Source organism: Parageobacillus caldoxylosilyticus NBRC 107762 (genome assembly GCF_000632715.1).
GTDB lineage: Bacteria > Bacillota > Bacilli > Bacillales > Anoxybacillaceae > Saccharococcus > Saccharococcus caldoxylosilyticus.
Genome location: NZ_BAWO01000022.1, coordinates 1 through 111,437 on the forward strand (window position 1 = coordinate 1; position 111,437 = coordinate 111,437).

The 111,437-nt window shown below is 45.0% G+C and carries 101 protein-coding genes, 2 pseudogenes and 1 riboswitch; of the genes and pseudogenes, 63 read left to right on the forward strand and 40 right to left on the reverse strand.

Translation table 11 applies throughout. From position 1 onward, the window contains the following. Nucleotides 1-325 precede the first annotated feature (325 nt). Nucleotides 326-511, reverse strand: coding sequence for a YhzD family protein (locus GCA01S_RS07255; protein WP_042408584.1), 186 nt, complete (start codon nucleotides 509-511; stop codon nucleotides 326-328). A gap of 142 nt (nucleotides 512-653) precedes the next feature. Between GCA01S_RS07255 and GCA01S_RS07260 the strand changes: the two genes are divergently transcribed. The 7 genes from GCA01S_RS07260 to GCA01S_RS07295 all read left to right on the forward strand — a co-directional run bounded on the left by GCA01S_RS07260 (nucleotide 654) and on the right by GCA01S_RS07295 (nucleotide 7,173). Beyond that, the gene (locus GCA01S_RS07260; RefSeq protein WP_042408587.1) at nucleotides 654-1,553 is read left to right on the forward strand and encodes an ABC transporter ATP-binding protein; all 900 of its coding nucleotides are present in this window, start codon (nucleotides 654-656) and stop codon (nucleotides 1,551-1,553) included. Next, nucleotides 1,546-2,784: an ABC transporter permease gene (locus tag GCA01S_RS07265; protein ID WP_017436759.1), complete on the forward strand. Its 1,239-nt coding sequence runs from the start codon at nucleotides 1,546-1,548 to the stop codon at nucleotides 2,782-2,784. Before GCA01S_RS07260 ends, GCA01S_RS07265 begins: the two co-directional genes overlap by 8 nt. Nucleotides 2,785-2,873: 89 nt before the next feature. After that, nucleotides 2,874-3,851 carry a 3'-5' exoribonuclease YhaM gene (yhaM, locus tag GCA01S_RS07270; protein ID WP_042408590.1) on the forward strand — a complete coding sequence of 326 codons (978 nt, stop codon included), beginning with the start codon at nucleotides 2,874-2,876 and terminating at the stop codon, nucleotides 3,849-3,851. Between the two features lie 289 nt (nucleotides 3,852-4,140). Next, nucleotides 4,141-4,329, forward strand: a complete 189-nt coding sequence (locus GCA01S_RS07275) for a sporulation YhaL family protein (RefSeq protein ID WP_017436757.1) — start codon at nucleotides 4,141-4,143, stop codon at nucleotides 4,327-4,329. Nucleotides 4,330-4,441: 112 nt separating this feature from the next. Then, the gene (serC, locus tag GCA01S_RS07280; RefSeq protein WP_042408592.1) at nucleotides 4,442-5,524 is read left to right on the forward strand and encodes a 3-phosphoserine/phosphohydroxythreonine transaminase; all 1,083 of its coding nucleotides are present in this window, start codon (nucleotides 4,442-4,444) and stop codon (nucleotides 5,522-5,524) included. 116 nt (nucleotides 5,525-5,640) lie between these two features. Further along, nucleotides 5,641-6,165 (forward strand): tryptophan transporter, encoded by a 525-nt coding sequence (locus GCA01S_RS07285; protein WP_042408595.1) that lies wholly within the window; start codon nucleotides 5,641-5,643, stop codon nucleotides 6,163-6,165. Between the two features lie 402 nt (nucleotides 6,166-6,567). Then, on the forward strand, nucleotides 6,568-7,173 hold the full coding sequence (locus GCA01S_RS07295; RefSeq protein WP_017436753.1) for an HTH-type transcriptional regulator Hpr: 606 nt from the start codon (nucleotides 6,568-6,570) through the stop codon (nucleotides 7,171-7,173). On the opposite strand, the gene GCA01S_RS07300 is transcribed toward GCA01S_RS07295, so the two are convergent. Continuing rightward, nucleotides 7,166-7,507, reverse strand: a complete 342-nt coding sequence (locus tag GCA01S_RS07300) for a YhaI family protein (protein ID WP_017436752.1) — start codon at nucleotides 7,505-7,507, stop codon at nucleotides 7,166-7,168. The two genes, GCA01S_RS07295 and GCA01S_RS07300, sit on opposite strands and share 8 nt — an antisense overlap. 193 nt (nucleotides 7,508-7,700) lie before the next feature. Between GCA01S_RS07300 and GCA01S_RS20880 the strand changes: the two genes are divergently transcribed. Beyond that, complete coding sequence (locus GCA01S_RS20880; protein WP_042408598.1) at nucleotides 7,701-7,880, forward strand: hypothetical protein; 180 nt, start codon at nucleotides 7,701-7,703, stop codon at nucleotides 7,878-7,880. A gap of 53 nt (nucleotides 7,881-7,933) precedes the next feature. On the opposite strand, the gene GCA01S_RS20065 is transcribed toward GCA01S_RS20880, so the two are convergent. Beyond that, nucleotides 7,934-8,020, reverse strand: a complete 87-nt coding sequence (locus GCA01S_RS20065; RefSeq protein WP_099458908.1) for a YjcZ family sporulation protein — start codon at nucleotides 8,018-8,020, stop codon at nucleotides 7,934-7,936. A 185-nt stretch (nucleotides 8,021-8,205) separates the two neighbouring features. Here GCA01S_RS20065 and GCA01S_RS07310 point away from each other — a divergent pair, with 185 nt between their 5' ends. Beyond that, nucleotides 8,206-9,036: a peptidylprolyl isomerase gene (locus tag GCA01S_RS07310; RefSeq protein ID WP_042408599.1), complete on the forward strand. Its 831-nt coding sequence runs from the start codon at nucleotides 8,206-8,208 to the stop codon at nucleotides 9,034-9,036. A 47-nt stretch (nucleotides 9,037-9,083) separates the two neighbouring features. Here the strand turns inward: GCA01S_RS07310 and GCA01S_RS07315 are convergent, their stop codons facing one another. After that, on the reverse strand, nucleotides 9,084-9,506 hold the full coding sequence (locus tag GCA01S_RS07315; protein WP_042408600.1) for an HIT family protein: 423 nt from the start codon (nucleotides 9,504-9,506) through the stop codon (nucleotides 9,084-9,086). Nucleotides 9,507-10,028: 522 nt separating this feature from the next. Here GCA01S_RS07315 and GCA01S_RS07320 point away from each other — a divergent pair. The 9 genes from GCA01S_RS07320 to GCA01S_RS07360 all read left to right on the forward strand — a co-directional run bounded on the left by GCA01S_RS07320 (nucleotide 10,029) and on the right by GCA01S_RS07360 (nucleotide 20,981). After that, nucleotides 10,029-10,766, forward strand: a complete 738-nt coding sequence (locus tag GCA01S_RS07320; protein WP_042408603.1) for an ABC transporter ATP-binding protein — start codon at nucleotides 10,029-10,031, stop codon at nucleotides 10,764-10,766. Further along, a complete protein-coding gene (locus GCA01S_RS07325; RefSeq protein WP_042408605.1) occupies nucleotides 10,763-11,977 on the forward strand; it encodes an ABC transporter permease in 1,215 nt (404 codons plus the stop codon). Before GCA01S_RS07320 ends, GCA01S_RS07325 begins: the two co-directional genes overlap by 4 nt. Beyond that, complete coding sequence (locus tag GCA01S_RS07330) at nucleotides 11,974-12,477, forward strand: antibiotic biosynthesis monooxygenase family protein (protein WP_042408609.1); 504 nt, start codon at nucleotides 11,974-11,976, stop codon at nucleotides 12,475-12,477. Before GCA01S_RS07325 ends, GCA01S_RS07330 begins: the two co-directional genes overlap by 4 nt. 231 nt (nucleotides 12,478-12,708) lie before the next feature. Beyond that, the gene (locus GCA01S_RS07335; protein ID WP_042408612.1) at nucleotides 12,709-14,109 is read left to right on the forward strand and encodes a hypothetical protein; all 1,401 of its coding nucleotides are present in this window, start codon (nucleotides 12,709-12,711) and stop codon (nucleotides 14,107-14,109) included. A gap of 300 nt (nucleotides 14,110-14,409) precedes the next feature. After that, on the forward strand, nucleotides 14,410-15,447 hold the full coding sequence (hemE, locus tag GCA01S_RS07340; protein ID WP_026078598.1) for a uroporphyrinogen decarboxylase: 1,038 nt from the start codon (nucleotides 14,410-14,412) through the stop codon (nucleotides 15,445-15,447). 14 nt (nucleotides 15,448-15,461) lie between these two features. Further along, entirely contained in the window at nucleotides 15,462-16,394 is a 933-nt protein-coding gene (gene hemH, locus GCA01S_RS07345; protein WP_042408614.1) for a ferrochelatase, read from the forward strand. Nucleotides 16,395-16,412: 18 nt separating this feature from the next. After that, nucleotides 16,413-17,837, forward strand: a complete 1,425-nt coding sequence (hemY, locus tag GCA01S_RS07350; RefSeq protein ID WP_042408616.1) for a protoporphyrinogen oxidase — start codon at nucleotides 16,413-16,415, stop codon at nucleotides 17,835-17,837. A 98-nt stretch (nucleotides 17,838-17,935) separates the two neighbouring features. Further along, a complete protein-coding gene (locus tag GCA01S_RS07355) occupies nucleotides 17,936-18,508 on the forward strand; it encodes a TetR/AcrR family transcriptional regulator (protein WP_042408619.1) in 573 nt (190 codons plus the stop codon). Nucleotides 18,509-18,578: 70 nt separating this feature from the next. Continuing rightward, nucleotides 18,579-20,981: a YhgE/Pip domain-containing protein gene (locus tag GCA01S_RS07360; RefSeq protein ID WP_042408621.1), complete on the forward strand. Its 2,403-nt coding sequence runs from the start codon at nucleotides 18,579-18,581 to the stop codon at nucleotides 20,979-20,981. 168 nt (nucleotides 20,982-21,149) lie between these two features. Here GCA01S_RS07360 and yhfH read toward each other — a convergent pair whose 3' ends face one another. After that, nucleotides 21,150-21,287 carry a protein YhfH gene (gene yhfH / locus GCA01S_RS19260; protein ID WP_017436738.1) on the reverse strand — a complete coding sequence of 46 codons (138 nt, stop codon included), beginning with the start codon at nucleotides 21,285-21,287 and terminating at the stop codon, nucleotides 21,150-21,152. 150 nt (nucleotides 21,288-21,437) lie between these two features. Between yhfH and GCA01S_RS07370 the strand changes: the two genes are divergently transcribed. The 5 genes from GCA01S_RS07370 to GCA01S_RS07390 all read left to right on the forward strand — a co-directional run bounded on the left by GCA01S_RS07370 (nucleotide 21,438) and on the right by GCA01S_RS07390 (nucleotide 26,838). Next, the gene (locus tag GCA01S_RS07370) at nucleotides 21,438-22,181 is read left to right on the forward strand and encodes an MBL fold metallo-hydrolase (protein WP_042408626.1); all 744 of its coding nucleotides are present in this window, start codon (nucleotides 21,438-21,440) and stop codon (nucleotides 22,179-22,181) included. A gap of 160 nt (nucleotides 22,182-22,341) precedes the next feature. Next, nucleotides 22,342-23,886, forward strand: a complete 1,545-nt coding sequence (locus tag GCA01S_RS07375; protein ID WP_042408627.1) for a fatty acid--CoA ligase family protein — start codon at nucleotides 22,342-22,344, stop codon at nucleotides 23,884-23,886. Nucleotides 23,887-24,020: 134 nt separating this feature from the next. After that, the gene (locus GCA01S_RS07380) at nucleotides 24,021-25,016 is read left to right on the forward strand and encodes an ABC transporter substrate-binding protein (RefSeq protein WP_042408629.1); all 996 of its coding nucleotides are present in this window, start codon (nucleotides 24,021-24,023) and stop codon (nucleotides 25,014-25,016) included. 57 nt (nucleotides 25,017-25,073) lie between these two features. Beyond that, a complete protein-coding gene (locus tag GCA01S_RS07385; RefSeq protein WP_017436481.1) occupies nucleotides 25,074-26,078 on the forward strand; it encodes an ABC transporter permease in 1,005 nt (334 codons plus the stop codon). Continuing rightward, nucleotides 26,044-26,838, forward strand: a complete 795-nt coding sequence (locus GCA01S_RS07390) for an ABC transporter ATP-binding protein (protein WP_017436482.1) — start codon at nucleotides 26,044-26,046, stop codon at nucleotides 26,836-26,838. The genes GCA01S_RS07385 and GCA01S_RS07390 overlap by 35 nt, the downstream gene beginning before the upstream one ends. 30 nt (nucleotides 26,839-26,868) lie before the next feature. Here the strand turns inward: GCA01S_RS07390 and dat are convergent, their stop codons facing one another. Beyond that, nucleotides 26,869-27,735 (reverse strand): D-amino-acid transaminase, encoded by an 867-nt coding sequence (gene dat / locus GCA01S_RS07395; protein WP_042408634.1) that lies wholly within the window; start codon nucleotides 27,733-27,735, stop codon nucleotides 26,869-26,871. A gap of 160 nt (nucleotides 27,736-27,895) precedes the next feature. Here dat and GCA01S_RS07400 point away from each other — a divergent pair, with 160 nt between their 5' ends. Beyond that, the gene (locus tag GCA01S_RS07400) at nucleotides 27,896-28,615 is read left to right on the forward strand and encodes an AzlC family ABC transporter permease (RefSeq protein WP_017436484.1); all 720 of its coding nucleotides are present in this window, start codon (nucleotides 27,896-27,898) and stop codon (nucleotides 28,613-28,615) included. Continuing rightward, nucleotides 28,608-28,913, forward strand: a complete 306-nt coding sequence (locus GCA01S_RS07405; RefSeq protein ID WP_017436485.1) for an AzlD domain-containing protein — start codon at nucleotides 28,608-28,610, stop codon at nucleotides 28,911-28,913. Before GCA01S_RS07400 ends, GCA01S_RS07405 begins: the two co-directional genes overlap by 8 nt. Before the next feature lie 149 nt (nucleotides 28,914-29,062). Here GCA01S_RS07405 and GCA01S_RS07410 read toward each other — a convergent pair whose 3' ends face one another. Further along, nucleotides 29,063-29,653: an SCO family protein gene (locus tag GCA01S_RS07410; RefSeq protein ID WP_017436486.1), complete on the reverse strand. Its 591-nt coding sequence runs from the start codon at nucleotides 29,651-29,653 to the stop codon at nucleotides 29,063-29,065. Nucleotides 29,654-29,791: 138 nt separating this feature from the next. Here GCA01S_RS07410 and GCA01S_RS07415 point away from each other — a divergent pair, with 138 nt between their 5' ends. From GCA01S_RS07415 to GCA01S_RS07460, 10 genes are all read left to right on the forward strand, one after another. Further along, nucleotides 29,792-31,060, forward strand: a complete 1,269-nt coding sequence (locus GCA01S_RS07415) for a M48 family metallopeptidase (protein ID WP_042408638.1) — start codon at nucleotides 29,792-29,794, stop codon at nucleotides 31,058-31,060. Between the two features lie 142 nt (nucleotides 31,061-31,202). Next, a complete protein-coding gene (gene aceA, locus GCA01S_RS07420) occupies nucleotides 31,203-32,489 on the forward strand; it encodes an isocitrate lyase (protein ID WP_042408640.1) in 1,287 nt (428 codons plus the stop codon). Between the two features lie 118 nt (nucleotides 32,490-32,607). Then, entirely contained in the window at nucleotides 32,608-32,814 is a 207-nt protein-coding gene (locus tag GCA01S_RS07425) for a hypothetical protein (RefSeq protein ID WP_042408642.1), read from the forward strand. A gap of 147 nt (nucleotides 32,815-32,961) precedes the next feature. Continuing rightward, nucleotides 32,962-33,504: a competence protein ComK gene (locus tag GCA01S_RS07430; RefSeq protein ID WP_017436490.1), complete on the forward strand. Its 543-nt coding sequence runs from the start codon at nucleotides 32,962-32,964 to the stop codon at nucleotides 33,502-33,504. Nucleotides 33,505-33,689: 185 nt separating this feature from the next. After that, nucleotides 33,690-34,313 (forward strand): TVP38/TMEM64 family protein, encoded by a 624-nt coding sequence (locus GCA01S_RS07435; protein WP_042408644.1) that lies wholly within the window; start codon nucleotides 33,690-33,692, stop codon nucleotides 34,311-34,313. Next, complete coding sequence (gene lepB, locus GCA01S_RS07440) at nucleotides 34,310-34,873, forward strand: signal peptidase I (protein WP_375781803.1); 564 nt, start codon at nucleotides 34,310-34,312, stop codon at nucleotides 34,871-34,873. Before GCA01S_RS07435 ends, lepB begins: the two co-directional genes overlap by 4 nt. A gap of 296 nt (nucleotides 34,874-35,169) precedes the next feature. Next, complete coding sequence (gene addB, locus GCA01S_RS07445) at nucleotides 35,170-38,670, forward strand: helicase-exonuclease AddAB subunit AddB (protein WP_303620917.1); 3,501 nt, start codon at nucleotides 35,170-35,172, stop codon at nucleotides 38,668-38,670. A gap of 1 nt (nucleotide 38,671) precedes the next feature. Further along, nucleotides 38,672-42,406: a helicase-exonuclease AddAB subunit AddA gene (addA, locus tag GCA01S_RS07450; protein ID WP_042408648.1), complete on the forward strand. Its 3,735-nt coding sequence runs from the start codon at nucleotides 38,672-38,674 to the stop codon at nucleotides 42,404-42,406. Between the two features lie 26 nt (nucleotides 42,407-42,432). Beyond that, complete coding sequence (locus tag GCA01S_RS07455) at nucleotides 42,433-43,614, forward strand: exonuclease SbcCD subunit D (RefSeq protein WP_042408651.1); 1,182 nt, start codon at nucleotides 42,433-42,435, stop codon at nucleotides 43,612-43,614. Then, the gene (locus tag GCA01S_RS07460) at nucleotides 43,611-46,958 is read left to right on the forward strand and encodes an AAA family ATPase (RefSeq protein ID WP_042408653.1); all 3,348 of its coding nucleotides are present in this window, start codon (nucleotides 43,611-43,613) and stop codon (nucleotides 46,956-46,958) included. The genes GCA01S_RS07455 and GCA01S_RS07460 overlap by 4 nt, the downstream gene beginning before the upstream one ends. A gap of 50 nt (nucleotides 46,959-47,008) precedes the next feature. Here the strand turns inward: GCA01S_RS07460 and GCA01S_RS07465 are convergent, their stop codons facing one another. The 7 genes from GCA01S_RS07465 to GCA01S_RS07495 form a co-directional block, all read right to left on the reverse strand. Further along, nucleotides 47,009-47,230, reverse strand: a complete 222-nt coding sequence (locus GCA01S_RS07465; RefSeq protein WP_017436497.1) for a spore germination protein — start codon at nucleotides 47,228-47,230, stop codon at nucleotides 47,009-47,011. Beyond that, on the reverse strand, nucleotides 47,230-47,655 hold the full coding sequence (locus GCA01S_RS07470) for a spore germination protein GerPE (RefSeq protein WP_042408762.1): 426 nt from the start codon (nucleotides 47,653-47,655) through the stop codon (nucleotides 47,230-47,232). The genes GCA01S_RS07465 and GCA01S_RS07470 overlap by 1 nt, the downstream gene beginning before the upstream one ends. Further along, entirely contained in the window at nucleotides 47,655-47,840 is a 186-nt protein-coding gene (locus tag GCA01S_RS07475; RefSeq protein ID WP_042408655.1) for a hypothetical protein, read from the reverse strand. Before GCA01S_RS07475 ends, GCA01S_RS07470 begins: the two co-directional genes overlap by 1 nt. Further along, entirely contained in the window at nucleotides 47,840-48,439 is a 600-nt protein-coding gene (gerPC, locus tag GCA01S_RS07480; protein WP_026078583.1) for a spore germination protein GerPC, read from the reverse strand. Before gerPC ends, GCA01S_RS07475 begins: the two co-directional genes overlap by 1 nt. An 84-nt stretch (nucleotides 48,440-48,523) precedes the next feature. Further along, nucleotides 48,524-48,748, reverse strand: a complete 225-nt coding sequence (locus tag GCA01S_RS07485; protein WP_042408658.1) for a spore germination protein GerPB — start codon at nucleotides 48,746-48,748, stop codon at nucleotides 48,524-48,526. Between the two features lie 14 nt (nucleotides 48,749-48,762). After that, nucleotides 48,763-48,984 carry a spore germination protein gene (locus tag GCA01S_RS07490; protein ID WP_017436502.1) on the reverse strand — a complete coding sequence of 74 codons (222 nt, stop codon included), beginning with the start codon at nucleotides 48,982-48,984 and terminating at the stop codon, nucleotides 48,763-48,765. Nucleotides 48,985-49,050: 66 nt separating this feature from the next. After that, entirely contained in the window at nucleotides 49,051-49,275 is a 225-nt protein-coding gene (locus GCA01S_RS07495; protein ID WP_042408659.1) for a spore germination protein, read from the reverse strand. Nucleotides 49,276-49,448: 173 nt separating this feature from the next. Here GCA01S_RS07495 and GCA01S_RS07500 point away from each other — a divergent pair, with 173 nt between their 5' ends. The 3 genes and pseudogenes from GCA01S_RS07500 to GCA01S_RS07510 all read left to right on the forward strand — a co-directional run bounded on the left by GCA01S_RS07500 (nucleotide 49,449) and on the right by GCA01S_RS07510 (nucleotide 52,591). After that, nucleotides 49,449-49,673 (forward strand): spore germination protein, encoded by a 225-nt coding sequence (locus tag GCA01S_RS07500; RefSeq protein WP_017436504.1) that lies wholly within the window; start codon nucleotides 49,449-49,451, stop codon nucleotides 49,671-49,673. 95 nt (nucleotides 49,674-49,768) lie between these two features. Continuing rightward, a pseudogene (locus tag GCA01S_RS07505) lies at nucleotides 49,769-51,360 on the forward strand (long-chain-fatty-acid--CoA ligase). A 64-nt stretch (nucleotides 51,361-51,424) separates the two neighbouring features. Beyond that, nucleotides 51,425-52,591, forward strand: coding sequence for a DUF418 domain-containing protein (locus GCA01S_RS07510; RefSeq protein WP_042408663.1), 1,167 nt, complete (start codon nucleotides 51,425-51,427; stop codon nucleotides 52,589-52,591). Between the two features lie 25 nt (nucleotides 52,592-52,616). On the opposite strand, the gene GCA01S_RS07515 is transcribed toward GCA01S_RS07510, so the two are convergent. Continuing rightward, on the reverse strand, nucleotides 52,617-52,790 hold the full coding sequence (locus GCA01S_RS07515) for an aspartyl-phosphate phosphatase Spo0E family protein (protein ID WP_042408765.1): 174 nt from the start codon (nucleotides 52,788-52,790) through the stop codon (nucleotides 52,617-52,619). Between the two features lie 308 nt (nucleotides 52,791-53,098). On the opposite strand from GCA01S_RS07515, the gene GCA01S_RS07520 reads away from it, so the two are divergent. Next, nucleotides 53,099-54,004: a fumarylacetoacetate hydrolase family protein gene (locus GCA01S_RS07520; protein WP_042408666.1), complete on the forward strand. Its 906-nt coding sequence runs from the start codon at nucleotides 53,099-53,101 to the stop codon at nucleotides 54,002-54,004. Between the two features lie 40 nt (nucleotides 54,005-54,044). Here the strand turns inward: GCA01S_RS07520 and GCA01S_RS07525 are convergent, their stop codons facing one another. Continuing rightward, complete coding sequence (locus GCA01S_RS07525) at nucleotides 54,045-55,241, reverse strand: ornithine--oxo-acid transaminase (RefSeq protein WP_042408669.1); 1,197 nt, start codon at nucleotides 55,239-55,241, stop codon at nucleotides 54,045-54,047. A 246-nt stretch (nucleotides 55,242-55,487) separates the two neighbouring features. Between GCA01S_RS07525 and GCA01S_RS07530 the strand changes: the two genes are divergently transcribed. Continuing rightward, nucleotides 55,488-55,841 carry a YisL family protein gene (locus GCA01S_RS07530; RefSeq protein WP_042408672.1) on the forward strand — a complete coding sequence of 118 codons (354 nt, stop codon included), beginning with the start codon at nucleotides 55,488-55,490 and terminating at the stop codon, nucleotides 55,839-55,841. Nucleotides 55,842-56,029: 188 nt separating this feature from the next. On the opposite strand, the gene GCA01S_RS07535 is transcribed toward GCA01S_RS07530, so the two are convergent. Next, a complete protein-coding gene (locus GCA01S_RS07535) occupies nucleotides 56,030-56,578 on the reverse strand; it encodes a DUF2777 domain-containing protein (RefSeq protein WP_042408675.1) in 549 nt (182 codons plus the stop codon). A 297-nt stretch (nucleotides 56,579-56,875) separates the two neighbouring features. Between GCA01S_RS07535 and asnB the strand changes: the two genes are divergently transcribed. Further along, the gene (asnB, locus tag GCA01S_RS07540) at nucleotides 56,876-58,723 is read left to right on the forward strand and encodes an asparagine synthase (glutamine-hydrolyzing) (protein WP_042408679.1); all 1,848 of its coding nucleotides are present in this window, start codon (nucleotides 56,876-56,878) and stop codon (nucleotides 58,721-58,723) included. A gap of 28 nt (nucleotides 58,724-58,751) precedes the next feature. On the opposite strand, the gene GCA01S_RS07545 is transcribed toward asnB, so the two are convergent. Further along, entirely contained in the window at nucleotides 58,752-60,518 is a 1,767-nt protein-coding gene (locus tag GCA01S_RS07545; RefSeq protein WP_042408683.1) for an alpha-glycosidase, read from the reverse strand. 266 nt (nucleotides 60,519-60,784) lie between these two features. Here GCA01S_RS07545 and GCA01S_RS07550 point away from each other — a divergent pair, with 266 nt between their 5' ends. From GCA01S_RS07550 to GCA01S_RS20070, 11 genes and pseudogenes are all read left to right on the forward strand, one after another. Then, nucleotides 60,785-62,062 (forward strand): sugar ABC transporter substrate-binding protein, encoded by a 1,278-nt coding sequence (locus GCA01S_RS07550; protein ID WP_042408686.1) that lies wholly within the window; start codon nucleotides 60,785-60,787, stop codon nucleotides 62,060-62,062. Nucleotides 62,063-62,135: 73 nt separating this feature from the next. Continuing rightward, nucleotides 62,136-63,416, forward strand: a complete 1,281-nt coding sequence (locus GCA01S_RS07555) for a carbohydrate ABC transporter permease (RefSeq protein ID WP_042408688.1) — start codon at nucleotides 62,136-62,138, stop codon at nucleotides 63,414-63,416. Then, nucleotides 63,416-64,258, forward strand: a complete 843-nt coding sequence (locus GCA01S_RS07560) for a sugar ABC transporter permease (RefSeq protein WP_017436517.1) — start codon at nucleotides 63,416-63,418, stop codon at nucleotides 64,256-64,258. Before GCA01S_RS07555 ends, GCA01S_RS07560 begins: the two co-directional genes overlap by 1 nt. Nucleotides 64,259-64,333: 75 nt before the next feature. Further along, nucleotides 64,334-65,866 (forward strand): alpha-amylase family glycosyl hydrolase, encoded by a 1,533-nt coding sequence (locus GCA01S_RS07565; protein WP_017436518.1) that lies wholly within the window; start codon nucleotides 64,334-64,336, stop codon nucleotides 65,864-65,866. Nucleotides 65,867-65,959: 93 nt separating this feature from the next. Beyond that, nucleotides 65,960-66,985: a LacI family DNA-binding transcriptional regulator gene (locus GCA01S_RS07570; RefSeq protein WP_042408690.1), complete on the forward strand. Its 1,026-nt coding sequence runs from the start codon at nucleotides 65,960-65,962 to the stop codon at nucleotides 66,983-66,985. A 936-nt stretch (nucleotides 66,986-67,921) separates the two neighbouring features. Then, nucleotides 67,922-70,225: an alpha-amylase family glycosyl hydrolase gene (locus tag GCA01S_RS07575; RefSeq protein ID WP_042408692.1), complete on the forward strand. Its 2,304-nt coding sequence runs from the start codon at nucleotides 67,922-67,924 to the stop codon at nucleotides 70,223-70,225. Nucleotides 70,226-70,571: 346 nt separating this feature from the next. Beyond that, nucleotides 70,572-71,870, forward strand: coding sequence for a sugar ABC transporter substrate-binding protein (locus GCA01S_RS07580; protein ID WP_042408694.1), 1,299 nt, complete (start codon nucleotides 70,572-70,574; stop codon nucleotides 71,868-71,870). Nucleotides 71,871-71,957: 87 nt separating this feature from the next. Beyond that, a complete protein-coding gene (locus GCA01S_RS07585) occupies nucleotides 71,958-73,301 on the forward strand; it encodes a sugar ABC transporter permease (RefSeq protein ID WP_012749395.1) in 1,344 nt (447 codons plus the stop codon). Between the two features lie 2 nt (nucleotides 73,302-73,303). Beyond that, nucleotides 73,304-74,173, forward strand: a complete 870-nt coding sequence (locus GCA01S_RS07590) for a sugar ABC transporter permease (protein ID WP_012749396.1) — start codon at nucleotides 73,304-73,306, stop codon at nucleotides 74,171-74,173. A 106-nt stretch (nucleotides 74,174-74,279) separates the two neighbouring features. Further along, nucleotides 74,280-76,589: a glycoside hydrolase family 31 protein gene (locus GCA01S_RS07595; protein ID WP_042408697.1), complete on the forward strand. Its 2,310-nt coding sequence runs from the start codon at nucleotides 74,280-74,282 to the stop codon at nucleotides 76,587-76,589. A gap of 70 nt (nucleotides 76,590-76,659) precedes the next feature. Then, nucleotides 76,660-76,797, forward strand: a pseudogene (locus GCA01S_RS20070) (LacI family transcriptional regulator); the annotation flags it as partial. A gap of 513 nt (nucleotides 76,798-77,310) precedes the next feature. Here the strand turns inward: GCA01S_RS20070 and GCA01S_RS07600 are convergent. The 4 genes from GCA01S_RS07600 to GCA01S_RS07615 all read right to left on the reverse strand — a co-directional run bounded on the left by GCA01S_RS07600 (nucleotide 77,311) and on the right by GCA01S_RS07615 (nucleotide 82,699). Beyond that, nucleotides 77,311-78,648, reverse strand: coding sequence for a glucose-6-phosphate isomerase (locus tag GCA01S_RS07600; RefSeq protein WP_042408700.1), 1,338 nt, complete (start codon nucleotides 78,646-78,648; stop codon nucleotides 77,311-77,313). A 79-nt stretch (nucleotides 78,649-78,727) separates the two neighbouring features. After that, the gene (gnd, locus tag GCA01S_RS07605) at nucleotides 78,728-79,630 is read right to left on the reverse strand and encodes a phosphogluconate dehydrogenase (NAD(+)-dependent, decarboxylating) (protein WP_042408701.1); all 903 of its coding nucleotides are present in this window, start codon (nucleotides 79,628-79,630) and stop codon (nucleotides 78,728-78,730) included. 107 nt (nucleotides 79,631-79,737) lie between these two features. Beyond that, complete coding sequence (zwf, locus tag GCA01S_RS07610; RefSeq protein WP_042408705.1) at nucleotides 79,738-81,195, reverse strand: glucose-6-phosphate dehydrogenase; 1,458 nt, start codon at nucleotides 81,193-81,195, stop codon at nucleotides 79,738-79,740. Between the two features lie 337 nt (nucleotides 81,196-81,532). After that, nucleotides 81,533-82,699 carry an iron-containing alcohol dehydrogenase gene (locus GCA01S_RS07615; RefSeq protein WP_042408708.1) on the reverse strand — a complete coding sequence of 389 codons (1,167 nt, stop codon included), beginning with the start codon at nucleotides 82,697-82,699 and terminating at the stop codon, nucleotides 81,533-81,535. Nucleotides 82,700-83,029: 330 nt separating this feature from the next. Between GCA01S_RS07615 and GCA01S_RS07620 the strand changes: the two genes are divergently transcribed. From GCA01S_RS07620 to GCA01S_RS07630, 3 genes are all read left to right on the forward strand, one after another. After that, the gene (locus tag GCA01S_RS07620; RefSeq protein ID WP_003252445.1) at nucleotides 83,030-83,395 is read left to right on the forward strand and encodes a winged helix-turn-helix transcriptional regulator; all 366 of its coding nucleotides are present in this window, start codon (nucleotides 83,030-83,032) and stop codon (nucleotides 83,393-83,395) included. A gap of 535 nt (nucleotides 83,396-83,930) precedes the next feature. Then, nucleotides 83,931-84,605 (forward strand): GNAT family N-acetyltransferase, encoded by a 675-nt coding sequence (locus GCA01S_RS07625; protein WP_042408711.1) that lies wholly within the window; start codon nucleotides 83,931-83,933, stop codon nucleotides 84,603-84,605. A 16-nt stretch (nucleotides 84,606-84,621) separates the two neighbouring features. Next, nucleotides 84,622-85,293 carry a GNAT family N-acetyltransferase gene (locus tag GCA01S_RS07630; protein ID WP_042408714.1) on the forward strand — a complete coding sequence of 224 codons (672 nt, stop codon included), beginning with the start codon at nucleotides 84,622-84,624 and terminating at the stop codon, nucleotides 85,291-85,293. A gap of 232 nt (nucleotides 85,294-85,525) precedes the next feature. Here the strand turns inward: GCA01S_RS07630 and hxlB are convergent, their stop codons facing one another. The 7 genes from hxlB to GCA01S_RS07665 form a co-directional block, all read right to left on the reverse strand. After that, nucleotides 85,526-86,083, reverse strand: a complete 558-nt coding sequence (gene hxlB / locus GCA01S_RS07635) for a 6-phospho-3-hexuloisomerase (RefSeq protein WP_042408717.1) — start codon at nucleotides 86,081-86,083, stop codon at nucleotides 85,526-85,528. Between the two features lie 4 nt (nucleotides 86,084-86,087). Continuing rightward, nucleotides 86,088-86,723: a 3-hexulose-6-phosphate synthase gene (gene hxlA / locus GCA01S_RS07640; protein WP_042408721.1), complete on the reverse strand. Its 636-nt coding sequence runs from the start codon at nucleotides 86,721-86,723 to the stop codon at nucleotides 86,088-86,090. A 390-nt stretch (nucleotides 86,724-87,113) separates the two neighbouring features. Continuing rightward, complete coding sequence (gene adhP, locus GCA01S_RS07645) at nucleotides 87,114-88,133, reverse strand: alcohol dehydrogenase AdhP (RefSeq protein ID WP_042408723.1); 1,020 nt, start codon at nucleotides 88,131-88,133, stop codon at nucleotides 87,114-87,116. Between the two features lie 451 nt (nucleotides 88,134-88,584). Then, nucleotides 88,585-89,448 carry an SDR family oxidoreductase gene (locus GCA01S_RS07650; protein WP_042408727.1) on the reverse strand — a complete coding sequence of 288 codons (864 nt, stop codon included), beginning with the start codon at nucleotides 89,446-89,448 and terminating at the stop codon, nucleotides 88,585-88,587. Between the two features lie 131 nt (nucleotides 89,449-89,579). Beyond that, nucleotides 89,580-92,990: a methionine synthase gene (gene metH / locus GCA01S_RS07655; protein WP_042408730.1), complete on the reverse strand. Its 3,411-nt coding sequence runs from the start codon at nucleotides 92,988-92,990 to the stop codon at nucleotides 89,580-89,582. Next, entirely contained in the window at nucleotides 92,983-94,833 is a 1,851-nt protein-coding gene (locus GCA01S_RS07660) for a bifunctional homocysteine S-methyltransferase/methylenetetrahydrofolate reductase (RefSeq protein ID WP_042408733.1), read from the reverse strand. The genes metH and GCA01S_RS07660 overlap by 8 nt, the downstream gene beginning before the upstream one ends. A 76-nt stretch (nucleotides 94,834-94,909) precedes the next feature. Continuing rightward, nucleotides 94,910-95,013, reverse strand: a riboswitch (SAM riboswitch). Between the two features lie 269 nt (nucleotides 95,014-95,282). After that, nucleotides 95,283-95,774, reverse strand: coding sequence for a YajQ family cyclic di-GMP-binding protein (locus GCA01S_RS07665; RefSeq protein ID WP_042408734.1), 492 nt, complete (start codon nucleotides 95,772-95,774; stop codon nucleotides 95,283-95,285). A gap of 197 nt (nucleotides 95,775-95,971) precedes the next feature. Between GCA01S_RS07665 and GCA01S_RS07670 the strand changes: the two genes are divergently transcribed. The 3 genes from GCA01S_RS07670 to GCA01S_RS07680 all read left to right on the forward strand — a co-directional run bounded on the left by GCA01S_RS07670 (nucleotide 95,972) and on the right by GCA01S_RS07680 (nucleotide 99,597). Beyond that, a complete protein-coding gene (locus GCA01S_RS07670; protein ID WP_174407482.1) occupies nucleotides 95,972-96,829 on the forward strand; it encodes a CvfB family protein in 858 nt (285 codons plus the stop codon). A gap of 109 nt (nucleotides 96,830-96,938) precedes the next feature. Next, nucleotides 96,939-97,925: a BMP family lipoprotein gene (locus tag GCA01S_RS07675; RefSeq protein ID WP_042408736.1), complete on the forward strand. Its 987-nt coding sequence runs from the start codon at nucleotides 96,939-96,941 to the stop codon at nucleotides 97,923-97,925. 19 nt (nucleotides 97,926-97,944) lie between these two features. Beyond that, nucleotides 97,945-99,597, forward strand: a complete 1,653-nt coding sequence (locus GCA01S_RS07680; protein ID WP_042408738.1) for a methyl-accepting chemotaxis protein — start codon at nucleotides 97,945-97,947, stop codon at nucleotides 99,595-99,597. A gap of 38 nt (nucleotides 99,598-99,635) precedes the next feature. Here the strand turns inward: GCA01S_RS07680 and GCA01S_RS19265 are convergent, their stop codons facing one another. The 5 genes from GCA01S_RS19265 to GCA01S_RS07695 all read right to left on the reverse strand — a co-directional run bounded on the left by GCA01S_RS19265 (nucleotide 99,636) and on the right by GCA01S_RS07695 (nucleotide 102,323). Beyond that, nucleotides 99,636-99,767 (reverse strand): DUF3941 domain-containing protein, encoded by a 132-nt coding sequence (locus GCA01S_RS19265; protein WP_017436369.1) that lies wholly within the window; start codon nucleotides 99,765-99,767, stop codon nucleotides 99,636-99,638. 329 nt (nucleotides 99,768-100,096) lie between these two features. Then, on the reverse strand, nucleotides 100,097-100,960 hold the full coding sequence (locus tag GCA01S_RS07685) for a DegV family protein (protein ID WP_042408739.1): 864 nt from the start codon (nucleotides 100,958-100,960) through the stop codon (nucleotides 100,097-100,099). 112 nt (nucleotides 100,961-101,072) lie between these two features. Further along, nucleotides 101,073-101,273 carry a DUF3813 domain-containing protein gene (locus GCA01S_RS07690; RefSeq protein ID WP_017436367.1) on the reverse strand — a complete coding sequence of 67 codons (201 nt, stop codon included), beginning with the start codon at nucleotides 101,271-101,273 and terminating at the stop codon, nucleotides 101,073-101,075. Nucleotides 101,274-101,275: 2 nt separating this feature from the next. Further along, nucleotides 101,276-101,428, reverse strand: coding sequence for a hypothetical protein (locus tag GCA01S_RS20500; RefSeq protein WP_017436366.1), 153 nt, complete (start codon nucleotides 101,426-101,428; stop codon nucleotides 101,276-101,278). Between the two features lie 88 nt (nucleotides 101,429-101,516). Beyond that, entirely contained in the window at nucleotides 101,517-102,323 is an 807-nt protein-coding gene (locus GCA01S_RS07695; RefSeq protein ID WP_042408742.1) for a Cof-type HAD-IIB family hydrolase, read from the reverse strand. Nucleotides 102,324-102,485: 162 nt separating this feature from the next. Here GCA01S_RS07695 and yjfP point away from each other — a divergent pair, with 162 nt between their 5' ends. Next, complete coding sequence (yjfP, locus tag GCA01S_RS07700; protein WP_042408746.1) at nucleotides 102,486-103,253, forward strand: esterase; 768 nt, start codon at nucleotides 102,486-102,488, stop codon at nucleotides 103,251-103,253. Between the two features lie 106 nt (nucleotides 103,254-103,359). Here the strand turns inward: yjfP and GCA01S_RS07705 are convergent, their stop codons facing one another. The 5 genes from GCA01S_RS07705 to GCA01S_RS07725 form a co-directional block, all read right to left on the reverse strand. Continuing rightward, nucleotides 103,360-103,659, reverse strand: a complete 300-nt coding sequence (locus GCA01S_RS07705; RefSeq protein WP_017436363.1) for a metal-sulfur cluster assembly factor — start codon at nucleotides 103,657-103,659, stop codon at nucleotides 103,360-103,362. A gap of 16 nt (nucleotides 103,660-103,675) precedes the next feature. After that, nucleotides 103,676-104,917, reverse strand: coding sequence for a hypothetical protein (locus tag GCA01S_RS07710; protein WP_042408750.1), 1,242 nt, complete (start codon nucleotides 104,915-104,917; stop codon nucleotides 103,676-103,678). Nucleotides 104,918-104,922: 5 nt separating this feature from the next. After that, entirely contained in the window at nucleotides 104,923-105,132 is a 210-nt protein-coding gene (locus tag GCA01S_RS07715; RefSeq protein WP_017436361.1) for a DUF2249 domain-containing protein, read from the reverse strand. Nucleotides 105,133-105,137: 5 nt separating this feature from the next. Continuing rightward, on the reverse strand, nucleotides 105,138-105,371 hold the full coding sequence (locus tag GCA01S_RS07720; protein WP_042408753.1) for a DUF2249 domain-containing protein: 234 nt from the start codon (nucleotides 105,369-105,371) through the stop codon (nucleotides 105,138-105,140). Nucleotides 105,372-105,436: 65 nt separating this feature from the next. Beyond that, nucleotides 105,437-106,129 (reverse strand): Crp/Fnr family transcriptional regulator, encoded by a 693-nt coding sequence (locus GCA01S_RS07725; RefSeq protein WP_017436359.1) that lies wholly within the window; start codon nucleotides 106,127-106,129, stop codon nucleotides 105,437-105,439. Between the two features lie 234 nt (nucleotides 106,130-106,363). On the opposite strand from GCA01S_RS07725, the gene GCA01S_RS07730 reads away from it, so the two are divergent. Continuing rightward, entirely contained in the window at nucleotides 106,364-108,727 is a 2,364-nt protein-coding gene (locus GCA01S_RS07730; RefSeq protein ID WP_042408756.1) for a nitric-oxide reductase large subunit, read from the forward strand. A 76-nt stretch (nucleotides 108,728-108,803) separates the two neighbouring features. On the opposite strand, the gene GCA01S_RS20075 is transcribed toward GCA01S_RS07730, so the two are convergent. Next, on the reverse strand, nucleotides 108,804-108,950 hold the full coding sequence (locus GCA01S_RS20075) for a hypothetical protein (RefSeq protein WP_183363823.1): 147 nt from the start codon (nucleotides 108,948-108,950) through the stop codon (nucleotides 108,804-108,806). Nucleotides 108,951-109,078: 128 nt separating this feature from the next. Between GCA01S_RS20075 and GCA01S_RS07735 the strand changes: the two genes are divergently transcribed. The 3 genes from GCA01S_RS07735 (at nucleotide 109,079) to GCA01S_RS07745 (ending at nucleotide 111,191) form a co-directional block, all read left to right on the forward strand. After that, nucleotides 109,079-109,312: a DUF2249 domain-containing protein gene (locus GCA01S_RS07735; protein ID WP_013401470.1), complete on the forward strand. Its 234-nt coding sequence runs from the start codon at nucleotides 109,079-109,081 to the stop codon at nucleotides 109,310-109,312. 101 nt (nucleotides 109,313-109,413) lie between these two features. Further along, the gene (locus tag GCA01S_RS07740; RefSeq protein ID WP_017436356.1) at nucleotides 109,414-110,001 is read left to right on the forward strand and encodes a molybdenum cofactor guanylyltransferase; all 588 of its coding nucleotides are present in this window, start codon (nucleotides 109,414-109,416) and stop codon (nucleotides 109,999-110,001) included. A 71-nt stretch (nucleotides 110,002-110,072) separates the two neighbouring features. Continuing rightward, nucleotides 110,073-111,191, forward strand: coding sequence for a TIGR04053 family radical SAM/SPASM domain-containing protein (locus GCA01S_RS07745; protein WP_017436355.1), 1,119 nt, complete (start codon nucleotides 110,073-110,075; stop codon nucleotides 111,189-111,191). The last annotated feature ends 246 nt before the right edge of the window (nucleotides 111,192-111,437 follow it).

Here is a 111,437-nt window from a genome sequence, read left to right on the forward strand (position 1 = left end):
ACAACTCTTCTTCTTTTTCCTTTTTATATGAGGAAGGGAAAGATGATTTTTTATCCTAAGCCAGGAGACGATGGAAAAGATGGAGAACATTCACCTCTTTACGTCCAATAACAGAAGATATTTACATGATTTTATACATTTTTATAGATGTTTAACAAGCTGCTTATAATTCAATACTTTGCAAGTCTTCGGTAGGTGCAAAGACTTTCCCACTCATCATGGTGAAGCTGTTCCGCCCGTTGCGTTTCATGCATATCTTTCACTGTTTTCCCCGCCCTTTTCTGTTCAAAACCCGATTGCCTTGGGCAACCGGGCTTTATTCATGTTAGCGGTGGAACAAAATCAGCTTTCCGCTTGATGTTACGCAACGGTGCGTTTTATCGTGGCAGTGATGTTCGCGCAATTTTTGTTCGCCGATTTTTTTCGCTTCTTCATCGTTCGCCGCTTCGAACGTTTCGTCCAACAGTTTTTCTCCGCTTTTGTCGAAAGCTGTCAACGTATATGTTGGCATGACAGTTCCCCCTCTGCTGAATGATGATTCATATTATTATTTTGTTATTTTTTGAAAAATTCCTTCTACATAGCGAAACTTTTCGCTATGATAAACGTGTAATAGAATGATGGAATTTTTATCTAAAACTGGGGGAGTGCGAATGGCATTGCAGTTAGAGCATGTGACAAAGCGATTTGGCGCGGTAACCGCGGTTAATGATGTCACATTAACGATTCCAGAAGGAAACTTATTTGGATTTCTTGGTGCGAACGGGGCGGGGAAGACGACAACGTTTCGCATGATTTTAGGCTTGTTGGAACCGACAGAAGGAACAATTACGTGGAATGGAGAAAAAATCGGCTACTCGAAAAGCCATCTCATCGGCTATTTGCCGGAAGAACGAGGGTTGTATCCGAAGCTGAAAGTAAAGGAGCAGCTTATTTACTTGGGCAGGCTGCGCGGCTTGGATAAGGCGGCGATTGTGAAAGAAATGGAGGCGTGGCTCGAGCGGTTTAACGTGCCGGAGTACGCGGAAAAGCGGGTTGAGGAGCTGTCGAAGGGCAATCAGCAAAAAATTCAATTTATCGCTGCCGTGTTGCATAAGCCGAAGCTATTAATCTTGGATGAGCCGTTCAGCGGACTTGATCCCGTTAATGTCGAGCTGTTAAAGGAAGCGGTCATCGATTTAAAAAACAATGGAACGACGATTGTCTTTTCGAGCCATCGCATGGAGCATGTCGAAGAATTGTGCGAACATCTTTGCATTATGCATCGCGGGCGGCCGGTCGTATACGGGCCGCTGAAAGAAGTAAAACGGTCCTTTGGCAAAAAGAACATTATTATTCATGCCGATATGCCGCTTGATGAGCTGGCGGAGTTTCCGGGAGTCGTCAAAATGAAGCGGACAGCGGAAGGCGTGCATTTACAAATCGAAAACGAAGACGTGTCGCAAAAAATTCTTTCCCATATTGCCAACAAAGGATTTATCCGCAAGTTTGCGCTGGAAGAGCCTTCGTTAAACGATATTTTCATTGAAAAAGTAGGTGCGGCGTATGAATAAGTTTTGGATTGTGCTTTGGCATACGTATACGACAAAGCTGAAAGCGAAATCGTTTATCATCACAACGATTATTACGAGTCTCTTTGTCTTCGCGATCGCGAATATCCAGCATATTATTGAATTTTTTACGAAGGATGAAAAAACAACGGTGGCGGTCATCGATACCACGGGAGCGTTTTACGAACCGCTTGCAGCACAGCTGAAACAAGGAAAACACGATGATCTCCAGTTAAAGAAGGTGACCGGTCCGGAAGAAAAGGCAAAGGCGGCCGTCCGCAACGGCAAGTGGGATGCGCTCCTTATTCTTTCGGCTGACGATAAACAGCTGCCGAAAGCGGCGTATTATGCAAACACGATTGCCGACAGCGATACGCCAAGCGAGCTTGAACAAGCGCTCCAGCAGCTGAAAACAGCGATTGCGACCAAAAAAATCGGTCTGAAGCAAGAGCAAATCGCGCAATTGTATGAGCCGGTGCCGTTTGAAAAAGTGGCATTGGAAAAAAACGCGAAAACGGAAGAAGAGCTGAATCAGGCGCGCGTTCTCGTTTACGTGCTGCTGTTTGCGATGTACATGTTTGTTCTTATGTACGGCGGCATGATTTCCACAGAGGTGGCGACGGAAAAATCGTCGCGCGTCATGGAAATTTTGGTGTCAAGCGTTCCTCCGCTCCAGCAGCTGTTCGGAAAAATCCTGGGGGTTGCGCTTCTTAGTTTAACACAGTTTGCGATTTTATTTGCAATTGGCTTCACAGCGCTGAAAAGCAGCGGGCAAGAATTGTGGAATTTCCTCGGCTTTGACCATCTTTCTGTCTCGACATTTGTGTATGCGATTATTTTCTTCCTTTTAGGCTATTTCTTATATGCGACATTATTTGCCGTGCTCGGTTCGCTCGTCAGCCGCGTCGAGGACGTCCAGCCAATGATTACTCCGGTCATGATTATTGTCGTTGCTGCGTTTATGATCGCGATGTTTGGCTTAAACGCGCCAGAGTCGTCCTTTATTACGGGGGCATCATTTATTCCGTTTTTCACGCCGATGATTATGTTTTTGCGGGTCGGGCTGCTTCCTGTTCCGTTTTGGGAAGTGGCGCTCAGCCTCGTTCTGCTCGTTGCGACGATCGGGCTGCTTGCCTTTTTCGGATCGAAAGTGTACCGCGGCGGGGTGCTCATGTACGGAAAAGCTGGTTCGCTGAAAGATGTGAAAAAAGCGGTGCAATTGACGAAAAAGTAAGGCCTTGCGGGAAGCAAGGTCTTCTTTCAGGCGTTTGCGCAATTGTGGTATACTAACTATACACGAACATGGAAACGGAGGAGGAAAGGTTGGCGAAAGGAATCGTTCATTATGAAGTCGGCGAGCAAGTCGATGTGTATTTGCTCATTAAATCGGTGACAAAAGGAATCGCCAGTAACGGGAAACCGTTTTTAACGCTGATTTTGCAAGACAAAACAGGAGATATTGAAGCAAAACTATGGGATGTATCGCCGGAAGCGGAAAGCGTCTACGTGCCGGAAAGCATTGTCAAAGTATTTGGCGACATTCATAATTACCGCGGCAAAATGCAGCTAAGAATTCGCTCAATTCGTCCTGCCCATGAAGGAGATGCCGTCCGCGTTTCCGATTTTCTCGAAACGGCACCAATGAAACGGGAAGACATGATGGAAAAAATTACAGAATACATATTTGCGATGCAAAATCCAAATATCCAGCGGATTACGCGCTATTTATTAAAAAAATATGAACAGAAATTTTTTGACTATCCCGCGGCGACGAAAAACCATCATGAATTTATTTCCGGCTTGGCATACCACGTTGTTTCGATGCTCGAATTGGCCAAAGCGCTTGCGAATTTATATCCGTCGCTGAATAAAGATTTGTTGTATGCCGGCGTGATTTTGCACGATCTCGGCAAAGTGATCGAGCTGTCCGGGCCGGTGTCGGCGTCGTATACACTGGAAGGCAATTTGCTTGGCCATATTTCGATTATGGTAAGCGAAATTAGCAAAGCGGCCGAGCATCTTGACATTCGCGGCGAAGAAGTTGTCGTGCTGCAGCATATGGTGCTTTCCCATCACGGAAAAGCGGAATGGGGCAGCCCGAAGCCGCCGATGGTAAAGGAAGCGGAAATTTTGCATTACATCGACAATTTGGATGCGAAAATGAACATGATTGACCGCGCTCTGGAAAAAGTGAAGCCTGGCGAGTTTACGGAACGCATTTTTGCACTTGATAACCGTTCGTTTTATAAACCGGTCTTTTCTTCTGTTTCAAACGAGGAAAAAAAGGGTAATCATAAGTAGTCCCGAACAAAGAAGGATTGCTTATGATGGAGCCGATTATCGCATTGGTGAAAGAGGCAGAATATGAAGGTAAAAAGAGGAATTGAAGCAGTTGCAGAAAGAACCGCAGGCAAAGAAAAATAGAGAAAAGCAAAAAGATAAATAGCCACTGCGTTGTCCCAAAGGGAAAGAGGCGGAAAACTCCGTCTCTTTCTTTATGCATATCCCGCCTTTTCCTTGCGTATAGTTTAGTAAGACAAGCAAAACACGGAACGATGGAACGCTTTAAAGCAGGCAAGGAGGGAGATATATGCTTAGCAGCTTGCCATGGTGGATTTATTTAGTTGTGGCCGGCATCATTTTTAGCGGCTATATGACGGTAAGAACGGCAGCGCAAGAGCGCGAAATCGATCAAGCGTTTATCGAAAAAGAAGGAGAAATTTATATGGAGCGCATCCGCAAGGAGCGGGAGCGGCGCCAGCAGGCGAAGTCCTTGTAATAATCAAGGACTTTTATTTTTTTTCAAAATTCCCTTTATTTTTTTCAATTTCGTGCTAGGATAATATAATAATAACTATTACACACTAAAGAGATAAAGCGGGGGATAAGACATGAAGCGAGCCTATAATTTCAACGCCGGACCTTCCGCACTGCCGCTTCCGGTGTTAGAGCGGGCGCAGTCCGAGCTTCTTAACTTCCAAAACACGGGAATGTCGGTGATGGAGCTGAGCCACCGCAGCAAAGAATATGATGCGGTGCACAATAGCGCGAAAGAGCGGCTGAAACGGCTGATGAACATTCCGGATACCCATGACGTCTTGTTTTTGCAAGGTGGAGCGAGCCTGCAGTTTTCGATGGTGCCGATGAATTTCCTGTCCAAAGGGAAAATCGGCAATTACGTATTGACCGGATCATGGTCGGAAAAGGCGCTCAAAGAAGCGAAAAAAGTCGGATCAACGCATATCGCCGCCTCGAGCAAAGAAGCGAATTACACGTATATTCCGAAGTTTGAAGACATTCAGCTTTCCGAAGATGCGGCGTATTTACATATTACCTCGAACAATACGATTTTCGGCACGCAGTGGCGTGAATTTCCAAATGTGCCGGTCGACCTTGTCGCCGATATGTCGAGTGATATTTTAAGCCGCGAGATCAACGTCGGACAGTTTGCTTTAATTTATGCCGGAGCGCAAAAAAATCTTGGTCCGTCCGGCGTAACGGTCGTCATTATCCGCAATGACTTATTAGAGCGCATTCCAGACAACTTGCCGACGATGCTTGATTACCGCACTTACAGCCAAAGCAATTCATTGTACAATACACCGCCGACGTTTGCGATTTACATGCTTTCGCTCGTGCTCGAATGGGTCGAAGCAGAGGGAGGCGTGAAAGCGATTGAAGCGCGCAATCAAGAAAAAGCGGCCATTGTATATGCGGCGATAGATGCCAGCAATGGCTTTTACGCGCCGCATGCCGAGAAGGAAAGCCGCTCGCTCATGAATGTGACGTTTACATTGCCGAATGAAGAATTGACGAAGAAGTTTTTGGAGGAAGCGAAAGAAAAAGGGTTTGTTGGACTGGCGGGACACCGCTCGGTCGGCGGCTGCCGCGCTTCGATTTACAACGCCGTTCCGTTGGAAGCGTGCGAGGCATTGGCAGCATTTATGGATGATTTCCGCCGCCGTTTTGCCTGAAAAATTCCACTTAACTTTTACACTGCAAAGTGATATAATAATAGAAAATTATCGCCATATGTGCAAAAGGCACGAGAAAGAGGAGCCTAGAAAAGAAGAGATGAGGAGAGATGAGCATGAATACAAGAATATTAGTTTCTTTGGCGCTGTTAGTGGGAATCGGGGCAGTATTGCATGCCGTCATTCCGGGAATTTTCTTTGGAATGAAGCCGGATATGATGTTAACGATGATGTTTTTGGCGATTTTATTGTTCCCGGATGTGAAAGCGGTGGGGCTTGTCGGAATCGTGACTGGAATTATTTCTGCGTTGACCACCAATTTTCCAGGGGGACAAATTCCAAATATCGTCGATAAGATTATTACCGCCTTTGTCGTGTTCGTCATTGCCTTAGCGGTGAAAAAATATAGTCAAACCGTTGTTTCCGCGGCGGTGCTGACGGCGATTGGAACGGTGGTTTCCGGCACTGTTTTTCTGACGGCCGCGCTGCTATTGGTCGGGTTGCCGGGTGGTGCCACGTTTTCCGCTTTATTCCTCGCCGTTGTTCTGCCGGCGGCCGTGATTAATACGATTGTGATGGTGATTATCTACCCAATTGCGTCGTCGATTCTCAAACGGATGAACATAACAGCGCACGTGTAAATGGTAAAAAACCCGATCATCATCTTGGTCGGGTTTTTTGCTATCACACCTTATACGTATCGGAGAAGCCAAGCGGTGATAAAGAAAAAAAACGCTATTCCAATATAAATGAAGGCGCGCTGTTTTAGGAGATTTTTCGGCGGGTACATTTTTGTTTTTGCTAATGAAAGAAGAGTATTTATGAAAAGGCAGAAAAATAGGAAGCTCATGATAAAAAAAAATGACTGCACATATATCATTGCATTCTCCTCCTATATTCACTATATGCTCACGCTTTTGTGATTATGAACATGCATAAATTATCATAAAAGTAAAAAAATAAACATTTTTATCTTTATTACTTTTTATTTTACTGATATAATAGAAAGTAAAAAATACGGTGAGGGAAGAGTGGGTGGAACGATGAAAGCGACAGAGCAACATTATTCCATAAAAGAGGCGATGCTATTTAGCCAACGGATTGCACAGTTAAGCAAGGCGCTTTGGAAATCGATCGAAAAGGACTGGCAGCAATGGATTAAACCGTTTGATTTAAACATTAATGAGCATCATATTTTATGGATCGCCTATCATTTTAAAGGGGCATCGATTTCAGAAATCGCTAAATTTGGCGTCATGCATGTTTCCACAGCGTTTAATTTTTCGAAAAAGTTAGAAGAGAGAGGCTTGCTTTCCTTTTCAAAAAAGCAGGACGACAAGCGCAATACGTATATTGAGCTGACGAAAAAAGGGGAAGAAGTGTTGCTAAAGTTAATGGAAACGTATGACCCGACGAAAAATGCCGTGTTTAATGGAGCCTTGCCGCTGCGCGAACTGTATGGAAAGTTTCCAGAAATTTTAGAAATGATGTGTATTATTCGCAACATTTACGGCGATGATTTTATGGAAATTTTTGAAAGAGCATTTGAAAATATTAAAAAAGACTTTATTGAGCAGGACGGAAAGCTGGTAAAACGAAATGCAAAAGCGGAAGAGAAAGAAAAAGAGCTGACAGGCCAATCTAACTAATTGTTTTCATTAATTTTTTAAATTCGGTCATTAGCGGAACGAACATTTGCTGCTCAAGAAGAGCGTCCACAGTCTGTTCAAGCGGAAGGCTTGGGTGGAGCATCCCTGCAAATTGAACAAGAAGCGGGGTGAACACCATCAGCCCTTCCGCTTTTTGTTTCTCATATTCCTTGCTTAACTGTTCGCAAAGAGCAAGCACCTCATCTACTTCTTCTTTTGTTAAATTGGCTTTAATAACAAGATAATAAAACGGTTTTTTTGTTTCATCGACCATTTCCATTAACAATGAGCGATGAAATTCCAGTTTGGCGATCCGTTCCTCCAGCGTTCCCATATATGTACCCCTTTTGTTTCACATAATGACAAGTTGTTACGTATATTTTACCGAATTTACGAAAATCAACCAATCAAAAAGTTTTTTTATGTCGGAAGGATTTTACCGTAAAAAAGCATATTGATTTATAGTATGAAACATTGTAAAGTAAAAGTCATGAATATGTTTGCTATGAATAAGGAGGGGAACTGGTTTGGCGCTTTACTTTATACCCCTTGCCGTGATTATTTTGTTTCTTATTAACCAACTAACATCCAGTCTTTGTACGCAAAGGCAGATCCCGGAGGAAAAACAGCCGAGTATCTTTCGAACGATTAATGTCCTTATTACTATTTTATTAATTTCTTCTTATTTTGAGGTGCTATTTACATAAAAAAAGCTGACAGCTTGCGCCGCTGCCAGCTTTTTTGTAGATGTTGCCCGGCATTAGAATAAACATGCGCATCCAACGATAATCAATAAAATAAACAATACAACAATTAACGCAAAGCCTCCTGCATAAGGTGCGCTCATAATAACACCTCCTTTCAAAAAGGAGCGGTTCCGCCTGGATGCTTCACCATCATCATATGACAGACAAACACACATGTATGGGCGGATGACTAAAAGGAAAAAGGTTTTTTTCTTTCCTGAAAATATGTTATAGTTATTGTTGTAATTTTTTTTGTAAAAAAAATGGTGTAGGGGTTGTGAAACAAATGAGAAAATGGATGGTTGCGGCAGCTGCCGCCTCCGTTTTTGCCCTATCGGCGTGCAATAACGGTGGCTCGGAAGTGATTGTAAAAACGAAGGATGGCAATATTACGAAAGAAGAATTTTACAATGAGATGAAGGCTCGCGTTGGCAAAGAAGTGATTCGCGATCTTATCGATGAAAAAGTGTTAAGCAAAAAATACAAAGTCACGGACAAAGAAATCGACAAACAAATCGAAAACTTAAAAGAAGCATACGGAACGCAATACGATTTAGCCGTCCAGCAAAATGGTGAAAAAGCGATTCGAGAGATGGTAAAACTGGATTTGCTGCGGCAAAAAGCGGCAATGGAAGATATTAAAGTGACGGAGAAAGAATTAAAGGAATATTATAATAGCTATAAACCGAAAATTCGCGCCAGCCATATTTTAGTGAAAGACGAAAAAACGGCAAAAGAAATTAAAGCAAAGCTCGATAAAGGGGAGGACTTTGCGAAGCTGGCGAAACAATATTCGCAAGATCCTGGTTCGGCCGCAAATGGCGGCGATTTAGGATGGTTTGGGCCAGGGAAAATGGTGAAAGAATTTGAAGATGCGGCTTATAAGCTAAAAGTAGGGCAAGTGAGCGATCCGGTGAAAACAGACTACGGCTATCACATTATTAAAGTAACCGCCAAAGAGAAGAAAAAGCCGTTTAACGAAATGAAAGATGACATTGAATTTGAAGTAAAGCAAAGAAAATTGGATCCGACGAAAGTACAATCAAAAGTAGAAAAGCTGGTAAAAGATGCAAAAGTGGAGATTGAAGATAAAGATTTGCAAGATGTGTTAAAATAACGGCCAAAAACAACGAAGGAAGCGGGAGGTAGACCGCTTCCTTTTGTTTAGGACAATCCTTTTTGAATGGTTGACGCAATCATTTGCAAATCGTCAAACGTATAGTCGCTGGCATGGGATTTCCATACAGCGCCAAAACCGTCGCCTTTGCCGTAGCGCGGGATGAGATGGACATGGTAGTGAAAGACTGTCTGCCCTGCTTGTTCCCCATTGTTGTTCAGCAAATTGAGGCCAATCGGGGCGAATTGTTTCTTAATCGCATTGGCGATTTTCGGAACGACGGTAAAAACGTGGCTTGCTACGTCTGGAGTGAGTTCAAAAATATTTTCTTTATGTACTTTTGGAATAACAAGCGTATGACCTTTTGTTACTTGGCTGATATCGAGAAACGCCAGCACATGTTCATCTTCATATACTTTTGCCGCAGGGATGTCACCGTTTACAATTTTGCAGAAAATGCAATCGCTCACTGGAAAAGCCACCTTTCCTGTTTTTTCTTCCATTTTACCATAAAAAAAGCGGGATGTAATCGCAAGATTACATCCCGACTGTGAAAAGGGGCGAGGATTTGCATTAATCAAAATGGCGTTTGATGAACACCCCATTTGCAAGAAATTGGTTAAAGGGTGAGCTTTCCTTTGTTCAAGATGACCATCCCCTTGTTGGTTGCATAGAGGTTCGTTGCTTCACAGCAATGGCAAGATGGTCCTGTCTTTCGCAAACACCCCATTTATTATTAAAGGAGTTTTGCGCAGCTTCACTTTTTACAACGGTGTTACTTGGACAAATGTGTCTTTCGCGAACACCTCATTTCAAAGTGGATGATTCACCAAATCCTTTTTGGTTTTTTCCTCATCCCCTCTTCGCTATCTATCGTGCCCAGGGCGGGACAATATATGCGAAAGAGAGGATAGATAATTTTTGGAAAAACACGAACCGCTTTGGTACAATGAAAGCGGAACGGACAATTCAGGATGGAAAGGAAGCGGACGATGGCGCTTTTAGAAGTGCAGCATTTATATGGAGGATATACAAAGCAAAACGTGCTCGAAGACGTGTCGTTTACCGTCGACCGCGGTGAGATCGTCGGCTTAATCGGCTTAAACGGCGCGGGGAAAAGCACGACGATTAAGCACATTATCGGACTGATGGAACCGCGAAAAGGGATGATTACGATTAACGGCCAAACGTTTTCCGAACATCCGGAAACATACCGCTCTCAATTTACCTATATTCCGGAAACACCGGTTTTATATGAGGAATTGACGCTTGAAGAACATTTGCGCCTGACCGCCATGGCTTACGGGCTCGACAAGGCGGAATATGAACGGCGTCTGCCTGCGCTGTTGAAAGAGTTTCGTATGGAAAAAAAGCTGAAATGGTTTCCCGCCCATTTTTCCAAAGGGATGAAACAAAAAGTGATGATCATGTGCGCGTTTTTGGTGGAGCCGCCCCTTTACATTATTGATGAGCCGTTTCTTGGCCTAGATCCGCTCGCCATTCATGCATTGCTCGAGCAAATGCAGCGAATGAAGGAGAAAGGAGCAGGCATTTTGATGTCAACACACATTTTAGCAACGGCGGAAAGATATTGCGACTCATTTGTCATTTTGCATAATGGAAAAATCAAAGCAAAAGGGACGCTCGAGGAAATGCGTGATCAATTTGGTTCGAAAGCGGGAACGTTGGATGAGTTATATATTGAATTAACAAAGGAAGAAAGCGTATGATGGACGGAAAGCAGTTGTGGAGAGACCGGCTTGGACAGGAAATGCGAAACATGCGGCGGTATTTGCGCTATATGCTGAATGACCATTTATTGTTCGTATTGTTGATCGCTCTAGGCGGAGGAGCGCTTGCCTACCATCGTTGGGTGCAAACACTGCCGCCGACATTTCCTTACGCCATGGTGGCGGCAGTCGTCTTTTCCTTTGCCTTGACTTTTGGTTCGATACGTACGTTATTTCGGGAAGCGGATATCGTGTTTTTGCTGCCGGCGGAAATAAAGCTTCGTCCCTATATACAGCGGGCTTTTGTCATGAATTTTGTTTTGCAGGGATATGGCCTGCTTTTGCTTTTATTGGTGGCAGCGCCGCTCCATCTTCGCTTTTCCCCCGTTTCTTTATGGCTGTTTTTTCTCGTATTGCTTATTTTAAAAGGATGGAATTTATGGATCAGCTGGAAAGGAAATTATTTTATTGAACCGTCCTTTCATTACCTCAGCATGACAGTCCGTTTTGGCATAAATGTCCTTTTTCTTTACTTTTTGCTTGTCAGCTCTCCTGTTTTGTTTTTGATCGCTCTAACGGTGCTCGCCATTAGCGTTACCGTTTATTTGCAACAGGCAACAAAGCGAAGAGGCTGGAAATGGGAGCGAATTATCGCGCAGGAAGCAAAAGCGGTGCGCACATTTTACCGTATCGCCAATTGGTTTACCGATGTTCCGCAATGGAAAGAAGAAGCGAAACGGCGGCGCTGGCTGGATTTTATCGTCAAGATGATTCCATATGGGCAACAAAATACGTTTCTTTATTTGTATGTGAGAACATGGATCCGTACCGGTGGATATTTGGGTCTGTATATCCGCTTAACCATCATTGGCTGCCTATTGCTTTACATTATTCCAAACGAATACGGAAAAATGGCGGCGGCGTTCTTTTTCCTTTACATAACTGGCTTTCAATTATTCGCCTTGCTTGATCATCATCGGGCCATCTTATGGATGCGGCTGTACCCGCTTGCGAAGTCGCTGCGAGTTCAAGCGGTGTGCCGACTTCTCTTTTTGCTATTGATGGTGCAAAACGGCGCATTCCATTTGTTTTTAACTTGGATGGCCATCCGCCCGCTTTGGATTGCATCATGGATAGCGGGAAATATGTTCAGTTATTGGCTCATATTTCATTATTTTGCGAAACGCCATCATCGGGAGGGAAAACGATGAACAAAATGTATATCACGACGGGAACGAAAGGCTATTTGCAACAGCTGAAAAATAGCCATCCAGGTGAAACGATGCTGCTGCTTGAGGGAGAAGAGGATGCGATGTTGCTTCATGAAACGGCGGGGGAAACCGTGTTTCAGGAACCGCGCGCGTATGAAGTGATCGATGCCGTGGGTCCGTTGGTTGGTGCGTTTGTTGTATGCAATAACATTCCGGTGACCGATGAAGGCCGCCCGCTTTTTGAGTACCGTTTTCAACAGCGGGCAAGGCTGATTGAACAAGAACCGGGCTTTGCCGCCATACGCGTGCTTCGACCGCTCTCCAATGATACGTATATTATCATGACGCTGTGGGATGGAAAAGAACATTTTGAACGTTGGCAGCACTCGCAAGCGTTTGCCAAGGCGCATCAGCAAGGAAAAGAAACCAAGCCGACGGGTTTGCGGCTATTTCCGCGCCCGTCTTATATAACGACATACGTAGTGGCAAAAGAAGGATAATAATGGATTGGTGCCCTCGTATTTTGCTTGGGGGCGCTTTTTTCTATTTGTTAATGCGTTCCGTTCAGCTGGTTGCTTCCATTCGTGCTAAATCTCTCTCCTTGTCTTTTTTTACGGCAGAATGCTTCGCATGTTTCACACCTTTCGTCCCTTTTCATATGCTGTAGTACACCAAGTTAGGTAAATGTCCCATTTACCAAGTTGGGGAATACAGCAGAAAGGGGAATGTCCATGGGTGTCGAGTTGACAGTGCTGCATTGGATTTACTTGGCGTTTATCGTGCTTATTATTGGGTTCATGATAGCCCGAAAAGATACATCGCTTGTCTGCATCATCGGAATCTTTTTATTGGCGGTGACAGCAACCCATTCGCTGAGCGCGGCGATCAGCGGAGTGTTTAACAGCTTTATTTACGCGATTACGGAGCTGCTGCCGACGATTTTAGTTATTTCGATCATTGTGGCTATGAGCAAAGTGCTGACGTCAACAGGAATCAATGATGTAATGATTTCGCCGTTTACCCGATTTATTCGCACCCCGGGGTGGGCGTATTGGACGATCGGAATATTGATGATGGTCATTTCCTGGTTTTTCTGGCCATCTCCCGCGGTGGCGCTGATGGGGGCGGTGCTGCTGCCTGTCGCCATTCGCGTCGGGTTGCCGGCATTAGGAGCAGCGATGGCCATGAATCTATTTGGCCATGGCATCGCTTTATCAGGGGACTTTGTCATTCAAGGAGCGCCAAAGCTGACCGCCGATGCGGCGGGTCTGCCGGTTGCTGATGTTATTTCTGCCAGTATCCCGCTCGTATTTGTCATGGGAGTTGCCACGACGATTACCGCCTTTATCTTGCTGCGCCGCGATATGAAAAAGGGACTTTTCGCCAATGAGGAACATGAAATTGCCGTTACGGCCGATTCTGCTTTAGAAAAAACAAGACAACTGTTATCCGGGCAAGTGAAAAAAATGTTGGCGATCATCATTCCAGTTTTATTTGTCCTTGATGTTGTCACGATGTTTTATCTGCACTTGCAAGGCGGAGAAGCGACCGCTCTCATTGGCGGGACAGCGATTTTTATTTTAATTCTCATTTCTATTTTCGCCCACCGCCAAGAAAGTTTTGAAGAGATTACCAATTACTTTATCGAAGGGTTCCAGTTTGGCTTTAAAGTATTCGGACCCGTGATTCCAATCGCCGCATTTTTTTATCTTGGTGACGCGGGATTTGTTAAAATTATTGGGGAATATTTGCCAAAGATGTCGCAAGGAATTGTCAATGATTTAGGCGTCGCGCTTGCCCATGTTGTGCCGCTGAACAATGAAATCGGCGCGGTGACATTAACGATTGTCGGTGCGATAACCGGTTTAGATGGTTCAGGGTTTTCCGGCATTTCCTTGGCAGGATCTGTCGCTCATTTATTTGCGACCGCCATTGGCGGCGGCGCCGCAACATTAACCGCGCTTGGCCAAATTGCTGCGATTTGGGTTGGCGGCGGCACTTTAGTTCCTTGGGCGCTGATTCCGGCTGCTGCCATTTGCGGCGTCGATCCATTTGAGCTGGCGCAGCGCAATTTGATACCGGTCGCCGTCGGACTTGTTGTTACGACGATCGTGGCGATGTTTCTTATTTGACACAAACGCAAAAGCTGTCCCCGTAGGAGGGGGGCAGCTTTTTTGTTATAATTAATAAAGAGAAAATTTGATAATACGTGGAGGAGCGCATAGCCAAAAGCTTGGAGCAGGCAATATATTTCGGTAAAAGAACAGTGTAGATAAATGGTCAATTTTTTGACAGTTTCCCTTGTTAGCTATACATTAGGAAAAGAAACTTGTATAGTTGTAATTGTAGTTTTGCTGTTAATTAAGTTTTTTAACCAGTTTGTAATGAAAACGGTAAGGATCGATCGTGGAAATGAAGAAAGGCGGATGAAAATGGCAAAACCAATGAAAGATACATTTTTGCGCGCCTGCCGCGGCGAAAAAACGGAGTATGTTCCTGTTTGGTACATGAGGCAGGCGGGGCGCTCACAGCCGGAATACCGGGCGCTGAAGGAAAAATATTCATTGTTTGAAATTACGCATCAGCCGGAGCTTTGCGCTTATGTAACAAGGCTTCCGGTCGAACAATATGGTGTGGATGCGGCCATTTTATATAAAGATATTATGTCTCCGCTGCCGGCGATTGGCGTGGAGGTGGAAATTAAAGGAGGGATCGGGCCGGTCATTGCTAATCCGATTCGTTCGCTCGCCGATGTAGAAAAGCTTGGGGAAATCCATCCGGAAGAAGATGTGCCGTATGTATTGGAAACGATTAAACTGCTGACGACAGAGCAGTTAAGCGTGCCGCTGATCGGTTTTGCGGGCGCGCCGTTTACGCTAGCAAGCTACATGATCGAGGGAGGACCGTCGAAAAATTATTATAAAACAAAGGCGTTTATGTATGCGGAGCCAAAAGCTTGGTTCGCGCTCATGGACAAGCTGGCCGATATGACGATTCGCTATATAAAGGCGCAAATTCATGCTGGGGCGAGTGCGATTCAAATTTTTGACTCGTGGGTCGGAGCGGTTAATGTCGAGGATTACCGCACTTTTATTAAGCCAGCGATGGCGCGGATTTTTGCTGCGCTGCGTAAAGAAAACGTGCCGCTCATTATGTTTGGCGTGGGCGCCAGCCATTTAGCGCTCGAATGGAATGATCTGCCGCTCGATGTGATTGGGCTCGATTGGCGTCTGTCGATTCGTGAAGCGCGTCAAAAAGGGGTGACAAAAGCGCTGCAAGGCAATTTAGATCCGGCTGTGCTGCTTGCTCCTTGGGAAGTCATTGAAAAGCGGGTGAAGCAAATTCTAGACGAAGGCATGGAGCGGCCAGGATATATTTTTAATTTAGGCCATGGCATTTTCCCGGATATTCAGCCGGAAACGCTAAAGCGGCTAACGGAGTTTATTCACGACTATACAGCTGGGAAATAAAGAGGTGAGAAAGTATGGCAAGAAAACAAATGGGATTATTAGTAATGGCATACGGAACTCCGTACAAAGAAGAGGATATTGAGCGGTACTATACGCACATTCGCCATGGGAGAAGACCTTCCGATGAGCTGCTTGAAGATTTAAAGCAGCGCTATAAAGCGATTGGCGGCATTTCGCCGTTGGCCAAAATTACGCTCGAACAAGCAAAACAATTGGAACGTCGGCTCAATGAAATGCAAGACGATGTGGAGTTCCGCATGTACTTAGGATTAAAGCATATCGAACCGTTTGTAGAGGATGCAGTAAGAAAGATGTACGAAGACGGAATCAAGGAAGCGGTAAGCATCGTCCTTGCTCCGCATTTTTCCACCTTCAGCATTCAATCGTACAACGAGAGGGCAAAAGCGGAGGCGGAAAAGTTAGGAGGACCGGTCATTTATCCGATTGACAGCTGGTATGATGAGCCGAAATTTATTGACTATTGGGCGGAAAACGTAAAAAAAGTGTTTGCCTCGATGCCTGAAGAAGAACGGGAAAAAGCGGTGCTCATTGTATCGGCGCACAGCCTTCCGGAAAAAATTATCGCCGCCGGCGATCCGTATCCAAAACAGCTGGAAGAAACAGCGAGACAGATCGCCGAAAAAGCAGGTGTGAAGCACTATGCAGTCGGCTGGCAAAGCGCCGGCAATACACCGGAACCTTGGCTGGGGCCGGATGTGCAAGATTTGACGAGACAGCTGCATAAAGAAAAAGGGTACACCTCGTTTGTCTATGCTCCGGTCGGTTTTGTCGCCGATCATTTAGAAGTGCTGTATGATAATGATATCGAATGTAAGCAGGTGACAGAGGAAATCGGCGCGAAATACTATCGGCCGGAAATGCCAAATGCGAATCCGAAATTTATCGACGCGTTAGCGACTGTTGTATTAAAACGGATCAAATTTTGATAAAGAAGGCGATGGACAGTGAGTGACGAAAAACGTACGGTAGTGATTATCGGAGGGGGCATTACAGGCATTGCTGCTGCTTATTATTTGCAAAAAACGGTGAAAGAGCAGCAGCTTCCGATAGAATGCAAACTGATTGAGGCGACGCATCGCTTAGGCGGAAAAGTGCAAACGGTGATCCGTGATGGTTTTGTTATTGAGCGTGGCCCCGATTCCTTTTTGGCGCGAAAAACAAGCGTTTCCCGACTTGTACATGAGGTCGGTCTAGAAGACGAAATCGTCCATAATGCGACGGGAAAATCATACATTTTAGCAAACGGCAAATTATATCCGATACCGGGCGGTTCCGTCATGGGAATTCCAACCCGGATCGGTCCATTTATTACGACGAGACTGTTCTCGCCGCTAGGGAAACTGCGTGCCGCCTTCGATTTTATTTTGCCGCCAACGAAAGCGGAAGGAGATTTATCGTTAGGCCAATTTTTCCGCCGTCGTCTTGGCGATGAAGTCGTGGATAATTTAATCGAGCCGTTGCTGTCCGGCATTTATGCCGGTGATATTGACCAAATGAGCTTAATGTCGACATTTCCGCAGTTCTTTCAAGTAGAGCAGCAGCATGGCAGCCTGGTGCTCGGTGCGAAACGAACTACCCCAAAAGCGCAAAAAGAGCGGAAAGGTGCGTTTCAAACGTTAAAAACCGGATTGCAATCATTGGTGGACGAAGTAGAGAAACGGTTGGAACCAGGCAGTGTGGCAAAAGGAGTGCGGGTAGAACAGGTGAAGCGGGACGGAGCGGAATACCGGCTGCGTTTAAGCACTGGCGAGGAATGGAAAGCGGACAGCGTCATCGTTGCAATACCGCATTCATTTGTGCCAGAAATATTTGCTGATTACTCCTTTTTTGCGCCATTCCGGTCGGTGCCATCCACATCGGTGGCGACCGTCGCGCTCGCCTTTTCGGAAAACGTCATTAAACAAGATATTGATGGAACAGGCTTTGTCGTTTCCCGCCGCAACGATTATACGATTACCGCCTGCACGTGGACGCATAAAAAATGGCCGCATACCGCACCGCCAGGGAAAGCGTTGCTGCGCTGTTATGTCGGCCGTCCGGGCGATGAGGAAATCGTCGAGCAATCCGATGATGAAATTATACGCGTTGTGATGGATGATTTAAATAAAGTTATGCGCATTAGCGGGCATCCGGAGTTTTTTGTCATTTCCCGCTGGAAACATGCGATGCCGCAGTATACGGTCGGCCATAAAGAACGGCTGGCGAAAATAAAAGAACAGATGGCTGCAGAACTTCCTGGCGTGTTTTTAGCGGGAAGCTCCTACGAAGGATTAGGGTTGCCGGACTGCATCAATCAAGGAGAAAAAGCCGTTCAAGACGTGCTGGATTATTTGCGCATCGATAAGAAAAAATTTGCCGAGGTTAACTAAAAATAGCGTTAACCTCTTTCTTTTTTACGGCTCATATGCTAGAATTAATACGAAATGACCAAATCGTCCATTTAGTCAATTTCCGAAGGATGAGGAAGATGACAATCGATCGAAAACGGCAAATTATCGAAGCGGCGGCACAATCGTTTTCCCAGTTTGGCTACAAGGCGACAACGATGGAACAGATCGCCAAGCTCGCCAATGTTGGGAAAGGAACGATTTACACGTTTTTTAAAAACAAGGAAGATTTGTTGGATGAAATTATTTCTTCGTTGATTGTTGAAATAAAAGAATCGGCGAAGCAGGCGATGGATCCTCATCTTCCTTTTTCGGAAAACGTCCACCGCGCTTTATACCGCATTTTGGAGTTTCGCCAGCAGCACCAATTAACAGCCAAGCTGCTGCAAGAAGTGCGGAGCATTGGGACGTCCGCAGTCCAAGAAGTGTTGAAAAAACTAGACCGGGCGATTATTGACTTTATTCGTGAAAAAATCGATATAGCGATCCGCAAGGGCGAAATCCGTCCATGCGATTCGGAAATTACCGCGTTTTTAATGTTAAAAGCGTATATCGCCCTGATTGTCGACTGGGAAAAAGATCATGAGCCGCTGTCAAAGGAAAAAATCGCGGAATTATTTGAACTTTATTTTCTGAAAGGATTGTCCAATTAGATAATCCTTCTCTTTTTTATCAAAAATGACCGAATGGACAAAATGGTCATTTGTACAAAGGAGGAGAACAATGAGGGGCATTTCGTTATTATGGCAAGAAGTACAGGCTATCGTCCGCAATCGAAAAATGCTCATTCCTATCATCGCCATTTTGTTCATCCCGCTCTTATACAGCGGCATGTTTCTATGGGCATTTTGGGATCCATACGGTCATTTGGACCGATTGCCAGTGGCCGTTGTCAACAATGACAAGGGTGCAGAATTCAATGGTAAAACACTAAAACTTGGAGACGAGTTAGTGAACAATTTAAAAACAAATAAAAAATTCGGCTGGCGGTTTGTGTCCGAGAAAGAAGCAAAAAAAGGCTTGAACGACCAAAAATATTACATGGCAGTCATCATACCGGAAAACTTCTCCGAAAATGCAACGACATTGCAAGACAAACAGCCGAAACCGATGAAGCTTATTTATATGCCAAACGAAGGATTTAACTTTTTAGCAGCGCAAATTGGCGATTCAGCGATAGAAAAAATTAAAGAAGAAGTCGCTAAAAACGTTACGAAAACATATGCAGAAACAATGTTGGACAGCATGAAAGCAATGGCGAAAGGGATCGAGCAAGCGAGCGGTGGCGCCAATCAGCTGCATGATGGCGTGAAGCAGGCAAAAGACGGGGGAGCAGCGCTGCAAATCGGTCTTCACTCTGCCAAAGACGGGAGCAGTAAATTAAAGGAAGGTGTGCATACAGCGAAAAACGGCGCTGCAGAACTATATAAAAACTTAAAACTGCTTGCAGAAAATTCGCTGACGTTTGAAAACGGGCTGCAATCGGCGAGCGCCGGCGCCGATCGGCTTAACGCCGGGCTTCAGCAATTGCAAGGCGGATTTGCGAAAATGCAAGACGGCCATTCGCGATTGCTGGCGGGAGCGAAACAAGTCGAAACGGGAGCGCAACAGTTATCCAGCGGTTTACATCAATCGCTGAATGGAATGAAACAAATGAAAGAAAAAATGCCGCAATTAACGGATGGGTCACAGAAATTACATGAAGGAGCCGCCCAGCTTGCATCGTCCATGGAACAATGGAAGCAAGGAGCGGATCAAACAAAAGCAGGAGCAGCGCAAGTAAGCCAAGGGCTAGAAGAAGCAGTGGCACAACTAGATGGGTTGATCTCCAAAACGACAGACCCGAAAGAAAAAGCGTTATTGCAAACGGTGAAACAGAATTTGCTGCCGCTTGTGGAAGGTAGCAAGCAAGTTGCCGGTGGAATAAATGAACTTACCAATAGCGCCATTGCATTAAAAACTGGCGCGGACCGGCTTGCCGATGGGGCCGCTGGGCTTCATCAGGGACAGCTGGCGTTGAATGCGGGAGTAGGAAAACTTTTGGCCGGCCAGCAGCAATTGGCAAGCGGCGTCGATGCGCTTGTGGCCGGACAGGCAAAAGTAGTGCAAGGATTGACGACGTTTGGTGAAAAATTAGCGGAAGGAAAAACAGGGGTAGATCAGCTTGCCGCTGGAAGCAGCGAATTGTCGTCCGGCCTGCATCAGCTTGCGCAGGGGTCCGGGAAATTGACAGATGGCACGAATCAGCTTGCCGCTGGCTCGGGACAGCTGGCAAGCGGCATGACTGAACTCGACAACGGCGCTTCAGCCTTGTCGGCAGGAATCGATAAACTGTCCAACGGTTCCGACCAACTGGTGAACGGCATGAACAAGTTGGACCATGGTTCGAAGGAATTGGCTGACAAGTTAAAAGACGGTGCGAAAAAAGCGAACAGTGTAAAAGCTAATGATGATGTATATAACATGTTTGCCGATCCGGTGAAAAAAGAAAAGGAAAAAATCCATCATGTGCCAAACTATGGAACAGGCATTACGCCATATTTCCTATCTTTAGGATTGTATGTCGGCGCGCTTTTTTTATCGATCGTATTTCCGTTGCGAGAACCGGCCACTGTGCCAAAATCGGGAATCAGCTGGTTTTTCAGCAAGTTCGGCATTTTAGTCGTCATCGGCATCCTTCAGTCGCTGTTAGCGGATGCGGTATTGCTTGGTGCGCTCGGTATCCATGTACAAAGCGTTGCCAAATTTATTCTATTTACGATCATCACAAGCATTACGTTTATTTCTATAGTCCAACTCCTTGTGACATTGCTTGGTGATCCGGGACGATTGATTGCGGTTGTGATCCTGATTTTGCAACTGACAACAAGCGCAGGCACGTTCCCGCTTGAACTCATTCCGAAAACGCTGCAGCATTTTAACGATTGGCTGCCGATGACGTACTCCATACTCGGATTTAAAGCGGTCATCTCTACTGGCGATTTCGCCTTTATGTGGCGCAATGCAGCGATTTTGGCTTTATTTATCGCCATTTCTGTCATCGGAACGATGGTATACTTTACCGTTCAGCATCAACGCCAGTTTTATGCCTTGTCACAGAACAGAACGGAAGCTCCTGAAGCTTAATGCTTTAGGAGCCTTTTTTGCAAAAAAAAATAAAGATGCCTCTTTGGTTAGAAGCATCTTTTCAAGCAGCTGGCAGAAAGAATAATCTTCCTGCAGTTGGGGATCGATATGTTGGAAGTACAGTTTATTGGCATCCGTGACGAAAGGGTTGATGACAGCTTTCATTATTTATTGATGGCAAGTGACATTAAGACAATCAGGGCATGTGTTTCCATAGCACTCATGTTGCTCTTCAATTTCTTTACCGCATTGCACACATTTTTTTGGTGGTAGATTTTTGAAAAATTCTAACACTTTCACCAACATTTTGATCGCCTCCGTTGTTTTGTTACTTGTATTGTATTATAACAGAAAACACTTTGTCAATAACTGTTTTAAAACAAATTTCAACAAAGATGCAAAACGAATGAAATTGGTGTATGATGGGAAAAGAGGAATACATAAAGGAGGAGAGGTATGAAAGTTACCGTCATCGGCTATTGGGGAGGATTTCCGGCAGCCAATGAAGCAACATCCGGTTATTTGTTTGAACACGACGATTTTCGGTTGCTCGTTGACTGTGGAAGCGGCGTCTTGTCCAAACTGCAAAATTACGTGCCGGTAGAAAAACTGGATGCCGTCGTCGTCTCTCACTATCATCATGATCATGTTGCCGATATCGGCCCGTTGCAATATGGGCGCCTCATTAAGAAAAATCTCGGCATGGATTTGCCTGTGCTGCCGATTTACGGCCATCCATATGATCAAGGAGAATTTGCCCGTTTAACACACGAAGGGATAACGAAAGGAATCGCTTATCATCCGGAAGAGCCGCTTCAAGTGGGACCGTTTCATATCACGTTTATGAAAACCGTGCACCCGGTGACTTGTTATGCGATGCGGATTACAGCAGGAGAAGAAACGGTCGTGTATACAGCGGACTCCAGCTATTTGCCGGAATTTGCGCCGTTTGCAAAAAATGCTGATTTGCTTATTTGCGAATGCAACTTTTACGCCGGACAAAACGCCGCACCCGCTGGCCATATGACAAGCGAGGAGGCGGCCTCCATTGCCTGCGATGCCGGTGTAGCGGAACTGTGGCTCACTCATTTGCCGCATTTTGGCGATCATGCGCAGCTTGTCGAAGAAGCCAGACAGCAATTTTCTGGAAAAATACAGCTGGCGAAAACAGGTCTTGTGTGGGAACACGAATTGAGTTGACAATTCTATTCTCGGTTTAACGATGCCATTTGGAGCTTTTGCAGGAGAGCAAGCTTTTTCTTGCTCTCCCTTTTTATTTTTTTTATAATTAGTCTAGTTAGAATTTTTTTAATTATAAAATGAATGATAATTCATTCATTATTTTGGGGGAGGGCGATTTATGAATTTATCGTCACGATTGGCAGAAGTAGCACAGAAGCTGTCTGACAAACCAGCGTATGTATTTGAAGGGGAACGCAGTACATACGGGGAACTGAATGCCGCCATTTCTAAATTCGCCAGCGGATTATATAACATGGGGATCCGCCAAGGCGACCATATTGCGCTGCTGCTTGGAAATTCGCCGCAGTTCGTCATCAGTTTTTACGGAGCGTTGCGGTTGGGGGCGACGGTCATTCCGATCAATCCGATTTATACGCCGGATGAAATCGGATATATTTTACTGAATGGGGATGTTAAAGCGGTCATCGCGCTCGACTTGCTCGTTCCGCTGTTCGCCCAAGCGCAAGAACGCCTGCCGCTTCTCAAACATGTGATCATTTGCAGGACGCCACAAGGAAAGGAAAAAGGGATTTCGTTGCCGGAACAAATGAAATCGTTTACAGACATCCTGCAATCCGGCGATGTGCATTTTCAAGGTCCGGAGCTGCAAGATGACGATGTCGCCGTGATTTTGTACACGTCGGGAACGACCGGAAAGCCAAAAGGAGCGATGCTGACGCATAAAAATTTATATAGCAATGCCCAGGATATTGCCAATTACTTAAAAATTAATGAAAACGACCGCGTGATTGCGACTTTGCCGATGTTCCATGTATTTTGTTTGACGGTGGCCTTGAATGCGCCGCTGATGAACGGCGGAACCGTCCTCATCGTTCCAAAATTTAGTCCGGCGAAAATTTTTCAAATTGCCCGCGAACAACAAGCGACCATTTTTGTCGGCGTGCCGACAATGTATAATTTTCTATATCAATATCAGGGAGGAAGCGCGGAAGATTTCCGCACATTGCGCCTCTGCATTTCCGGCGGCTCATCGATGCCGGTCGCGCTGTTAAAAAATTTCGAGCAAAAATTCAAAGTCATTGTCTCGGAAGGCTACGGCCTATCGGAAGCATCGCCGGTTGCATGCTTTAACCCGCTCGATCGTCCGCGCAAACCAGGTTCGATTGGGACAAGTATTATGAACGTGGAAAGCAAAGTGGTCAACGAATTTGGCGAGGAAGTGCCGGTAGGGGAAGTCGGCGAACTGGTTGTCCGTGGTCCAAACGTGATGAAAGGCTACTATAAAATGCCGGAAGAAACTGCCAATGCGCTCCGCGACGGCTGGCTCCACACCGGGGATTTAGCGAGAATGGATGAGGAAGGATATTTTTATATTGTTGATCGCAAAAAAGAAATGATTATTGTCGGTGGCTATAACGTTTATCCGCGGGAAGTAGAAGAAGTGCTGTACAGCCATCCGGATGTGGTCGAAGCAGCGGTCGTTGGCGTGCCGGATCCCGATTACGGCGAAGCGGTAAAAGGGTTTGTCGTTTCGAAAAACCCGCAATTAACGGAAACGGCATTGATCGGGTATTGCCATCAGCATCTTGCCAAATATAAAGTTCCTAGTTCAATCGAGTTTTTAGACGAGCTTCCGAAAAATGCGACTGGAAAAATTTTGCGACGCGTTCTAAAAGAACGGTTAATTTCATCCCATTCGTGAAATTACCGAGTTTTCAGTACTTTCTTTTTTTTTAAATAATATTATTGAAAATAGAATCATAAATTTATATAATTTAATGCATAAAAGCCAAAAAGTATAAAAGCTAAAAAGCAATAAAGCGACAAGGGGATGGGATGATGAAAAAAAGGATTCAGCGTTTGGCGATGTTATGCTCGGCAAGCTTTTTGCTTCTGAGTGGCTGCGGAGCAAAAGAAACGAGTGAAAACAAAGGGAGAGCAGAAAAGAAAACGTACCATATCGGCGTGACGCAAATCGTTGAGCATCCTTCGCTGGATGCGGCTTTCAAAGGTTTTAAACAAGCGCTGAAAGACAAAGGGTTGTCCGTTTCCTATGATGTGCAAATCGCGCAGGGAGACATGAATAACAATCAGACGATTGCGAATAACTTCGTATCGGATGGCGTGGATTTAATTTTTGCCAATTCAACGCCAAGTGCCCAAGCCGCACTCAATGCAACGAAAGATATTCCGATCGTGTTCACTTCGGTTACCGATCCAATCGGAGCACAGCTCGTGCAATCGATGGAAAAGCCGGGCGGCAATGTAACGGGGACGACCGATACGCATCCGGATGCGATTCCAAAAACGGTGCAATTCATCGATAAGTATATAAACGGCAATCGCATTGGCATGGTTTATAACGCTGGGGAGCAAAACTCCGTCGCTCAAGTTGATGTCGTCAAAAAAGCGATCAAAGGCACGGATTTGCAAATTGTTCCCGTTTCTGTATCGACGTCTGCGGAAGTAAAACAGGCAGCCGAATCGCTTGTCGGAAAAGTAGACTGTATTTATATCATTACCGATAATACGGTTGTCTCTGCGCTCGAGTCGATCATTCAAGTGGCGAGCGATCACGATATTCCATTGTTTGTTGGCGAATTGGATTCGGTGAAGCGCGGCGGCTTTGCCGCTTACGGGTTTGATTATTACGACATTGGCTATCAAGCTGGGGAAATGGCCGTAAAGATTTTAAAAGACGGCAAAAAACCGGCTGATTTGCCAGTACAATATCCAAAAAAATTAAAGCTGTTGATTAACAAAAAGGCGGCGAAAGACATGGGCATCGAACTGAACCCGGAATGGGATTCGATTGCCGAATATACGGAATAAACACATATCCCTCCTTGGCATCAAGGAGGGATATGTTTCAAAAAGGTGGGGATATGCATGTTAACAGCGATTTTTAGTGCTATGGAAGCAGGATTCATCTATGCGATTATGGCGCTTGGCGTCTATTTATCATTTCGAATTTTAGATTTTCCTGATTTAACGGTGGATGGCAGCTTTGTCACAGGAGCGGCTGTCGCTGCTGTACTCATTATTAACGGAACGAATCCATTTTTTGCTTCCGCCGCCGCATTGGGCGCGGGATTTATCGCCGGGGCGGTTACCGGGTTGTTGCATACAAAGGGAAAAATTAATCCATTATTATCGGGCATATTAATGATGATTGCTCTTTATTCTATTAATCTGCGCATTATGGGACGCTCGAACGTACCGCTTTTACAGCAGGAAACGGTCATGACGATCATCACGGAGGCGTGGAAAAAAACAGGGATAGACAATGTGTTGAACAGCGTCATTGCTTTTTCGGGATTTCAGCCGCGAACATGGGCGATATTCATCACGATGGCGCTGCTTGCTGTCGTCGTCAAGCTGCTGCTTGACCTGTTATTGAAAACGGAAATCGGGCTGGCGCTGCGCGCGACCGGAGACAATCAGCCGATGGTATCGAGCTTTTCAGCCAATACCGATTGGCTCATCATTTTTGGTCTCGGGTTATCGAACGCGCTCGTCGCCTTTTCCGGGGCGCTTGTCGCCCAATATGGCGGATTTAGCGACGTCGGCATGGGAATCGGGATGATCGTCATCGGACTAGCCTCGGTCATTATTGGGGAAGCGCTGTTTGGCACGCGCTCGATTGTGCGCGCTACATTGGCGGTCATCGGCGGCGCGATCGTCTACCGCATCATTTTGGCGCTTGCACTGCGGGTGCAGTTTTTGGAAACGGGAGATGTGAAGCTCATCACTGCTGTTATTGTCATGATTGCTTTGATCGTTCCAAACATTGCTGCTATGCACAAAGAAAAACGGCGGAAAAAGCGGAAAATGGAAGAACAAGCGAGGGGGGAGCACGTTGCTGGAGCTCAAACAGATTACGAAAGTATTTAATGAGGGAACTGTAGATGAGAAAGTAGCGCTGCAAACGATTAATTTAACGCTTGCCCCCGGAGATTTCGTTACGATTATCGGCAGCAACGGCGCCGGAAAATCAACGATGATGAACATTATTTCCGGACGACTGTTTCCTGATACGGGTGTGGTGCGGATCAATGGCAAAGATGTCACAGCCATGAAGGAGCATGAACGCGCCCGCTATATCGGCCGCGTATTTCAAGACCCGCTTGCCGGCACAGCGCCGCATATGACCATCGAGGAAAACTTGGCGCTTGCTTACAATCGCACGAAGCGGCGCACGTTAAAATTCGGCGTCACAAAACAAAAGCGTGACTTTTTCCGCGAGACATTAAAGACACTCCACTTGGGGCTGGAAAATCGGTTGAATGCCAAAGTCGGGATGCTGTCCGGCGGGGAGCGGCAGGCGCTGTCGCTGTTAATGGCGACGTTTACGAAGCCGGATTTGCTGCTTTTGGATGAGCATACTGCCGCGCTGGACCCGGCGCGCGCCGCGCTCGTTACCGAGCTGACGAAAGAAATTGTTGAAAAATATCAGCTGACGACGCTGATGGTAACGCATAATATGGAGCAGGCACTCCGCCTCGGCAATCGTCTCATTATGATGGACCGCGGACAAATTATTTTCGAAGCAAGCGGCAAGGAAAAACAAGCATTGACGGTTGAGCGGCTGCTGCAGGAGTTTCAGCGCATCCGCGGCAGCCAATTCGCCAGCGACCGCGCCGTGCTAGGATAATAGATAAAGCGGGGAATTGCCCCCGCTTTATTATTTTCCGCTTTTAACGGCAAGCCCCGCCGCTTTTTCATAGGCGGCCTGCAGCTTTCTCGTCAGCTCTCCCGGCTTGCCATCACCAATTATTTGATCTTCCACTTGAATAATCGGAATAATAGATGACGTGGTGCTAGTGAGAAACATTTCTTCTGCTTCAGCGATATCGTTAATAGAAAACGCTTCTTCTACAAACGGAATGCCAAGCGCGCTGCAAAATTGCTTTACTTTCATGCGGACAATGCCGTTTAAAATGCGCTCTGTCGCCGGATGGGTGTATATGTTTCCATCTTTGACTAGAAAAATGTTCGAAGAGCTGCCTTCGGTAATGATGCCGTCGCGGTGAAAGATGGCTTCAAACGCTCTTCGCTCCACGGCTTCCTGTTTGGCAAGCACGTTTGGCAGCAAGTTTAAACTTTTGATGTAGCAATATTCCCAGCGGACATCTTTTGTCAAAATCGCCCGCACGCCTTGCTCGATTTCATTGATTTTTCTTGGCATTTCCCGAATATAGGCGTACAAATTCGAACGATTCTCGGTCGGAAACGCGTGGTTGCGCGGGAAGCTCCCCCTTGTCACCTGAAGATAGAGAATCGCATCTTCTTTGACGTCGTTCATTTCCCGCAGCTGTTCGAGTTTTTCCATCAGCACATCTTTGTCAAAAGGAACAGAAAGGCGAATCGACGCGGCGGAACGATATAGGCGGTCGATATGCTCCTCGAGCAAAAAGTACATTCCTTGATAGATGCGTGTGACTTCGTAAATACCATCACCAAACTGCAATCCCCGCTCTTCCATTGGATAGGTTACTTCGTGGTAGGGGAGAAATTGTTTTTCGGTTAGTACATATGGTTTTAAGGTCATCGGTTTCAGCTCCTTTTTTCATCGGTATAAAATTTTATTTATTTTCAGTATATCACGAATAAAAATATTCCGGTCGAAGCACGATGAATTGGTCATTGCGAAAAATAAACAATTTTTAGATAATATTACATAAAGTTAGACAGAAACGGGGGGATTCATCGTGGAAACAACATTAGCAGCGGGCAAATCATCGCAGTTTCGCCAAGGAGTGCAAGCAGGAGTAACCATTGCTATTGGCTATATGCCGATTGCGCTTACGTTTGGCTTGCTTGCGAAAACAACGGGGCTGACGCTTGCAGAAACGATTATGATGAGCGCGATCGTGTACGCAGGTGCTTCACAATATATCGCGTTAAATTTGCTTACCATCGGTACGGGAGCGTTTGAAATTGTACTGACGACGTTTATTTTAAACATTCGTCATTTTCTTATGTCCGCTTCGCTAAACGAAAAAGCGGAACCGGACGTGCTTTGGAAAAAAGCGCTCTATGCGTTCGGAATTACGGATGAAACGTTCTCCGTAGCGGCAATGAAAGAAGGAACGGTCAACTCCCCATACATGTTCGGCCTCGGTTTGACGGCGTACGGAAGCTGGGTTATTAATTCGGCGATCGGATATGTTGTTGGGGCAAGCTTGCCGCAAAGCTTGCAAGAAAGCATGTCGGTGGCGTTATATGCAATGTTTATTGGCTTGCTTGTTCCGGCGTTGAAAAAGCAACGGAAAACGATTTTGCTTGCGGGGATGGCGGCGGTGATTAATTCCATATGCACGCTTTTTTTACATGTTTCCAAAGGGTGGTCGGTTGTCATTGCGACATTAGTGGCGGCAATGATCGGGCAATGCTTCGTGAAAGAAAGTGAGGAAGCACAAAATGAATAGCACGATCGTTTGGATGATTATTGGGATGGGGCTTGTGACATACATTCCGCGCATGCTTCCGCTTGTCGTGTTTCAACACGTCAAGCTGCCGCCGTTTTGGCAAGGCGTATTGAAAAATGTTCCGTATGCGGCGTTAGGAGCTCTCATTGTACCCGGCATTTTTTTCATTCAGGACGATATTTGGTTTGGTGTTCTCGGATTTGTGAGTGCACTAGTCGCCGCTTGGCTCGGGGCAAACGTCATTATCGTTGTTCTCATATCTGTCGCCGTATTAAGCGTGTATGCACTGATTTGGTAATAATGGGGCAGAATCATACATTTCAGAATAAAAAAACGGCAGGCACCTGTTCGAATCCGGAATAGGCCAGCCTGCCTTTTTTCTGTTTATAGATGAAAAAAACAAAAGATTTAAGGAAGGAGACAGCGGGCACCGTTCTGTTTTTGCCGTTATTGAAGCTCGTCCATAATCGCCTCATACACTTCCTCTACGTGAAACCGCTTTTTGCCCATGCCAAACTGTTCGATGACGCGTCCATTTTCGTCTAGCAAATAAGTGAGTGTCGTATGAATCAGCATACCGTTGCCGGGATCGCGATATTGAAAGTCGAAAGCATCGGCCACTTTTTTCGTATCGGCTTCGCTTCCGCGCAAAAACATCCAGCCTTGCTGGGCGTTGTCCACGCCGAAGGCTTTTGCGTACGTCCGCAGTTTTTCAGGAGTATCGCGCTTCGGGTCGATGGTAATTGTGATAAACTCGACCTTTTTGCCAAAAACATGCGCTTGTTCCAGTTTTGAACGCAATTTCGTCATTTGAAAGGTTGTATTTGGGCAAATATCCGGACAGTTGGTATACATAAATTCCAGCAAGCGGATCTTTGGCTTCATCTCGTTGAAATGATACTCATTTCCCCAAGCTGTTTCCATCACTACATCATCAGGCAGCCTCATCTTTGCCTGTTTGTATACAGTGAAATAAAAGATGCCGGCACCGACGCAAATAATAAACAAGCTGATCAACGATAAATACAATTTTTTCACGATGATCACTCTCCTATGCTTATCATACAAGATAATGATAACAGATACGAAAGATATTTATGACACTTCTTTGACGTTCTTAATGAAAGAAGAAGTGATTACAATAGAAATACTAATGTTGTTAAGGGAGGGCATAGCATGAAAAAATTACTCTATTGGACGCTCGCCATTTATGTGCTGTACGGGATCGGCATGGCATGGTATTTGCTCGGTGTCGCCGATATATCAATCCCGCCGCAGTGGAAAGGGACAAGCGCGGATCCCGCCACATTTCTAACGCCGAAAGAGCTAGAGTTAAGCGGGGAATATTCGCGGTGGAAAGATTTGTTGTTTTTTCTTTCTATTCCGTACGAATGGCTAATTTATTTTGGCCTATTGGCGTTTGGCGTCGCTCAGGCGCTGCGAACATGGGTAAAGCGGGCGGCGAAATGGGTTCCTATACAATCGGCGCTTTATGCGTTTTGGCTGTCTTTGATCACCACAGCGCTTTTGCTTCCCATTCAATTTGCCGTCTATCACCTTTCCCGCACCTATGGCGTCAGCACTCAATCGCTGGCCAGCTGGTTTCGCGACAGGATGACCGATTTTTTCATCCATACCGTACTGCTTGTCTTGACTGCGACGGTATTGTATTGGCTGATCCGCCGTTTTGAGCGGCGCTGGTGGCTGTATGCGTGGATGCTGTGTGTGCCGTTTATGATTTTTTTTATGTTCATTCAGCCAGTTATCATTGATCCGTTATATAACGAGTTTTATCCACTGAAAGATAAAAAGCTGGAAACAAAAATTTTAGCGCTGGCAAGCAAAGCAAATATTCCTGCCGAGCATGTATTTGAGGTAAATATGTCAGAGAAAACAAATGCATTAAACGCCTATGTCACCGGAATTGGTTCCCACGCGCGCATCGTGCTGTGGGACACGACATTGCAGCGGCTAAATGAAGATGAAGTGCTGTTTGTTATGGCCCATGAAATGGGGCATTACGTGATGAAACATATTTACTGGGGGCTTGCCGGTTATATTGTTTTAGCGTTTTTTGGACTGTGGCTCGTCGGCAAGCTGATAGGATGGAGTCTCGCCCGATGGGGAAGGTGTATCGGAATTCGCCGGTTGAGTGATATCGCTTCTTTTCCGTTGCTGTTGCTTCTAGTTTCATTGCTTAACTTTGCCGCCAGTCCGCTTGTGAATACGGTGTCGCGCTATGAAGAGCACGCGGCGGATCGATATGCGATCGAGCTGACGGGGAATAAAGAGGCGGCGATTTCTTCGTTTCAAAAGCTGACAAAAGCAGGGTTAAGCGAAGTCAATCCACCGCTTGTTGTAAAAATATTCCGTTATACGCACCCAACGATGTTAGAACGGATCGTCTTTTTAAAAGAGTATGCGCCCCCTTTGCAGGAAGAATGATGACAAAGCAGAAAGGAATTCCTTTCTGCGTATTTTTTTCAAAAATTTTAAAAAAACTGTTTTCTTTTTTGTTTTTCTGTTATATAATAACTACGTACAAATCAATAATGTATTATAACAATATAGAGATGGGGGAAGGAAAATGGCGAGTTTTACAGAACGTGTCAAACAATTAGAAGAAAGCTGGAAAAATGAAGAGCGCTGGAAAGGAATTGTCCGCCCGTACAGCGCCGAAGATGTCATTAAATTGCGCGGTTCGATTGACATCGAATATACATTGGCCCGGCGCGGAGCAGAAAAACTATGGAAATTGTTGAATAGCGAAGATTATATTAACGCGTTAGGAGCGTTAACTGGAAACCAAGCTGTTCAGCAAGTTAAAGCAGGGCTAAAAGCGATTTACTTGAGCGGCTGGCAGGTGGCGGCAGATGCAAACCTTGCCGGACAAATGTATCCGGACCAAAGCTTATATCCGGCAAATAGCGTACCACATGTGGTGAAGCGGATTAATCAAGCGCTGCAGCGCGCAGATCAAATTCAATATTTGGAAGGAAGCGGCGATATCGATTATTTCGTGCCGATTGTCGCCGACGCTGAGGCTGGATTCGGCGGCCAGCTGAACGTGTTTGAATTAATGAAGGCGATGATTGAGGCGGGAGCAGCCGGCGTCCACTTTGAAGATCAGCTTTCTTCGGAGAAAAAATGCGGTCACTTAGGCGGAAAAGTGCTACTTCCAACGCAAACAGCGGTACGTAATTTAATTGCGGCGCGTCTTGCAGCCGATGTCATGGGTGTACCGACCGTGTTAATCGCTCGTACGGATGCAAATGCGGCGAATTTAATTACGAGTGATATTGACCCGTACGACCAAGAATTTATTACTGGCGAGCGGACGACAGAAGGCTTTTACCGCACAAGAGCAGGGCTTGACCAAGCGATCGCCCGAGGCTTAGCGTATGCGCCGTATGCAGATTTAATCTGGTGCGAAACAAGCGAGCCAAACTTGGAAGAAGCGCGCCGCTTTGCAGAAGCGATTCATGAAAAATTCCCAGGCAAATTGCTTGCTTACAACTGCTCTCCATCATTTAACTGGAAGAAAAAATTGGACGATGAAACGATTGCCAACTTCCAAAAAGAACTCGCAAAAATGGGTTACAAATTCCAATTCGTTACACTCGCTGGTTTCCATACGCTAAACTACAGCATGTTCGAATTGGCGCGCGGATACAAAGAGCGCGGCATGGCAGCATATGCAGAATTGCAACAGGCGGAATTTGCTGCAGAAAAATATGGTTACACAGCTACAAAACATCAGCGCGAAGTCGGTACCGGCTACTTCGACGAAGTGGCGCAAGTGATTTCTGGCGGTCAATCATCGACGATTGCGCTAAAAGGTTCGACGGAAGAAGAGCAATTTACGACGGCATAAGGGGAAATGGGGGAGTTTTATATAAAGAAGGGCATGCTTCACATAAGCGTGCCCTTTTTCCTTTTAGGATTGTATCATTTGGAAAAAATAACGCATCCTAAGCATAGGAGGCGATCATATGGAAAAAGGACAGGAGAAAAGAGAAATGCCGTTCGAACCGGCGTTGCATTCGGAGTTCCGCATGAGCACAGATTTCCATTTTCAGCAGGCGTTTATGAACGAGGAAGCATATGCGGGAGATTCGGTCGGCGAGCATACGGCGCTCGAACAGGCGAATGAATACTTAGCGGCAAAAGAAGTTCATCAAATATTTGATAATTCTTGAACAAAACCCATGACTTTTGTTATGGGTTTTCTGTGTGATTTATAGTAAAAAATGATTTAATGTTTTTTGAAAATATAGAAAAATATAACTATCAATGGTATGATAGAATTAGATACAATGTCGCAATAAGAGAGGAGAGAAAATAGAATGAAGGTAAATGAATTTGTCGTCCTCGATAAATTTATTATCAGTCGCTACACGATGGCGGTCTTGCCCCATCACTTTCACGGCGATTCCTATGCGAAAGTGATTGAGGAAGACGGAGAGTGTATCGTGAAAATGAGACCGATCGATATTATTAAACGAAGCTGCGACTATTATGGAGCTAGTTTTCGCGGCCGAAAAGAGGGAACGAGAGCCGTTATCGGCATTACCCATAAAGCTCCAATCGCCATTGAGCCGCTCAACGAAATTTACGTTTTCCCGACAATTTCCCCAAGTGATTCCCGCTGTGTATGGCTGTCACACATTCACGTATATAAATATGAGCCTACCAAAAATGACCAGACAATCGTTTATTTCACAAATGAAAAAAGTATTTTACTGGATGTTTCCTATCATTCTTTTGTCAATCAACTGTACCGAACAGCACAGCTTAGAACGAAGCTCTCGGAGCGGATGGAAGCAAGGGAGCGCAAATTGCAATATGTATTTCGCATGAATCGATCGAAAGACTGGCAGCAGCAATGAATCCTCGCTAAACGATAATTACATCAATCGGCTTTTCCCGCACTTGAAACAGAAAGCCATGAACGTGCCGCATCTCTAATAATGAAAATATTTCAATCATTAGCATTGTAAAGATTAGTTCAAATTCCCCGTAGAAGTGTGTAAAATAAATATATAAACATAAGGAATTTGAATGGGGAGTATACATGGACATCGAAACAATAAAACATTGGTTTACTCTCGAAAACGTACTATTGGTTCTGGAACAATACCGCTCTTTTGGAGTGCTTCCAGGAATTGTGGCAACATTGTTGGAATCATTTTTTCCCATCTTGCCAATGTTTATATTTGTGATGGCTAATGCGGCTGCATTTGGCTTATGGAAGGGATTTTTGATTTCTTGGATTGGTGCCTGCCTCGGTTCAATTCTCGTTTTTTGGCTGACGCGAAAAATCGGACAGAAACGCTTTTTTCGTTTTGTCAGCCGCCACCGGAAAGTTAGAAAGTTTATGTATTGGATTGAAAGACATGGTTTTGGCCCCGTGTTTTTGTTATATTGTTTTCCCTTCACCCCATCAGCGGTGGTAAACATTGTCGCGGGATTGTCACGGATCAGCCGGCAGCAGTTTGTTTTAGCGGTATTATTAGGGAAAATGGTTATGATTTTTACCATTAGTTTTATCGGTTATGACATTGCGGCGCTTGTGAAGCAACCGCTGCGCACGATCGCGATTGCAGTTGTCATTATATTGTTATGGTACACGGGAAAAAGGGTGGAAGCGAGATTTTCGCTTACTGAGAAACAGAGCAATGAGGGAGGCGCAGAATGACAGGTGATGGGAAAATGAAGAAAAACGAAAGACGGTGGCGCAGGCTGGCTCTTTTTGCTGGGGTGCTTGCGGTGATTTTCATTCGGCTTTTTTGCTTCACCAATTATATGGTGGAAGGAAAATCGATGATGCCGACATTACAGGAAGGAAATTTGCTCATCGTCAACAAGCTAAGTTATCATATCGGGCATATTCAGCGGTTTGATGTCATTGTTTTTCATGCCAATAAAAAAGAAGATTACGTCAAACGCGTCATCGGGCTTCCAGGCGATCAAATCGCCTATAAAAACGATGTGCTGTACATTAATGGAAGAAAAGTCAATGAACCCTATTTGCAGCCATATAAGCAAAAATTGATTGACGGAAAGCTGACAGGAGATTTTACGTTAGAGGAACTGACAGGGAAAAAAAGGGTGCCGGAAGGATACATTTTTGTCCTTGGTGATAACCGGCTAAGCAGCTGGGACAGCCGCCATTTTGGATTCGTGAAAATCAGTCAGGTAGTAGGGAAAGTAGATTTGCGCTACTGGCCTGTGCGGCAGTTCGCAGTCCAGTTTTAATGAAAAAGCGGGGAACATAAAAACCGTCAATGAATGGGATGTTTGGCAGGTTATCTCGTCATGCGTGCCGTTTGCAATATCATTTTCAAAAGAACTAGAAAAGGTATTCAGCGATGCAAATTGCGCGTGGATGCCTTTTCTTCTTTCACCGAATGGAAAATAAAACGTGTTGCGATAGCAGTGCTTTCCTTTTACACTGGTTACGTAGGAATGGAAAGGGAAGCGCACTTTTTTCTTCCGAAACACGAACATATGTGCTAAAATGAAGGAAATAATGGAAAATGAAGGTGATATCCATGTCGCTTCGATTTCTGCTGGGAAGATCAGGAAGCGGAAAAACGGCAACGTGCTTAAATGAAATTCGCCGCAAATTGCAAGAAGAGCCGAAAGGAAAACCGATTATTTATCTTGTCCCGGAACAAATGACGTTTCAATCCGAATACGCGTTGATACATACACCTGGAATTGGCGGAATGATCCGCGCACAAGTATTTAGTTTTACACGGCTAGCGTGGCGGGTCTTGCAGGAAACGGGTGGAATGAACCGATATCATATTAACGATGTTGGCATGCAGATGATGATCCGCAAAATTGTGGAACATCGCAAGCAGCAACTGCAATTATTTGGACGCGCGGTTGATAAAACCGGTTTTATTCAACAGCTTTACGACATGATTACGGAGTGTAAACGGTATTGCCTTACCCCACAGCAGCTCCGCCAACACGCACAAGAGTTGGAGGAACATCGAAAAAAGCCCGCTGAAAAAGTGCTGGCAGATAAGTTAAATGATATATCGATGATTTATGAGGAACTGGAAAAAAGTTTAGCCAATCACTATATCGATTCGGAAGACTATTTGCGGCTGCTTGCGGAAAAAATTCCGCAATCGCGCTACTTGCGCGACGCCGAGATTTATGTGGACGGCTTTCATCAATTTACCCCGCAGGAGTATATGGTGCTTGAGCAGCTGTTGATTCATTGCCGTCGCGTCACCGTTTCGTTGACGGTGGATGCGCCTTATGACGAACGGCTGCCAAACGAATTGCATCTCTTTTATTTAACGGCAAAAACATACCATGACATTCGCGAAATAGCGCTGTTAAATGGGGTTGCGATCGAAGATCCGGTAGTGCTAGAAGGAAATAGACGCCACCAAGAAACAGAACTCGCCCATCTTGAAGCGCATTATCATGATCGCCCCGCCGTTGTCTATTCGGAAAAGAGCGATGCGATTTGCGTGTATGAAGCGGCAAACCGCCGGGCAGAAATCGAGGCGATCGCGCGGGAAATCGTTCATCTTGTCCGCGACAAAGGCTACTGCTATCGTGATATCGCCGTCATCGTCCGCAATACGGAAGCATATCGCGATTTCATTAAAACGATTTTTTCCGATTTTCATATTCCATATTTTATGGACGAAAAAGAGCCGATGCGCCATCACCCGCTCATTGAATTGCTACGGGCAAGCATGGAAATTGTGACGTCGCGGTGGCGTTATGAAGCAGTGTTCCGCGCGATTAAGACCGATTTGCTGTTTCCGGTTGGCGAAGATGTAGCCGCGCTGCGCGAAGCGATGGACAAGCTGGAAAATTACGTGCTCGCGTACGGCGTGAAAGGGGACAAATGGACGAACGGCGAACGTTGGACATACCGTCGCTACCAGGCATTAGAAGGGTTGGCGATTCCGCAGACGGACGAAGAGAAGCAATATGAAGAAAAGCTGAATCAATGGCGCGAGATGGTGGCATCTCCGCTTCTACGGCTCGAGCGCCGCATGCGGCGGGCAAAAGACGGACGAGGCCTTTGCGAAGCGGTTTATCTATTTTTAGAAGAATTGCAAATTCCTAAAAAGCTGGAGAACATGAGCAAGGCGGCACAAGAGCAGGGAAAACTCGTCGAAGCAAGACATCATGAACAAGTATGGAACGCGGTGATCGATTTGCTCAACCAGTACGTGGAAATGCTAGGGGATGAAACGCTCCCTGTTACGGAGTTTGCGAACATTATTGAAACGGGTCTCGACCGTCTTGAATTTGCGCTTGTCCCGCCGGCAATGGATCAAGTGATTATCGCGCAGCTGGATCGCTCGCGCCTCATCGATATCAAATGTGCATTTGTGATCGGAGTCAATGACGGGGTGATTCCGGCCAAAGCAAAAGAAGACGGGTTGATCGCCGAGGCGGAGCGGCAGCTATTGCACGAGCTGGGCGCGCGAGTAGCTCCGGGCGGGAGAGAGCAATTATTTTATGAACCTTTTTTCATCTATTTGGCATTAACGTGTCCAAGCGAACGCCTATATGTCACTTATCCGCTTGCCAATGAAGAAGGAAAAGCACTGCCGCCTTCGATCGTCATCAAGCATCTGGCTGATTTATTTCCGTATTTGCAAAAGCGTGTATGTGGAAATGATCCGCTCGATGCAGCGCCTGCGGAACAAGCATCGTTTGTGACCGCACCACGCGCGACGCAAACTTATCTCGTCGCACAGCTTCAGGCATGGAAGCGCAATTATTCCATTGCCCCGCTATGGTGGGATGTATACAACTTTTTCATCAGCGACTCAAATTGGAGAAAACAGGTGCAAAAAGCAATCTCCGGGCTATTTTATACAAATGAAACAGCGCCGTTGAAAAAAGAAATCAGCAAGCGGCTGTATGGAAAAAAAATCCAAGCCAGCGTATCGCGCATGGAACAATTTCAAAAATGCCCGTTTTCCCATTTTGCTTCCCACGGTTTACGCCTAAAGGAGCGAACCGTCTTCCGGCTTGAAGCTCCGGACATCGGCCAGCTGTTCCATTCTGCGCTGAAAATGATATCCGACCGCCTGCGCGAAGCAAACACTGATTGGCGCCATTTATCCAAACAGCAATGCGAGCGGCTGTCCATCGAAGCGGTGGAGCAGGTCGCACCACTCATTCAGCAAAAGGTATTATTCAGCTCGAATCGCTACTACTATATGAAGCGGAAACTGCAAAACGTCATCGCCAGAACGGCGCATGTGCTAAGCGAGCACGCACGGGCAAGCGGCTTTGTGCCGGTCGGTTTGGAGCTGGAGTTCGGCCCTAACGGCGTGCTTCCGCCACTATCGTTCCGTCTTCCTGATGGCACCGTGATGGAACTGGTCGGACGAATTGACCGCGTCGATAAAGCGGAGAGTTCAAGAGGGGTTTTATTGCGCGTAATTGACTATAAATCTAGCGCCAAAACGCTAGATTTAACGGAAGTATACTATGGTCTCGCCTTGCAGATGCTTACGTACTTGGATATTGTGCTGACGTATGCCGAACAGCTGGTCGGCCAAGAAGCTTTCCCTGCCGGCATCCTTTATTTCCATGTGCACAATCCGATGATAAAAAGCAATCAATTCCTGCAAGATGAAAAAGAAATCGAGAAAAAGCTGCTCGAGCAGTTTAAAATGCGAGGTCTGCTGCTAGAAGACGCGGAGGCCATCCGCTTGATGGATATGCACATCGAAGAAGGCAAATGGTCGCTCGTCGTTCCCGCACAAATTACAAAAAAAGGTGCGATTCATTCGAAATCTTCTGTTGTCAGTGAAACAGATTTCGCCTATCTGCGCCAGCATATTCGCCAGCTGTTCCAAATGATTGGCATACAAATTGTGGACGGGGCCGTTGATATCGCTCCGTACAAGCTAAAGGAACAAACTCCTTGCGAATTCTGCCCGTTTAAGCCGGTTTGCCAGTTTGACGAATCATTCCTAGGCAATCGTTACCGGCTGTTAACGCCGCAGGACAATCAGGCGATCATGAAAAAATTATCGGAAGGGAAGGACTGAAATGAACGTCACGTTTCGCCCGAAGCCGGCAGAAAGCCGTTGGACCGATGAACAGTGGAAAGCGATTGTCGCCGGCGGACAGGACATTCTTGTCGCGGCAGCGGCGGGATCCGGAAAGACCGCTGTGCTTGTCGAACGGATTATCCAAAAAATAACGGCGGAAGAAGATCCTATCGATGTAGACCGGCTGCTTGTTGTTACATTTACGAACGCGGCGGCGGCAGAAATGAAAGCAAGAATTGCTGAAGCGCTTGAACGTGAGCTGGAGAAGCAGCCAAACTCGCTCCATTTGCGGCGGCAGCTCAGCTTATTAAACCGCGCTTCGATTTCGACGATCCATTCTTTCTGTTTGGATGTGATTCGCAAATATTATTATTTCATTGACTTGGATCCTGTATTTCGCATCGCCGATGATACAGAAATCGAATTGCTGAAAGAGGAAGTGATGGAAGAGCTGCTCGAGGAGGAATACGGCAAGACCGATAATGAGCTGTTTTTCGATGTGGTAGACCGCTATACAGGGGACCGGAGCGATGCCGAACTGCAGGAGATGATTTTAGCAATCTATGAATTTTCCCGCTCGCATCCAGAACCGCAGCAATGGCTCGATCAGTTGGCCGCCATGTATGACATCGAGGAAAATGCATCGGTGGCAGAGCTTCCATATTATTCTTATTTGAAAAAATACGTAACGATGGAGCTGTCTGCGGCAAAACGGTTCATTACAAGGGCGCTTCATTTGACGAACTTGCCGGGAGGACCGCTGCCGTACGCGGAAAACTATCGCAGTGATTTGCAGTTTATTCATCATTTAGAAACGTTGTTAGAGCAGTCATGGGACGAGCTGTATGAAGCGCTGCAGGCTTTGTCGCTATCGCGGTTGAATTCGTGCCGCGGCAATGAGTACGACCCGCAATTGATCGAAGAAGCGAAATCATTGCGCGAACAGGCGAAAAAGAAGCTGGAATTGCTGCGCGATAACGTCTTTTCCCTTCGTCCAGCCACATGGCTTCGGCATATGCGCGAGATGAAGCCGGTTGTCGAAACGATTGTGCGCTTGGTCAAGCGCTTTGCGGAAATGTTTCAGTCATATAAGCGGGAAAAGGGGATTGTCGATTTTTCCGATTTGGAGCATTATTGTTTGCAAATTTTACGCCATCCAGACTCCCCAGATGGACAGTGGCTTCCTTCCGATGCGGCTTTAGATTACCGTGCACAGTTTGCCGAAGTGCTTGTTGATGAGTATCAAGATACGAATATGGTGCAGGAGGCCATCTTGCAGCTGGTTAAAAAAGGAAATGAACACACAGGAGATTTATTTATGGTCGGCGACGTCAAACAGTCGATTTATCGTTTCCGTTTGGCAGAACCGCTGTTGTTTTTAAGCAAATATAAACGGTTCACACCAGACGGAAGCCAATCAGGAATGAAAATTGATTTAGCGTGCAACTTTCGCAGCCGCTCCGAAGTGCTGCATGGGACCAACTTTATCTTTCAGCAAATCATGGACGAGAACGTCGGCGAGATGGATTATGATGAAGCGGCACAATTAAAATATGGAGCCACTGACTATCCTGATTACGAGCAGGCTGTTCCGGAATTCATCATCGTAGACCGAAGCAGCAAAGATGGGGAAGAAACGGAAGAATGGAATGCCGGCGACTTGGCGCTGTCGGAACTTGAAGCGCGCGTGATGGCGAAAAAAATAAAGGAAATCGTTTCCAAGCCGTTTTATGTGTATGACCGCAACATAAAACAAATGCGCCGCGCGATGTATCGGGATATTGTCATTTTGCTGCGGTCGATGACAAACGCGCCGCAGATCATTGAAGAATTTCGCGCGCATGGCATTCCGGTGTATGCGGACTTATCTTCCGGCTATTTTCAGGCGACGGAAATATCGATTATGCTGTCTCTGTTAAAAGTGGTCGACAATCCGTATCAAGATATACCGCTTGCCGCCGTGTTGCGTTCGCCGATCGTCGGCTTAAACGAAAATGAGTTAGCGCTGATTCGCATTAGCGATAAAAAAGGGACATTTTATGAGGCAATGATGGCCTTTTTACAGAAACCGGCAGAGAGTACAGAAGAAGAAAGGCTGCAGGAAAAATTGCGTTCGTTTGTCGAACAATTACAACAATGGCGGTCGATGGCGCGGCAGCGTTCACTGGCCGATGTGATTTGGCAGCTGTATCGGGATACGCAGTTTTACGATTTTGTCGGCGCCCTGCCTGGAGGAAAACAGCGGCAGGCGAATTTGCGCGCTCTTTATGACCGAGCCCGCCAATATGAGACAACGTCGTTCCGCGGATTGTTCCGTTTTTTGCGGTTTATCGAGCGCCTGCAAGAACGGGGGGATGATTTGGGCGCGGCACGCACCCTTGGCGAGCAAGAAGATGTTGTGCGGATGATGACGATCCACGGCAGCAAAGGGCTCGAATTTCCGATCGTGTTTGTAGCCGGATTAGCCCGCCCGTTTCATATGCGCGATTTACACGGCCCATATTTGCTTGATAAAGAACTCGGCTTTGCTTCGCGCTTTGTGGATCCGAAGCTGCGCATCAGTTATCCGACATTGCCGCAAATGGCGATCCGGGAGAAAAAACGGCTTGACTTTTTGGCGGAAGAAATGCGGATTTTATATGTGGCGTTAACAAGAGCGAAAGAAAAATTGTATTTAGTCGCTGCCGTAAAAGATGCGGAAAAAGAAATAGCCAAATGGAAAAGCGCCGCAACGGAAGAAGGATGGCTCTTGCCTGATGATGTCCGCGCTTCCGCCCGCTGTTATTTAGATTGGATCGGAAGAGCGCTTATCCGCCATCGCGATGGAAAGCGGCTGGCGGATGTGCCCGGTGTGTGCGAAAAAATCGCTTTCCACCCGTCCACCTGGCATATGGAAGTCATTCCGGCGAGTCAGTTAAACGATGAAAATGCGGAAGCGGACCAGGCAAATGAACAAATAATGTCTGCGCTAAAAAAGGGAGATCCGGTCCCGAACATAGGGGAACGGAAAGAGGAAATAGAGCGCCTTCTTTCGTGGCGGTACGCGTATGAAAAAGAAACGATGGTGCGTGCCAAGCAAACGGTATCGGAGTTAAAGCGGCAGCGCGACATTTTCGGAGAAAACGCGGACCGGCTGCTGCTTCAGCACACTTTCGCGCCGATTTTTGAACGTCCGCTGTTTATGCAGGAGAAAAAATTGACACCGGCGGAAAAAGGGACGGCAATGCATATCATTATGCAGCATGTAGACATAACCGCACCGGTTACTGAATCGTCTGTTCGCGAGCAAATCGCAAAGCTCGTGCAACGGGAGCTGCTGACCCATGAACAGGCGGAAGCGATCGATGTTTCCAGCGTTGTCGCGTTTTTCGCAACAGACATTGGTCAGCGCTTGTGTGCCGCTGCCGAAGTGTACCGCGAAGTTCCGTTTAGCTTCGCGCTTTCGGCCAAAGAAGTATACGGCGAAGGCATTGGTGAAGAAAGACAAGTGTTGGTGCAAGGGGTGATTGACTGCCTGTTTGCCGACGAAAAGGGGCTTGTCTTAATCGATTTTAAAACGGATACGGTCACCAATCGGTTTGACGGCGGATGGAGTGAAGCGAAGCAGGTGATTATATCCCGATATGAAACACAAATGCGTTTATACCGTCGCGCTGTCGAACAAATTTGGCGCACCCGTGTTGATGAATGCTATTTATATTTATTTGATGGATCGCATCTTCTTTCCGTTTAAAAAATGGTAAAAGGGGGAGGGCAGTGATGCGCATTTTGCATACCGCGGACTGGCATTTGGGGAGAACGCTGGAAGGAAGAAGCCGGCTGCCGGAGCAGGAGCAGTTTTTAGATGAACTAGCGGACATCGTTGAGCAAGAAAACATTGATGTCATATTAATGGCAGGCGATGTGTTTGATTCGGTAAATCCTCCGGTAGCGGCGGAACAGTTGTTTTACGAAAGCCTTGCTCGCCTTTCCGACAAAGGAAAACGGCCGATCGCGGTGATCGCCGGCAACCACGATCACCCGGAGCGCATTAGCGCGGCGCGCGCTTTACTCGATGATTACAACATCTTTTTGCTCGGTTGGCCGGATACGTCCGTCTATCGTATTGATGTGCCGGCGTGCAACGAAACGATGCTACTTGCCCCGCTTGCCTATCCGTCCGAATCGCGCTTGGCGCAACTGCTGTCAAAAGAACATTCCGAGGCGGCACTACGCGATCGGTATGATGAGCGAATCCGCCAGTTATTTGCCGTCATGGCCGCTTCTTTTACGGAAAAGACGGTTAATATCGCCATGAGCCACCTTTATGTGGCGGGAGGAAGCACCTCGGATTCGGAGCGGCCGATCGAGGTCGGAGGCGCTTATACAGTAGCTGCGACAAGCCTGCCAAAACAAGCGCAGTATGTTGCGCTCGGCCATTTGCACCGGCCGCAGGATGTCAAACGCGCAGAAACGGCGGCCCGCTACTCGGGATCCCCGCTTGCCTATAGCTTTTCCGAATCGGGCTATGCTAAATCGGTGACGATCGTCGATGTAAAGCCGGGAGCAAAAGCGGCCGTTTCGGAAATTCCGCTCTCTTCCGGCAAGCCGCTTGTGAGATGGAAGGCGACGGACGGGCTTATGCAAGTGTACCGCTGGTGTGAGGAAGGAAAAGACGCGTCGAGTTGGATTGATTTAGAGATCCACCTTTCCGAGCCGCTGACAATGGAAGAAATTTACCGTCTGCGCAAGCTGCATCCCGGTTTTGTACATATTCGTCCAGTTTTCCCAGATAAAGAAGAGCATGACACCGGTGTAAAACAAGAGCAATTGTCATTAGAGGAAATGTTCCGCCGCTTTTATGAACGCCAAACGGGCGGGCATAAACCGGATGACGAGCTTGTCCGCCTCTTTTTAGAGCTGGTGGCGGACGGGGAAGAAGAGGGGGAGACGGAAGAATGAAGCCAGTTTCGTTGACGGTCGCGGGGCTGCATAGCTTCCGCGAGAAGCAGACGATCGATTTTCAATCTTTATGCGAAGGCGGCGTTTTCGGTATTTTCGGCCCGACGGGAAGCGGCAAATCGACGATTTTAGATGCGATGACGCTTGCCTTGTTCGGCAGTGTCGAACGGGCGCCAAACCACACACAGGGGATCATGAACCACGCGGAAAACGAGCTGTTTGTTTCTTTTACCTTCGAATTGGAAAATGCGTCTTGTGCAAAGAGATATACGGTAGAGCGCAGCTTTAAAAGAGGGGACGAATGGCGGATAAAAAGCTCCGTCTGCCGCTTGATCGAGCACGGCGAGGAGCCGGTGGTGCTTGCTGATAAATTGACGGAAGTCAATAAGGAGATCGAGCAGCTGCTCGGGTTGACGATGAAAGATTTTACGCGCGCCGTCGTGCTGCCGCAGGGGAAATTTGCCGAGTTTTTATCACTAAAAGGCGCTGAACGGCGGCAAATGTTGCAGCGTCTTTTCCATTTGGAACCGTATGGCGACCGTCTGAATAAAAAATTGAAAGAAAAACTGGCCAGCATTTCGAACGAGTGGAACGAGGTGGCTGCTGAAAAAGCCGGTTTGGGCGATGCTTCCAAAGAAGCATTGGAACAGGCAAAACAGCAATTCAACACCTTGCAGGGATTATTGCAAAAGCGGAAAAAAGAGTTGCATGATATGGAGAGAACGGTAGAACGGGCCAGACAGTTATGGACGTGGCAAAAGGAAAAAGAAGAGCTTGAAGCGGAGCTGGCGCGTTTTGCCGAGAAAGAACGACATATTCGTCTATTGGAAACAAAAAAAGAACGGGCGGAGCAGGCCGAGCGGATATGGCCGTACTGGGAACAGTATGAAAAAGCGCTTCGTTTTATGGAAGCTGCTTTCGCCAAACAAAAGGAGTTGCAGCATAAGCTTGCACAGGCAAAGGTGCTTTACGGACAAGCGATGCGCCGTTATGAACAAATTCGCGAAGAAAAGGCTTCCCAGGAGCCGCGCCTGTTGGCTAAAAAAGAGCAGCTGGCGCAGGCAAAACAATTGGCAATGCAAATCCGCGCGCTGGAAGCGGAAGTTCACGAGCTTAAAAAACAAAAACATTCAATCGAATTAGAGAAACAAAAAGCGGCGGAGCAGCGCGGGGAAGCAGAAAGATGGTATGAGCGCGGCTTAGCGAAACAGCAAATGCTGAAAGAAGAGCTGCAAAAGCATGTTCGTTCACTAGAACAAAAAGAGCGGATCGAGCAGGCGCATGATGAAAAACTGCAAATCGAAAGAGCGGCAGACGCACTCCGCCATGCGCAGCAACTGCTGGCGCAAAAGGAGCAGACACGGGAGCAGGCAAACAGAGAATGGGAAAAAAGAAAGCGGTATGCAGAAACAGCAAAAGAGAAATTACATATTTTATTTCAGCGCATTGAAAAAACATATCATTCGGTTTGCGAGCGGCAATGGCAGTTGGAGAAGCTCCTATACCGGTACGAACAACAGCTCGAGAAAGAGCGGAAAAAAGCAGAAGAGGCGAAAACGGCAGAACTGGCCGCCATTTTGGCCAAACAGCTCCGCCACGGAGAACCATGCCCTGTCTGCGGTTCGCGCGAACACCCTCATCCCCATGTACACGTTGACCCGGCCGATGCTCAGATGATCTTAATAATCGAGAAGCATATCAAACAAGGACAGCTCGATATGCAACAGCTGCTTTCTCTCAAAGCTCAGCTGGAGCAGCTCGCGCAGTTTGTCGGCAATGAATGGACCTTTGCGCGTTTGGATGTTAGCCAATGGAAGGTGGAAGAGGACGTCAATATTACCGTGGAAGCGAAGGAGCTGCAACAGGACTGTCTGCAGTTAAAGGAAGCTGTCCATCAAGCATTACAGCAATGGCGCAATGCGGAATCGGCGCAGCAGGCAACGGAGCAGGAAATCCAACTGCTGGAAAAAGATATACAACAGCTGCAGAACGAATGGCAGCGCCGTGTGGACGAATATAATCAACTAGAGACAGACTGGCGGGAAAAATATCCTGATTTTTCCCTGACAGAGATCGATGAACTGCGCCAACAAATGCGCAAGCAGGAAGAGATGGTTCGCCATTTGCAAAAACGGATTGACGACAGCGTTTCATATCTTGAAAATAAATGGCGGGAAAAAGAACGGCTGGCAGAAGAAGAGCGGAGGCTGGAAACAGAAAAAGTGCGTCTCGCTTCTTTATGCCAAACGAAACAAAAGTTAGTGGAAGAATATCGGCAACAATTAATAGAAAAGGCAGGGACAGAAAGAATCGAACCGCAGCTTCGTCAAGTAGAAGAACAACTGCAAAAGCTGCAAGCAGAAGAAGAACAAACCTATCAAACATGGCTGCACATGCAGAAACAATATCAAACGCTAGAAGCTGAGGAAAAAGCGGCTGGGCAGTCGCTAGAGGAAGGAAAAGCACGGTATGAAGAGGCGAAATCACGCTGGCTTCAAGAACTGCAAAAAACGATATTTGCTGATGAAAAAGAAGCAATAGAAGCAAAGGTTGCAGAGGAAGTATATTTCGGGTGGAAGCAACAAATCGATGACTATTGGCGGAAAAAGCAGCAAGTACAGCATCGTCTTGAACAGCTGGCGGAAGCGATGCAAGGGGAAACGATCGATAAGGAGCAATGGGAAGAGCTGCAGGCGGTATACAGAGAGATCAAGCAGCAGGTAGATGAGGCGATCCAGCAATTAGGCGCCGCACAAACGAAAGTAGAAGAGTTAACTAAAAAACATCAGCGGTTTATCGAGTTGGAGAAAAAGCAGGAGCAACTAACTGCCCTGCTCGATCGTTATAAACATTTGCAATCCATTTTAAAGGGAAACAGCTTTGTGGAGTTTATGGCAGAAGAACAGCTCATTCAAGTCACGAGAATGGCGTCGGAACGGCTGCACTCGTTAACTAGACAGCGCTATTCGCTTGAAATCGATTCACAAGGAGGGTTCTTGATCCGCGATGACGCCAACGGCGGCGTCAAGCGGCCGGTGACCACTCTATCAGGAGGGGAAACGTTTTTAACATCATTATCGCTTGCTTTGGCGTTATCGGCGCAAATTCAGTTACGCGGAGAATATCCGCTGCGGTTTTTCTTTTTGGATGAAGGGTTTGGCACGCTTGATGCTGAGCTTCTTGACACCGTGATTTCCGCGCTCGAGAAACTTCATACACAGAGGCTGTCCGTTGGAGTCATTAGCCATGTGCAGGAAATTCGCTCCCGGTTGCCGAAACGGCTGATTGTCGAGCCGGCAGAGCCGGGGGGACGCGGAACGCGAGTGAGATTAGAAGTAATGTAACTACCGTATACATGCAAAGCCGCCTGTTTCTTTTTGAAACGGCGGCTTTGCTAGTTATTGGCGGCGACATTGCTGTCAAACGTGTCAGGGTCAAACGAGTTGGTCAAACTGATGCCATTATTGGTAATGACAAAATCTCCGGTATTAAATCCTCCCGAACCAGCTTGCGTTTTTGTTGCGACTTTTGGAGCGATATACAGGCAATCCCCCATTTGGACAACCGCTCCGCTGCTGACATTATTAATTTTAATTGGTCCGACGACAGAAGGCATTATTTCTCATCCTTTACCATTGGTGGGGTTGTTTGTGTATTTCCCATAGAAGGTTCTGAAGAATTCGGCGCAAGCTGGCGGATATGTTTAATTCTTGCTTCCGCATCAACGGTAGATGTTGAACCGATATGCACCACACCGGCAGTGGAAACCGCTATTATACGAATGGAACGGACGGAGATAACGGGAGATTGATGGAGTGTTTGCAGCGAAATGTTGCGGCAGTCCGATTGAATTTTTGGAATCGGTTTTGTAAAAACTGGAAAGATGTTTTCCCCTTCGTTTCCAAAAAACAGCTCATATTGTCGCTGGACAGCTAAAACACGAGCACGGGAATTAATTTTTTGTGAATCTCCAATCTGTAAAACGGAACTAAAAAGGACCGTTTCCCCATGAAATAATTGGACGATCGATGTTCGTTTCATCATAGCCCTCCTCCTGGGATGAGCGGAACGAACGGCCCGATGATTAATGATTCTGGAGGAGTGTCAAAAGCGGACGCGAGATTAATGACATCCGCATCGCCGATTAAAAAAACGGCGGAGCTTGTTACAGCTATTAAATGAATATCTCCAACATGAACATCACGGTTGATCACAGTATAATTCATCATTCTCCTCCTTGCTTTGGCAAATGTTTTAGAAAAAGGTCAATCGATTGCTCAATATCCATCTTTACTTTTTGAAAAATTTCGTTTACGACGGTCTCATCATTGTCTGATTTAGGAACGTACCCGTTATTCATTTTTTGATGCAAATAAAAACGAATTCGTTCGTCTACTTGCCGGGCAATGTCTTGCAAAATAAAATGTCGATACGTGTCATCAAGACGATGTGCGTACTGTTTTTCGAATCTTTTTATCGTTTCCTTTGCTTCCTTTCCTAAATAAGCATGAACTTTTTCTTGAATGTTACGGAATAAGACGGGTTCCGGCTTCGGAACAACCGTTTTTTCTGGTTGAACGGCAAAATCTTCGATAACGTTGCCAACCCCGTTAGGAGTAATGCCGATATTTAACGTTCCTTCCAATGTTTCCACTTTTAGTTGATCAAATTTATATTCGATTCGTTCAATAGTGGTGCGAGGTTGCTGTTCCAGTTCTTTTAGCTGATTTTCTAGGAGGAGAAGCCGCTGTTCTAACGTCTGTATTTTTTTTGTTTGCCATGACAAATAGCGCCGTAGCTTTACCAAATAATCATATAGGAGCATAATCGTGAACTCATCCTCTCCAAAGTCCCTTCTTATTTCAATATATGGACGGCCAGTTGTTGTCATCACCATTTTCATGATTTTCTAACGGCCTGCTGAATGAAGCGGGACGAGAGGACCGGCTACTTCTCCTGCGAGCGGAGCGGTAGTGATCGCCTCTGGAGCGGATTCTGTGTATCCTCCTGTGTTCATTAGCGTAGAAAGCGCTTGGATACTGCCTGCGCTGCCGATTTGCAGTACGGATGAGTTCGTGACAGAGCCAATTTTCAATTGGTAAATACATATACTTTGATTAATGTAAAAATTCAATTTCTTCTCCTCCTTTAAGCGTTAGCTACCACATTTTCATCGGCGACATCCGCGTCATTGGTATTTGTATTGCTATAATAGTTGTAAATATGCAGACCATCCCCCGTGTTAAACGAACCGGCGCCGGCAAAGGTTTTGGCAACGCTTTGGGGCGAAATCGCAAACACGTCTCCAATATGAAACACGCCGCTGCTTGAGATGCTATTTAATTTGACAACTCCGACAAATGCTGGCATAAGGCATGCACCTTTCTTTTATGTCTTACATTAGTGTATGGGCGCAGCAGCAAAAAGGTGAGCGTTCTAATTGTTTGCCACATTGTTAGAGTCGGAGACGTCAGGATCTCCCGTGTTTGTAAAACTGACAAACGTGTTCGTTTGTAAAAAATCTCCATTATTGCTTCCACCTGAGCCAGAGTTAGTTTTTAGCGTACTTTTCGGGGCAATTTGCAATACATCTCCAAAATTTACGGTGCCATCTCCGCTCACATGCGTAATTTTAATTGGACCGCTAACAAACGAAGGCATAGGGCTCCCCCTTTTTCTCATTGCTTATTGTCAGTGTATGAATGGGGAAGAAAAACGGTTCAAGATAGGATGGGTGTCCAAGCGAATCTATTTTTTGATCATATGCTAATCATTGAACTACCCTCGCTTTTACTTCCCTGTATTTTAAGAAAAAATGAGAAGGAGAATGAGTGATGCCGGCAATGATTATTGGCGGAATTAAAGTGACAAACGTGAGCGGAAATGGCACGGTCAATATGGGAGATGTGCTGCAAATCGCTCCGAAAAGCACAACAAAATCAAACTCAGGGGCAGGAGGAGGAAATTCAGGCGATTTTCTGCAGACGAATACGTTTTGCAGTGTTGTAAATCTATTAGACCCTGATGCGGTAGACTCAGGGGTGAAAGGCAATAATTAGGTGGTCGTGATGGACAAAGACCATCTTTTTCTTTTGCAAAAAGTTATATATACTATAATTATGAATTTTCTAAAACATAGTTAGGAGATGGGAGAATGAATGTGCCATTAGTGTTGACGCAGTTTTTAGATCGGGCTGTTTCCCTGTATGGAGACAAAACGGCCATGATTTGTTCCGGACGAACAGTTACATACAGACAGCTAGGCGAGCGCGTAAATCAACTTTCTCACGGTCTAAAACAGTTGGGGGTAGAAAAAGGGGATCGCGTGGCATATTTAGCGCCAAACACGCTCGAAATGCTAGAAGGATTTTACGGCGTCTTTCAGCTCGGCGCGATTATGGTGCCGTTGAACACGCGCCTCAAGCCCGCCGATTATTTGTTTATTTTAAATCATAGCGAAAGCAAAGTGCTGTTTGTCGATCAAGACTTGTACCACTTAATTGCGCCGATTAAAGATCAGTTGCAAACCGTAAAGACGATTATCGTTCATCAAAAAAATAAAGAAACAAATGAAATCGATTACGACGAATGGCTCGGGCAATATCCAGCTGTGCCCGTTGGACGTCCGGATATCGATGAGAACGATGTATGCAGCCTTTTATATACAAGCGGAACGACGGGAAATCCAAAAGGAGTCATGCTGACGCACCGCAACAATTACCTTCATGCGTTGATTGCGATGCATCATCTCCGTGTTTCCGATCAAGATACGCATTTGCATGTATTGCCGATGTTTCACGTCAACGGCTGGGGGCGCCGTTTTATTATACGGCAAACGGAGCGACGCAAATCGGCTTGCGTAAAGTCGATCCAAAAGTGATTTTTGATTATATTCAAACGTATCAGGTTAGCGTCATGCATATGGCGCCGACGGTATTAAATATGCTTTTGCAGTACTATGATGAACATAAGCCGGCGATTGACCATCCAGTCCGCGTTGTGATTGCCGGTTCGGCGCCGCCGCCAGCGTTTGTCACGCGCGTCGAACAAGAGCTTGGCTGGGAGTTTATTCAAGTATACGGCATGACGGAGTCTTCTCCACTTAACACGATCTCAACGATCCGCCCGCATTTGCGCCATTTGCCGCTGGAAGAACAATATCGTATAAAAGCAAAAGCGGGGTATCCGATGATCGGTTGTGAAGTAAAGGTGGTAGATGAATACGGTGATGAAGTGCCCCATGATGGAAAAACGATCGGTGAAGTCATTATAAGAAGTAACAATGTCATGAAAGGGTATTGGAAAAATCCAGAGGCAACGATGGAGACCATTCGCAATGGCTGGTTATATACTGGTGATATGGCAACAGTAGATGAATATGGAAATATTGATATTGTCGACCGGAAAAAGGATATTATTATTAGCGGCGGGGAAAATATTTCTTCGATTGAAGTAGAAGGGGTGCTGTACGAACATCCAACGGTGCTGGAAGCAGCGGTGATCGCGGTGCCGCACGAAAAATGGGGAGAAACGCCGCATGCATTTGTGGTCGTGCGTCCGGGGCATGAAGTGACAGAGCAGGAATTAATCGCGTTTTCACGCGAAAAGCTCGCCCATTTTAAAGCGATTACCGGCGTTACTTTTGTGGAAGAATTGCCAAAAACGGCGTCCGGGAAAATTCAAAAAGTGCAGTTGCGCAAACAATATTGGGATTCCGTTGGAAAAACAGGCCGTTACGTGAACTAAAAAATAGGGCCCGCATTATGCGGCGCCTTTTTCTATTAAAGCATGCAGAAAGAAAGGAGAAAAAATGAGCCAACAATCCAATGCACAGCGAATTATAGTGATTGACGTGCTGCGCGGTTTTGCTCTATTAGGAATTTTGCTGGCAAACATGCCCCACTTCTCCTCGCCAGCCATGTACGACGGAAGCGTAAAGGAAGGAAGCTGGCTTGACCGCGGAACGATGGCGGCCATTGACGTTGTTTGCGAAGCAAGCTTTTACCCGTTGTTCGCCTTTTTATTTGGTTTTAGCATGGTTTTATTTCGCCATCGGCTGCAGCAAAGACATCTCCCGTTTGAATTCATTTTGGTGCGGCGGCTCATTGCTTTATTGGCGATTGGGGTGGTCCACGCTTTTGGCATTTGGTTTGGCGATATTTTAATTCCATATGCCCTTGCCGGAGCAATATTGCTTTTGTTTTTCAAAGTCCGGCCGCGCGTATGGCTTATCGGGGCGCTGATTTGCTTTTTTGCTCCCCATCTGTTGATGCTGCTGTTGCTTGGAATGACGGTCTTTTCCGGAAAGGAAGGAAGCAGTGAAGATCAAGATGTTCAGCTGGCAGCAGAAGCAATCGATCATTATCAAAACGGATCGCTATCCGATATTTTCTGGCAGCGGTGGAATGATTGGATGTATGTCAACGGTTCAGGAGGGCTGCTGTTTACGGTGGTGACCGTGCTGCCGCTTTGCCTGATTGGTGGATATGTCGCGCAAAAACGATGGATCGAGGAGGCGGAACGCCATACGGCGGTGCTTCGTCATGTAGCGCTTCTCTCGCTGATAGCAGGGCTATTTTTAAAAACATTTCCATACTTTACCGTAAACAATGGTTTTACAATGTATATCCAAAATATATTCGGCGGAACGTCATTAGCGTGTTTTTACGGAACGGCTATTGTTTTATTGTTTCGAAAAAAGCAATGGAAACAAAAACTAATGGTTTTTCAATATATTGGGAAAATGTCGCTGACCAATTATTTGTTGCAATCGCTCTTCTGCACGTTGCTGTTTTATCATTATGGATTTGGCTGGTATGGCAAAATGGGCGTGTTTGCCGGCGCGCTGCTTGCGCTTTTTCTCTATAGCGCGCAGTTAGTGATCAGCCGCAAGTGGCTTATGCATTTCCACTATGGCCCGGCCGAGTGGGTATGGCGCTGGGTGACGTATGGAAAAAAACCGCCTCTGTATAAATAAAAAAGCCCCTCGCAATGGAGTTGTATTACTGAGGGACGGACAGGAAAGGAGATTCGGTTAGCACCGTTTGCTGTAAATAGCGATTGATCAGTTCATCTAGTTCCTGACTGCATTGAATCGTTTCTTTTGCAGTAAATCCGTACGTCAATGCTAATTCGATCATCTGTTGCCGTTTTTCTTCAATTAAAACAAGAACCATTGTATTCACCATCAATCCTTTTTTATTCTGAAGGAATTCTCTTTCTTTCATTATAGAAGCCCTTGAGAATAAACCCTGTCCACGCAATGCCATCATACTTTTGGTATGATTCCAAAGTCATGACTATCGATGAAGAAAAGAACTAAACATTATTATACATATAGCGACGAAAAAAGAAAGGCATTCGCTAAAATAAGCGATAAATTTTCTAATTTAGACAAAATTCAACAAATAGTAGGACTTTTATGTAAAAACGCGAATATAAACGAGTATGCATAAATTTTCAATATGAAAGGAGAGAGTGGGCAATGAAGTTTGTGACAGCGGAGCATCATGGCGAGATGTTTGTCGGCGTCGCCGAACAAGATGGAGGAAAAATCATTCACTTGCGTCTTGCTGAACAGGCGATGGACCAGCGCGCGACGATCCCTTCATCGCTGCTCGAGTGCATTAAGCAAGGGGATTCGTTTCTACGGCGGACCGAAGAAATTGTTGCCTGGGCAAAAGAAAACCGAGGCGCCCAATACGTCTATGATTTAGCTGACGTGCGCCTGCTTGCCCCGATTCCGCGTCCGGCGAAAAATATTTTTTGTATCGGCAAAAACTATGCCGATCATGCGATGGAACTGGGTGGAAAGTCCCATATTCCAGAACATCTTATTGTTTTCTCCAAAGTTCCGACTACGGTTATTGGGCATGAAGAAACGATCTTGCGGCATGCCGGGGTAACCGATGAAGTCGATTATGAAGGAGAGCTTGCCGTTGTCATCGGCAAACAGGGACGAGCGATCCGCAAAGAAGAGGCGCTCGATTACGTGTTCGGCTATACGATCATTAATGACGTAACGGCGCGCGATTTGCAAGAACGCCATGAACAATATTTTCTTGGAAAAGGTTTAGATACATTCTGTCCAATGGGACCGTGGATTGTGCATCGGTCGCTCATTGAAAATCCAAATAAGTTGCAAATTGAGACGAGAGTAAACGGAGAAGTTCGTCAAAAAGCGAATACGGAGCAATTCATTTTTAATATCGAGACGATCATTGAAACCATCTCCCGCGGCATTACGCTAGAACCAGGGGATATTATCGCAACCGGAACACCGGCAGGGGTCGGCAAAGGAATGAAGCCGCCGCGCTTTTTGCAAGCCGGCGATGTCGTAGAAATTACTGTCGAAGGAATCGGAACGTTGCGAAATACCGTTGGGGAATAGAAAAACGGGGCGTTTTCGGTGCTCGCCCCGTTTTTCTTTTTTACGATTCAGCAAATACTTTTTTCACCCGCTCGATCGCCCAATCCAATTCTTCTTTTGTAATGACAAGCGGAGGAGCGAAGCGGATAACCGTATCGTGCGTTTCTTTACACAACAATCCCTCTTCTTTTAGTTTTTCACAATATGGGCGGGCGGAAGTATGGAGTTCTACGCCAATAAACAATCCTCTGCCGCGCACTTCTTTAATGTCCGGATGTTGAATTTCCCGCAGTTTTTCAATAAAGTAGTTACCTAATTCCAAGGAACGTTCCGGCAGCTTTTCTTCGATAATGACATCGAGTGCTGCTATCGATACCGCGCATGCAAGCGGGTTTCCGCCAAAGGTGGATCCGTGTGAGCCAGGATTGAAGACACCGAGTATGTCACGGTTGGCTGCAACACAAGAAATTGGGAATACACCGCCACCTAATGTCTTGCCGAGAATGTACATATCGGGAACGACGTTTTCCCAATCGCAGGCGAACATTTTTCCGGAACGGCCGAGACCGGATTGAATTTCATCGGCGATATAAAGAACGTTATGTTGTTTACATACTTCATATGCCTCTTTTAAGTAGCCTTCCGGCGGGATATTAATTCCTGCTTCGCCTTGAATCGGCTCAAAAATAAAAGCTGCCGTATTCGGTGTAATCGCTTTCTTTAATGCTTCCACATCGCCGTATGGAATGATTGTAATGCCTGGAAGCATCGGGCCGAATCCGCGCTTATATTCTTCGCTCGAAGACATCGATACTGCAGTCATTGTCCGGCCGTGAAAATTGTTTTCACAAACGATGATTTCCGCTTGATCTTTTTCTACCCCTTTTACGTCGTACGCCCAGCGCCGTGCTGCTTTAAACGCCGTTTCCACCGCTTCTGCGCCGGTATTCATCGGCAGCACCATATCTTTGCCGGTCAGCTTTGCTACTTTTTCATACCAGGGACCAAGCTGGTCGTTATGGAAGGCGCGCGAAGTTAAGGTGATGCGGTTTGCCTGTTCTTTTAATGCCTGAATGATTTTCGGATGACGATGCCCTTGGTTGACGGCTGAGTAAGCGCTTAACATATCCATGTAGCGATTGCCTTCCGGATCTTCTACCCATACCCCTTCCCCTTTGCTGAGGACGACTGGAAGCGGGTGATAGTTGTTGGCGCCGTATTGCTCGGTTAAACGAATGATTTCGGTTGTTTTGCTCATGAGCGTTCCTCCTAATAATAATGAAATTGGATTTCGCGCTATTTCTTATTATAGCAAAAAAGAAATCCCTTTGTCAGAAAATTGTGGTGGCTTGATTGATATGCATAGGATCTATTGTTGGAAATATCAGGATAAAATGGCACGAGTCCGATAAAATTTCTTTGCGTGAAAAACAACTGTTGAGTTTGTTTTTTTTTATTTTTCCATGCTATGATGAAGATGAATATATGGAAATGGAGGGATCATATGACACACGCGCATATTACAAGCTGGTTGATTGCGATCATATTGTTTTTGATCGCTGTGTCGTTGCAGCGGTCTGGATCTGCGAAAGCGAAAATGGTGCAAATGGTGCTGCGATTGTTTTATATCATTACGATCATAACGGGTGTGCTTTTATTACATAGCCTTGCTTCGTTGTCCATATTATATGTGATTAAGACGCTTGCTGGTTTATGGGTAATCGGAGCGATGGAAATGGTTTTAATGGCGATGAAAAAAGGAAAAAGTACAGCCGTTGCATGGGTGCAGTGGGTTGTCGCGCTCGCCCTTGTTCTATTTTTAGGCTTGATGTTGCCACTAGGAATCGATCTCTTTTAAAACAGGAGGCAATTCCGGATGGGGTTGCCGCTTTTTCGTATATATAAAATGTGGTATGGTTAGCAGAAATATTGCCGCTACGCCCAAGGGTATGTGCTATATCCGCCGCTGGCGGCAGAGGAGTTACCAGGGTATATGGCGGCGCGAAAAAAATAAAAAGCGGGGAAAGAAATTCCTCTTTCCCCCGTTTATCCAAACTGGGTGCAAATAAACCGCTCCCCGTTATTAAACGTGATTTCAAAGTGATCTTTATATGTATTCCCTCGTTCGTAGTAGTGCTGAACATTGCTGATTAGTTCGGTGTTGTCGTAAATAATGAAATTCACGCCTGTATATTTTGCAAACAACAATCCATTGTAGCAGTATAAACAATCATATAACGAAAAGCCAAGATTATTTAGCCATTGCACGAACTGAAAAAATGTATGGTCCGGAAGCGCTGCCAGCCACTCTTGATAAGCATAGGAAAAGCGTTTGTGAAAACGGACGCGGTCACCGGTCTGAAGCGGCAATATGCCGATGCCTGTATCGACGGTTCCGTTTTTACGCAAATAGCCGTGCAGCCATTGGCCGTAACGGAACAATTCTATTTTCCCTTCAGTCATTTCCTCTAACAATGATGCTTCTTCCTCTTCCTCATCAAAAAAAACCCATTCGTCGTTTACAAATTCAACGGTTCCTTGTATATAGGCCCGCTGTTGTTCAGTGATGCATTGTAGGCGCTGTTCGATATTCAAGTTTTCTCCTCCTCCTTATATTTCTTGTTTTTCCAGATTATCTTCCATTTATTCGTGCTGTTGTTGCCATCGGACAATTCATCGAAATGCGAGGGATTGCATAAAATGGAATCATGCCAATACGGAGAAGGAGCATGTTGCTAACAGGAAAGGGCAAGTGTTGGTCGTGAACGTTCGAACAAGAGGATGTAATAAAATATAGTGAGCCTTGTTGATGGAAAAGGAAAGGGAAATAGTCCGGAGTATAGGATGTCCAGCAAATAACTTTTTTGTATTTAAAAGAAAGGGTTGGTTCGTATGTGCGGCATCACTGGTTGGGTGGATTTTCAGCGTGATTTGCGAATAGAAAAAGAGATTATCTTAAATATGACCGAGACACTGGCAAAACGCGGACCTGATGACACAAATACATGGTTTGACCAACACGCTGCGTTTGGACATAAGCGGCTTGTCGTCGTGGACCCGAAAGGCGGAAAACAGCCGATGACAAGACAAAAAAACGGCTACAGCTATACCGTTGTTTATAACGGGGAATTGTACAATACGGAGGATATTCGTAAAGAGCTATTAAAAAAAGGATATACATTCCAAGGGCATTCGGATACAGAGGTATTATTAAACGCCTATATCGAATGGAAAGAACGCTGCGTCGAGCTGTTTAACGGAATTTTTGCCTTTGCGATTTGGGATGAACAGCGGGAGCAATTATTTTTGGCGCGGGATCGCCTTGGTGTCAAGCCGCTTTTTTATCGTCACGACGATGACGGTTTCTTGTTTGGTTCGGAAATCAAGGCTATCTTGGCACACCCGAATGTAAAGGCGGAAGTCGATTATGAAGGGTTGGCGGAAGTGTTCGGATTGGGGCCGTCACGGACGCCAGGACACGGGGTGTTTTGCGGGATTAAAGAATTGCGCCCGGCGCACGCGTTAACGTTTTCCCGTGAAGGGGTAAGAGTATGGCGCTATTGGAATGTGCAAAGCGATGTCCATCGAGATTCGTTGGCGGAAACGGTGGAAAAACTGCGTTTCCTCCTTACCGATGCGGTAACGCGCCAGCTTGTTTCCGATGTGCCTGTCTGCACCTTTTTATCCGGTGGGATCGACTCGAGTTCCATTACCGCCATTGCGGCGACGGTGTTTGCCGAAGAAGGAAAAGGGCAGCTGCATACGTATTCCATTGATTACGAAGGCAATGACCAATATTTTAAAGCGAATGATTTTCAGCCCAATGCGGACGCTCCTTTTATTGACCTGATATCGGAAACGTTTCAAACCGTCCATCACCGCTGCGTCATTAGTCAAGAAGACTTGTTTGACCACTTACGGGAGGCAGTGATTGTCCGGGACGTTCCAGGCATGGCCGATGTGGACTCTTCTTTGCTATGGTTTTGCAAACAAATCCGCAAAGATTTTGTCGTTAGTTTATCTGGAGAGTGTGCCGATGAAATTTTTGGCGGCTACCCATGGTTTCATCGTCCAGACGATTTGGCGAGGAACGGATTTCCATGGATGCGTTCGACAGAAGCACGCATCGATTTGCTAAAGAAAGACTGGAGAAAGAAATTGCGGCTGGACGAATATGTACAAACGCGCTTTTACGAAACGATTGCTGAGGTCCCAAGGCTCGAAGGGGAAAGCGCTGAGGAAGCAAAGCGGCGCGAGCTATTTTACTTAAACATGATTTGGTTTATGACGACGCTCCTTGACCGGAAAGACCGCATGAGCATGGGCGCCAGTCTAGAAGTCCGCGTGCCGTTTGCCGATCATCGTCTAGTCGAATATGTGTGGAACATTCCATGGGAAATGAAAATGTATGGCAACCGTGAAAAAGGCATTTTGCGCAAGGCGCTCGAGGAGATTTTGCCGGAAGAAGTACTCTATCGCAAAAAAAGCCCGTATCCGAAAACACATCATCCGCTTTATACGAAACTAGTGAAAAATTGGCTAAAAGAGCTGTTGAACGATCGCTCGTCGGTGCTTTATGAATTTTTCGATACTAAAAAATTGGAAGAGTTAGTGGAAACAGAAGGGAAATCGTTCCATGTGCCTTGGTTTGGGCAGCTAATGACAGGACCGCAGCTGTTGGCGTACCTTGGCCAAGTGCACGTATGGTTCCAACACTATGGCATTACGATAAAGGAATAGAGAAGAGCTGCGCTTGTCGCAGCTCTTTTTACCAGTTTTTTATTTGATAAAGGAGAAAGCTATATGGAGGAATAGCAGCACGCAATGTTTCGGCTTCTGCAGCAAACTGTTCATTTGTCCATAAATTGACAAGCCATTTTCCTTTTAAGGACAAAGGAACGGTGATGTCAATCTCCTTACTGCTATTGTTGATCATGACTAAAATCGTTTCATCTAGATAGGTTTTCGTATATATTAAATGGTTTGATTCATCGCTTGCATCCATAAATGTAATTTTTCCCCGCCTGAAAGCGGGATGGGCTTTGCGAAGCGCAATCAGTTTTTTTACATGCTCCAATATATCCCTATTTTGTTTTTCTTCCTCCCAAACCATACATTTCCGACATCCTGGATCTTGCCCGCCGGTCATGCCAATTTCATCGCCATAGTATATGCATGGCGAACCGGTAAAAGAGAGCTGAAATAAAAACAACAGTTTGACCTTCCGAACATCATTGTCGCACACTGTTAAAATTCTCGGTGTATCATGGCTGCCAAGCAAATGAAACGCCACTTCGTTGACGTTTTCCGGGTACGAGTGAAGAACATTAGTAATGATATTCGCAAATTGTTTGGCGCCAATTTCATTTTTCGCAAAAAAGCGGATTGCTCCATTGGTAAATGGGTAGTTCATGACGGCATCAAACTGATCGCCGCGCAGCCATGGCATCGCATCATGCCAAATTTCTCCGAGAATATAAACGTCCGGTTTCATAGACTTTACTACCTGACGGAATTCGCGCCAAAATTGATGGTCTATTTCATTGGCTACATCGAGCCGCCAACCGTCGATGTCAAATTCCTGAATCCAATAGGCCGCTACGTCTAACAAATATTTTTTCACTTCGGGGTTTTCCGTATTTAGCTTTGGCATTTGTGCGACAAATGCAAACGCGTCATAGTTTGGCCTCGGTGTTGTCTGGAGCGGGAATTCATGAATATGGAACCAATCTTTATATTTAGATGCTTCCCCGTTTTTCAGCACATCTTGAAACGGTGCAAAATAGTAGCCGCAATGATTAAACACCGCGTCTAACATGACACGTATCCCTTTTTCATGACAAAGATCAACTAGTTTTTTGAATGTTTGTTTATCGCCAAAGTGAGGATCAATTTCGAAATAATTGGTTGTGTCATATTTATGGTTAGAAGGTGCGTGGAAAATAGGCGTTAAATAAATGCCATTAACGCCAAGGTCGACAAGATAGTCGAGATGCTGGATAATCCCTTCTAAATCGCCGCCGAAAAAGCTCGTTGGTGTCGGGTCTTCACTTGCCCATGGCAGTGTTCCTTCTGGATCGATAGCTGGATTTCCATTAGCGAAGCGTTCAGGGAAAATCTGATACCAAACGGTGTCTTTCACCCATTCCGGTGCATGAAATACATCTATTTTATTTAAAAACGGAAAGCAAAAATAATAAGCCGTATCGTCTGTCGGTGCCTCATGATAAAACCCTTTTTCTGTATATACTATTTTTTCATTTCCGGACGTTAACTCAAATCCGTAGCGAAGGCGGCGATATGGGGGAATTACTTCGATAAACCAATAGTCAAATAAATCGTCAAATCCGCTTTTTACCATAGGTGCACGATTTAGCTGCCAGACGCCATCTTTCCATTCATATGGATCGGCGTAAAGAAGATGAACGGCTTCCACATCATCCTTTTTCGTGCGCAGGCGAATATGTAATGTTTTTTCGTCGTATGCGTAAGCAAAGTTATCTTTGGGACGATGATAAATCGCTTCTTTAAACATGTTCTTAACACTCCCTTTAAATAAACGCAATCGTTTGCACTTTGATAACTTTTTTATTTAAAGAGTAGAGTAATTGAATAAAAAAGTCAAATTTTACTGAAAAAAAGCTTGTAAAATAAAAAATAGGCGATATAATGAAAGTGAACGGTGCAATCGCTTTCATTAAATAATGGTATCATTTTTTAATAATTTTTTGTGCAAACGGTTTCCTAAAACGATTGTGCCGCCAATGAATTTGTTTATGATTCATTTTAGGAGGGGGACGTATGAGAAAAGTTGTTTCGCTGTTTATGGCCATGATTCTCATGATCGGCGTATTGGCTGCTTGTGGCCCGAAACGTGATGTTGGACAAGTGAAAGAGAACAACAAGGGGAATACAACAGAAAATGTAGAAAAACCGGAAAAATTAGTAGTCTGGGTAAATGATGAAGAAAAACAAAAGCAAGCATTAAATGATATCTTTAAAAAATATACGGAGAAAACAGGAATTAAAGTGGAAACGGTCGCTGTGAGCATGCTGGATCAGGTGAAAAAAATCGCGTTAGATGGTCCGGCAGGCAAAGGCCCTGACATATTTTATCAGCCGCACGACCGTATTGGCGACATTGTCCTCCAAGGCTTAGCTGATCCGGTTGATCTTGGCGACGCAAAAAGTGAATATAGTAAAATAGCAGTGGATGCGGTTACTTACGATGGACAGATTTATGGCGTGCCGTTTGTCGTGGAAACATACGGCTTATTTTACAATAAAAATTTAGTGCCGGAAGCTCCGAAAACAATGGAAGAGCTGATGAAAATCGCGAAAGAAAAAACAAATCCAGCCAAAGATCAATACGGCTTCTTGATGGAAGCTGCCAACTTCTATTTTGTCTATCCATTCTTTGCGGGATATGGCGGCTATGTATTCCGTAACGAAGATGGAAAAATGGATACAAGCGATATTGGACTGGCGAATGATGGTGCTGTCAAAGGTGCTGAGCTTGTTCAATCTTGGTTTAAAAACGGATACATTCCAAAAGAAATTAATCAAGATGTCATGAATGGTTTATTTACGAAAGGAAATGTAGCAACGGTAATCAGCGGCCCATGGAACATTGCCACCTACCGCGATGCGCTAGGGGACAAATTGGCAACTGCGCCGCTTCCAGTATTAGAAAACGGGGAGCATCCAAAATCATTTGTCGGTGTGAAAGCATGGATGTTATCTGCTTATTCGAAAAATAAAGAGTGGGCAACAGACTTGATGAAGTTTATAACAAATGAAGAAAACTCGCTCCATTATTATGAAGTCGCAGGGGAAATGCCGGCAAATGAAAAAGCATTAACGAACGAAAAAATTAAAAATGACCCATTAATTTCCGGATTCGCAGAGCAAATCCAATATGGCGAACCGATGCCAAATGTACCACAAATGTCGCAAGTATGGGACCCAATGGGCAATGCGCTACAGTTTATTGCCAAGGGCGATAATCCAAAAGAGGTGTTGAAAGAAGCGGTAAAAACGATTCAAGATAAAATTGCCGCCAGCGGCGGAGGACAATAATTATTGAAGTCAATGAATGGTGGATAGAGCTGTTTCTATCCACCATTCTTATCACGTGTAAGGAGGATTCACCATGTCTAAACAAAAGATGCGGCATCGTCCTACTGTTGCTATTATTCTTTCCATTCTTTTTGCAGGCTTGGGCCAGCTATATAACCGGCGTTATGTAAAAGGAATTTTATTTATTGTTATTGAAGCCGTATTTCTAATCACGTTTTATAATTTTTTAAATATTGGATTATGGGGGCTTATTACATTGGGAGAAATCCCGATGGTAGACCATTCGATTTTCCTATTGATTCAAGGGCTAGTATCTGTCATTATCATCGCATTCGCGGCTGTTTTGTATTATTTCAATATTATCGATGCGCGTAAAGATGCGCTTCGCCTGCAGCGAGGAGAGCCGTTTCCGTCGCTCCTGGAATCATGCGGAAACGTGTGGGATAAAGGATTTCCATATGTATTTGTCACACCAGGGCTGATTATGCTTTTATTTGTTGTTGTGCTGCCGCTGCTTTTTATGGTATCGCTGGCGTTTACGGATTACAACTTGTACAACTCGCCGCCGCGTCATCTATTGCATTGGGTTGGCTTTAAAAACTTTAAAAATTTAGTATCGGTTCCAATTTGGCAAGATACGTTTTTCAGCGTCTTTGCCTGGACGATTGTCTGGACCATTGTCGCAACGACATTGCAAATTGCACTCGGCTTGTTTTTAGCGATACTCGTCAATGACCCGCGCATTAAATTTAAGCGATTCATTCGCACTGTATTGATTTTGCCTTGGGCGGTGCCGGCATTTGTGACCATTCTTGTATTTGCGGCGATGTTTAACGATAAATTCGGAGCGATCAACCGTGATATTTTAAGCGCTTTCGGCGTCATGATTCCGTGGATGACCGATCCGTTTTGGACAAAAGTAGCCCTTATTTTAATCCAAACATGGCTCGGATTTCCGTTCGTATTTGCCTTATTTACAGGAGTTCTGCAAAGCATTTCCCGCGATTGGTACGAAGCAGCCGAGATGGATGGAGCAACGCGCTGGCAAAAGTTCCGCTCGATTACGCTGCCGCACGTCTTATACGCGACAGCACCGCTGTTGATTATGCAGTATGCCGGCAACTTTAACAACTTTAACATTATTTATCTATTCAACGACGGCGGCCCGGCTGTGCGCGGACAAAACGCTGGAGGAACGGATATTTTAATTTCTTGGGTATATGATTTGACGTTTACGACAAACAACTACAATATGGCTGCAGCAATTTCGATTATTATCGGGTTGATCGTGAGCGGTTTTGCCTTGTATCAATTCCGGCGTACACGTTCCTTTAAAGAGGAGGGGAACATTTAATGAATCGGAAAATAAAATCACGCATCGAGGTGGCCTTGATATATTTATTTATTGCATTCATGTTCGTTGTCATTGCCTATCCGCTTCTTTGGACAATCAGCATGTCGTTAAATCCGGGGACAAGTTTATATTCCGCATCGTTGATCCCGGAAAAGCCGTCGCTGGAACATTATAAATGGTTATTTACAAGCCCGCAAAGTGATTATTTGTTATGGTACAAAAATAGTTTATTCGTCGCTGCCATCAATGCGATTTTATCCGTATTATTTACTGCATTAATTGCCTATGCGTTTTCCCGCTACCGGTTTGTCGGGAGGAAAATGGGGCTGTATTTGTTTCTTGTGCTGCAAATGTTCCCGTCCTTAATGGCAATGGTTGCCCTTTATGTTTTGTTAAACATGCTTCATCTTTTAGATTCGTTGTGGGGGCTGATTTTGATTTACGTAGGTGGGCAGATTCCATTTAACGCCTGGCTTGTGAAAGGGTATTTCGATACGATTCCGCGCGAGCTTGACGAAGCGGCGCGCATGGATGGCGCAGGGCATTTTGGCGTGTTCTTTCGTATTATGCTTCCGCTGGCAAAACCGATTTTGGCCGTTGTTGCTTTATTCAATTTTATGGCTCCGTTTACCGATTTTTTATTACCATCTATCGTTTTGCGTGATCCAGAAAAATATACGCTTGCCGTCGGATTGTTTAACTTTATTAGCGACCGTTTTGCCAATAACTTCACGCGGTTTGCGGCTGGCTCGATTTTAATTGCGGCTCCGATTGCTATCGTATTCTTATTCTTGCAGCGTTATTTAATTTCCGGCTTAACAGCGGGTGGAACAAAAGGGTAATAACCGTTATGATAAAAATGGTATTACCCCTTTCCGAAAAAGCAACGATATTACGATCAAAGGGGGGAAACGGAAATGGGGAATCGAGTATTCGCTCTGTTTATACTTCCGTTTCTTCTTTTTTATGCGTTTCCGGTACAAGCCGCTGAAAAAGAAGAACGAACCTGGCAGGATGAAGCAATTTATTTCATCATGGTTGACCGCTTTAACAACATGGACCCAAGCAATGATTACAATGTCAACGTCAATGACCCGAAAGGCTATTTCGGCGGTGATTTAAAAGGAGTGACTGCCAAACTGGACTACATTAAAGAGATGGGGTTTACGGCGATTTGGCTCACGCCGATTTTCAAAAACGAACCGGGCGGGTACCATGGCTATTGGATTCAAGATTTTTACAAAGTCGATCCGCACTTTGGCACGATGGAAGATTTAAAAACATTAGTCAAGGAAGCGCATAAACGCGGGATGAAGGTCATTTTAGACTTTGTCGCCAATCATACGGGGTATCATCATCCATGGCTGAATGACCCGGCAAAAAAGGATTGGTTCCATGAGAAAAAAGAAATTTTCGATTGGAATAACCAAAAGCAAGTAGAAAACGGCTGGGTGTACGGCCTCCCGGATTTGGCGCAGGAAAATCCGGAAGTGAAGCGCTATTTGATTGATGCGGCGAAATGGTGGATTAAACAAACTGACATCGACGGCTACCGCTTAGATACGGTTCGCCATGTGCCAAAGTCATTTTGGCAGGAATTTTCCAAAGAAGTGAAGTCCGTAAAAAAAGATTTCTTCCTTATTGGTGAAGTATGGAGCGAGGACCCGCGCTATATCGCTGATTACGGCAAATATGGCATTGACGGATTTATCGATTACCCGCTTTATAACGCGGTAACGAAAACACTGACGAAGCGCGATCAATCGTTGCGTTCGCTTTACGACGTATGGGAATATAACAAAACGTTTTATGACCGTCCGTACTTGCTTGGCACGTTTTTGGACAACCATGATACGGTCCGGTTTACGAAGCTGGCGATTGACAATCGGCAAAATCCGATTTCACGAATCAAGCTTGCTATGTCTTATTTGTTCTCCGCTCCTGGCATTCCGATTATGTATTACGGAACGGAAATCGCGATGAATGGGGGAGAAGACCCGGATAACCGCCGTTTAATGGATTTTCGCGCCGACCGGGAAATCATTGATTACATTAAAAAACTTGGCGAATTGCGGCAAAAACTTCCTTCCTTGCGGCGCGGTGATTTTACGTTGCTGTATGAAAAAGACGGCATGGCCGTATTTAAGCGCCATTACAAAGACGAAACAACGGTGATCGCCATTAATAATACAGGAAAAACACAAAAGGTGCATATCACGAATGACCAACTGACGCCGGGAAAAGAGCTGCGCGGGCTGCTTGCCGGCGATTTAGTGCGGAGCGGCCGCGATGGCTATGATATTATTATCAATCGCGAAACGGCGGAAATTTACGCGCTTGCCGATAAAACAGGGATCAATATTCCTTTTATCATGGCGATTGTCGCTGTTTACGTATTATTTATCCTATTTTTGTACCTTGTTAAAAGGCGGTCGAAACAGGCGACGTAAGCTGGCGTTCCAAAACAGTAAAAATGAATGACTATGTGCAACGTAACGTGATAAAAATTATACTATGGATAAAAAGTGAATGGGGGAGTGAAGATGACTGTCACGATCAAAGATGTCGCGAAACGCGCAAATGTGGCTCCCTCCACAGTTTCCCGTGTTATCGCCGACAGTCCGCGCATCAGCGAGAAAACGAAGCGGAAAGTGCGCGAGGCGATGAAAGAACTTGGATATCACCCAAATTTTATTGCGCGCAGCTTGGCAAACCAAGCGACGCAAGTCATCGGCATCGTCATGCCGAGCGCGGCGGAACAGGCGCTGCAAAACCCGTTCTTTCCAGAAGTCATCCGCGGCATCAGCAAGGCGGCGCATGAAAAAAAATACGCGCTGCAAATGTCCACGGGCGAAAAAGAAGTGGAAATTTATGAAGGGGTCGTCGACATGCTGCAAGGCCGCCGCGTAGACGGGGTGATTTTATTATACTCGCGCATCGATGATAAACTGATGAAATATTTGCAAAAAAACAAATTCCCATTTGTCGTGATTGGGAAGCCGCATCAAAAGGCGGAACAGATCACTCATGTCGATAATGACAATTACCTGGCGGGCAAAGAGGCGACCGAGTATTTGATTGCGCGCGGCCATGAACGAATCGCTTTTGTCGGCGGCAATAAGCAATATTTGGTCACCGTTGACCGTCTGAGCGGGTATGAGGCGGCGTTGAAAGAAGCTGGCCTTCCTTATCGTGAAGACTATATCATGCATGAAGAATTTCTGCAGGAAGGCGGCCAAGAGGCGATGAAAGAGCTGCTTTCGCTCGCAGACCCGCCGACCGCGCTTGTCGTCGCCGACGACTTAATGGCCTTAGGCGTGCTGAAGACGTTGGATGAAATGAACCTGCGCGTTCCCGATGACATTTCGATCGTCAGCTTCAACAACACGCTGCTGGCGGAAATGTCGCGCCCGCCGCTGACATCGGTCGACATCCACATTTTCCAGCTCGGCTATGAAGCAACGAAAAGTCTAATCGAAAAGATTGACAACCCAAACGAACCGGTCAAGCGCATTATTATTCCGCATCGCATTGTTGAGCGTTTTTCGTGCAACGATGGCAGGAAATAAAGTTTCCCCTAGCCGCGAAAAGGCGGTTAGGGGGATAATATGCTCAAAACGGGAGTTACCTATAAGGTAAAAATCTTGAACGGGGTTAGCGGGTGGCTGCCCTTAGCAAAAAAATCGATTTCGATACTTACTAGATAAAGTAAATTGTCGATCGTTTCTTCACTCACAAGATATAGCGATTGGACGTACTTCATCACGTGTATCTCTATAACTTAAGAAGCTTATCGCTCCCTCTTTATTGGAATACAGAAAAGATGGACCAATAAAATAGATAAGGTTTTAAGTCATTGGAGAAATTTAGTTGGTTACGTACAAAATCGAAAAATGAAAAAATCGTTTTGATTCTTATATTTTAAAGGTCAATCTGCAAAACAATCCTTTTTATTGGTAATTGGTTCCCACTATAGAGTCTGGTGCCATAAACAATGATTCGCATGCGCTCCTCATAGGTGTTGATAAGAACTCCCTTTTCCCTTGGTACATGAACACCATTTGAAATGAATCATCAACATTAGCCAGGTTGACAAAAGTCTTTGATGTGAACACGGGTTCCTTATGACGGAATCTCGTGATTGAAATCCCGCCTTCTTTGCAAGAGAGTCCAAATGGCAACCGAAAATTTAAATGGATTTTCAGCCGTATCTGCTTGTTTGAATGTAGAGATCATGGGTATATCGATTATTAGTGATATCTAAGTGATTGGCTTTGATGGATTGTCATCGAGTCAATGCATGATTCCTGCCTTTATAATTTTTAGTCAGAATATTATGATAAATTAACGAGTGACGGCTAGTTTATTGACTTCTTAAATAGATCAAAATGAGATGCTCAATGAATAGGAGGTGGTGTTACCCATAGAAATGTCATAGGAAAAAGTATATCAGTAAGAAGGTAGTTTTTTACGTCATATTATTTTAAAAGAAAGGAAGAAATGGCATGTGGAAGGTTCCAAAATTCATTAAACAATCATATCTCGTTTTTCTTCTTGCTCTATTGCTCTATTCTTCATTTGGTTTTTCGTTTTCCAGGACTGAGGCGACTACATCTACAGGAACTTTAGGACCAGTTACCCCGAAAGACACAATATATCAGATCGTGACGGACCGTTTTTTTGATGGCGACCCATCAAATAACAAGCCTCTTGGTTTTGATCCTACCTTGTTTGATGATCCGGACGGCAATAACCAGGGGAACGGGAAAGATTTAAAGTTATATCAAGGCGGTGATTTCCAAGGAATCATAGATAAAATTCCTTATTTAAAAAATATGGGGATAACTGCCGTTTGGATTTCCGCTCCTTATGAAAATAGGGACACTGTGATAGAAGATTATCAATCAGATGGAAGTATTAATCGTTGGACCAGTTTCCACGGTTACCATGCAAGAAATTATTTTGCAACCAACAAACATTTTGGTACTATGAAAGATTTTATTAGACTACGCGATGCTTTGCATCAAAATGGAATTAAACTAGTGATAGATTTTGTATCCAATCATTCAAGTCGTTGGCAAAACCCGACATTGAATTTTGCGCCTGAAGATGGTAAATTATATGAACCTGACAAGGATGCGAATGGCAATTACGTATTTGATGCTAATGGAGAGCCTGCGGATTACAACGGTGATGGAAAAGTTGAGAATCTTCTGGCGGATCCACATAACGACGTGAATGGTTTTTTCCATGGTCTGGGCGACCGGGGCAACGATACTTCTCGTTTTGGCTACCGTTACAAAGATCTAGGCTCTTTGGCTGATTATTCTCAGGAAAATGCACTAGTGGTTGAACATTTGGAGAAAGCAGCTAAATTTTGGAAATCAAAAGGGATCGATGGTTTTCGACATGATGCCACTTTGCATATGAATCCTGCATTTGTGAAGGGATTTAAAGATGCAATTGATTCAGATGCAGGTGGCCCGGTTACCCATTTTGGTGAATTTTTCATTGGAAGACCGGATCCCAAGTATGATGAGTACCGGACATTTCCTGAACGAACAGGAGTCAACAACTTGGATTTTGAATATTTCCGTACGGCCACAAACGCATTTGGGAACTTTTCTGAAACGATGAGTTCCTTTGGTGATATGATGATCAAGACAAGTAATGATTACATTTATGAAAACCAAACAGTTACTTTCTTGGATAATCATGATGTAACAAGATTTCGCTATATTCAACCAAACGATAAACCTTATCATGCAGCTCTCGCTGTCTTGATGACATCACGTGGGATTCCTAACATTTATTACGGAACAGAGCAATACCTGATGCCGTTAGACTCAAGTGACATTGCGGGTCGGATGTTTATGCAGACTTCTACTAACTTCGATGAAAATACCACTGCATATAAAGTCATTCAAAAGCTTTCAAACTTAAGAAAAAATAATGAAGCTATTGCCTATGGAACCACAGAAATTTTATACAGCACAAATGATATACTGGTCTTTAAAAGACAGTTCTATGATAAACAAGTAATTGTAGCGGTAAACCGACAACCGGATCAAACGTTTACCATTCCGGAATTAGATACGACTCTTCCAGTAGGAACCTATAGTGATGTACTGGGCGGACTGTTATATGGGAGTTCAATAAGCGTAAATAATGTCAACGGTCAGAACAAAATTTCTAGCTTTACCTTGTCTGGAGGAGAGGTCAATGTCTGGTCGTATAACCCATCATTGGGGACTTCAACTCCAAGGATTGGCGACGTTATTTCCACCATGGGACGTCCCGGTAATACCGTTTATATTTACGGTACTGGATTAGGAGGAAGCGTAACAGTCAAATTCGGTTCTACTGTTGCTACTGTGGTGTCAAACAGCGATCAAATGATTGAGGCTATAGTTCCAAACACTAATCCTGGAATTCAAAATATTACAGTTACAAAAGGATCTGTAACCAGTAATCCTTTCCGATATGAGGTCCTATCCGGCGATCAGGTGCAAGTAATTTTTCATGTGAATGCCACAACGAATTGGGGGGGAAACATTTATGTTGTCGGAAACATTCCAGAGTTGGGAAGCTGGGATCCGAACCAATCGTCTGAGGCGATGTTAAATCCGAACTATCCAGAATGGTTCTTGCCAGTGAGTGTGCCCAAGGGAGCTACTTTTGAATTCAAGTTTATCAAAAAAGATAACAATGGAAATGTCATTTGGGAAAGCAGGAGCAACAGAGTATTTACCGCACCGAACAGTTCGACCGGTACTATTGACACCCCTTTATATTTTTGGGATAACTAAAAGCTGAATTAAGGTAATATATTGGATCTGGCATAGTTGTCGGCTCCTTTTTTTGTGACATAAAATTTAATTAGCAATCAGCATAGCTACAAAAACTGTTATGTAATATTGATTTGTAGATTAGAATTTAATTTTTTTGAATTTATCAAACGTTTGCACTTTATTGATTATACAAAAAATTATTGCTTTTTTGTTTCTAGGCTTTTATAATTAAGGTAAAATACCATTGAAACCCCTTACATATACGTATTATTTTTTTAAATATATATGCAAACGATTGCACAAAAGTATTTGTTTATGGGTTTTAATGGTATGAATGATTTAGCCATATGGAAGGAGAGGGAAAATGAAGAAAAAGAGAAGGGGTATCTCAATTTTGGCAGTGATGGTGCTGGTATTCAGTTTGCTGGCGGCCTGCGGACCAACATCATCCCACAAAAGTGTCGGGAAGAATGAACCGGCAAGTACAAATGAAGGAGACAGTAAAGAAATTAAACCAGAAAAAGGTGCTAAACTGAAGGTCTGGGAATCTGGCGGAGCAATTGGTGAATGGACCAAATATGTGGCTGAAGAATTTACCAAAAAGTATGGGGTGCCGGTAACTTTTGAAGAAGTAGGACATACTGATGCGCCTGAAAAGCTCAAAACGGATGGTCCGGCTGGACTTGCGGCAGATGTGTTTGCTGCTCCACACGATCATCTAGGATCTATGGTATCAGCAGGATTGGTTTTAGAAAACTTTTTCCCAGAAGAGTATCAAGATAAGTTTATGAAATCTGCTATTGAGGGGACGACAGTTGATGGAACTCTTTACGGCTATCCTACGTCTATTGAAACATATGCTTTATTCTACAACAAAGATCTGGTAAAGAAATTACCTAAAACCATGGATGAACTGATTACACAAGCTAAAGAATTGACTGATATTAGAAACAATAAATATGGATTCATGATGGAAGTAGCGAACTTGTATTTTGTATACTCATTTATCGGCGGATACGGTGGTTATGTATTCGGTGATAACAATACCAATCCGAAAGACATTGGTTTGAATAATGAAGGAGCTGTAAAAGCAGGAAAGTTAATGCAACGTATTCATAAAGAAATCTTGCCTTTGAAGGTGGAAGATATTACTTATGATGTGAAACAATCTTTATTTAACGAAGGAAAACTAGCTTTCAATATTGATGGACCTTGGGCTGTAGCGGGCCATCGCGATGCTGGCGTGAACTTCGGTGTCATACCGTTGCCTAAATTGGAGAACGGTCAAACACCTACAAGTTTTTCTGGTATTCGCGCATTTTATGTAAATGCTTATACAAAGTATCCGAACGCAGCCTCCTTATTCGCCAAATTTGCAACGAGTGAAGAAATGCTACTAAAACGTTTTGAAATGACTGGGCAATTGCCACCGGTTCAATCTCTTCTAGACAATGAAACTATAAAAAATGATGAAATTGCATCGGCATTCTTGGAGCAAGCAAAATATGCAGTGCCAATGCCAAACATTCCACAAATGCCAATGGTCTGGGAACCTATGGCATCTGCTCTCACTACGATTTGGAATGATGGAAAAGATCCAAAAGAAGCTCTGGATGCGGCGGTTGACCAGATTAAAGCGGGAATTGCCACTCAGGGTCAGTAGCAACGAGATAGAAAATTGAATCAATGCTCTCTGTTTCGGAGGGCATTGATTCTTAATGTGAAAAAAAAACGGAAAGGGGATCTTTGCATGTCTCCAACACCCAATTTAGTTGCAGAACCAGAACGCCGCCAAACCAAGAAAGCAAGTACAGCCGCGGTATTATCCTTCCTTTTTATGGGTCTGGGACAAATTTATAATCGGCAGTACATCAAAGGAATTTTATATGCTCTGGTAGAAATATATGTAATTGTTTTTTTGACAAACCCGATTGTGAACGGTTTATGGGGCTTGATCACCTTAGGTGAGCAAGCTCAGGTTCGAAGAAGGGGAAGGGTAGTCATAGAAGGAGATCATTCCATCTTCTTGATGATAGAGGGATTGATAATTGTTATAGTCCTTGTTATTTTCCTGTTATTTTATATCTATAATATTCGTGATGCCTATAAAACAGGCAAACTTCACGAGACCGGAGAAAAAGTAAACAGTTTTATAGAATCATTGAAAAAATCATGGGAGTATGGATATGCTTACATTCTTTTGACTCCTGCTGCAATCTTTACTCTCTTTCTTTCCGTTCTTCCATTGACTTTTGGTATTCTGATTGCATTTACTAACTTTTCTTCCCCCAATCATTTGCCTCCAAAAAACCTAGTGGATTGGGTGGGGTTCCAGAATTTTATTGATTTATTTAGATTACAAGCATGGAGCAAGACATTTTATGGGATAGCGACTTGGAACATCATATGGGCTATTCTAGCTACTTTCACCACGTTTTTTGTGGGGATGTTCTTTGCTTTAATTATTAATCATAATAAAGTTCGCCTGAAACGAATGTGGAGAACAATATTCATATTGCCCTGGGCTGTTCCCCAATTTATTTCTATCCTTGTTTTTCGAAATATTTTCAACGGTCAATTCGGTCCTTTGAACCAGTATTTATCCACTTTAGGAATTGATCCTATTCCTTGGCTGTCCGATCCATTTTGGGCAAAAGTAGCTCTAGTGACCATAAATATTTGGTTGGGATTCCCGTTCTGGATGGCATTAATTGCAGGTGTGTTGACGAATATTGACAAGGAATTATACGAAGCGGCAGAAGTAGACGGAGCAAGCACATTTCAAAAATTTCGCTCAATTACTTTTCCTTTATTAATGTACTATACTTCTCCACTTTTAATCATGAGCTTTGCTGGAAACATCAATAACTTTAACGTCATCTACCTCTTTACCCAAGGGGGACCTGCCGATGGCAAATATACTTATGCAGGTTCAACTGATTTGTTAATATCTTGGATCTATAAGCTGACTTTGAACCATAGCCAATTTTATATGGCTTCCGTACTTTCCATTCTGATTTTTATTGTAGTAGCAGTATTTTCAATTTGGAACTTCCGACAAACAAAAGCATTTAAAGAAGAGGAAATGATGTAAAGATGAGTGCAAAACCATTACGTACAAAAAAATTGTCCGGTGCAAAGTTCAAGGAAGCTGTGGTTACCGTTCTAATCTATGCTTTTCTGATCATTTCAGCTATTTTGGTTTTGTATCCAATCGTCTGGATTTTCATTGGGGCGTTAAATCCAGGAGACACATTGTATAGTTCAACTCTTATGCCTGAGAAAATTACAATGAAGCATTACACACATCTATGGTATGAAACTGATTATGTCAAATGGTTTAAAAATACTTTATTCGTTGCAACGATGAATATGATCTTGTCCACGTTTTTAATCGTGTCATCGGCTTATGCTTTCTCACGTTTTCGATTTCCTGGCCGCCGCCAAGGTTTGATGGCGATGCTGATTCTGCAGATGTTTCCTAGCTTTATGGGAATGATTGCTATATATATTCTTCTTCTCCAGATTGGCCTATTGGACAATTTGTGGGGATTGATTCTTGTATATGCAGGCGGTTCTATACCATTTGGAGCATGGCTGGTCAAAGGATATTTTGATGGATTGCCAAGAAGCTTGGAGGAAGCAGCTAAAATTGACGGTGCATCCCACACCACCATCTTTTTCAAAGTGATGATGCCTCTGTCAGTGCCTATTTTAACCTTTATTGCGATTAACAATTTTATCGGGCCATGGATGGATTTTATTTTCGCCCGATTGGTTCTACGCTCCAACGAAAATAAAACTCTAGCAATTGGGTTGTTTGAGATGGTTACCGGTCGCGGAAATACTGAATTTACAACTTTTGCGGCAGGAGCCATTATTGTAGCGATCCCGATCACTATTCTGTTCTTGTTACTGCAAAAATACATTATTGCAGGCTTAAGCGCAGGTGCAAACAAGGGGTAATCGAAGTACGGAGATGAGGTGCAGAGCATTGAGTAAAAGAATAATATCTGATCCAGCTGGATGCTTATGAGGATGTGATTTTAGTTTAAAAAAAGGAGTCGTCATCATGCATACATTAACCGATTTAAGAGAAGTTACCATTACGGAAACAGCAGTTGAACTGTACTATGCATTTCAAGCCAAGGTTCTGATTCGCTCCCCACAGGAAGGAACCGTCCAGGTCCAGTTCCTGAAAGTGACCGATTGGAGCGAAGAGGTTCCGGAACCTTCCTATTCGGTTCTGCTAAAAGAGTTTCTTCCGCTTCAGGCGGAAGAGAGAGAAAATGAGATTACTGTTTCCATCCCGAAGGGGAGAGCGGTAATTTCCAAAGTGCCCTTCGGAATTCGCTTTTTTAATGAAACAGGCCGGGAGGTAACGAGAAGCGCTGATACTGCGGCGTATCAGTTTGACGGTTGGAAGAGCCGCATTTCCTTTCAATTTTCCGGTGACGAACGCATCTACGGGTTGGGGGAATCAGATCTCAATCAGGATGATGTTCGCCTCAATCACCGTGGTACAATCCGACCGATCTGGAACAAACATCTGCCTTCGCCTTCACGATTGATGATACCAGTTATCTACAGTTCAGAGGGGTACGGTCTCTTCGTTGATAATCCTTGGGTCGCCCGTTTTGATTTCGGTGTGGAGAAGGAAGATATCTGGTTCTATGAAGCCGAGGGTGGGACGATCACCTATTATCTATTCTTGGGGCAAGAGCTGAAAGATTTGGTCAGTCAGTATGTGGAATTGACGGGTCGCCCGGAGATTCCTCCACTCTGGACTTTTGGTTATTTGCAGTCCAAATTTGGATACAAGAGTCGTCAGGAAGTGGAGGAATTGGCAGAAACTTTCCGTCAAAAACGGATTCCGTGCGATTCAATCATTCTAGATCTCTACTGGTTTAAGAAGATGGGGGATATGTGCTTTGACCGTATCGCCTTCCCGCAGCCGGAAAAGATGATTGCGGGATTGCGCGGCAAAGGGTTTCATCCCATCGTAATTGAAGAGCCTTATGTGACAAAAGAAAGCCGTTTGTTCCCAGAAGGAGACAGGATTAAAGTATTTGCCAAAAAGCAAAATGGAGAAACCTATCTATTCCCATTTTGGGCAGGAGAATCGGCGTTGGTTGATTTCACAGATCCGCTTGCCAAACAGTGGTGGGCCGACCAACACAAGGAATTGATTGAGATGGGTATAGAGGGTTGGTGGACCGACTTGAACGAGCCGGAGGTTCACTTCCCGGATATGGTCCATCATGACGGCCCTGCTCAAAAGGTCCATAACATTTTTGCCTTGGAAATGCATAAATCATTGGCCTTGGCGCATGAACAAAACTGTCCAGAGCGCCGACTGTTTATCATGAGTCGCTCGGGATGGGCAGGCAGTCAGCGTTATGGCGTGGGGGTCTGGTCCGGCGATGTGGAGAGCACTTGGACCGACTTGAAGAAGCAACTGTCTGTAGCTTTAAGCATGAGCCTTGTCGGCCTCCCACTCTGGAACAGCGACATCGGTGGATTTAAAGGGAATGAACCGTCACCTGAACTCTATGTGCGCTGGATACAATTTGGAGCCTTTACCCCTATCATGCGCCCCCATGGTGCTCATCAAAATCGTGAGCCTTGGGCTTTTGGTGAAGAAACGGAAAAAATCGTAAAGAATTTCATCGAGTGGCGTTACCGCTTTCTGCCTTACATCTATTCCTGTGCATTTGAAACCTATCGCACCGGGATACCTTACATGCGTCCAATGGTTATGGAGGTGCCGGAGGATCTCAATTGTACCGAGATCTGTGATCAATTCTTCTTTGGATCCAATTTGCTGGTGGCTCCGGTTTTGGAAGAAGGTGCAACAACCCGCAAGGTTTACCTACCGGAAGGTCTTTGGTATGATGTTTGGACGTGGCAATCAGTTGAGGGGGGGAGAACGATCGAAGCTGATGCTCCTCTGGATCGTATCCCTATCTATGCCAAAGCGGGATCGATCATCCCTACATTGCCGGTAATGAAACATACAGAGGAACGATCATGGGATGAGATGACCATTATCGTCTACCCAGGGTGGAACGGTGAGTTTCTGCTATATGAAGATGATGGAAAGACAACAGCTTATAAACGGGGAGAATACCGCACTACGTTGTTCAGTCAGAAGAACTTGGACGATAAGATAATTGTAAATATTGGGGCAGGAACCGGTTTCTATCCTGAGCAGGTTGAACAACGAACCTACCACATTCTGATACCAGGTGTCACCGCTTCCGAGGTAAGAATGAACGGGAAACCTGTGCATTCTACCAAGCAAGAAGAAGGTTGTTTGGCGTTCACTTTGGAGGATCAGTCTGTAAAATGCGAGATTAATGTAGAGATAGTGATCAAATAAGCAAGGAACTTTCGATAAATATGAAATTCCAAATTGCATCAACTTCCTCTGTATTGTTGGCATTATGTTAAGAATTTTCCAGCTTGGCTATGAAGCGGCGAAAAGTTTGATTGAAAAAATCAGCAACCCCAACGAACCGGTCAAGCGCATTATTATTCCGCACCGCATTGTCGAACGGTTTTCGTGTGATTGCTATCGGAAGAAATAAAAAGCTGGCCCAAACGACTGCACTCGGTCGTTTGGCGTCGGCTTTTTTAATTGGGGAAGTAGATAGATTGTATGTTTTTGGTCGAGAATTAGGTTAGTGGGAGGAATAGGAGGGAGAAGGACTTTATTAGCAATGGCATGCGGTTCGGGAAAAGGAATTTTTATGGGGAAATGAACCCGTCTTACAGTAGGGGATAAAGGGAATGGCAAATCAGAGCACATAGCATGCAATAAATATCTCTCGTCTTCGCACTGAAAGATGCTTAGTCATTCCATTTCCAAAAGTTGAGTCAGTAAGTTTTGGCAAAAGAAATGGAGATGATCGCTCTGTATTAGAAATACTGATTAGAAGAGTCGACCTTGCCTGCTGAACATGGTCTGCATGCGAAAAAAGATGATCATCAAATTTCAGGAAAAATGAAACTACCTGTTTCCTGTAGAGTTCAGGAAAACAGGTAGTTTAGATGCAGAGCCTCATTTCAAAGATAGTTGCATGATAACAAGCGGGAAAACGTTATTTAGACAACCGTTTCATGAGAGCCGCTTTTTCCGCTTCAAAGCCCGGTTTGCCAAGTAAGGCAAACATATTGTTTTTGTATGCTTCCACTCCCGGTTGGTCAAATGGATTTACACCGAGCAAATGGCCGCTGATGCCGCAAGCTTTTTCGAAGAAGTATACCATTTCCCCAAAGGTGTATTCATTCATTTCATCCAGTTCAACAATTAAGTTAGGCACTCCGCCGTCTACGTGTGCTAATAGCGTGCCTTGGAAAGCTTTTTTGTTTACTTCATCCAGTGTCTTGCCAGCCAAGAAATTCAATCCATCGATATTTTCTGGGTCTTCTTGAATCGTCAGTTCGATTCGCTGTTTTTTAACTTGCAGCACTGTTTCGATCAGATTGCGGCGGCCTTCCTGAACGTATTGCCCCATGGAATGTAAATCTGTTGTAAAGTCAACGGATGCAGGAAAGAGTCCTTTTTGATCTTTCCCTTCGCTTTCGCCAAACAGCTGTTTCCACCACTCAGATACATAATGAAGGGATGGCTCATAGTTCACCAATAATTCGATCGCTTTGCCTTTGCGATAGAGAATATTTCGCACGGCAGCATACTGATAACTTTCATTGGTTGAAAGATCAGGATTGTTATATTTATAATATGCCGATGCTGCGCCTTCCATCATTCGATCAATATTCAATCCAGCTACGGCGATTGGCAACAGGCCAACTGCTGTCAGCACAGAATATCTTCCGCCTATGTCATCCGGAATGACGAAAGTTTCGTAGCCTTCTTGATCAGCGAGCTTTTTTAATGCTCCTTTTGCGTGATCGGTAGTAACGTAAATCCGTTTTCTTGCTTCCTCTTTTCCATATTTTTTCTCCATGTAGTCGCGGAAAATCCGGAAAGCAATGGCTGGCTCTGTCGTTGTTCCTGATTTAGAAATGACGTTGATAGAGAGATCTTTGCCTTCTAGTACATCTAATAAATGAGAAAGATAAGTGGAACTGATATTTTGGCCAGCGAAATAAATTTGCGTCATATCGTTCATTTGGTTATGAAAGGCATGGGATAATGCTTCAATAGCGGCCCTTGCCCCTAAATAAGATCCGCCAATGCCGATAACGACAAGAGCGTCTGAATGATTCCGGATTTTTTCGGCTGCTTGCTTGATTCGCGCAAATTCGTCCTTATCATAGTGAATCGGCCAATCCACCCAACCAAGAAAATTGGATCCTGGGCCTTTCTTTTCATGAAGCATATGATGAGCCGCTTTTACAAATTCGCTTAAATAATGTAGTTCACTCTCTTTCATAAATGGCAAGGCATGGGAGTAATCAAAAGAGATAGCCATATACACTTCTCCTTTCTCATTCCATTTTGCGGCGCATGTCCATTGTTCACTTTGGGTTTTACTGCAAGGGGATTTTATGTTATTTCTTCTCATTTTTTTCTACAGCATGTCCGCCGAATTCATTGCGTAGAGCGGCTACCACTTTTCCTGTAAATGTATCGCTTTCTAATGAACGATACCGCATCAATAAGGCCATGGCGATGACAGGAGTGGCAGTTTGCAGATCTAAAGCTGTCTCGACTGTCCATTTTCCTTCGCCGGAAGAATGCATAATTCCTTTGATTTCCTCTAATTTTGCATCTTTTGAAAACGCGCGTTCTGTTAATTCCATGAGCCATGAACGAATAACCGAACCATTGTTCCACACTCTCGCCACTTTTTCATAGTCGTAATCGAATTCGCTTTTTTCTAATATTTCGAATCCTTCGCCAATGGCAGCCATCATTCCATATTCAATCCCATTGTGGACCATTTTTAAGAAGTGGCCGCTACCTGCTTTTCCAGTATATAAATACCCATTTTTTACAGCGGTGTCGCGGAAAAGAGGCTCGACCATGTTCCAAGCTTCGGGATCGCCTCCAACCATGTAACATGCTCCGTTTCGAGCACCTTCGACTCCGCCAGAAGTTCCCGCATCCATAAAGTGAATTCCAATCTCCTTTAGCTCGTTATAGCGACGAATCGATTCTTTGTAGTGAGAATTGCCACCATCAATCACAATGTCTCCTTTGCTTAAAAATGGTGCAATTTCACTAATCACCGAATCAACAACGGTGTGGGGAACCATTATCCAGACAATTCTCGGTTTTTCTAATGATAGGGCGAGTTCCTTTAAAGTGGATACGCCTTTAGCACCGTATTTTTTTATTTCTTCAACCGCATTTGCATTTATATCGAACGCCACTACTTCGTGCTTATGGTCCATGAGATTTTTGCCTAAGTTTAATCCCATTTTTCCTAAACCGACTAGCCCGACTCTCATGCTGACTACCTCCTAAAAATATCTTGGTCAAAGAAGATTAGCTATTCCTATTTCATAGTTAGTTTATCCAGAAATTATGTTTTCGGGTTTGCTCCGGAAGAGCTTATTTACCGCCAATAAAATCCGTCTTCTTTCAATAATTGATAAGAAGCCTCTGGCCCCATCGATCCTGAACGATAGGAGTAAAGAGGAAGGAGGTTTTCCGCAAATGCCTCTAAAATAGGTTGCATCCATTTCCAAGATAGTTCGACCTCTTTCCAATGGGCAAAGAAAGTCGAATCGCCGTGTAAAGCGTCAAAAATTAAGAGTTCATACGCTTCAGGCACCTCTTTCTGATTCGTCGTGAAGTCCATATGGACAGGCTCCATCTTTCCGTTGTTGAATACATTTTTACTATTGAATTGCAGCGAAACACCTTCGTTCGGATTGATTTGAATTGCCAAAAGATTAGGAGCTGTTTCTTCGTTTTTTGGCAAGTACCATTCCTTTAATGGATTTTTAAACTCAATCACGATACGTGTGGACTTTTCCTTCATTCTTTTACCTGTACGGATGTAGAATGGCACCCCTCTCCAGTTTTCATCATCAATCCACAAACGGGCCGCAACAAATGTCTCCGTTGTCGAAGAAGCATCGATGCCAGGTTCTTCTTTATATCCAACCACTGGTTTGCCATCGATTTCTCCAGGACCGTATTGGCCGCGAACGACGTGCAAACCTACTTTTTCCTTCTGTATTGGTCGAAGAGATTCCATGATTTTTCTTTTCTCGTTACGGATGTCTTTTGCGCTAATTTGTTTTGGCAGGTGCATGGCTGTCATCATCAACAGTTGCAACATATGGTTTTGAAACATGTCGCGAATGGCGCCTGCCTGATCATAGTAGCTTGCTCTTTGTTCTACCCCAACGGTCTCGCTAGCTGTAATTTGCACATTGGCTATAAATTGATTATTCCATATTGCTTGAAACACAGGGTTGGCAAATTTTAAAGCTTCAAGGTTTTGGACCATCGGCTTTCCAAGGTAATGATCTACCCGATAAATTTCTTCTTCTTCGAAAGCTTGGCTTAATTTTTCGTTTAAATCTTGGGCCGATTTGATATCGTGGCCAAACGGTTTTTCGATAATCAGACGTTTCCAACCTTTTGTGGATCCTAATCCGCTTTCCTTGATGTTCGACGCGATCACATCGAAAAATTCCGGCGCAACAGATAAATAAAACATGCGGTTTTCAGGAATATTCAATTCTTTTTCCCGTTGTTGAACCATTTCAAGCAACTTTTTGTACCCTTGTGCATTCGTTACATCTAAAGAAATATAGCGAAACGCGCGGAGAAACTCCTTCATTTTGGAACGGTCATTTGTCAAACGTCTGGAAAAGGTTTTTACCGAATTTTCCACATATATTTGAAATGCCTCATCGGATAATTCTCTTTTGCTTACGCCAATAATGGAAAATGGCTGCGGCATTTTTTGATCAAGAAATAAATTATATAATGCAGGGAAAATTTTTCGTTTCGCTAAATCACCTGTTGCTCCAAACAAGATAAAGGTCATTGAATCCAATGTGATCCCCCCTGACTTTTCGAAACATTTTTCAAAAAGAATAAAGTTGATAGAGCAGATATAACGACGTTTACCACATTGCTCGAATTGGTATTTTTATGAATAATGCCCATTTCAGGGAGAAAGTCTTGTTCTTGTATTTTTTCGTTCATGAACGTTTAAACAAAATACATCCGCTAAAAGGCAATGATTAAAATAACCTAGTACCTTTTTTAAGGCATCTATGATAATATAAATTTAGAAGCAAACTATGGGATAAAAAGATCAGATTCAATGGAATCCGATCTTTTTATCGCTGGTAAGAATGTTAGTGACAGGCTTTGCTTTTTTTATTTGTTTAGAAGTTGACATCTAGACCATAAAACGCTGCGATATATAATTTTTTCATTTCTTCTACAGAGGTTTCACGCGGATTTGTGCTTGTACAAGGATCTTTTACGGCATTGGCCGCCATTTCATCCACGTGTGCGGTGAACGTTTCTTCGGACACTCCGTATTCTTGAAGTGTATTTGGAATATTCATCTTATTATTCAAGTCACGAATCCAAGCAATGAGTGAATCCACCAATTCTTTGTTGTTTTCCCCATTCAGACCGAGCCGCTTGGCAATTGCTGCATAACGTTCCTCGACTACCGTGCGATTAAATTGGATTACATATGGTAAATAAATCGCGTTGGCACATCCATGTGGAATGTTAAATATTGGGCCGCTTTTGTGTGAAAGACTGTGCACATTTCCTAGCACCGCGTTAGCAAATGCCATTCCAGCCATCGCCTGAGCATCATGAACTTGTTCGCGGGCTTTAGCATCTCCGTGGTAAGAAGCAAGAAGATTTTCTTTCAGTACTTGAGCTGCTTCAATAGCCAGAGAATCTGTGAAAATCGTACGAGGCTTTGCTACGTATGCTTCAATGCTATGTGTGATTGCGTCCATCCCGCTGTAGGCTGTAACGTGCTTCGGCATGGATTGGACCATAATCGGATCAATAATCGCCATGTCTGGCGTCAGTTCAAAATCAGCCAGTGGATATTTGACCCCTGTTTCTGCATCAGTAATAACCGATAAATTGGATATTTCCGATGCACTTCCGCTTGTCGTTGGGATCCCCACGAACTTTGCCCTTGTGCGTAAGCGTGGCAGGCTAAATGGACGTGTAGCTTCTTCAAATGTCAATTCTGGATGTTCGTAGAACAACCACATCGCTTTTGCTGCATCCATTACTGATCCGCCGCCAATCCCGATCACCCAATCTGGCTGAAAATCATTAAGAATGCGCACTCCTTTTTTTACCATTTGGGTTGTTGGTTCTGTCGTAATTCCATCAATCACTTTTGTTTCTATATTGGCTTCTGAAAGAAGTTGCTGAATTTTATCAAGATTTCCGTTTTTCTTGACGGAGCTGCCGCCAATGACGAGGGCAGCTTTTGTTCCTTCCAGTGTTTTTAAAACATCGAGAGCATTCTCTCCAAAATAAATATCGCGAGGAATAGTAAAACGATTCATGCTGCTCCCTCCAGTACTCGTGATTTGTTTACAGATGCTAGTATAATGTGTATAAAACTTATTGAGAAGTACGCACTTTATTATCATGTAGTGACAAAAATACAATATAGTGCAAAAAAATATACTTAATGATATAAAAGGTATTATAGGTACAATGAACGGAATGTATCATAAAAAGGCCTTTACTCATCCAGAAGGAATGAATGCCGTCTGCTATGAGTGAAAATAAAATATTAAATATGTATAACATTTATTTGACAGTATGTGCTTTATGATCATAAAGTGACAAAAAGTATACCATAGGTTATAATCAACATGGGGGGTGAAACGATGGGGCACGTTTGTGGCAAGACGTATAATTGTGAAAAAGAATTAACACTCGCTGTTATTGGCGGTAAATGGAAAATGCTTATTTTATGGCATCTAGGAAAAGGGGGAAAGAAGCGGTTTAGCGAACTAAAAGCCCTCATGCCTGGGATCACCCAAAGAATGCTTGTTAACCAGCTGCGGGAGCTGGAGCAAGATCAAATTGTTCATCGCGAAGTCTATCCGGTTGTTCCGCCAAAAGTGGAATATTCATTGACCGAACATGGGAAAAGTTTGATGCCAATTCTTGATGCGATGTATGAATGGGGCAAAAACTATATGGAGACGGTCGTAAAGGGCCAAGTAAAAATCAATGAAGCCGCCAAGTAGAAAGCTTTCTCCGTTATGAAAGCTTCGAAAACACTCTGCGTGTATGCATATCTACTTTTCTTTTTTTGCTGGTAAACAAAGAAATACACACATGAAGATGATGAGGAAAGCAATAAGTTTTATAAGTTTTATAAGTTTTATATTAGACGCGAAAAACCAACGGACAACCATCTTTATGAAAGATCCGCTGTCCGTTGGTTTTTCTGTATATACGTTGATGACTGTTGATTGAGTCCCGAAAATGGCGTAAAAAGAAAAACGGCAAAAAAGTGCTTTTGTTTTCCAGTGATCCAAGTTCACTGGATGGAGAATGGATTTTACACAATAATGAGGACTAGGCATGGCTGTTCGAATGCGAGGAAGGTCTGGAAAAAAATATTCCGAATTTCTTTTTTTATTTTTAGGTATAATTTTTCACACTATGTAACACGAAAGTATCTACTTGTTAAATGGAATGATGTGCCTAATAATATCAGTATCGCTACATGAATGGGCGATACATTGCTAGATGGATAACGAGAGAGGAGGGGTAAGAATGTATCGAAAGGAGTTTTATGTCTTTGACCAAGATCGTCCTGTTCCAGCGGTGATCCGAAATTATGAAGAAAAGGACTTTCCTGGATTAATCCGCATTCAACAGGAAAGTTTTCCTCCGCCATTCCCGTCTGAATTATGGTGGAATACGGAACAGCTGAAAAACCATGTGACACTCTTTCCAGAGGGAGCCTTATGTGTTGAGGTGAATGGCGAAATTGCGGGGTCAATGACAGGGCTTATTGTCGACTTTGATCCCAGCCATCCGGACCATACATGGGAAGAGATCACGGATAATGGATATATCCGTAACCATAACCCAAACGGGAATACGCTTTATGTCGTTGATATTGGCGTGCGCCCTGCCTACCGCAAATTGGGGCTGGGAAAATGGCTGATGCTATCCATGTATGAAGTGGTTGTTCATTTGGGACTAGAGCGGCTGTTAGGCGGAGGGAGGATGCCTGGCTATCATAAAAAAGCGCATGAGATGACAGCGGAGCAATATCTCGAAGCGGTAGTAAAAGGCGAATTGAAAGATCCTGTTATTACCTTCCTGCTTCGCTGCGGCCGCACACCTGTCAAAGTAGTGGCGAACTATTTAGAAGATGAAGAATCGTGCAATTATGCTGCACTGATGGAGTGGAAAAATCCTTTTTATCGCTCAAAATCTTAAAAGGAGAATGATGAAGATGGAGTATCGCAGAATTACGAGCATTGAAGACCCTTTGTTTAAGAAAATGCATCAATTGATGCAAAATGTATTTCCTCCGGAAGAAGTATTGGCATTTGATTTGTGGAAAGAGCCTCTGGAAGATCCGGGAATTCGTGTGTGCGTTGCTGTTCACGAAGGAGAGGTAGTAGGCGCGACTGAGTACCGCTATTATGAAGATTTAAATGTCGCGATGACAGATTTCACCATTATCGGCCAAGCAGGTCTGGGGATCGGTCGATTTTTAGCCAAAAAGCGGCTAGAGGATTTGCAAAATTGGGCCGCTGCAAACGGAAAGCAGTTGTATGGCATGTTCGCCGAGATTTATGATCCTTACCGGGTGGAGCATTATGAATTTGGCGGGATTAAGCCGATGGATCCATATGTTCGTCGTGAGGTATTATCTCATTTGGGATATAAGCGGCTTGACTTCCCTTATGTCCATCCATCTTGGAACAATGATGGAGAAGCCGTAACCGGGCTTGATCTTTGTTTCCTTCCGATGGACGATAGCGTGAATGAACTTCCAGCGGATCTTGTTGTGAAGTTTTTGAAACGTTATTATTCTGTCTTATCGAACAAGCCGAAGTCTTGGTATGATATGATTGAAAATCTGGAAGCCAAGGATACGATATTGCTTTTAGATATTTAAGTGACTTACTATTTCAGTCTCTTGGAAAGACACAAGATAAGACAAAAAAGTTGGTTTTTCCTACGCCATGGAAAAATCGACTTTTAATTATGCCATTAAAAGACCGCAAAGCGTTTCTTAAGGATGCTTTGCGGTCTTTTCTCCTTTCCCCCGTGTTTAAGTTGAAAATTCCGTTTGAATAGTTTAAAATTTTGAATGGTTGAAGATTGTCTGCGCAAGAGTTCCTTAAACTTTATTCTAGATTGGCATGTCTTTTAAACATGGTATTGGAGTCCAATCCTTTTTTCTCCATACATCTTAATATGATGGCATCATAGAATAGCAAGAGGGTTTGCTCAAATAGCGATCCCATTGGCTGTATGGTTTTGTATCCATTGTCTGACTGGTCTTTAGGCGAGCCAGGCAATTTGACCGTGATATCAGCCAATTGTCCAATGGTCGATTCAGGGAAAATGGTCACTAACGCTACGGTTGCACCTAAGCTTTTGGCTTTCTCAGCCATGGAAACTAAACTTCTCGTTTCCCCTGAACCCGACCCGATGATCAAAATGTCATCTTGTTCTAGGTTAGGGGTTATGGTTTCGCCTACTACATAGGCGTCCAACCCCATGTGCATCATTCGCATCGCAAAAGATTTGGACATAAATCCAGATCTGCCTGCGCCAGCTACAAAAATTTTCTTTGCTTCGAGAATCCCATTTACCAATTTTTCCGCTTCTTCATCAGCGATGAAATCGGCTGTCCGATTTAACTCTTTGATGATTTCACCTAAATATTGCGTAGCCTGCATCACTTCATTCACCTTGTTGGATCATTTTTTTCATTTCAGCAGCTGCAGCTCGTTTATCTTCTTGGCCAGTAATACCGCCACCCACAATGATAAGATCAGGTTTTGCTTTAATGACTTCAGGCAATGTGTTTAATTTAATGCCGCCTGCGATCGCAGTTTTTGCGTTTTTCACGACACGTTTGATTGTGGCAAGGTCTTCAAGAGAGTTTTTGCCGACTGCTTGAAGGTCATACCCTGTGTGTACGCAAATATAGTCGACTCCAAACTCATCTACTTCTTTCGCTCGTTCTTCTAAATTTTTAACCCCGATCATGTCCACCAAGATTTTTTTGCCTTGTTTTTTGGCTTCTTCCACGGCACCTTTGATGGACAAATCTTCAGCAACTCCAAGGATAGTGATAATGTCAGCACCAGCTTCGGATGCTTTCATGACTTCATATGCGGCTGCATCCATGATTTTTAAGTCTGCCAATACTTTTAAGTGAGGGAATTCTTGTTTGATTTCCTTTACGGCTCTAAGGCCTTCATTAATGATAACTGGAGTGCCGATTTCTACAATATCCACATACTCTTCGACTTCTTTTACCAGCTTTTTCGCTTCTGGAATGTTTACGAGATCCAATGCTAATTGTAATTCCATGAATCCTTCACCTCTCATAAAAATTTATTGTTGGTTGCATAAGCAGCAGTATTTTTTGTGTTTATCTCTTACACACTGATGAGTATACTATGTATGTTTTATCTTTAAAAGTACGCACTTTATTTTTACATAGTGTCAAAAAATATACTATTGGTTATTATTTATACTCTTGAATGTAACTTGGAAAGAGGGGCTCTCCATTTCCAGCCAAATTTTATTTTGAAATGGCCAAAAAATAAGAAAAGCAATATGCTATCCATTGCTTGTGGCATTAACTGAAGAACTGTTTCTTTGTCAAACCATATGTAAAAAGGGCTATCTCATCTTTGTGAGACAGCCCTAAAACGCCGAATTTTATTTGTTGGTTGCGCGAAAAAACAGTGTTCAATTTTATTTGTTTTCTAATGTTAAAACGACACGCCCGTTAATTTCACCTTTTAGCATTCTGTCAAATACTTCATTAATTTTTTCAAGAGGTTGCACTTCAATAATGGTTTTTACTTTACCTTCGGCTGCGAATTGGAGCGCTTCTTGCAAGTCTTTACGCGTGCCGACAATGGAACCGATGATTTTGATTCCATTTAATACCGTATCAAAAATCGGAATAGGCATTTCTTCCGGTGGCAACCCGACAAGAACGCATGCGCCGCCTCGGCGAATAGAATTGTACGCAGATTTAAAGGCTGGTTTAGATACAGCTGTTACAACAGCCGCGTGTACCCCGCCAACTTTCTCTTTCATAAATTTTGCCGCATCTTCTTTCAGAGGATTTACAACAAGATCAGCGCCAAGCTCTTTTGCAAGTTCAAGTTTCTCATCACCTATATCAACAGCAACGACATGAAGACCCATCGCTTTCGCGTATTGAACGGCAACGTGTCCAAGACCGCCGATACCGTAAATCGCCACCCATTCTCCTGGTTTTGCACCTGTTACTTTTAACGCTTTATAGGTAGTAACTCCGGCGCAGAAAATTGGTGCAGCTTCTTCAAACGATAAGTTGTCAGGAATTTTCACCACATAGTCTGCCGCGGCCCTGCAATACTCTGCATAACCCCCATCGACCGAGTAGCCGGCGTTTTTTTGGTGCTCACATAATGTTTCTTGTCCGCTTAAACAATATTCACAATGGCCGCATGCCGAATATAACCAAGGAATGCCAACGCGATCGCCCACTTTTAAATGAGTAACACCCGGTCCTACTTCTTCAATAATGCCAACTCCTTCATGACCAGGAATGAGAGGAAGTTTTGGTTTTACCGGCCAATCTCCGTGTGCGGCATGCAAGTCAGTATGGCAAACACCGCAGGCTTTAATGCGGACTAATACTTCTCCATATGAAATCGTTGGTTTTTCTACTTCTTTGATTTTTAAAGGCTCTTTAAATTGTTCTACTACAGCAGCTTTCATAACTATCCCTCCCATGTTCTTTCCAACAGGAAGCCCTTTCGTAAATTATCATAAGTGATTTGGCTTTTTGCATAAAGCTACAGTACGATAAGTTCAAAAAGCTGTCGAAAATGTTTGTCTAAAATTCAACAATAATGAAATCATGTTGTCATCAATCGTTGGAAGTCAGCTTGGTTTTTCCATATCTTACATTGCCGAAGACAGGCTATTCATAACTAAGGTTGCCGCTATTGGAGCCATTGCCATACACACAAAAAAACTTGCAACAAATTGTTGCAAGTCAAGGAAGAGAGGGTGCCTTTTGCTATATGTGCAAAAGGCTGAGGAACTTGGATCAGAAGCAGCATGTATTTTTATCATAGCTGCTATATACAGACCGCTCAACAAACATGTCAGAAAATATTACATAAAATTTACATGGCGATGAAGAATATTCCGTTTCCGCTGCTTTCTACCCATTGACAATCTTCCCTCCATTCACATGTATCATTTGCCCCGTAATATAGGATGACTCCTCGCTTGCCAAAAAGACATAGCTCGGGGCGACTTCGCTCGGCTGGCCCGGCCGTTTCAGTGGGGTGTTGGAGCCGAAGGTGGCGACTTGGTCGCTTGTGAATGTCGATGGAATAAGCGGCGTCCAAATCGGTCCCGGCGCGACGCCGTTGACGCGGATGCCTTGCCCGGCGAGTGATTTTGCCAGCGAACGCGTAAAGGCGACGATCGCGCCTTTTGTGGCCGAATAGTCAATCAATTGCTCGTTGCCTTCATAAGCGGTGATCGACGCCGTATTAATAATGGCGCTGCCTTTTTGCAAGTATGGAAGCGCTGCTTTTGTCAAATAAAAATAGCCGAAGACGTTCGTGCGGAACGTTTTTTCCAGCTGTTGCGCAGTGATATGGAGCAAGCTGTTTTGCGGATGCTGCTCGGCGGCGTTATTGACGACGATGTCTAGTTTGCCAAATTGATCGATCGTTTGTTTGACCGCTTGCTTGCAAAAGTTTTCATCGCCGACATCGCCAGCGATCAGCAAGCATGTTTTTCCTTCCTGCTCGACAAGCCGCTTTGTCTCTTCGGCATCTTCATGTTCGTTTAAATAAATAATCGCGACATCGGCGCCTTCTTTGGCGAAATGAATCGCGACCGCCCTGCCGATGCCGCTGTCGCCGCCGCTAATGATGGCGACTTTGTTCTGCAGCTTCCCGCTTCCTTTATACGTTTCGCTAATCGAGACCGGCTGCGGGTTCATCTCCGTTTGCAGTCCGGGCTGTCGGTCTTGGTGCTGCGGCGGCAGCGTTGCCTGTTGTTTCGTGACCATTTTCCATTCCTCCCTATGTTATCATTTGTCATCGTTAGTATGGAATAAGGAAAGGGAAATAATGTAATGTTGGCAAACAATCGTTGCTGACCATATTGCATAAAAAAGCTGGCCGATTTTGGCCAGCTTTTTTACAACACGTTGAAATAGCGCGCTTCCGGATGGGCGAAGACGATCGCGGAGACGGATGCTTCCGGCTCCATCATATATCCGTCTGTTAAATGAATGCCGATTTCTTCTGGATGCAGAAGGCGGAACAGTTTTTCTTGATCCTCTAAGTTTGGACAGGCCGGGTAGCCGAACGAGTAGCGCTGCCCCTGGTATTTGGCGGCAAAGCGCTCTTCCATCGTAAAATCCGGGTCATCTGGAAAGCCCCAGCGGTCGCGCATAATTTGGTGAATGCGTTCCGCAAATCCTTCCGCGATTTCGAGCGCCAATGCCTGAATCGCATGGCTTTTTAAAAACTCGCCGCTTTCTTTCCACTGTTGTGCCAGTTCGCGGATGCCTTTGCCAGCGGTGACGGCAAAAAAGCCGACATAGTCGATTTGCCCGCTGTCTATTGATTTTAAATAATCAGCGAGGCAAAGATACGGGGCCCGCGGTTGTCTTGGAAATTCAAACGTTTCGATCACCGTCTTCTTGTCTTCTGGAGAATAAATGTAAATGCGATTTCCATCACTTTGCGCCGGGAAAAATTGATATACCGCCGCTGGCGTAATCCAGCCGTGCTGCTTGGTTTCTTCAAGCAGTTCATCCACGACTCCTTTTAGCATCAGAGCCTTTTCATCTTTTTCTTCCAAAAGCCGTTTCACTTTTCCTTTTAATCCGAGATGGTGTCCGAGCACCATTTGCCAGTTGACATACGGAATAATATGGGACAGCGGAATCTCTTTTAATATGTGGCGCTCCAAATCGGTTGGGACAAATACCGGCACGTCCGTAGAAACATTGGATTTCGCTGTCATGACGGCAGGTGCGGCTTGTTCCCATGCCACTTCCCGTTTTTCTGTTTTTGTATATTCGATTTCGTTTTGCTGCAATTGGTTTGCCAGCGCCAGCCCTTCCATGGCGTCTTTGGCGTATAGGACAATTCCATCGTATTCCGGAGCGATTTTGTTTTCTGTAAATTTACGCGTCAGCGCGGCGCCGCCGACTAAAATCGGCGTCGAAATGCCCGCCTGCCGCAAATCTTGCGCGGTGACGACCATTTGCTGCGCCGATTTGACAAGCAGGCCGGATAAGCCGATGATATCCGGCTTTTCCGCCTGAACAGCTTCGATGAGCTGCTGCGGCGCCACTTTAATGCCTAAGTCAATGACATGAAAGCCGTTGTTGCTTAAAATAATGTCGACCAAGTTTTTACCGATGTCATGCACATCGCCTTTCACAGTGGCGAGAATGACCTTTCCTTTTGTGCTGCCTTCTTTTTTCTCCATGTATGGCTCTAAAAAGGCGACCGCCGCTTTCATCACTTCCGCGCTTTGCAATACTTCGGCGACAATGAGCTGGTTGTTGTTAAAGAGCCGGCCGACTTCGTCCATCCCGGCCATCAGCGGGCCGTTAATAATGGCAAGCGGGTCAGGATAAACTTGCAGAGCCTGTTTTAAATCGGCAAACAGCCCTTCTTTCGTGCCTTCGACGACATAGCCCGCGAGCCGCTCTTCTAAGCTAAGTTCTACTTTCGCTTTTTTCGGCTCTTTTGTTTTGTCGCGGTAAAATTGGATAAACGTATTTAATGTTTCATCGTTTGTGTTAAACAGCAATTCTTCCGCTAACCGCACTTCTTCTTCCGGAATCGAGGCGAAGCGTTGCAATTTTTCCGTGTTGACGATCGCGTAATCAAGACCGGCCTGCGTGCAATGATATAAAAAGACGGAGTTTAAAATTTCCCGTCCGACCGGCGGAAGCCCGAACGAGACGTTGCTGATGCCGAGCATCGTTAAACAGTGGGGCAGCTTCTCTTTAATAAGGCGGATGCCTTCGATCGTTTCTTTAGCGGAGCCGATGTATTGTTCATCGCCGGTGCCGACCGGGAACACAAGCGGGTCGAAAATAATGTCATGCGGGGATACCCCGTATTTGTTGACAAGCAGGTCATACGAGCGCAAAGCGATTTCCAGCTTCCGCTCGGCCTTCACCGCCATTCCTTGTTCATCAATCGTGCCGACAACAACGGCGGCGCCGTATTTGTGAATAAGGGGCACGACTTTGGCAAACCGTTCTTCGCCATCTTCCAGGTTGATTGAGTTAATGATCGCTTTTCCTTGCGAATAGGTGAGGGCGCGCTCAATGACCTGTTCGTCGGTTGAATCGATGACAAGCGGTACTTTGACTTTTTTGACAACTTGCTGAATAAATTTTTCCATATCCTCTTGTTCATTGCGGTCCGGGTCGGCCAGGCAGATGTCGATGACGTGGGCGCCGTTTTTCACTTGCGCGCGGGCGATTTCCGCCGCTTCTTCGTATTTTCCTTCAGCGATGAGTCGTTTAAATTTGCGAGAACCGATCACGTTCGTCCGCTCGCCGACAAACAATGGCCGCATCGTTTCATCGTAAATAAGCGGATCGATGCCGGAGACGGCATGAATGGAAAAAGACTTCGGAATCGGCCGCGGCGGAATATCGCGGACTGCTTCAGCGATGGCGCGGATATGTTCCGGCGTCGTTCCGCAGCAGCCGCCGACAATGTTGATCCAGCCTTTTTCGGCGAAACGCTGAACTTTTTTCGCCAGCATTTCCGGCGTCTCATGGTAATTCCCTTCCTCATCGGGAAGACCGGCGTTTGGGTAGCAGCTGACCGCCGTATTGGCGAGGGAAGCGAGCGTGCGCAAATGGTCGGTCATAAACTCCGGGCCGGTCGCGCAGTTTAAACCGACGGCAAACGGTTTCATATGCTGAACGGAGATGAAAAACGACTCGATCGTCTGCCCGGCCAGCGTCGTGCCCATCGGTTCAATCGTGCCGGAAATCATGATCGGCACCCGTTTGCCGACCGCTTCAAACGCCTTGGAAATGCCGATAAAGCCGGCTTTAACGTTTAAGGTGTCCTGGCACGTTTCCAAAAGCAGCAAGTCGACGCCGCCAAGCAATAACCCGCGCGCTTGTTCTTCGTAGGCGGCGACTAATTGGTCAAACGTCACGCCGCCCGTGACGGACAGCGTTTTTGTCGTCGGTCCCATTGAACCGGCGACAAAGCGCGGCCAATCGGAAGTCGAGTAGGCGTCGGCGGCTTTGCGCGCAAGCTTGGCCGCTTCGATGTTTAATTCGAGCGCTAAATGGCCGAGCCGATATTCCTCTAACACGATGCTTGTCGCGCCAAACGTGTTCGTTTCAATAATATCCGCGCCCGCCTGCAAATACGCATCATGAATGTGTTTGATCACATGCGGGGCGGTGAGCGTCAAATATTCGTTGCATCCTTCGTATTGCTCGCCGCCGAAATCGTCGGCCGAGAGCTTTGCGCTTTGAATCATCGTTCCCATTGCGCCGTCAATGACGAGAATCTTTTTGGAAAGCTGTTGTTCGAGTGTTGCGTTAGCCATGGAGTACCTTCCTTTCTTGTGCGGCTTTTTCTTTTTCGTGAATATAGCGGACGAGTTCGGCTGTCATTTCATAGCGTAAAAACGGCGTAATGAGGTAGATGCCGTTAAATAAGTCAAAAGCGGCGTCAATGAGCGATTTGGCAATCGCGATCCCTTCGCGCGCCGCTTGCACTGGGTCGTTGGCGCATGCCGCCATGCGCGCGCGGATTTCTTCCGACAGCGTAATGCCCGGCACTTCATGGTGAAGGAAATCGGCGTTGCGCGCGCTCACAAGCGGCATAATGCCGATGTAAATCGGCGTTTCGAGATGTTTCGTCGCTTCGTACACTTCCTCGATTTGCCGTTCGGAATAAAGCGGCTGGGTAATAAAATAGTGGGCGCCGCATTGAATTTTTTTCTCCAGGCGCTCTACGGCCTTATCCAAATGGCGGACGTTCGGATTAAAGGCCGCGGCGATCGAAAAATTCGTTTTTTGTCCGAGCGGTTTTCCCGAATACGACAGTCCTTCGTTAAATTGGCGAATGAGCCGAATCAAGTCGAAAGACGATAAGTCGTAGACCGATGTCGCCCCAGGAAAATCGCCGATTTTCGATGGATCGCCGGTAATGGCGAGCACATCGGTGATGCCGAGCGCATGCAAGCCCATCAGATGCGACTGCAGCCCGATCAAATTGCGGTCGCGGCAGGTGATATGAATAAGCGGACGGATGCCGAGCTGCTGTTTGACGATGGAGCCGAGCGCCATGTTGCTGATTCGTGGGGTAGCCAGCGAGTTGTCAGCCAGTGTCAGGGCATCAATGTTTGCCTCTTTCAGCGCTTTGGCGCCTTCTAAAAATTTGGCGATCCCTAATTTTTTTGGCGGATCGAGCTCGACGATCACCGAACGGCGCTCGCGGACGATGTCTTGCAGCGGCGGCGCCGCGTTTGGCTCGTTTGATGATATGGAAACGGAAATATGGCGCTGTTTGACTGTTTTCGTTTGCACCGGCGTCCGATCGGTTAAGGCGTTTGCCATCGCTTCGATATGTTTCGGCGTCGTGCCGCAGCACCCGCCAATCAGGCGCACGCCTTGCTCACGGAAGGCAAGCGCTGTTTCTTTAAAATAATCCGTGTTTGTTTCATAGACAAGCCGTCCGTCGCGATAATCCGGCAGGCTTGCGTTCGGATACGCGGAAAGAAACGCTCTGTTTGGCAGCGGCACTTCCTCCAGCGAGCGGATCATATGGTACGGGCCGAGACGGCAGTTTAGACCGACGACATCGGCTCCCAACTGTTCCAGGCGCGCCAATGCTTCGGCAAGCGGAGTGCCATCTTGCAAGACGCCGACTTCATGGAGGGAGACGTGCGCGATAATCGGCTTATCCGTTTCTTTGCGCGCGATCGCAAGCACTGTCTCTAATTCTTCTAAATCGTAATACGTTTCGAGCAACAAGCCGTCGACATCCTCATTTAACAGCACAAACAATTGCTCGCGAAACGTCCGCTTTACCTCTTCGATGGAAACGGCGCTTTTATTGATGCTGCGCAACCCGCCGATCGTTCCAAGCACGTAGGCTTTATTTCCCGCCGCCTGTTTGGCGAGCCTTACCGCCGCGCGGTTAATCGCCGGCACCTCGTCTTCGAGTCCATAGCGGGCGAGTTTGACGTAGTTGGCGCCATATGTATTCGTTTGAATGACCTCGGCGCCTGCGGCGATATATGCTTCATGAATATGAATGATCTCTTCCGGCTTCGATAAATTTAGTTCTTCAAAACATCGGTCGACGCCGTGCGAGTATAATAGCGTTCCCATCGCGCCATCGGCGATGAGGATGCGTTCTTTTAAGTCTTGCAAAAGTCCCACGCTCATTCCCCCGTTCTATGAAAATGGTAAAAGAAAAAAGCCTTCTATAAGAAGAAGACTTTTTATGTATCGTCTCTTCTTATCTTCCAGGCGCTTTCGCCTGTCTGGATTTAGCACCTTGGCTTCCGCCAGGTTGCTGAGGGTTCACTGGGCCAGTCCCTCCCCCTCTCTTGATAAGAAATTCGCTATGAAGTTGTAGCCAAACGTTTCAACGATATAGTTTTGATATTAATATATAATGTAAAGCATTTTCTGAAAATATTCAATATAATGGAATCGTTTTCAAGAAAATATCCCATCCTTACATGGAAAAAGCATTAGTGCTTGATATTTAATGAAAACAGTGTCATTCACTATAGTGAACGTGAATGATTGGAATTTATAAATGTGGAAATAGAGGGGAAGAGCATAAAAAAATGTTACGGGCACTTAGTGCCGTAACATCTTTTTTATCGATAGTTGACAAATTGCACATCAATTGGCAGATCAGCTTCGCGAATTGCGGCGATGACCTTTTGCAAATCGTCTTTGCTTTTGCCGCTGACGCGGATTTGATCATCCTGTACTTGGCTTTTCACTTTTAGGCCGGTGTTTTTAATGATCGTGTTGATTTTTTTCGCGTTTTCCTTGTCGATGCCTTGTACGAGTTTGGCGCGCTGGCGCACCGTACCGCCTGATGCCGGCTCAATTTTGCCGTATTGAATGTTTTTCGTCGGCACGCCTCGTCTAATGAGCTTGCCGATCAGCACGTCTTTAAGCTGTTCCAATTTAAATTCATCGTCGGAAATGAGAACGAGTTCGTCTTTTTCTAAGGAAATGTCGCTTTTGCTGCCTTTAAAGTCATAGCGGTTTTTAATTTCTTTCAGTGCGATGTTGATCGCATTGGTGACTTCGGATAAGTCGATTTTGGATACAATATCAAAGGAACTTTCTTTCGACATACACAACCTCCAGCACTTTCGTTATTTAATTTTCATTATAGTAAAATGTGGCAAGGGACACAACAAGAAAAGGAGTGGGGAACCAAACACGGATAGCAGCGTTCTTGTGATGCAGGGAAAAACGACGTTTTGCGCGGAACTGTCAATTGGAGTGGGGAATAATAAGAGTGAAAATATAGACAAAGGAAGAGGCTGCAATGAAACGATTCATTCCTGGAGAAATCATGACATTAACGGTAAAACGGGAAATGCCGTTTGGCTACGTTTTAACGAACGGCATGGAGGAAGTGCTGCTGCACAAAAGCGAAGCGAATACAACGCTTGCGGTGGACGATGAGGCAACCGTATTTTTATATCATGACCACGACGGGCGGCTATGCGCCACTATGAAAATGCCAAAAATCACGAACAACCGCTACGACTGGGTTGAAGTGGTGGACGTCGTTCCAAGATTGGGCGTTTTTGTCGATATTGGCATTTCTAAAGATTTGCTCGTGTCCATCGATGATTTGCCGCCGCTTCGCTCGTTATGGCCAAAGCGAGGGGATCAATTATATTGTTCGTTAAAAACGGATAAACGCGGCCGCCTTCTTGCTAGGCTTGCTGATGAGGAAACGATGAAACAAATCGCTGTGAGCGCGCCGGAATCAGCATTTAACCAGAATATCCGCGGGCGTGTCTACCGCGTGATTAAAGTAGGAGCGTTTCTTATCTCCTATGTCGGCTATCTCGGTTTTGTTCATGAATCCCAGTGGCGAAACGCACCGAGGCTTGGGGAAGCAGTGGAAGGACGGATTATCGCCGTCAAAGAGGACGGGACGGTGAACGTATCACTGTTGCCGCGCAAGCATGAAAGCATCGACGAAGACGCGGCGGCCATTTATGCCTATTTAGAAAGCCGTGGAGGGGCGATGCCATATCATGACAAAAGCGATCCCACTGATATTCAAGCGCGCTTTCATATGAGCAAGGCCGCCTTTAAACGTGCTTTAGGCCGCTTGATGAAGGAAGGAAAAGTATATCAAGAAAATGGTTGGACGTATAAGAAGGAATAAAGGGGGCAGAGCCAGTCCGGCTTTGCTTTTTTTCGTTCCAAAAACTTAATAAATGTCGAACCATGCCGATAAACAATAATGGACACTATGAAAAGAAGGGGACGAATACATGAAACAACAAAGACGTATATGGCATCTTGTTATCGCGTTATTGGCTATGTTTGTGATGATGTCCGGCTGTTCGCCGGAAGAGGCAGTGGCAAAGAAAGACAGGATCAAAGTCGGGATTATGCTGTCGGACGTCGGACTTGGGGATCAATCGTTTAGCGACTCCGCGTTTCGCGGATTAATGAAAGCACGAGATGAACTAGGCATTATTTTTGATTACCGTGAATTGAAAGATACGAAAACGTATGAACAAGGGTTAAAAGAGCTTGTTGCAGATGGCAATGATATCATCATCGGCCTTGGCTTCATGGTGCAAGAAGAATTGGAAAAAGTGGCGAAACAATATCCGAAGCAGCGTTTTATTTTAGTTGACGCTGTTTCTGATTTGCCAAACGTGACATCTATTGCGTTTAAAGAAGATGAAGGAAGCTTTCTTGCCGGAGTGGTGGCGGCGCTGACGACGAAAACAAACCGCCTCGGGTTTATCGGCGGGGCGGATGTGCCGTTGATTCATAAATTTGCAACGGGATTCGAAAAGGGGGTTCACGCCGTAAAGCCATCCGCTTCTGTTCAAATTGTCTATGCCGGCGATTTTGGCAATGACAAGCTCGGCGCCAATATCGCCAAAGATATGTTTGCCAAACAGTGCGACGTCGTGTATACGGCGGCTGGGTTTACCGGAGTCGGCGCGCTTCGGGAAGCGGAGGCGCGCGGTGTGTATGCCATTGGTGTAGACAGCGACCAATATTTTTACGCGGAAAAAGCAGTGGTGACGTCGATGGTCAAAAATGTCGATGTCGCTTTGTTTCGCGTGTTAAAACAATACGTGGAAAAAGGGGAATTGCCAACCGGTACCGTTCAGCTGGGGTTGGCGGAAAATGGAGTCGGGCTCGCGCCGATTCGCGTTGTGCCATGGGATGAGCAAAAACAACAGCTGCTTGAACAGTGGAAACAAAACATTGTGGACGGCAAAGTGACAACCAAGTAGCACAGAAAAGGGGATTAGAATGACAATTCGCAGAAAATTATGGCTTCATTCGTTTCTTTCGCTTATTGCATCGATCATATTGATGGGGTTCATTATCGCCAATATGTTGTCGATTCAGGCAACGAATAAAGATATCGTTCCGGTTTTGCTGACGGTAGAAAAGCTCGAGGCAAGCATGAAATCGGCAAAGCAAAGCTTAAACAATGCCGCTTATAGTATGACAGAAGGAAATAAACAAGAAGTTTTGACGCAAATCGAAGCGACAGAAAAGCTGATTGGCAAATTGGAAAAATCGTTGAAACAAAAGGAATTCCGCTCTCTATTAGCGAAAGCGAAACAAAAATTTGCCGATGTACACACCAAGTCGATTGCCGCTCTTGAGCATCGCGATGCATCGGAAGCGAGACGGCAGGCAATGCGAATCGAAGGGGCGGTCAATGACGTTTACACGCTGCAATTATATGCAAACGATTATTACAAAGAGCTTCAGCGCGATTTGCAGGGGCAAATTCATTTTGTCATTTGGACGGCGGTCATCGGCAGCATTGCCCTCATCGTGCTGTCGGGAGCGATAAGCTTGCGCCTGACGCGCTCGATTACGAATCCGCTCAAGCGTCTTGCCAACAACGCGGCCGAAATTGCAGGGGGCAATTTGCTTGTCGAGCGCATTGACTATAAACAAAACGATGAGCTAGGCGCATTAAATGTAGCATTTCATACAATGGTCGAGGAGCTGAAGCGGCTGCTTCGCTCGGTAGAGGTGGTTAGTCAAAAAGTCGAAACATTTGCCAAAGAAATTGAAGCAGACAACCAAATGCTTACAGAGATTAACCAGCAAGTTGCGCTATCCACCAATGAGCTGTCCGCCGGAGCGCAAAGCATCTCTGAAGAATTGCAGCAAGCGGTACAGCAGATTGAAAAAATGGATGACACGTTTGCCAAAACAGCGGAGCGAACCAAGCAGACAGCGCATTACAGCGAGGCAGCGGTCGAAGCGATTCAACATGGCCAAAAAGCGATGGAACAACAAATGCACTTCATCCGTGAAAGCAATGAAGCGACGTTGTTGATTGAAAAAGCGACGAATGAATTTACGAGCTATGCCGTCAACATTGAACAAATGGCAAAGGCGGTATCCGATATTGCGGAACAAACGAATTTGCTGGCGTTAAACGCGGCCATCGAAGCCGCAAGAGCGGGAGAAGCGGGAAAAGGATTTGCCGTTGTCGCTGATGAAGTGCGCAAGCTTGCCGAGCAATCCGCACAGGCGACAAAGCAAATTTTTGAAACAGTTTCGCTGATTAAGCAGGGCATTTCCTCGGTTTCCGCAGCTGTCGCCCAAGGAGTGAAAATCGCCGAGCAGCAATCGCAAACGATTGAAACGACAACGAGGGCATTTGCTGAAATCGAGGGCAAAGTCGCCGGCATTTCCGCCGATATTCAAGCGCTTGTCGATAGTGTCAGCATGTCAAAACAATTGGAAGAAAAAGTATTGCAAAATGTGGAAAGCATCAGTGCTGTCGTCGAACAATCGGCGGCCGGCAGCGAAGAAATCGCCGCATCGATGGCCGAACAGCTGACGGCATTTGAAAAAATGGTAGAGAAGGTGACGAAACTAAGACAATTGACTGATGAGCTGCATGAGGTGATGGCAAAGTTTCGGATGGAATGAAAATAAAGGCTGTCCAGCATAAAAGGACAGCCCGTTTTTTACAGATGATCCGTCTCCTTCGAGTACGCAAATTTCCCCGCCTGGCGGTTTTTTTCGCGAAGCATGTTTTTTTCATGGCGTTTCGCGTTGTTGTCGCGCGCTTTTTTATCGTTGTCGCTCGTACGGGACATAGCGGTGTGCACTCCTTTTATATAAGATGTACACTAATAGTGTTTTCGAAACGAAGCGATTTTATGCTTCGATAGAAGGAGTTTGGATGAATCAATGTTGCCAGATCAGTCATTGTTTTCCTGGAAAAGATAAACAGCATTTATAGAATGCGAGCGGGAAAACTCCTAGCTTTCAGCGAAGGAGATGAGAGTGAGCGTCGGACGAGGGAGGGGATGAACCCTCCCACAAGTCCGCCGTTTTTTGTAAATACTCTTTGACTAACTTCTCAATTTCCCTTCGGTAGAAGGGATTACCCAAGAATCCCCATGCCTTTAGGCATGGGGATTGGTCAAACTTCGATATACTTGTTTAGGAAAAAGAGCGCCAATGTGCCCGGACCGGCGTGGGCGCCGATCGCACCGCCGATTTCGGTAATGAAAAAGCGCGTGCAGCCATATGTTTTTTCAATAAGCTGCTTTAATTCCAAGGCGGCTTCTTCATCATCGCCATGGCTGATGCCGATCATTTGTTTTTGCAGATCATCGCCGCGTTCGCCCATGATTTCGACCATGCGCTTTAACACTTTTTTGCGGCCGCGTAATTTCTCAAGCGGAATCAGTTTGCCGTCTTCGACATGGAGGAGCGGCTTAATGTTCAAAAGGCCTCCGACCATTGCCGATGCTTTGCTGATGCGCCCGCCGCGCGCCAGGTACTCAAGATTATCAACCGTAAAAATATGTTCCATATGATGGCAATAGGAGGCAATCGTTTCACATAGCAAATTGTAAGGCATGCCTTTTTCGGCAAGCTCCGCCGCTTTTATCACCGCCAGTCCTTGTCCGAGCGACGCGCATTTCGAATCGATAATCGTTAGCTGAAATTCAGGATATTCTTCGAGCAATTCATTGCGAATCGACATCGCGGTTTGATATGTACCCGACAATTGCGAGGAAAACGCGATATATAGGCAAGGGCGGTTTTCTTTCGCATATTGCGTAAACAACTCTTTCATTTTCAGCGGATTCGCTTGCGCGGTTTTCACGATTTGGCCGTTTCGCATCGCGTCATATACTTGTTTTGGTTCGATGGTGATAAAGTCTTCATATTCTTCGCCATTGAAATGGACAAGAAGCGGCAAAAACGCGATGCCGCGCTCCTGCAAATAAGAATATGGAAGATCACAGCCACTGTCTGTAATAATTTGAATGAACACTGTATCCACCTCTTGCAAAGTTAAGATAACAACATATTTTTAGTGTAGCGATGATGAGGAAAAAAGACAATTTTTCTTTCACGAAAAAGGTTGCGGACGAGCACCGCAACCGTTATGGAGTGAGTTGATCGAGTTCTTCTTGAAATTGACGCAACTGCGCTTTTTCCGCCGTATTGGAATGCGCGTAGGCCGACGATAAGGCGTTTTTGGCGATAGCAATCGCACGGTCTAGGTCTATATCGGCCTGGCCGCTTGCCGCTTGTTTCGCCTGCATTACCGCTTTGCGCGCTTCTTGAAACAATCGGTTCGCCATCGCTATTCGCCTCCAAGCGATGTTTCGAACGCTTTTTGCGCCTTGCGCTCTTCCGCTTCGGCGTACGTCATATGATAAGGGATCCGTTCATCATGCTTTTCTACCGCATCCACGCTTTGCTGGATGAAGCGTTTCGATTTGTTTCGTTTGCCCAAGACGTATTCCCCCTTTGGAAAAGTAAAGACGCAGCGTTGCGTCATTGATAGTGTAACCGGATAGGGGGGATTGTAGTAAGGCAATTCGTTACAGCTTTAACATCGATTTTAAGTACACGCCGATGCCGTCTTCTTCATTGGTGGCCGTTACATCGTCAGCGATTTGTTTCAACGGCTCAATGGCGTTGCCCATCGCGATGCCATGGCCTGCCCATTCGATCATCTCTAAATCGTTATCTTCGTCGCCAAACGCAATGACCCGCTCCTTTGGAATGTGAAAATAATCAGCGATTTGTTTCAGACCAAACGCTTTATGGACGCCATTGCGGATAATTTCAATGATATGCCACGGCTCATTCCAACGTCTATGGTGCAATACGTTCGCATGCACGTCCGATAAATATGATTGAATTTGTTCGATATGTTGTTTGTCCGTATGAATAAGGATGCTCGTTGGATCATCTTTTAATGCATAGCGCAAGTCGCCGATTTCGATGGTTGGGTTGCCAAGCCGGACAATGTCAAGCAGCACTTCATCATGTTCATGAAAGTATACGTCATCCATCACTTCGGCTAAAATATTTTTAATCGCGTACGTTTCGCTGGCTTCGATAATGTCTTTCACCGTTGGGAGCGGGAGCGGAAAATGGCGGATTCCCCACGAATGGTTGCGGGGATGGTGCACGAATGCACCGTTAAAGTTGACGATCGGTGTTGCCAGCCCAAGCTCTTCGTAATACATTTTGCTGGCGCGGTACGGTCTTCCCGTGGCGATCACGACAAGGTGCCCTTCTTCTTTGGCGCGCAAAATCATTTCCTTTGTAAATGGGGAAATCGTTTTGTCATCTTTTAGCAATGTACCGTCTAAATCTAAGGCAATTAAATATCGTTCCATAATGGCTCCTTTACTTTCATTTTTTAGTGAATGGACATATGATTAATGAGATTGCTGCGGTAATTTTAGTTTTTGTTACATTATAGTGTAACTCTTTTCCAAAATTTTTGTCTACATGTTACTATACATGATGAGAAAAAGAAAAAAGGAGTTTTGCCGATTATGGTCATTATTGAAAAAGAAAATATTGCCCAAGTGCCTGTATTGCATGTCGTAAAAAAAGAAAAGAGAGAAGAACGATTGCCGTTCATTTTGTTTATTCATGGATTTACAAGCGCAAAAGAACATAATTTGCATTTTGGCTATTTGCTTGCCGAGGCGGGGTACCGCGTGGTTTTGCCGGATGCGCTGCATCATGGCGAAAGAGAACAAGCGTTGACCGAGACTCAGCTGCAATTGGCGTTTTGGAAGATTGTGACGCGTACGATTACGGAAATTAGACAAATTAAAGAGGAATTGGAACTTCGCAGGCTCATTCAGCCGGACCGAGTCGGGCTTGCCGGTACCTCGATGGGCGGAATTGTCACATTTGGGGCGCTTGCCGTGTATCCATGGATTAAGGCGGCCGTTTCGCTGATGGGAAGTCCAATGTATGAAGCATTTTTTGACGCCTTAATAGAAGCAGGCAAAAAAATGGAAGTGACGATACCGCTTTCCGATGAACAACTGGAACGGGAAAAGGCACGATTAATGAAATATGATCTCTCTAAACAGCCGGAGAAATTAGCGGGCCGCCCGCTTCTTATTTGGCACGGAAAGTGCGACCAAGTTGTGCCTTATTCTTATACATATGAGTTTTATGAGCAGATAAAACCTCTTTATCAAGGGAAAGAAGAAAACTTAAAATTTATTTCTGACGATATAGCCGGGCATAAAGTGACGAGGGAAGCGTTTTTGGAAACGGTAAAATGGTTTACAAAGCATGTATAAAAAAGTGAGGCTGTTGTGCAAAGGCTTGTTTAGCGAGCCTTTTGCATCAGCCTCATTGCACGTTTTGGGAAGGAAAAAAGTGGAAGAGGAACGGCCTTCATTTTGATCAAAAATATCCTAATTGCCGCAGCGCTTCTTCACTCATTCGTTCCGGTGTCCAAGGCGGGTTCCATGTAATTTGCACTTGTACATCGCGGATTCCGTCGATATGTTCCAGTGCCCGCTTCACACCGCCGACGATCGAGTCGTGAAGCGGACATCCTGGTGTCGTAAGCGTCATTAAAATATATATGTTGCCATCGTTAATTTGCAAATCATAAATTAATCCTAAATCAACGATATTGATCCCTAATTCAGGGTCAATCACCGTTCGCAGTTGCTCAAGTACTAATTCGCGAATATCCATCGCCATAGCCCCCTTATCATTTCCATAAAACAGAAATCATTGTACTCGCAAAGAAAAGAGAAAATAATGTCATGGCGCTTTGGGCAGCGTAAAAGAGCGGCAGACTGGAAACCGTTAGCGCTATGACCACTCCGACGAGACTAACGGTAAATAATATGCATTGGACGATCGTCCATTTTTCATTGATCATTTGCTTCAGCGTCGGCACATTTTCTTGTCCGATTTTTTTGCTGTAGCGGTGTGTCCACCATAAAAACGGGACGATTTTATATAGATAGCCGATAATGCTGAACATAATCCATCCGAACACATAAGCGTAAATGACGATCGCCATGCCGTGATCGTTGCCGGAAAGCGGCAAGAGGAATGCCGCCGTGTGCAAGATTAAGGCAATGCCGATCGCCAGTAAAGCGAATTGAAACGGCCGGTCCAGTTTTTTCTTTACCCGTTTCTGCAGGATCGTCCATATATGGTAAGCAAATAAGGCAAATCCGGTCAATAAAAGGCCGGCACCAGCGGCAAATGGGCCGCGCCCATCCTGGAAAAAGCTGATGAAGGTGACGATCAGTCCCGTTACATAGAAGACATATACATATCGCGCCAGCTTCATCGAAAATCCGTGCGCGAGAGAGAACATTGGCACCATTTTATACGAAAATCCCATAATCAGCAGGGAAAACCAGCCACACATCCCAAATAAAATGTGTGTTTTCAGGATGAAAAGGTGATCGGCCGCTTCGTTGCCGCTCCAAAAATGAAGGGCAAGCGTCAGTCCAAACAGGATGGTCAATAGTAAAAACAAAAGCGCGGAACCGACGAACAATGTCATGATATTTTTTTTCGCCTGTTTCCGCAGCGTCATCCCCATTTGGAAAAGGAAAAGAATAATGCCGAGTACAAGCAGTACCCCCGGGAACAATGCCACATGGGCATAAAATGCCAAGCTCATGGAAAATGCGATGATTCCGGCTGCTGTGATAAAAAACTGCACAAATCCTAGCTGCTCGCTCCAAATCGGCGTCAAAAACGCGACTGGGACGAGCTGGTACATTGCTCCCATCGCGATCATTAAGGCAAAGCCGAGCACTGCCAAATGAGCTGCCGCCCAGATGCTCGGCAGGCGAAACACGCCGCTTGCTGCCGCGGGTCCGGCGGCAAGCAATATCGCCTGTGCCGCAACAAAAGCAACGACACCAAACACGATGAACAAAAGGGGAAGGCGAATATTCGTTTCATATGCCGTATTGGTTGGGATCATTGCTGTCATCCTTTTGTAATCGTAATTTGAAAGCTGCCGTCTTGCCGCTCTACTGTTTCATATTTATAGCCAAGTTCGTCAAGCTGTTCGTATAAAAACATCGGGCGGCGGTCGTTAATAATCGTCAATGTTTCTCCAGGCTGGAGTTTCGAAAGCGCGGTTAATGTCCGCATCATCGGCTGCGGCGGCTCTAGTCCGCGATTATCAAGAATCATCATTCTCACCCCTGTTTGACGAACGTAACCTTCCAATGTTTTTTCTCGATCTGTTCCGTTTCATACGTAAAGCCTTTTGCCTTCATAACCGGAAACAGCGGGATCGGTTTAAATGGCGCATGCAAAATAAAGATGTCTCCGGGCTGCAGCGGCTTAACGGCATTCATAATTTTTTCAAACGGTTCGATTTTCTTTTGTAAATCCTCACGGACATCCAACTCTACGATCGTTCCCACCATCATCCCTCCTTTACTGCTATGATAGTAATTTTCATTTTCATATGTTGTGATTTGCGTCACATTGGTTAGAAAAAGATTTCTTTTTCTAATCCTTCTTTATCAATAAGGTAAAATCCATCTTCATTAATATCGATCAATCCTTTTCGTTTTAATTGACTGAGCGTTCGGCTTACTGTTTCCCGCGAGGTGCCGATCATATTGGCGAGCTCTCGGTTCGTCACATGCGCAGTCAAACGGTAAAGCTTTCCTTGACGCACTGCATTTGTTTTCGTTAAGCGCAGCAGAAGCATAATAATTTGTTCATACGTGTTATGGAGAATTTGTTCTTCTAAACGATTTTGCAAGTCAACGATTTTTTCGCCCATGACGCGAAATAATTTAATGCATAACTCTGGATAGCAAATTAACGTTTGTTCGAAGTCCGCGATTGGAATCGCAATTAACGTCGCTTCGTCAATGACTTCCGCGTGCGCAGGATACGTACCTTTTAAGAAAAAACCGGTATGCGGAAACATTTCACCTGTCTGCAAAATCGAAACAATTTGTTCTTTTCCGCTCATATCGGTTTTATAAATTTTTACCGTTCCGGAATGGATGAAATAGACGCGTTCTAACGGATCTCCTTGCATAAAAACAAATGTCCGCGGTTTATAGACGCGTACATGGGAAATCGATACGAGTGATTCCAGTTCATGATCGGATAACTCGCGAAAAAGCGGAACATTTTTTAGTCTCTCTTTCATCCAATCATTTGTCATTATTCCATCTCCTTACATAAATTTTGCGAAAATGTGTCTTTCACCAAGTGGAGTTCCTTTTGACAAGGATAAAGAAACTGTAAGGCTTTCCGTTATTTCTATACTACCATTTTATGAGTTTCTTCATATGCGAGCTGTGACATAAATCATAGTATGCGTTTGTCATGACTCACATTTTTTTTATTTTTGCAGCGTTACAATGAGGATGAATCAAAGATAGGAGGTTGAGGATAGATGGAAGTGAACCCATCAGTCCGTCCGTCTTTACGTCCCGAACGGCGGACACAAAATAGTTTCCTTAAATCAATATTAATTTTTACGATTTTAATCAGTTTTACCGTCCTGCTTGTCGGCGGATATTGGATTTTTAAAGAAATGGCGCCGCGGCCGAAAGAAGTGCGGAGCGAAAGCGGCAAAGTGTTGATGACAAAAGAAACGATTATCGGCGGACAGGCAGTATTTCAAAAGTATGGCTTGATGGATTACGGTACCGTACTTGGGCACGGATCTTACATGGGTCCGGATTATACGGCAGAGGCGTTGAAGATTTACACGGAAGGGATGCAAGAGTATAAAGCAAAAGAACTTTATAATAAACCATTCTCGCAACTATCCAAAGATGAAAAAACGATCATTCGTGATAAAGTAATTAAAGAAATGCGGAAAAACCGCTACAACCCTGTTACTGATGTGCTTGTGCTAACCGATGCGCAAGTGTATGGACTGGAAAAAGTCCGCGATTATTATCGCGATGTATTCACCAACGGTGACGGCTGGGGATTGAAAAAAGGGTTAATTAAAGAATCAGACATGCCAAAAGCACATCGCGCCTGGGTAGCGGACAGCGACCAAATTCAGCAAATCGCCGACTTCTTCTTCTGGACAGCTTGGTTATCAAGCACTCCAAGAATTGGGGACCACATTACGTATACAAACAACTGGCCATATTATGAAGATGCAGGGAATACGATGTCGTTTTCCGCCATGTGGTGGAGCGGAGCAAGCGTGACCATCTTAATTTTATTCGTCGGGATTATTTTGTTCTTCTTCTACCGCTATCAATTAAGCATGCAGGAAGCATATAAAGAAGGGCAATTCCCGGTTATCGATTTGCGTAAGCAGCCTTTGACTTCTTCGCAAGTGAAATCAGGAAAATACTTTGCGATTGTTGCTGTGCTGTTTTTCGTTCAATCGATGTTTGGTGCGTTGCTTGCCCATTATTATGTAGAGCCAGACAGCTTTTTCGGCATCAAATGGATTCATGATTTATTGCCGTTTAACATTGCGAAAGGCTACCATTTACAGTTAGCGATTTTCTGGATTGCGACATCATGGCTGGGCATGGGGATTTTTATCGCGCCGCTTGTCGGCGGACATGAGCCGAAAAAACAAGGGCTTCTCGTTGATATTTTGTTCTGGGCCCTCGTTGTTCTTGTCGGCGGCAGCATGATCGGCCAATGGCTCGGTGTGAACGGATATTTAGGAAACAGCTGGTTCTTGCTTGGCCATCAAGGATGGGAGTACATTGAGCTTGGCCGCATTTGGCAAATCATCTTGGTAGTGGGCATGCTCATTTGGCTGTTTATCGTCTTTCGCGGCATTAAGAGCGGCTTAAAACGGGAGAGCGATAAAGGCGGATTAATTCACTTATTGTTCTACTCGGCGATTGCGGTGCCGTTCTTTTACATCTTTGCGTTCTTTATGAAACCGGACACAAACTTTACGATGGCCGATTACTGGCGCTGGTGGATTATCCACTTGTGGGTGGAAGGAATTTTTGAAGTGTTTGCGGTTGTTGTAATCGGCTTTTTGTTGGTGCAAATGAAACTTGTCACAAAAAGCTCTACAGTAAGAGCGTTATATTTCCAATTTACGATCTTGCTTGGCAGCGGGGTCATTGGAATTGGCCACCACTATTATTACAACGGTTCGGCGGAAATATGGATTGCGCTTGGTGCCGTCTTCTCGGCGCTCGAAGTCATTCCGCTTACATTGCTTATTTTAGAAGCATATGAGCAATACAAAATGATGCGCGACGGCGGCGTCAACTTCCCTTATAAGTCGACGTTCTGGTTTTTGATTTCTACAGCGATTTGGAACCTAGTCGGCGCCGGTGTTCTTGGATTCCTCATCAATTTGCCAGCCGTAAGTTATTTCGAACACGGACAATTTTTAACGCCGACTCACGGCCATGGGGCGATGATGGGAGTATACGGCATGTTCGCCATTGCGGTGTTGCTGTATTCGCTGCGCAATATCGTCAAGCCGGAAGCATGGAACGATAAATGGTTAAAATTCGCATGCTGGATGCTCAATATCGGGCTTGCAGGGATGATTGCAGTGACGCTATTGCCAATCGGTATTCTGCAAATAAAAGAAGCGTTTGAACATGGCTATTGGGCATCGCGTTCTCCAGCGTTTTTACAACAGGATCTTGTGCAAACCTTGCTTACGATCCGTGCTGTTCCAGATACGATTTTCTTAATTGGTGTCATTGTGATGATGGTGTTCAGCGTCAAATCGCTATTCCATTTGCGCAAACCGACACACGGTGAGGAAGAAGCGCTTCCGGTGGTCGATTTAACCAAAGAAGAATAAATAAAAAAGAATCACAGCACAAATCGCTGTGATTCTTTTTATCTTCGTATGATAGCGCTTTCTATCTTGTTCGTTGTTAACTCTTCTTCGCTTCTTCTTTTTCTTCGTAACATTGAAAACAATACAACGTTTCTTTTTCATCGCTAATGATGCCGTTTAAAAACCCATGCAAACAATGTATCGGTTTGCCGCACTGCGAACAAAAGCCAACAAGCTCTTCCAACATCATTTCTCCTTTCATAAACGATTGAAAATTATCATTCGTAAGTTGTGATGTTCATCACTACGACAAACGACAAAAGCGATTATGATGTGTATATAATTCATTATACTATAAAGGAGGCAACAATTATGAGTCAATTTGCTGCAAAAATTCATGCACCTGATTATGAACCGCGCGAAAGACATCCTGCGATCTTTCGTTTATTCGATAGCCTGAAGCCAGGTGAAGTGATGGAATTAACAAACGATCATGATCCGCGTCCGCTGCATTATCAGTTTATGATGGAACGTCCAGATCAATTTACTTGGGAGTACTTAGAAGAAGGACCGGAAATTTGGCGAGTTGCCATCGGCAAAAAATAAATCAGATTTTTAGAAAAGATTCCCGAAAAATTACGGGAATCTTTTCTTTTCGCTGCCTTCATGATACAGTGAAACAAAGAGTTGGAGAAAGGGGACAGACGGTGAAAGGAATGACAGGGGTTGTTCTTGCAGGGGGTCAGTCGCGGCGTTTTGGCAGCCCGAAAGCGTTTGCCAAGTTTAAAGGAAAATATTTTTTTGAAATTGCTGTAGAAACATTACGCACAGTGGCAGAGGATATTTATATTGTTAGCCATCCTTCACTAGTAGACTGTTTTCGGCAAAAGACAGTGGAAAAAGTGATCATGGACGATGAACGGTATCGTGGGCAAGGGCCGCTGGCGGGAATCTATACGGTTATGAAAAAAAGCGAAGCGGAATGGATATTTGTGCTTCCGTGCGATATGCCGTATATGCGGCCGGAAGTTGCGGAAAAACTTGCTAAATATGCGAACGAGAAGTTTGATGCGATTATATGCGCGCATTTCGGCCGAATTCAGCCGTTAGTTGGCATGTATCATCGACGGACATTCGAGCAAATCGAAAAGCTGCTGCAAGCAAAGGATAACAGAATGAAGTCGTTGCTTCATCGTTGTCATGTTCGCTATGTGACGGAGCAAGATTTTTGGGAAAATGAGATCGTATTTCGCAATGTAAATAAACCGAATGAGTTTGACGATATTGTGACATAAATCGCTTTGTGATATATGTCACATGAGTGTTTCCCCCTATGCAGTACAATGAAAGCAAGGAGGGGAACATAGTGAGGGACTTTAACGAAAATCCGTTTATTGTGATTTGGGAATTAACAAGGGCATGTCAATTAAAATGTCTTCATTGCCGGGCCGAGGCGCAATACCATCGCGATCCGCGCGAATTGACATTTGAAGAAGGGAAAAAGTTAATTGATGATATATATGAGATGGATCAGCCGCTTCTCGTGTTTACCGGCGGGGATCCGCTCATGCGTCCGGATGTATATGATCTTGCGAAATATGCGATTGACAAAGGCCTTCATGTTTCAATGACGCCGAGCGCGACACCGAACGTGACAAAAGAAGCAATTCGAAAAGCGAAGGAAGTTGGGCTTTCCCGTTGGGCGTTTAGTTTGGACGGGCCAAACGCGGAAATTCATGACCATTTCCGCGGAACGCCTGGTTCCTTTGATTTAACGATCAAAGCGATTGAATATTTGCATGAGCTTGATATCCCGGTGCAAATTAACACCGTTATTTCCCGTTACAATGTTCATGCCCTTGATGAAATGGCAGAGTTGGTTGAAAAACTAAAATGTGTGCTTTGGAGCGTCTTTTTCCTTGTACCGACCGGGCGGGGAAAAGAATCGGACATGATTTCCCCGGTAGAGCATGAAAAAGTGTTTCGCTGGCTTTATGAAACGAGCAAGCGCGTCCCGTTTGACATAAAAACAACGGCAGGACAGCATTACCGCCGTGTTGTTTTGCAAGCGAAAATGCGGGAAAATCAAATAGCCAGCGACGGAATCCGCTATGAAGACGTGCTGGCCAAAGGGCTGACCGGTCAAGTCGACGGTCTTGGCCGTGCGCCAAAAGGAGTCAACGACGGCAACGGATTTGTTTTTATTTCTCATATTGGTGATGTCTATCCGAGCGGACTGCTTCCGGTAAAAGCCGGAAACGTCCGGGAAACGCCGCTCGCGGAAATTTACCGGAATTCGCCGATTTTCCAAGACTTGCGCAGCCCTGATAAATATAAAGGAAAATGCGGCGTATGCGAATTCCGCTACGTTTGCGGCGGCTCGCGCTCGCGGGCGTATGCTGTTACCGGCGATTACTTAGAAAGTGAACCGTATTGCGTATACATTCCAAAAGCATTGCGGCAAAAAGGCAAGCGTTTATCTTAATCACCATGTTCACTGGCTCTCTTTTATGGGAGCCAGTTTTTTATTTACGCGTTCACAGAAATGGTTTTCTAGGCATGTTTATAAATAAACAGGAAATGATAAAGATGGAAATCCACTTTTTACAATTATGTGACACTACCAAAAAATGTGATGAAATTCACAAACATTCTTTTTTCATTTCCGTATGATGGACACAAAAGCAGATAAATTTAATTATATGGCTGTGATCAAAAAGGAGCATTCCTG

What these genes read in the sequence shown, in the direction of transcription:
- adhP (WP_042408723.1), bottom strand. Translation starts at nt 88,133, where the DNA reads ATGAAAGCTGCTGTAGTAGAACAATTTAAAGAGCCTTTAAAAATCAAA.
- GCA01S_RS07725 (WP_017436359.1), bottom strand. Translation starts at nt 106,129, where the DNA reads ATGACAAATGATTGGATGAAAGAGAGACTAAAAAATGTTCCGCTTTTT.
- GCA01S_RS07530 (WP_042408672.1), top strand. Translation starts at nt 55,488, where the DNA reads ATGACACACGCGCATATTACAAGCTGGTTGATTGCGATCATATTGTTT.
- GCA01S_RS07520 (WP_042408666.1), top strand. Translation starts at nt 53,099, where the DNA reads ATGAAGTTTGTGACAGCGGAGCATCATGGCGAGATGTTTGTCGGCGTC.
- GCA01S_RS07375 (WP_042408627.1), top strand. Translation starts at nt 22,342, where the DNA reads ATGAATTTATCGTCACGATTGGCAGAAGTAGCACAGAAGCTGTCTGAC.
- GCA01S_RS07680 (WP_042408738.1), top strand. Translation starts at nt 97,945, where the DNA reads ATGACAATTCGCAGAAAATTATGGCTTCATTCGTTTCTTTCGCTTATT.
- GCA01S_RS07735 (WP_013401470.1), top strand. Translation starts at nt 109,079, where the DNA reads ATGAGTCAATTTGCTGCAAAAATTCATGCACCTGATTATGAACCGCGC.
- GCA01S_RS07555 (WP_042408688.1), top strand. Translation starts at nt 62,136, where the DNA reads ATGTCTAAACAAAAGATGCGGCATCGTCCTACTGTTGCTATTATTCTT.
- addB (WP_303620917.1), top strand. Translation starts at nt 35,170, where the DNA reads ATGTCGCTTCGATTTCTGCTGGGAAGATCAGGAAGCGGAAAAACGGCA.
- GCA01S_RS07295 (WP_017436753.1), top strand. Translation starts at nt 6,568, where the DNA reads ATGAAAGCGACAGAGCAACATTATTCCATAAAAGAGGCGATGCTATTT.
- GCA01S_RS07715 (WP_017436361.1), bottom strand. Translation starts at nt 105,132, where the DNA reads ATGATTCTTGATAATCGCGGACTAGAGCCGCCGCAGCCGATGATGCGG.
- hemE (WP_026078598.1), top strand. Translation starts at nt 14,410, where the DNA reads ATGGCAAAACCAATGAAAGATACATTTTTGCGCGCCTGCCGCGGCGAA.
- GCA01S_RS07570 (WP_042408690.1), top strand. Translation starts at nt 65,960, where the DNA reads ATGACTGTCACGATCAAAGATGTCGCGAAACGCGCAAATGTGGCTCCC.
- GCA01S_RS07565 (WP_017436518.1), top strand. Translation starts at nt 64,334, where the DNA reads ATGGGGAATCGAGTATTCGCTCTGTTTATACTTCCGTTTCTTCTTTTT.
- GCA01S_RS07580 (WP_042408694.1), top strand. Translation starts at nt 70,572, where the DNA reads ATGAAGAAAAAGAGAAGGGGTATCTCAATTTTGGCAGTGATGGTGCTG.
- GCA01S_RS19265 (WP_017436369.1), bottom strand. Translation starts at nt 99,767, where the DNA reads ATGTCCCGTACGAGCGACAACGATAAAAAAGCGCGCGACAACAACGCG.
- metH (WP_042408730.1), bottom strand. Translation starts at nt 92,990, where the DNA reads ATGGCTAACGCAACACTCGAACAACAGCTTTCCAAAAAGATTCTCGTC.
- GCA01S_RS07260 (WP_042408587.1), top strand. Translation starts at nt 654, where the DNA reads ATGGCATTGCAGTTAGAGCATGTGACAAAGCGATTTGGCGCGGTAACC.
- GCA01S_RS20065 (WP_099458908.1), bottom strand. Translation starts at nt 8,020, where the DNA reads ATGAGCGCACCTTATGCAGGAGGCTTTGCGTTAATTGTTGTATTGTTT.
- GCA01S_RS07510 (WP_042408663.1), top strand. Translation starts at nt 51,425, where the DNA reads ATGAGCCAACAATCCAATGCACAGCGAATTATAGTGATTGACGTGCTG.
- GCA01S_RS07465 (WP_017436497.1), bottom strand. Translation starts at nt 47,230, where the DNA reads ATGCCTTCTGTCGTCGGACCAATTAAAATTAATAATGTCAGCAGCGGA.
- GCA01S_RS07705 (WP_017436363.1), bottom strand. Translation starts at nt 103,659, where the DNA reads ATGGATATTCGCGAATTAGTACTTGAGCAACTGCGAACGGTGATTGAC.
- GCA01S_RS07690 (WP_017436367.1), bottom strand. Translation starts at nt 101,273, where the DNA reads ATGGCGAACCGATTGTTTCAAGAAGCGCGCAAAGCGGTAATGCAGGCG.
- GCA01S_RS07545 (WP_042408683.1), bottom strand. Translation starts at nt 60,518, where the DNA reads ATGTTTAAAGAAGCGATTTATCATCGTCCCAAAGATAACTTTGCTTAC.
- aceA (WP_042408640.1), top strand. Translation starts at nt 31,203, where the DNA reads ATGGCGAGTTTTACAGAACGTGTCAAACAATTAGAAGAAAGCTGGAAA.
- GCA01S_RS07435 (WP_042408644.1), top strand. Translation starts at nt 33,690, where the DNA reads ATGGACATCGAAACAATAAAACATTGGTTTACTCTCGAAAACGTACTA.
- hemH (WP_042408614.1), top strand. Translation starts at nt 15,462, where the DNA reads ATGGCAAGAAAACAAATGGGATTATTAGTAATGGCATACGGAACTCCG.
- dat (WP_042408634.1), bottom strand. Translation starts at nt 27,735, where the DNA reads ATGACCTTAAAACCATATGTACTAACCGAAAAACAATTTCTCCCCTAC.
- hxlB (WP_042408717.1), bottom strand. Translation starts at nt 86,083, where the DNA reads ATGCAGGCTACGCAATATTTAGGTGAAATCATCAAAGAGTTAAATCGG.
- GCA01S_RS07515 (WP_042408765.1), bottom strand. Translation starts at nt 52,790, where the DNA reads ATGGTTCTTGTTTTAATTGAAGAAAAACGGCAACAGATGATCGAATTA.
- GCA01S_RS07620 (WP_003252445.1), top strand. Translation starts at nt 83,030, where the DNA reads ATGGGGCACGTTTGTGGCAAGACGTATAATTGTGAAAAAGAATTAACA.
- lepB (WP_375781803.1), top strand. Translation starts at nt 34,310, where the DNA reads ATGACAGGTGATGGGAAAATGAAGAAAAACGAAAGACGGTGGCGCAGG.
- GCA01S_RS07415 (WP_042408638.1), top strand. Translation starts at nt 29,792, where the DNA reads ATGAAAAAATTACTCTATTGGACGCTCGCCATTTATGTGCTGTACGGG.
- GCA01S_RS07490 (WP_017436502.1), bottom strand. Translation starts at nt 48,984, where the DNA reads ATGCCAGCATTTGTCGGAGTTGTCAAATTAAATAGCATCTCAAGCAGC.
- GCA01S_RS07425 (WP_042408642.1), top strand. Translation starts at nt 32,608, where the DNA reads ATGGAAAAAGGACAGGAGAAAAGAGAAATGCCGTTCGAACCGGCGTTG.
- GCA01S_RS07360 (WP_042408621.1), top strand. Translation starts at nt 18,579, where the DNA reads ATGAGGGGCATTTCGTTATTATGGCAAGAAGTACAGGCTATCGTCCGC.
- GCA01S_RS07405 (WP_017436485.1), top strand. Translation starts at nt 28,608, where the DNA reads ATGAATAGCACGATCGTTTGGATGATTATTGGGATGGGGCTTGTGACA.
- GCA01S_RS07630 (WP_042408714.1), top strand. Translation starts at nt 84,622, where the DNA reads ATGGAGTATCGCAGAATTACGAGCATTGAAGACCCTTTGTTTAAGAAA.
- GCA01S_RS07495 (WP_042408659.1), bottom strand. Translation starts at nt 49,275, where the DNA reads ATGCCTTCGTTTGTTAGCGGTCCAATTAAAATTACGCATGTGAGCGGA.
- GCA01S_RS07560 (WP_017436517.1), top strand. Translation starts at nt 63,416, where the DNA reads ATGAATCGGAAAATAAAATCACGCATCGAGGTGGCCTTGATATATTTA.
- GCA01S_RS07370 (WP_042408626.1), top strand. Translation starts at nt 21,438, where the DNA reads ATGAAAGTTACCGTCATCGGCTATTGGGGAGGATTTCCGGCAGCCAAT.
- GCA01S_RS07650 (WP_042408727.1), bottom strand. Translation starts at nt 89,448, where the DNA reads ATGGTCACGAAACAACAGGCAACGCTGCCGCCGCAGCACCAAGACCGA.
- GCA01S_RS07430 (WP_017436490.1), top strand. Translation starts at nt 32,962, where the DNA reads ATGAAGGTAAATGAATTTGTCGTCCTCGATAAATTTATTATCAGTCGC.
- GCA01S_RS07670 (WP_174407482.1), top strand. Translation starts at nt 95,972, where the DNA reads ATGAAACGATTCATTCCTGGAGAAATCATGACATTAACGGTAAAACGG.
- gnd (WP_042408701.1), bottom strand. Translation starts at nt 79,630, where the DNA reads ATGAGAGTCGGGCTAGTCGGTTTAGGAAAAATGGGATTAAACTTAGGC.
- GCA01S_RS07595 (WP_042408697.1), top strand. Translation starts at nt 74,280, where the DNA reads ATGCATACATTAACCGATTTAAGAGAAGTTACCATTACGGAAACAGCA.
- hxlA (WP_042408721.1), bottom strand. Translation starts at nt 86,723, where the DNA reads ATGGAATTACAATTAGCATTGGATCTCGTAAACATTCCAGAAGCGAAA.
- GCA01S_RS07500 (WP_017436504.1), top strand. Translation starts at nt 49,449, where the DNA reads ATGCCGGCAATGATTATTGGCGGAATTAAAGTGACAAACGTGAGCGGA.
- GCA01S_RS07470 (WP_042408762.1), bottom strand. Translation starts at nt 47,655, where the DNA reads ATGAAACGAACATCGATCGTCCAATTATTTCATGGGGAAACGGTCCTT.
- GCA01S_RS07695 (WP_042408742.1), bottom strand. Translation starts at nt 102,323, where the DNA reads ATGGAACGATATTTAATTGCCTTAGATTTAGACGGTACATTGCTAAAA.
- GCA01S_RS07460 (WP_042408653.1), top strand. Translation starts at nt 43,611, where the DNA reads ATGAAGCCAGTTTCGTTGACGGTCGCGGGGCTGCATAGCTTCCGCGAG.
- GCA01S_RS07275 (WP_017436757.1), top strand. Translation starts at nt 4,141, where the DNA reads ATGCTTAGCAGCTTGCCATGGTGGATTTATTTAGTTGTGGCCGGCATC.
- GCA01S_RS07720 (WP_042408753.1), bottom strand. Translation starts at nt 105,371, where the DNA reads ATGGTGGGAACGATCGTAGAGTTGGATGTCCGTGAGGATTTACAAAAG.
- GCA01S_RS07575 (WP_042408692.1), top strand. Translation starts at nt 67,922, where the DNA reads ATGTGGAAGGTTCCAAAATTCATTAAACAATCATATCTCGTTTTTCTT.
- GCA01S_RS07320 (WP_042408603.1), top strand. Translation starts at nt 10,029, where the DNA reads ATGGCGCTTTTAGAAGTGCAGCATTTATATGGAGGATATACAAAGCAA.
- yjfP (WP_042408746.1), top strand. Translation starts at nt 102,486, where the DNA reads ATGGTCATTATTGAAAAAGAAAATATTGCCCAAGTGCCTGTATTGCAT.
- serC (WP_042408592.1), top strand. Translation starts at nt 4,442, where the DNA reads ATGAAGCGAGCCTATAATTTCAACGCCGGACCTTCCGCACTGCCGCTT.
- GCA01S_RS07285 (WP_042408595.1), top strand. Translation starts at nt 5,641, where the DNA reads ATGAATACAAGAATATTAGTTTCTTTGGCGCTGTTAGTGGGAATCGGG.
- GCA01S_RS07625 (WP_042408711.1), top strand. Translation starts at nt 83,931, where the DNA reads ATGTATCGAAAGGAGTTTTATGTCTTTGACCAAGATCGTCCTGTTCCA.
- GCA01S_RS07600 (WP_042408700.1), bottom strand. Translation starts at nt 78,648, where the DNA reads ATGGCTATCTCTTTTGATTACTCCCATGCCTTGCCATTTATGAAAGAG.
- GCA01S_RS07255 (WP_042408584.1), bottom strand. Translation starts at nt 511, where the DNA reads ATGCCAACATATACGTTGACAGCTTTCGACAAAAGCGGAGAAAAACTG.
- GCA01S_RS07665 (WP_042408734.1), bottom strand. Translation starts at nt 95,774, where the DNA reads ATGTCGAAAGAAAGTTCCTTTGATATTGTATCCAAAATCGACTTATCC.
- addA (WP_042408648.1), top strand. Translation starts at nt 38,672, where the DNA reads ATGAACGTCACGTTTCGCCCGAAGCCGGCAGAAAGCCGTTGGACCGAT.
- GCA01S_RS07675 (WP_042408736.1), top strand. Translation starts at nt 96,939, where the DNA reads ATGAAACAACAAAGACGTATATGGCATCTTGTTATCGCGTTATTGGCT.
- GCA01S_RS07335 (WP_042408612.1), top strand. Translation starts at nt 12,709, where the DNA reads ATGGGTGTCGAGTTGACAGTGCTGCATTGGATTTACTTGGCGTTTATC.
- GCA01S_RS07310 (WP_042408599.1), top strand. Translation starts at nt 8,206, where the DNA reads ATGAGAAAATGGATGGTTGCGGCAGCTGCCGCCTCCGTTTTTGCCCTA.
- GCA01S_RS07385 (WP_017436481.1), top strand. Translation starts at nt 25,074, where the DNA reads ATGTTAACAGCGATTTTTAGTGCTATGGAAGCAGGATTCATCTATGCG.
- GCA01S_RS07475 (WP_042408655.1), bottom strand. Translation starts at nt 47,840, where the DNA reads ATGAATTATACTGTGATCAACCGTGATGTTCATGTTGGAGATATTCAT.
- GCA01S_RS07325 (WP_042408605.1), top strand. Translation starts at nt 10,763, where the DNA reads ATGATGGACGGAAAGCAGTTGTGGAGAGACCGGCTTGGACAGGAAATG.
- GCA01S_RS07525 (WP_042408669.1), bottom strand. Translation starts at nt 55,241, where the DNA reads ATGAGCAAAACAACCGAAATCATTCGTTTAACCGAGCAATACGGCGCC.
- GCA01S_RS07590 (WP_012749396.1), top strand. Translation starts at nt 73,304, where the DNA reads ATGAGTGCAAAACCATTACGTACAAAAAAATTGTCCGGTGCAAAGTTC.
- GCA01S_RS07455 (WP_042408651.1), top strand. Translation starts at nt 42,433, where the DNA reads ATGCGCATTTTGCATACCGCGGACTGGCATTTGGGGAGAACGCTGGAA.
- GCA01S_RS07265 (WP_017436759.1), top strand. Translation starts at nt 1,546, where the DNA reads ATGAATAAGTTTTGGATTGTGCTTTGGCATACGTATACGACAAAGCTG.
- asnB (WP_042408679.1), top strand. Translation starts at nt 56,876, where the DNA reads ATGTGCGGCATCACTGGTTGGGTGGATTTTCAGCGTGATTTGCGAATA.
- GCA01S_RS07710 (WP_042408750.1), bottom strand. Translation starts at nt 104,917, where the DNA reads ATGATCCCAACCAATACGGCATATGAAACGAATATTCGCCTTCCCCTT.
- GCA01S_RS07300 (WP_017436752.1), bottom strand. Translation starts at nt 7,507, where the DNA reads ATGGGAACGCTGGAGGAACGGATCGCCAAACTGGAATTTCATCGCTCA.
- GCA01S_RS07585 (WP_012749395.1), top strand. Translation starts at nt 71,958, where the DNA reads ATGTCTCCAACACCCAATTTAGTTGCAGAACCAGAACGCCGCCAAACC.
- GCA01S_RS07550 (WP_042408686.1), top strand. Translation starts at nt 60,785, where the DNA reads ATGAGAAAAGTTGTTTCGCTGTTTATGGCCATGATTCTCATGATCGGC.
- GCA01S_RS07355 (WP_042408619.1), top strand. Translation starts at nt 17,936, where the DNA reads ATGACAATCGATCGAAAACGGCAAATTATCGAAGCGGCGGCACAATCG.
- yhfH (WP_017436738.1), bottom strand. Translation starts at nt 21,287, where the DNA reads ATGTTGGTGAAAGTGTTAGAATTTTTCAAAAATCTACCACCAAAAAAA.
- gerPC (WP_026078583.1), bottom strand. Translation starts at nt 48,439, where the DNA reads ATGCTCCTATATGATTATTTGGTAAAGCTACGGCGCTATTTGTCATGG.
- GCA01S_RS07730 (WP_042408756.1), top strand. Translation starts at nt 106,364, where the DNA reads ATGGAAGTGAACCCATCAGTCCGTCCGTCTTTACGTCCCGAACGGCGG.
- GCA01S_RS07330 (WP_042408609.1), top strand. Translation starts at nt 11,974, where the DNA reads ATGAACAAAATGTATATCACGACGGGAACGAAAGGCTATTTGCAACAG.
- GCA01S_RS07380 (WP_042408629.1), top strand. Translation starts at nt 24,021, where the DNA reads ATGATGAAAAAAAGGATTCAGCGTTTGGCGATGTTATGCTCGGCAAGC.
- GCA01S_RS07615 (WP_042408708.1), bottom strand. Translation starts at nt 82,699, where the DNA reads ATGAATCGTTTTACTATTCCTCGCGATATTTATTTTGGAGAGAATGCT.